We start from the raw sequence: 115,343 nt of genomic DNA, 5'->3' as shown, positions 1-115,343 counted from the left end.
GGACGTCTGCGCGACCCGGCGGCTCGTCGTCACTACCCAGACCCACCAGACCGGCATCCAAAGGATTTGGGCCCGCTACGGCTTCGAACCCGTGCATAACCTTCTGACGGTGCATCTCGTTGCCGCTTAGTAGGAGTGCGCTGGGGGCCCACTGTCTGCCGACCTCGAGAAAGGACACACCGTAGTGACGCCGCGGTTGAGCGTGGTGGTGCCCTTCTACGGCGTCGGCGAGTATCTCGAGGACTGCCTGGAATCGATCGCCCGGCAGGCCTGGACCGACTTCGAGGCGATCCTGGTCGACGACGGTTCCCCGGACGACAGTGCCGTGGTGGCCAAGGACTTCTGCGCCAAGGACCCCCGGTTCCGCTTGATCCAGCAGCAGAACGCCGGGCCCGGACCGGCCCGCGACCGCGGGATCCGCGAGGCGACCGGTGAGTACCTGGCCTTCGTCGACGGCGACGACCTGGTCTCCCGGTACGGATTCGCCGCCCTGGTCCGAACCCTGGACCGGACCGGCTCGGACATCGCCGGCGGTAACGCGCGCCGGTTCAACAACAGCTTCGGAGTGCGGCCGTCGTGGCTGCACAGGCAGCCGTTCGCGCGGGTCCGGCATGCCACCCACGTCACCGAGTTCCCCGACCTGGTCCTGGACCGGATGCTCTGGAACAAGGTCTACCGCCGCTCGTTCTGGACCGAGAACGGCTACACGTTCCCGCCGATCCGCTACGAGGACTATCCGGTCGCGCTCAAGGCGCACCTGGATGCGGTCACCGTGGACACGATCACCCAGGCCGTCTACTACTGGCGCGAGCGCGAGTCCGGCGAGTCGATCACCCAGCAGAAGTTCCAGCTCGGCAACATCCGGGACCGGGTGACGTCGGCCGGGATGGTGATCGACCTGGTCGAGGACGCGGTCCCGGCGGTACGGCGGCGCACGCACGCGCACCTGGCGCAGATCGACGTACTGACGCTGATGTCCGCGTTCGGCAGCGTGCCGGCGGAGGACGAGCAGGCGTTGGTCGACCTGTCCCGCGAGCTGCTCTACCGGCTCGACGACGGGGTGCTGGCGGTCACCCACCGGTACGACCGGATCCAGCACGCCGCGCTGCGGGCCGGTGATGTCGACCTGCTCCGCCGGCTCGCGGTGTTCCGGAATTCCGGTGGGCTGCGTGGCGGCGCCCGCGCCGTACCGAGGTCGCGGCGGTCGAAGCAGCTCGACTACAACTACCCGGGCCTGGGCGAATCCGTCGTACCGCGGGCGCTGTACAAGCTCCGCGAGCAGGACCTGACGCTCGCGACGAGTGTGCGCGAGGTGGTGTGGGTCGACGGCAAGCTGTCGGTCAAGGGCACCGCCGAGATCCGGCACCTGGCGACCGACCGGACGTCGACGCTGCAGGTCGCGCTGGCCGTCGGCGACACGTCGTACCCGCTGCAGGTACGCCGGTACGACGCGCTCGGGTTGCACGGGGAGCAGGCGCTCGTCGGGTTCGAGGTACTGCTGGACCAGGAACTGCTGGCGAAATGCACCGGGAACCCGGCGCATTTCGAGGTGAAGATGCAGTCCGGGCGGCGGGACCGGAAGGGCATGCTCGGCAGTCAGGGCCCGGGAAGTCCCGGCTGGCCCCCCGGTGCCTGGATCGACGAGACGAGCTGGATCCAGCCGGGGCCTGGCAAGTACGGCTGGTTCTCGTTGCGGCGGTTGACGGACCCGTGCCGGTTGACCGCGGTCGAGCGGACCGCCGACGAGCTGGTGCTTCATGGCCACGCGTCGTTCGACGAGCCGGCGCTGTTCCTCAGCCGGCCGGTCGTCGGTGGCGAGGAGGAGATCCCGCTCGAGCTCGACGGCCGCGACTTCACGGCCCGGTTGCCGATCCGCGATCTGCGGGCGGCGGCGAACCACGACGACCCGTTCGGTCAGCGGACGACGCGCTCGTTCAAGGTGCGCGGTCCGGAGGAGCAGCAGCGCGTGCTGCTCTGGACGGCCGGTGACGATGCCGTCTCGATGGTCGAGGAGGGGCGCGTGGTGACGCTGACCCGGTCGACCGGTGGGTACGTGAACCTGCACGAGTCGCCGATCCGGACCACCGCGACCCACGCGGTTGCTGACGGCAACGAATTGGTCGTGCGTGGCGCGTCCGGCGGCGACGTCAGATTCAGCTGGCGGCGGTACCTGGCCGATTCCGACGACCACCTGGACGTCGAATGCCGTCGTACCGTCACCGCCGATGGCTGGGCGGCGGCGGTCGACGTGGACGGGCTGATCCCGGCGACCGCGGTGCAGGTCTCGGTCGACCCGCTCGCCGCGCTGGCCGACTGGATCCTGTTCGCGACCTCCGAAGACGACGGTACGGCGCACGCCGTGCAGTGCGAGCCCTTCCTGTGCAGCCGATTGCCACTCGCGATCGCCCACGGGGAACACGCGCTCGCCGTTCGACCACACGCCGGCACTCTGCACGTGGAGGTGCGCTGATGCATCATCACAACCACTACTACGGCCAGACGCACATCCTGTCGCGGTACGCCGGGTTCGACTTCGACCACCCGCCGCGGCTGCGGGGGTACCTGCAGCACGGCTGGAACATCGGCTGCGGCTGGAACCCGGTGCACGAGTTCTACGACGGCGCCTGGCGGTTCACCTGGAGCGACGCCCCGAAGCGACGCGGGCATTCGCTGGGCCGGCGGAACTACCACAGCATCGGTGCGCCGTTCCTGTACCTGCTCGAGCTCGAGCAGGAGCCCGAGGAACCGGTCGAGCGCGAGGGCACGCTGTGGTTCCTCTTCCACGGGTGGGAGGGCGGCAAGATCCACGGCGACCACCAGCGGCTGATCGACGAGATCCGCGAGACCGAGCCCGGTCCGGTGACTTTCAGCCTGTACTACACGGAGTTCGACCGGCCCGAGGTACGCGGCTTCTACGAGGACGCGGGCTTCCGGGTGGTGTCGTTCGGGCGCCGCGGCTTCTCCTACGAGGGGACCGACCGGCGTTTCCTGTTCAAGCAGCTCGCCGAGCTGCGCAAGCACAAGCGGGTCGCGGCCAACCGGCTGTCGACCGCGATCTTCTACGGCATCGCGGCGGGCTGTGAGCCGGCCGTGTACGGCGACCCGATGGAGATGGAAGGCGAGAACCCGCTGTTCGGCGGCCAGAGCCGGATCGAGCGCCTGTGGCCGGAAATGCTCGGCACCTCGATCGACCTCGAAGCCGCCCGGGCGACCACCGACCTCGAGCTCGGCAAACCCTGGATGATGCCGCCCGCGGAACTGCGAAGCCTGTTCGATTGGAGAGAGCGTGTCTGAACTGCAGGTCGTTCGCGGGGAGATGCAGCCGTGGACCGATCAGACGACGGCGCGGCCCGCGCTCGCGGCGCTGCTGACCGACGTCGTCCCCGCCAACCGGCGGACGCTGATCCTCGGGCCGCATGCCCCGCACCTGATCGAGTCGGTGCTGGCGCACTCCGCGGACGTGACGATCCTGGTGCGCTCGGTCGCCGACGCGCAGCAGCTCGGTGAGGACTTCGGTCCGAACCTGCAGGTGATCGCCGGTGCGCTGGACGGCCTGCAGACCGACCCGTACGACGTGATCATCGCGAGCGACGGTCTCGACCGCCTGCTCGGGTACGACAGCGACGACCTGTCCTGGAGCGCGCGGCTGGCCGCGTTGTCCGCACTGACCACGCCGGACGCGGTCGTTGTACTCGGGGTGGAGAACGAGTTCTCGCTGCTGAACCTGCTGGACAGCCGGCCCGCCGACGAACGCCACGGCGACGACGAGTGGCGGCCGCTGCACGACGACCCCACCCGTCCGGTGTCGGTCGACCAGTTGCAGACCGCGCTGCCGTGGAAGACCGAGGTGTACGCCGACTTCGGGTCCCGCACGTTCGTCCGCAGCGACGTGGCCGCCGGGGCCCGTCCGGGTGAGCTCCCGACGCGACTGGCGATCGGCGCGCTCGAGTCGGTCGACGTACCGCTGTTGTCCCCGGCCCACGAGGGCATCGACACGGCCGCCCGAGCCGGCCTGCTGGCCGCGGTCCCCACGGGCTGGGTCGCCATCGCAGGCGCGCACGGCGCCCACGACCTCTACTCCCAGACGGCCGAAGCAGTCCTCACCGCAGACCAGACCCTCACGGGCTGGGACACCTCGGTCACCAACACACCTTCTGGTTCTGAAGGTCTGTCCTTCGACCCCACAGTCGTCCCCGCCACCATCTCCTCGGGTGTGTCGGTGGAGACCGTGTTGTTCCGCCTCGCGGCGGCTGAGGACGTGCCCGCTTTCCGCAAGCTGGCCGCGGATCTCGGCGAGTGGGTGACCACCTCGCGGGTGATCGTCCGTTGGGACGACGTGATCTACGACGGCGAGTCCTTCGCGTACGGCGTCTCGGCGTGGGTGACCGACGAGCCCGTCGAGAAGGAAGACCTGCTCGCGGCCGCCTGGTCGCGGTTCCAGGACCGGTTGATCGGCCAGCACCGGCGGCACCCGTGGCCGCCGTGGATGCTGGGTGACGACCTGGTCTCCGCCTGGCTCGGCATGTCCGGCGTCGAGGCGCCGGAACAACTTCAGGCGACCTCTCCCGACACCCTCCCGGCCGCCACCGAGCAGGTTGCCCGAGGCAAAGAGTTGGCCGCGGCCCTGACCGCCGTACTCGGCACCAGCACGCACGCGATCGACGTCCGCAGCGCCCTGACCGAGGCCGAAGAGGCCAAGCACGAGCTGTTCGAGCTCAAGGGGCACGTCTACGGTCTGGAGCGCACGCTCGGGTTCCGCAACAAGGCGATGAAGACCCGCGAGAACCGGATCCGCGAGCTGCGCCTGCAACTCCAACGCCTGCAGGCGGCCCACGAGCGGATCCGCGGATCCCGCACCTATGCGATGTCGCGGGTGTTCTTCCACGCCGCGCAGGTCCGCAAGCCGAAGGTCGTGGCCCGGAAGCTCGCGCGCCGGATCCGGAAGCGGTGAAGGGGCCGCGCCTGAGCGTGGTAGTGCCGTTCTACAACGTGGGGGCGTACATCGGGGACTGTCTGGACTCGATCGCACGGCAGACGTTCGCCGACTTCGAGGCGATCCTGGTCGACGACGGGTCACCGGACGAGAGCGCGGTGATCGCGAAGGAATTCTGTGGGCGTGACCCACGGTTCCGCGTGGTGCAGCAGGAGAACGCCGGGCTCGGTCCGGCCCGCAACACCGGGATCGAGCACGCGATGGGGGAGTACGTCACCTTCGTCGACAGCGACGACCTGGTCACCCGGCACGGGTTCGGGCTGCTGATCCGGTCGCTCGACCGGACCGGTTCGGACTTCGCGGGTGGCAACGCGCGGCGGTTCAACAACAGCTACGGCGTACGGCCGTCGTGGTTGCACGGGCAGGCGTTCACGGCCGACCGGCAGGCCACGCACGTCTCCGAGACGCCGCAGCTGGTGCTGGACCGGATGGTGTGGAACAAGATCTACCGCCGGTCGTTCTGGGACGAGAACAGCTACCAATTCCCGGCGATCCGGTACGAGGACTACCCGATCACACTCAAGGCGCACCTGGACGCGGTCACCGTCGACACCATCGCGGCGCCCGTGTACTTCTGGCGCGAGCGGGAGTCCGGTGACTCGATCACCCAGCAGAAGTTCCAGTTCGCGAACATGCGCGACCGGGTCTTCTCGGCCGGCATCGTGCTGGACGAGGTCGAGAACGCGCTGCCGATCATCCGGCACCGGGTGCACGCGCACTTCCGGCAGATCGACCTGCACGCGATCCTGTCCGCGTTCGGCACGGTTCCGGCCGAGGAAGAGCAGCACCTCATCGAGCTGAGCACCGAGCTGCTCGACCGACTGGACGATGCGGTGCTGACGAACTCGCCGCGGCTGGCCCAGCTGCAGTTCGCGGCCCTCCGCGCGGGCGACATCGAGTTGCTCCGGATGGTCGCGCTCGACCCTGCGACGGCTCAGGAACACCTGCAGATCGACAAGACCGATCTGACCCTGGCGACGAGCGTGCGGGAGGTGACCTGGATCGACGGTGAGCTGGTGGTGAAGGGCACCGCCGAGATTCGCCACCTGCAGTCCAAGCCGTCGACACTCCGCATCGGCCTGGTCGTCGGCGGCCGGCACCACCGCCTTCCGGTACGGCGGTACGCGGCGACCGATCTTCGCGGCGAGCAGAGCCTGGTCGGTTTCGAGGTTCGGGTGAGCCGCGAACTGCTCGCGAAATGCCCAGCTGGACCGTCGCAGTTCGACGTCCGGATGCGGGTCGGTGGGGTTCGGCGCCGAGACCTGTTGCGTGGCCAGAGAGCCGGGAGCCCGGGCTGGCCGCCGGGCTCGTGGATCGACGGGACGAGCTGGATCCAGCCCGGTCCGGGCAAGGACGGCGCGCTCGCCGTACGGCGGTTGTCGGATCCGTGCCGGTTGACGTCGGTGGAGCAGACGCCGGATGCGTTGGTGCTGCACGGGCGGTCGGCGTTCGACGAGCCGTCGCTGTTCGTCAGCCGGCCGTTGTCGGGTGGCGAGGAGGAACTGCCGCTCGAGGTCAACGGCCGCGATTTCACCGCGCGGCTGCCGATCCGGCCGATTCTCGAGGAGACCAACCCGGACGATCCGTTCAGTCAGCGGACGACGCGGGCGTTCCGGATGCGAGGGCCCGAGGGGCGCGAGCAGGTGCTGCTGTGGACGGCCGGGGACCGGTTGGTCTCACACGCCGAGGGTGGGCGCGCGGTGATGCTGACCCGCTCGACCGGCGGGTACGTGAACCTGCACGAATCGCCGATCCGGATGACCGCCACCGCGGCCGTCGCGGCCGGTGACATGTTGGTGGTGCGCGGGCCGGACTGGGGTGACGTCGACTTCAGCTGGCGGCGGTACCTGCCCGATTCCGACGACCACGTGGACGTCGCGTGCCGGCGTACCGTGTCGGACGACGGCTGGGCAGCGGTCGTGGAGATGGCCGACCTGGACCCGGCCGACTGGATCCTGTTCGCCACCTGGCCGGACGGTACGGCGCACGCGGTGCAATGTGAACCGTTCCTCTCCAGCCACCTGCCCTTGCTGATCAGCCAAGGCGAACGCACCCTCACCGTCCGCCCGCTCGCCGGAACGCTGCACCTCGAGGTCGCGTAGAAGTCCGGCAGCTCGACAGGAGGTGTCCGCGAAATCAGCGCGGGCGCACGCTGCGCTGAGCGTGACGGGCGGCGATCCGACGCGACACCTCCTGTCGAGCTGCCGATTCTCAGCGGCGCGCGACCATCAGTTGGTGGGTGACAGGCCAGTCGAGTGGGTCGCCGTCGGGGGTGGTGATGGTCGCGACCGGGGCGATGCGGTTGTCGATCACCCAGTCGTTCCGCCAGGCCCGCGAGGCCGGGTCGATGGTGAAACCGGCGCATTCAGCGACCGCGGTCCAGCCGGCGAAGCTCAGGCCGCAGAACTGTTCGTGGGTCTCGCTCAGCCAGTTGTCGACGTAGTCCTTCCGGGTGAGGAAGTCCATCGCGTCGGCCAGCCGGAGCGTGAGCTTGTCACCGCTGACGTCGTACCCGAACGGGACCCGCGCGTTCCGCCGGAAGTCGTGGGCGAACTGGAAGAACCGTGCCCGGGTGGACAGTTTCCCGACGTACGCGGCCGGTTCGTCGAGCGCCTCGAGGTCGGTGACGTCGTCCGGGTTCTCGCCGTCACTGTCGTCGAGCCGCAGTACGACGGGGCGGTCGGGCTCGTCGGGTCCGCAGACGTCGGAGTTGATCCAGACACCGTGCGGTGCCGTGTGCGCGAACAGTGCGTCGGCGAACCGCTGGATCGTGGCGGCGCGAGAGCCGTCGGCGTACGACCAGATCTCGTGCGTCAGCGCGAGCGTCAGCGTGGTGTCGATGGAGCGCGCCGGGAAGACGGCCGAGCCGAGCATGTTGCGCTGGTAGAAGTAGACGTTCGGGTTGCTGAAGAGTCCCTGTTCCTTCTTGTGCACGCACTCGGCGTACAGGTGCCGGGCGACCTCGACGCCGATCAGGTCCGACTCGTGGAACCGTGGATCGCGATCGACGAGCTGCAGCGTCGCGCCGGTCGCGCAGCCGATGTCGAGGATCCGGCCGGGGCGCACGAAGTCCTTGATCTGCAGCCATTTCCGGTCCGCGGCGGTCTCGAACGCGTCGGCGTACGTCTTGTAGTCGCGGGTGGTGGTGAGCCCGCCGTCATCGCCGACCACCGGGTCGTTCACGCAGCGCGCGACGTGCGCGTCGAGCGCGTACCGCTCGAACACGTCGACGGTTGCCGGATGCGCGAGCTCCTTCCACTGCTCGTTGCCTGCGGCAATCATCAGCAGGACGTCCCACGGCCGCGCCGTCCCCTCGGGCTCGACGCCGATCACCTGGTACCCGAGCTGCTCGTACAACTTGCTCACCTCGGGCGTCGAGCAGGCGACGACGGTGTTCTCCACCGTCAACCGCACCAGGTCGTCGGTCCCGGCCTCGATCGCCTTCACCGTCACCTCGGCGAACTCGTCCGTCGGCGCCGTGTCCACGACCCCCACCACCAACGACCGGATCCCCTCCACCGCACTGAACCGCTCGATCGCCGCCTCCCGCCGATCGAACCCCACCGGATTCCGCTTGGTGGTCGAGTGATTGGCCGAAGTCACCGCCCACACCACGGTCCTGGCCGCGAACCTCCGCAGGAACTCCCCCTGAAACCGCGTCAACACATGATGCCGCCCAGGGAACAACAAATACTCAGTCACGCCGGACCCTTCCGTGCGTAGCATGCGTCGGACACGACGACATGATCGCAAGGAAAGGGGCTTCGGTGCTCCGCTGGGTGGCTGTGGCAGGGTGTCTGGCGCTGGTGCTCGCCGGGTGCGGAGGCGCCGAACCGCCGGCGTCCGGGGTGCGTCCGCCCGGAGACTCGGCATCCGTGCCTTCGGCAACGCCCTCGATCACGCCCTCGACGACTCCGGTGCCGTCGCCGAACTGGACCGAGCTCCCACGGACCTCGGTCACGCCGGCACCCGCGGCCAAGTTCCGGTACCGGACTGCTCAGCTGGAGGCGGCGCTTCCGTCCGTCTACGGGAAGGCAAGGCTGGCGAAGCTCGGCCCGATCTACCCGCCGCTCGCGACGGCAAGGTCCGCGGTCGACCCACTGCCGCCCGGGCAGGTTTCGCCGGAGCTGTGCCGGAAGTTCATCCAGTTCGACGGGACGCCGGGGATCAAGGGTGACTTCGTCGCACCTGGTACGCCATCGGCACTGACGGACGGCGGCGCGCCCATGGGGCCGCTTCTGACCGGCCCGCAGGTGTTCGCAAGCGTCGTTGAGCTTCCAGGCGCGCTCGGTGACCGGCTGCTCGACCAGCGCCTGCCCACCCCGGCCGAGTGCGCGCACATTCAGCTCGACGGCCGTGACCGTGCCTCGATGGTCGAGCGCCCGGCGCCGGGGTTCGGCGTTCGCGCGCGGTACGTCGTGACCAGTTATCCGGTCGCCGACGTCCGCTACGTCGAGCGCAGCCTGTACTACCGGACACCGACATACGTCGTGGAGGTCCGGATGACGGGAACCGCTGCGAGCGATGCCACGTTCCTGGCGTTCGCTCGGGTCACTCGTGATCGGCTGGCGGCCGCGTTGAGAGGCTAGAGCAAGTCCCAGGTGAGGGGAGTGCCGGCTTTGGCGGCGATGCGGAACGGGCGGCCCTCGACTTGGGAGTAGGCGTCGGGGGCGAGGCCGCCCGCGGGGCGGACCGAGCGGACGTTCTCGAAGGTGACCACGTCGCCGGGCCGGACGTCCTGGGTGACGTAGAGGGAGCGGCGGAAGCGGAGGACGTTCTGTTCCGCCTGCTTCGGGCCGATGACCGGTTCGCCCAGGGACAGCTGCGCCACGCGGGTGCTTTCGACGAGCATCTCGAGCTCCCACGGCTCCAGCGAGAACGCCGAGTCGACGCCGCCGTCGACGCGCTTCAGCGTCACGTGCTTCTCGATCACCGTCGCGCCGAGGGCGACCGCGGCGACCGCGGCGCCGATGCCCATCGTGTGGTCCGACAGCCCGATCTGTACGCCGAGTGCGTCGCGAAGGACCGGGATGCCGCGCAGGTTCGACTGCTCCGGCGGCGCGGGGTAGCTCGCCGTACAGGAGAGCACGATGATCTGCTCGTTCCCGGTCGAGCGGGCGGCGCGGACGGCGGCGTCGATGTCCATCAGCGTCGCGGAGCCGGTGGAGATGATGATCGGCTTGCCGGTCTCGGCCATCCCGCGGACCAGCGGCAGGTCACCGATCTCGTTCGACGCGACCTTGTACGCCGGGACGTTCAGCTTCTCCAGGAAGTCGATCGCGGTCTGGTCGAACGCGGACGAGAACGCGACCATCCCGAGCGACGTCGCCAACTCGAAGATCGGCTCGTGCCAGGCCCACGGCGTGTGCGCCTCCTCGTACAGGTCGTAGAGCCGTGCGTCGCTCCACAACTCGTGCTCGGCCGGCAGCCGGAACGCGGGCAGGTCGAGGTCGAGCGTCATCGTGTCCGCGGTGTAGGTCTGCAGCTTCAGCGCCTGCGCGCCGGTCTCCGCGACGGCCCGGACGATGTCCAGCGCCCGCTCCAGGTCACCGTTGTGGTTCCCCGACATCTCCGCGATGACGAACGGCTGATGATCCGGCCCGACCGGCACCCCGCCGATCTCGATGGTGCTGGTCATTGTTTCCCCTGGTGTCTACGGTCCTGCTTGCGCAGGCTGATCGGAATCACGGTGATCTCGCGACCGTCGGCGTACCGCGTCTGCGGCGTACCCTCGGCGAACCGGAAGCGCCGGTTCATCTGCCGGACCACGGCATTGTGTTCGAGCACCTCGCCGCTGAGCACCTCGAGACCGAGCTCGTCGAATGCGTACGCCGTCGCCTCGCGCATGATCTCGATCCACGCGGGCAGCGTCTCGCCCCGCTCGGCAAGCCCGTCGGCGTCCAGGAAGAACCCCCAGGATCCGGTGGTTCCTTCGAGGTCGAAGAAGTTCACCACGCCCGCGGTCGCGTCGTCGCGCAGGTAGATCAGCACCTGGCGGCTCGGGTCCACGGACGTCTTCGCCCACCAGGCCGCGTGCTCGTCGGCGGTGATCTCGTGCGCGGTGATGCTCACGTCCCGGTTGGCCTGCTGGTTCCGCAGTCTCCGGATCGTGCCGACATCGTCATCGGTTGCGGGGCGCAGCATGCATCTAACTTAGCGCCAATCAATCGAGCGCTGTTCTTGAGGCACTTGGATGTGTAAACATCTTTCCACTTCACCGGAACTGTAGTCGGAGAGTGACATGAGAGTCTGGCGATCGATGGGTGTTCTCGGCGTGACGGCGGGCCTGGTGCTCGGCGGCCTGACAGGTACGGCGTCCGCGGCGCCGACGACAGCGGCGGATCAGCAGCAGTGCACGGCGAACGCGAGCACACCGCTGCGGCAGTTCCGGGCGAGCTGGGTCTCGTCGGTGGTGAACATCGACTGGCCGTCGAAGACCGGTCTGAGTGCCGCGCAGCAGCAGAGCGAGCTGATCGGCTGGCTCGACGATGCGGTCCGGCAGCACCACAACGCGGTCGTTCTGCAGGTCCGCCCGACGGCCGACGCGTTCTGGCCGTCGAAGGTGGAGCCCTGGTCGCAGTACCTGACCGGCAAACAGGGCGGCGACCCCGGGTACGACCCGCTGGCGTTCGCGGTCGCCGAGGCGCACAAGCGGAACCTCGAGCTGCACGCGTGGTTCAACCCGTACCGGCTCTCGATGGGCACGGACATCAACGCGCTGGTCCCGACCCACCCGGCGCGGCTGCACCCCGACTGGGTGGTCACGTACGGCGGGAAGCTCTACTACAACCCGGGCATCCCGGCCGCCCGCAAGCTCGTCGAGGACGCGATCATGGACGCGGTCTCGCGGTACGACATCGACGGCGTGCACTTCGACGACTACTTCTACCCCTACCCGGTGGCCGGCCAGACGTTCGACGACGCCGCCACGTTCGCGCAGTACGCCGACGGCTACACCAACCTGCAGGACTGGCGGCGGCACAACATCGACCTGCTGATCAGCGAGCTGAGCCAGAAGATGCACGCGATCAAGCCGTGGATCAAGTTCGGCATCTCGCCGTTCGCCGTCTGGCGGAACAAGGCGACCGACCCGGAGGGCACCGACACCACGGCCGGCGTGCAGACGTACGACGACCTCGCGGCGGACACCCGCAAGTGGGTGCGCGAGGAGTGGATCGACTACATCGTGCCGCAGGTCTACTGGGCCGGTGGGTTCGCGCCGGCGGACTACAACAAGATCGTCCCGTGGTGGGCCGACCAGGTCCGCGGTACGCACGTGCACCTCTACATCGGCGAGGCGACGTACAAGGTCGGTACGTCGACGCAGTCGCCGGACTGGTCGGACCCGAAGGAACTGAGCGACCACCTCGCGTTCGACAGCACGATTCCCGAGGTGAAGGGGAACATCTTCTTCTCCGCGAAGGACGTGCGGGCGGACCGGCTCGGTGCGACCACGCTGCTGAACACCACCTGGTACTCGAAGCCGGCACTGATCCCCGCGATGCCGGCGCTCGACTCGCGGCCGCCGCTCCCGGCACACGCCGTGCACGCGACGCGGACCGCGGACGGTGTGCAGGTCAAGTGGTCGCGGACGTCGCAGGACACCACGTCGTACGCGATCTACCGGCGTGAGCTCAAGGGCGGCGACCACTGCCCGGACAACGACGCCCGCAACCTGATCGCGACGGTGCGATCGACCGGCGCCGCGCAGTCGTACGTCGACACGACCGCGACACCGGGGACGGCGTACATGTATTCGGTGACCGCGCTGGACCGTCTCGCCAACCAGAGCGTCGCTATCCCAGCTGTGTCGATCCGCTGACGCTGGGAGTCGAGCCGGAGAAGCTCGACGACGGGCTCGGGATGCTCGTCGGGGAGCCGGGGACAGGACGTGTCGTAAAGCTTCCCGACGGGCTGGGTGGGCCGGTCGGGAAGCTCGGCACGCTGCTTGTCGGCCCAGTCGTCGGCACAGTCGTCGGCAGGCTCGACGACGGGTCCGACGACGTTCCCGATGACGGCTCCGACGACGGGCCTGTTGTGGTTGTCGGGAAGCTTGGTGACGAAGTCGGCGTACCTGTGGGTGACGGTGACTTCGACGGGTACGGGTTCACCGGCGGCGGCGGATAGATCTGGTACACGCGGACGCTGCCCAGCTGGAACCGCAGTTCGGTCAGCTTGTCCAGGTTCTTCGGCGCCGCGCCGACCCGCTCGTCGAGCAGCAACCACTGGACGTCGTACTTCGTCCGCAGCGTCTCGATCGTCTGTCGCGTGGGGTTGCTGAAGACCTCGTCGTTCAGCTTCAGCAGGTCCTGGTTCCAGTACGGTCCCTGGACGCCGGCCGGATAGCTGTCGTCCACGCGTGCTTGGTACGCCCATCCCTCGACCAGCACCCGCCGCTCGGCGTACCCCGCGATCCAGTACGACCCGGTCCCGCAGTGTGACGCGCGCGCCTGGTGACAGTGCACGTTGGTGGCGATCCGGTCGTCCGACCCCGAGTTGCGGCGGATGAACCGGGCCGCCTCGATCCCGCCCGGTGCGATCGACTCGTACTCCGTCAGTGGTGGATCGGCGAACGTCCGGATCGCGGCGACCGTCGGCGACACCGTCGTACCGATCAGCACCGCCACCGCGATCACGGCCCAGGTACGCCGGGATCCGCGCAGCACCAGCCCGAACACACCGATCCCGAGCGCCGCGATCACCAGCGCGACCACGAGTCCCTGCCCGAAACAGTTCGCCGACGTACACGTGTCGGGGGACCGGTAGCGGCCCCAGTAGATCGCCGCGGCCCCGATCGCGAGCGCGACGCCGGCGACCCAGAACAGCCGCCGCTCGAGTGACGCGAGACCCCAGGTCGCGAGCAGTACGCCGTACACGAACCCGGTCCGCACGAAGAACAGTTGCGTGTCCCCGTGATCCGCGAGCAGCGACGCACCGAGCACCGCCGCCACGAACCCGGCGACCAGGAAGACCACCGTCGGATCGCGCGCCACACGCCGCTTGATCAGCAATGCGCCGACCAGCGGCATCACCCAGCCGACCACGACCACCGCAGCGATCACCGGAACAGCGGAACCACCGCCCATCCGATCCGCCAGGCTCGTGAACGTCGCCCCCGGATCGAACCGCACGCTCGACGCCGCGCCCCGCAGTACGAAGAAGAACGTCAGCGCATAGGCCGCCGCGACCCCGATCCCCAGAACCAGGGCTCGTAGATTGAGCCGCCCCGCGCGGACCGTGAGGTAAATCCAGGCCACCGCGAGCCCGGTGGCGTAGACGGGCAAGGTGGTGGCCTTCGTCATCGCCAGCACGGCGATCAGCACACCGGCAGCGACGAAGAGCCGAAACAACTGACCTCGGGTCGTGCCGGGGCGACGCCGCAGGAGCAACGTCGTCACCGCGATCAACGGCAGCAACAGCACGGTCGAGAAGGCCTGCGGCGGATTGGTCAGCTCACCCAGCGAGAACGGCCCGTCGGCGAACACCCGATCCGACACCGCCCACGGCCAAGCCACCAGATCGCCACCGGCCACCACAAGCCCAGCAGCGATCGGCGCGGCCACCGCACGCCCGGTCAGCAGCATCCCGACCGCGGCAGCGCCCAGCACGGTCAGCAGGATCCACGCGAACGGCACCATCCGATGCGTCAGTACGTCGAGCGGCACCGTCGTGATCCAGTGCGCGGACGCGATGTGGTCGTACGCCGCCCAGTGGCTCGTCAGCCACCGACCATCGGCGTACGGAACGCGCGCCGGGAAGTGGTGCGCCACCTCGCCGGCGATCGCGAGATTGTGCGGTGCGTCCGAGCTCGGTCGCAGGGCCTCGGGCCCGTTCAGCGGGATGAGGTGCGCGCCGGCCCGGACGAACCAGGCGGCCGCGACCCCGACGGCGACCATCGCGCCGGCCATCGACCACCACGGCGTCGGCCGCTCCGGGAGCTTGCGCCGCGGCAACGCCCGCCACATCCCGAACGCCAGCGCAGGCATCAGCAACGCCGCGAACGGCATCTGGAACAGCATGCCGATCGGATAGAGCAACGCCTCGACCGCGAGCCCGAACGCGGTCCCCAGCACCACGTCCGCCGCGCGCCACCCGACCCCGCCGGTCAGCCGGCGCCAGAACATCGTGCCCGGTACGACGATGACGACCAGGAGGTAAGCGAGGTACACGGCCGGCATCCACGGCGGGTGCTCCTGCAATGCCACGAACCAGGCCAGCGGCAGCACCGGAAGACTGACCAGTGCCGCGGACCGCTTGCCCCGCCCTGCAATACGCCGCCGGCCCGCTCTGATCATCGGGAAAGTGTATGAGCCCTACTTGACCGGCTGACGGCCGGTGAGCCGTTTACCACCACGGGCTTCGCGTTTACACTGGGTAATCTCCCAAGCCCTTGCTGTGTGCGGGAGGTTCGATGGTTGTCGAGCACATCGCCGGCCTGCCGGTGGAGGAAGTCCTGCTGGCGGCACTGGCCGCCGCGGCCCCGGTGATCGCACTGGTCGGATGGGAGATCAGCGCTCGTTTCAAACGCCTGAAGGCCTGGCTCTTGCGGCGTGACAAATCTCCGGGGACCGAGGGCTCGCCGGACGGAGACGCTAGGCTTCGGGACTATGAGTTCGGTGGATCGGAGTCGGGTCAGGGCGTTGATGGGTGAGGTGATGACGGCCCAGGGCCGGGCATTGCCGGCCGACGACACAGCGGATCTCCGCGCGATCGGGTTCCGGTCGCTGGACTTCTCCGAGCTGGCCCTCCGGGTGGAGGACGAGCTCGGTGACGAGCTGAACTTCGATGCCCCCGGGCTGCGCCGGATCGCGACGGTCGGCGACGTACTCGACTTCATCGAGCACCTCCAGTCCGCGTGACGGCGCCGTGACGAGCCGCCGCCGTAGCACCGCCCTGATCGGTGACGACAACACCGTGGTCGTCGCCGGGAAGCGCCTGACCTGGCGGACGCTGCACAAGCTGCCGCAACTGCCATCACCCGCCGCCGTCCTGGTCGACAACGGCGCCGACGCGCTCGCTGCCCTGCGCCACCACGCGGTGCACGGCACTGAGCTGTTGGTCGCCACCGAGTCCCGTGTCGACGAGCGGATGCGGGAAGAACTGGGCGAGTCCGGTTTCGCGATCGTGCTGCCCGATGGGGCAGTCACGCCGGCCAAACTGAAGCGCGTCGAGGAGTCCGGCCGCGCCTGGCTGCTCACCTCCGGCTCCACCGGCCGCCCGAAGCGGATCGGCCACACACTGGAGACGCTGACCACCGTGACCGGCGACCAGCCGCCGCGCACCTGGCTGCTGCCGTACTCACCCGGGACCTACGCCTGGTGGCAGGTCGTCACGCTCTCGCTGACCCAGGCCGACCAGGGCCTGGTCGTGATCGAGCCCGGCGAGCTGGAGAACTGGCCGGCGATCGCCACCGAGCACGGAGTCACCGCGGCCTCGGGTACGCCGACCTTCTGGCGGCAGGCGATCTATCGGGACGCCGACGCGCTGAGCGCCGTACCGCTGGAGCAGATCACGCTCGGCGGCGAGCCCGTCGACCAGGCGATCCTCGACCAGCTCCGGGAGCTGTTCCCGAAGACCCGGATCTCCTGGATCTACGCGTCCTCCGAAGTTGGCGCCTCGATCGTGGTGCACGACGGCAAGGCCGGATTCCCGAAGACCTGGCTGGATCGTGAACCCACTCCGGACCGGCCGACCCTGAGCGTCGAGGGCGACGAGCTCGTCATCCGCTCGCCGCACCACGGCGCCGGCCTGGTCGGCGCGGTGCACACCGGCGACCGGGTCGAGTACGACGCCGACCGCGTGCTGATCACCGGGCGCCTGGACACCGACGAGATCAACGTCGGCGGATCCAAGGTCTCGGCGGGTGTGGTCCGCAACGTGCTGATGGGCCACCCCGGCGTCGCGTGGGCGCGGGTGTTCGCGCGCAAGGCGCCGCTGGTCGGCCGGATGGTCGCGGCCGAAGTCGTCCCGAACCTGGCGCTCGGTCCGATCACGGACGCCGACCTGGTGCAGTGGTGTTCGACCCGGTTGCCGGACTACGGCGTACCGCGGCGGATCCGATTCCTCGACGAGATCCCGCAGAAGGAAACCCTGAAGAGCGATGTCTGAGATCAGTGTTGTCCCACCGGCCTCGGTCGTGCTGGTGTCCGGCGGTTCCCGCGGCCTCGGCCTGGCCGTCGTCACCGACCTGCTGGCCGCCGGGGTCAAGGTTGCCGCGTTCGCCCGGACCGTCACGCCCGAGCTGAGCGCGCTCGGCGAGAAGTACCCGGACCACCTGCACTTCGGCTCCGTCGACGTCAACGACGCCGCGGCCGCGCAGGCGTTCGTGAAGGAGGTCGAGAGCACGCTCGGCCCGATCGACGGCCTGGTGAACAACGCAGCGATCGGTCAGGACTCGTTGCACGTCCACACCTCGGCCGAGCGGCTCGCCGAGATCATCCAAACCAATCTGACCTCGCCGCTGGTGCTCACCCGTTTCGTCCTGCGCCGGATGCTCGCCAAGGGCCTCAAGGGCCGGATCGTCAACATCACCTCGATCTGCGCGCAACGCGGGTACCCGGGGCTGGTCGCGTACTCCGCCACCAAGGGCGGCATGGACGCGGCCACCCGCTCACTCGCTCGTGAACTCGGTGGCCGCGTCCTCGCCAATGCCGTCGCTCCGGGCTTCTTCGCCTCGGAGATGTCCGCGGTGCTCGGGCAGACCCAGCTCGACCAGATCGTCCGCCGCACCCCGACCGGTCACCTGACCGAGCCCGACGACGTCCTCCCGCTCGTCCGGATGCTGCTGCTCGAGAACACCAACATCAACGGTCAGGTCCTCGTGGTGGACGGCGCAGCCTCGATCTAAGGCTTGATGTTCTGGTTCCGGTGGAAGACGTTGTCGGGGTCGTACTTGCGTTTGATCTCGACGAGCCGGTCGTACTTCGGGCCGTACGACGCCCGCAGCCGCGCCTCGTCGGTCTCGGCGATGCCGTTGATGTAGCTGCCGATGCTGATCGCGTACGGCTGCAACGCGTCCCAGAACCCGCGGGTCCAGGCCCGTTCCGCGTCAAGCCCCTCCGGTCCCGGCGTGGTCGCGATCGTGAACATCGCGTAGCGCGGCGTCCGCTGCCCGCCGAACGCGGTGGCGTCGTCCGGGGTCTCGAGGTACCCGTGGTCGAGCCGGTACATCATCGCCACCGACATCGGTGACGTCTTCTGCGGCATTTGCGTCGTGATCACGTCGATCACCGGATCGGACAGCGTCTCGAGGTACGTGCCCTTCTCGTAGTGGTACATCCCGTGCGCGTTCGCCTCGTCGAGCAGTTGCTGTACGGCGACGTACGGCATCGGGCTGGTGAACTCGAACACCGGCGGCCGCTTCCCGCGCAACCGGTCCATCGCCATCGCGTGCTGTTCGGCCGGGCCGAAACCGATCGCCACCAGCGCGTACCCGGGCTTGAAGTGCTGCTCCGCCGGGACGAACGGTGCCGGCGGCGCGTTCAGGCAGGCGATCACCACGTTGACCTCACGCGGCAGCGCCGGGATCACCTCGCGAGCTGTCCGCAGTACCTCGGCGCCCTCGTCCTGACTCCAGAACGCGATCCCGAAGTTCACGACCGGCCCGGCCTGGTGCAGCCGGAACTCGAACTCGGTGACCACGCCGAAGTTCCCGCCACCGCCGCGGACGGCCCAGAACAGGTCCGCGTTCTCGTCCGTGCTCGCGCGCACGATGCTGCCGTCCGCGGTGACGATCTGCACGGACTCCAGGTTGTCGATGCTGAGCCCGTACAACCGGGACAGCCACCCCATCCCGCCGCCGAGCGTGAGCCCGCCGACTCCGGTGTGACCGACCAGCCCCGCGGGTACGGCGAGACCGTGCTGCTGGGTCGCGGCGTCGAGATCCCGCAGCAGCGCTCCGCCGCCGACCCGCGCGCGGCGAGCCTTCGGGTCGACCGTGACCTGGTTCATCCGGCTCAGGTCGATCATCAGACCACCGTCCACCGACGCCAGTCCGGCCATGTTGTGCCCGCCGCCGCGGACGGCGATCTCCAGTCCCTCGGCCACCGCGTACCGAACGGCGGCCTGGACGTCCGCCGCCGACCGGACCTGGGCGATCAGGGCCGGCTCCCGGACGTGTTCGGCGTTCCACAGTCGCCGCGCCGCGTCGTACCCCTCGTCCTGTGGTGCGTACACGGCCCCGCTCAGCACCGTGCGCAGTTCCCCCACGCTCTGCGTCATTCCGATTCCTCCCCCATCTGAATCCACTAGCTGAATCTGCCAGCCTCCAGAGTCGCGGGCTTGTCCACAAGGGGAAGAATTCCCGTTTGAGTGGGAACTTCGGTGAGTGTCAGACTCGATGACGTGAGTGACGAGGAAATCCTGCGACTGTTACCGATTGCCGCCGCCGGTGTTGCCGAGCGCGACGATCGCGCCGACACGCACCTGGCCCGGCTGGGTGCGTACGACGAGATCGACCAGGCGCAGGTGGACCGATGCGTGCAGGCGTTCCTCACTGGCCTGTTGCGGACCGCGTGGGAGCGCGGCTGGGCGCCCGCGGACGTCGTACAGCACGGCCGTCGCACCCTCGACCCCGGCGCCGAACCGCTGCTGCTCGCCGCGATCTCGGCGGAGCACCTGGGCTACTCAGGCGGCGCCATCGACTCACGCTGGCTCGGCCAACTGACCGACGTCGGCGTCCCACAGCCCTTCACCACGCTGAGCCTGACCGCGTGGGCCGCCGGCGCGCGCGTCGGCCGCTACCTCACGCTGCACCACGCCCTCGCCCTGGCCGGCTTCCTCCAGACGTTGCCGGTCCTGGCCCGCCTCTACCCCCTGCCCGGTACGACGGTCCGCCGCGAGCAACCCCTCGTACCGGCGAACGGGAAGATGCTGGCCCGGATTCGCGGGCTGCTGGCGAAGGCGGAAGCGACCGAGTTCCCGGAGGAGGCGGAGGCGTTGTCGGGCAAGGCGCAGGAGCTGATGGCCAAGTTCTCGCTGGACAGTGCGCTGCTGGAGGCGGAGGTGGAGATCCCGGACGACTCCGCGGGGCGCCGGGTGTGGGTCGAGACGCCGTACGTCTCGGCCAAGGCGCAGCTGGTCGGTGCGGTCGCCGCTGCGAACCGGTGCCGCACGGTCGTGATCGAGGACCTGGCGGTCGTCACCATCGTCGGCGCCGAGCTGGACCTGCAGCACACCGAGATCCTCAGCACCTCCCTGCTGGTGCAGGCCAATCGGGCGATGCTTGCCGCTGGCAAACACTTCGGTCACCGGGGTGAGTCCCGGACCCGCTCGTTCCGGCAGTCGTTCCTGATGGCCTACGCGCAGCGGATCGGCGAGCGGTTGGAGCAGACCGCGGCCGCGGCCGAGGCCGCCGTACAGGCAGCTGACGCGGGCCGCCTGCTGCCGGTGCTGGCCCGGCGAGAGGAGCAAGTGGACGCGTTGTTCACCCAGCTGTTCCCGAACACCACGACCCGGCGGACGCGGATCACCAACGGCGCCGGGTGGCACGCCGGCCTCACCGCCGCCGACCAGGCCCAGCTCGAGGCCCGGCGGCAGGTGCGCCGATGAGGACCGCGGAGACCACGATTCCCGGCGTACTGCGGATCGAGCTGGAGGTCCAGCCGAACCACGACGGCTGGTTCAAGGAGAACTTCCACCGCGCGAAACTGGCCGAGATCGGGCTCGACGTCGTCCAGCACAACGTCGCGTACTTCGAGTTCGCGGGCGTCGTCCGGGGGATCCACGCGGAGCCGTGGGACAAGTACCTGTCACCGTCGTCCGGCCGGGTGTTCGCCGCGATCGTCGACCTCCGCGACACCGCCACCTTCGGCACCGTGGAGACCTTCGAGCTCGGTACGTCGGACGCGCTCTACGTGCCCCGTGGCGTCGGGAACTCGTTCTGCACGCTGACGCCGCACACGACGTACAACTTCCTGGTGAACGAGTACTGGTCGCCGGAGCGGGTGAGTGTGGACCTGTTCGACCCGGAGCTGGCGATCGACTGGCCGGTCCAGCCGCTCTGGTACACCAAGAAGGACGCCGCTAACCCTTCGCTGGAGCAGCTGCGGCAGCAGCGGGCCTGAGCCCGCAGAGCACGATGTCGAGCAGGCGTTGGGCCTGCTCGGGCGGGGTGTCGGGCGAGTGGGTGATGCCGCCGACCAGCCGCAGCAGATCCATCAGATCCACCTCGGGCCGCACGTCGCCGGTTGCCTTCGCCTTGTCCAGCAGCAGGCTCCCGGCTGCCTGCACGTTCGTCTTGCAGGCCTGGAAGAACGGGGACTCCTGGCCGATGGCCAGCGTCAGCTCGTGGGACAGGCTCTTCTTGGACAGCCCGTACCCGACGAAGCTGCGCAGCCAGGCGGAGAGCGCGTCGAACGGCTCCAGCTCCCGGTCGAAGTCGTAGGCGCGGTCGACGACGGACTGGATCTCGTCGACGTAGACGGCCTCGAGCAGGGCGGTCCGGTTCGGGAAGCGGCGGTAGAGCGTGCCGATGCCGACGCCGGCCCGGCGGGCGATCTCCTCGAGCGAGGTGTCGGTGCCGTGCTCGGCGAACGTCTCCCGGGCCGCGGTCACCAGGCGGTCGTAGTTCCGCGCCGCGTCCGCGCGGGTCGGCCGTGAACACGGCAGTGGTTGCGGCGCCATCCAGCCTCCTCCCGAGGGTCCGACCACGATATCGCTTGCAAAGCGGAGGATGCCTCCGTATCGTATCCGGAGGAGCGCTCCGCTTTCACTCTCAACTGTAGCCCCCTTGGGGTAAGGAGCAATATGTCGGCAACATCCGCAGCGCCGGCCAGCGCCGGATCCGGCACGCCCGCGCGGCGGCCGGGGGTAGTCCTCGCGGTCATCCTGGTCACCCAGTTGATGGTCATCCTCGACGGCACCGTGGTGAACATCGCGATGCCGCACATCCAGCAGGCCCTGCACTTCAGCCCGTCCAGCCTGTCGTGGGTGCAGAACGCCTACGCGCTCGCGTTCGGTGGTCTGCTCCTGCTCGGCGCCCGTGCCGGTGACCTGCTCGGCCGTCGCCGGGTCTTCGTCACCGGGATCAGCGTCTTCACGCTCGCCTCCCTGCTCGGCGGTCTCGCGCCGAACGCGGAGCTCCTGCTCGCCGCCCGCGTCCTGCAAGGCATCGGTGGTGCCATCGCGGCTCCGGCGGCGCTGACTCTGCTGATGCTCACGTACCGCGAAGGCCCCGAGCGGATGAAGGCGCTCGGCTACTACAGCTTGGTGTCCTCCGGTGGCGGCAGCGTCGGCCTGGTCCTCGGCGGCATGCTCACCGACTGGGTGTCCTGGCGCTGGGGTCTGTTCATCAACGTGCCGATCGGTATCGCGCTGGTCTTCGCGGCCCGTCGCGTGCTGACCGAGACCGAGAGGGAGACCGGCCGGTTCGACGTGGCCGGCGCGCTCACCTCGACCCTTGGCATCACGTCACTGGTCTTCGGGTTCATTCGGGTCGCCGAGAAGGGCTGGTCGTCGCCCGAGGTGCTGACCGCGTTCGCGGTGGGCGTCGTACTGCTGGTGTCGTTCGTCCTGGTCGAGCGCCGGGTCAGCCACCCGATCGTTCCGCTGCGGCTGTTCCGGTCGCCGGTGCGCTCGGCGTCGTACCTGACGATGCTGCTGGTGGTCGGGACGATGTTCGGGATGTTCTTCTTCCTGACGCAGTACCTGCAGGGTGTGCTCGCGCTGAGCCCGCTCGCCGCCGGGCTGGCCTTCCTGCCGCTGACCGGTCTGCTGTTCACCGCGTCCCGCGTCGTACCGAAGCTGGTGGCGCGGATCGACGGCGCGAAGCTGATGCTGCTCGGCTCGACGCTGGTGACGCTCGGCACGGTCTGGTTGACCCGGCTCGGGGCGCACAGCACCTACCTGCACGACGTGGTCGGTCCGCTGCTGCTGTTCGGCGCGGGCGCCGGGATGATCTTCATCCCGCTCGTCGGCCGGGCGATCGCAGGCGTCGCGCCGGAGGACTCGGGTGCCGCGTCCGGCATGCTGAACGTGGTCCAGCAGGTCGGCGGCGCGCTCGGCCTCGGCATCCTGGTCACGATCTTCGGTACGGCGAGCCGCAACTCCACGTCGACGATCCCGCGCGAGGTGCTCGTCGACGGCGTGCACGCGGCGTTCATCGGGTCCCTGGTCTACGCAGGCCTGAGCCTGGCGATGATCATCCTCACCGTCCGCCCGTGGAACTGGTTCCGGACCGAACCGGAGCCTGAGCAGGTCGAGGCTCCGGTCGTCGTGGACTCACACGTCTGACGGGATCGCCAGCTGGTAGCTGATGAACTTGTTGTGAGTGGTGAAGCCGAGGTGCTCGTACAGGCCGAGTGCTCCGGTCGGGTTGTCGGCGTCGACGCCGAGCGAAGCCCGCTGGTAGCCGGCCTGTGCGGCCTCGGCCAGCACCTTGGCGATGGTCGCCCGGGCCAGACCACGCCCGCGGTACGCGCGCCGGGTGCCGACCTGACCGATGTACAGCTCGCGGACACCGGTGACCTCGGTGTCGGCCTCCCACTCGTAGCCGTTCACGTATGCCGCGACGGTGTCACCGTCCAAGGCGACGTACGACTGGGCGCCGCGGAAGGCCCGTGATCCGACGTTCCGGGACCGCCAGGCCTCCGGGGTCGGCGGTGACCAGCCCCAGTGGTCGGAGAAGGACTCGAAGTGTGCTTCCCGCAAGGCCTCTTCGTACGCCGGGTCGTACGAGCGGAGCTCGAATCCGTCAGCCACGGGCGCGGCCGGGACCGGCTCGTCGAGCGGCCGGCGCATGTCGAAGAAGTACCGCTCGTCCTCGAAGCCCAGACTCCGGAACAGGCTGTCCGCGCTGACGTTGTGGGTGCTCGCGCCGACGCCGACCTGGCCGGGCGTGTCCGGATGCTTCTCGGCGTGCAGCTCACCGGCGCGACGGATCAGCCAGTGCATCAGCGTGGTACCGAGGCCCTGCCGGCGCCACTCCGGGTCGATCGTGCCCTCGACGCGGACGCGGTCCACGTCCGCCACGGAGGTCGAGGCGTGCGCGATGCCGTAGCCGATCAACCGGCCGCCGGACCACAGGCCGATGCTGTTCCGGGCCAGATCGAGGTTCGGCCGCTCGAGCTGCTCGGCGAGGTCTTCGACCCCGAAGTTCTCGCCTTCGTTGTCGACCTTCTCCTTGGCGGCCAGCAGCGCCGCCCAGGCCTTCACGTCGCCCTTGTCGATCGGGCGCGCCTCGATTCCCTCCGGCCAGTTCATGGCTCGAAGGTACGGCGTCCACGGGGACGACGGCACACCAATTACGCGCTGAGTTGCTCCGCCAGCCAGCGCACCGCCATCGGGTACCGGTATTCGATCCCGCCGTGCGTTCCCTCGAACAACTCGAAATGGATCCGCCCGTCCGGCAGACCGGCCTCCCGCGCGGCCCGGTGGAACGCGGTCGCCCCGAGATCGAGGTAGTACTCGTCCTGCCGGCCCGCGTCGATCCACACCGCGCGCAGCGATCGCAACGCCTCGGCGTACTGCGGTTCCTTCGCCATCTCGACCGGGTCGCGGGACATCCAGCGGGCCCAGACCTCCGGGACGATCGCCCCGAGGTCGTCGAACGGCAGCAGGACGGTCCCGTCGGGTTCGGCGGAGTACGCCGACGCGTAGCCGTACATCTCCAGCAGGTGCAGGTCCTCGTTGGTGGTCCGGCCGGTGCGGGTCGCGAGCACCTCGAAGTACTTCTCGTAGCTCCCGTCGTACTTGTCGCGCAGCGTCCGGGCGCGCTCGGGGAACTCCGGGCGGTAGCAGACGTCGAAGAGCGCGTCACCGGCGTGCGTCGCGAGTGCGCCGAACACGTCCGGCCGCAGCAACGGCGTGACCATCGCCGTGTACCCACCACTCGATTTGCCGGTGACGGCGCGGTGGTCACGGTCCGGGATGGTCCGGTACGTCGCGTCCACCCACGGCACGATCTCGTCGCACAGGTACGACTGGTACTGCCCGGTCCCGGGGGAGTCCAGACACTGGCTCCCGCCGTACCTGGTCCAGGAGTCGACGAACACCACAATCGCCCGCGGCACGCCCTCGTCGGCGAACATCGCGTCCAGGAGCTCCGGGTACGGCTGCCGGAACGGTGTCCGGTTGAACCACATCCCGACGTGCCCGGTGTAGCCCATCGTCACGTAGATCGACGGGTAGCGGTCGTCCGAGTCGTCGTACCCGGGCGGCAGGTACACCAGCACCGGGCGCTCGTGCGGATCGCCGAGCGGGTTCCCCCACAACAACTCACTGGTGTACGTCGTCTGGTCCAGTCGTCCCGCGAGCTCGGCAGACCACGGCAGCATCCGTACCTCCAGAGAGTCACATTGCGTCGGGGGCCTCGATCCCCAACAGGCCGAGTCCATCCTGCAACACCTTGCGGGTTGCCGTGCAGAGGGCGACCCGGCTTGCTCTGGTCGCGCCTTCACTGCTCAGCACCGGGCACTGCTCGTAGAAGACGCTCAGGGCTGACGCGACGTCGTACAGGTAGGTGCACAGTTTGTGCGGCTGGAGCGTGTCTGCGACCTGCTGCACGGTGGCGGCGAAACCAGTGAGGAGGAGGGCCAGCCGCTGCTCGGCCGGCTCCTCGAGGACGGTCACCTGACCGCCTGTACTGCCGGCCTTGGACAGCAGCCTGGTGAGCCGGGCGTGTGCGTACTGCAGATACGGGCCGGTGTTGCCGGTCATCGCGACCATCCGGTCCAGGTCGAAGACGTAGTCGTTGCCCCGGTCGCTCGACAGGTCGGCGTACTTGACCGCGCCGATGCCGACCGCCTTCGCGGTCGCGTTCCGGTCCACACCCTCCCGGCCGTCCAGCAACGCATCGGCCCGCGCAACCGCGCTGTTCAGCAGGTCGACCAGCTTGACGGTGCCGCCTTCTCTTGTTTTGAAGGGCTTTCCGTTCGGACCGAGGACGGTGCCGAACGAAACGTGCTCAGCCGGAGTAGTGGCCGGTAGCCAGCCGGCGGTCCGCGCCAGCGTGAAGATCATGTCGAAGTGCAACGCCTGCCGATGGTCGACGACGTACACGATCCGGTCGGCGTGCAGCGTGCTCACCCGGTGCCGGACGGCGGCCAGATCCGTTGCGCTGTAGCCGAATCCGCCGTCGGACTTCCGCACGATCACCGGCAGTGGATCGCCGTCCCGGCCGAGGTAGCCGGGGAGGAACGCACACATCGCCCCGTCGGACTCGGTCAGCAGACCCTGCGTCTCCAGCTCGGCCACGACCCGCGGCAGGTCGTCGTTGTACGCGCTCTCGCCGACCACGTCCTGCCGGGTGAGTTTCGACCCGAGCAAGGCGTACACCTTCTCGAAGTCGTCCATCGACACGTCGACCATGTGCCGCCAGATCGTCCGCGTCTCCGGGTCACCCGACTGCAGCGCGACGACCCGCAGCCGGGCCTGGTCCGCAAAGGTGCCGTCGGCATCGAAATGCTTCCGGCTCCGCTCGTAGAGCTTCTGCAATCCCTCCAGATCAAGGGATTCCGCCGCGATACCCTCCGCGAGCAGCTGCTCGATCATCATGCCGTACTGCGTGCCCCAGTCGCCGACGTGGTTCTGCCGGATCACGTCGTACCCGACGTGGCTGAGGACGTTGCAGAGCGCGTCGCCGATCACGGTCGACCGGAGGTGGCCGACGTGCATCTGCTTCGCGACGTTCGGCTGCGAGTAGTCGACGACGACCCGCAGGCCGTTGCTGCCGAACGTCTCCGGCTCGTTCACCGCCGCGGCCAGCGTCGAGGGCAACAGCGTCAGATTGATGAACCCGGGCCCGGCGATCTCCGGTCTCTCGCACAGGTCGTCGATCTCCAGTGCCTCGACGAGACGGGCCGCGACCTCCCGCGGCGGCAGACCCACCGCGTTGCCGATCCGCAACGCGAGATTGCTCTGGAAGTGGCCGAACTCGGGTTTGGTCGCCGACCGCAGCTCAGGGTCGTACGGCGTACCGAAGGCGGCCTCGGCGGCAACGGAGAGCCGGGTGGACAGGACAGGCAGAACTGCGGACATGGCAGGGTCCTTCAGGAAGACGCGACTGGAACAGGTTGAGGTGTTCAGACAGTGCGTCGTCGTCGCAGGCTGAAGCGCACGCGAAGGGCGTGAGAAGGCTTCAGGCTGATCGACATGTCAGCCATTATGCACGAAGTACGCCGACGGTGCCGGTGACCGGTTCGCGAGCGGCACGATCGCCGGTACGTCGGTCTCGCCCAGGAGCACCCGTCGTACGACGCGCTCGGCCGCCTGCCCGTCGTCGAACTCGCAGAACTTCTCGCGGTACAGCTGCCGGTGCTTGGCCGCTTCCGGTGAGGCGAACGTGCCGGTCCGCAACGCGGCGAACAGCTCCTCGGCGGAGCGCGCCAGCACGCCGGGCGGGAACTCGGCGACGTCGAAGTACGTGTCGACCGCGGTGTCCTCGACGTGCAGGATGATCGGCCGGTCCAGGTTCGCGTAGTCGAACGTGAGGGACGAGTGGTCCGAGACCAGTACGTCGGCCGCCAGCATCAGGTCCTCGATCCGCGGTTGCCGGGCATCCGTGGCCTTGGAGAACACGCCGTCCGAGCGCACCAGGACGCGAGCGTGTTCGCAGGCCGCCTGCGCCAGCTGGTCGCGGTCGAGCCGTGCCGCATCCTTCGGCGCGTAGAGGATCACCAGGTGCGAGTCGTCGTACCCGAGTTCGGCCCGGATCGCGCGGACGTCGTCGAGGGTCGCGGTGAGCAGGCGGTCGTTGCGCGGGTACCCGTACTCGAGCTCCTCGAAGTACGCCGGGTAGGTGCGCTCCCAGATCTCCGAGGAGTACCGGTTCGAGGACAGGTTGAAGTCCCAGCGGTCGACCTCGCGCATCAGCTCGTCGAGGTCCGCGTCCTGCCCTGCCCGCAGATCGGTGCCCGTCCGCTTCAGCGGCGTCCCGTGCTGGGTCTGCAGGTGGATCTGGCCCGCCCGCTTCTCCAGGTCCTTCGGCCAGTTCATGTTGCTGACGAAGTACGTCGCCCGGCTGACCAGCTTCTCGTACGCCGGGGAGTCCGCGACGACGTACTCGACGCCCTCCGGGATCGCGTCCACGTGCTCGTTGTCGACCACCCAGACGCCGCGGAGGTGCGGCGCCAGCTCGGCCGCCTTCTCGAAGATCGCCCGCGGGTTGCAGGCGTACTGCTGGAACCGGTAGGCCGCGTAAGCGACCAAGTTCGGGTCCAGCTTGGTACGGCGCAACAGCTTGCCGACGGTCTTGCGCGGGCTCGAGGCCTGCAGCATCCGCGCGCTCAGCTTGAGCGTCGAGTAGGTCGCGTAGTCGTCGTGGATCAGCAGCCACCGCTTGAAACCGCGGGCGGTCCGGTCGCTGGTGTAGCCGTCGGGCTTCCAGCGTTTCGCGAACGCATGCGCGGCGTGGAAGAAGTCGGCCCGGTCGTCGGTGTCGATCCGCTCCGGCTTCGCCAGTACGGCGATGATGTGGTCCAGCGACCGGTCGAAAGCGAACCGCCGCCAGCCGGTCAGCTCCGGGTCGGACTGGATGAACGCGTGCACCCGGTCGTACTGGTCGAAGATGTCCCACTGCGAGCGTCCGCTGGTGGCGTGGATGTTGCCGCCGGCCCGGTGCTGCCGGTAGTGCACGACGACCCGGTCAAGGGTGGCGATCCGCTCGGCGGTCAGCATCGTCGAGTAGGTCCACGGCGCGTCCTCGTAGAAGCCGGACGTGAACGCGAACCCGTGCCGGGTGAGGAACGCCCGCCGGTACGCCTTGTTCCACACCACCTCGAGGAAGGTCAGGAAGATCGGCCGCTCGGCCGCGCTGAACACGCCGGCGCCCTCGCGCGCGAACGCGTCGTGCCGCTGGCTGCCGACCACGCGGCCGTCCCAGAAGATCCGCTCGTAGTCGAACATCACGATGTCGGGCTGGCGCGCGTTGTCGATCCTGGTCGCGATGGCCTCCAGCGAGCCGGGCAGCCAGACGTCGTCCGCGTCCAGGAACAGCACGTACTCACCACGGCATTCCTTCAGCCCGGCGTTCCGGGTCGGCCCGAGCCCGATGTTCTCGTCCAGGTGCAGCGGCCGCACCCGCGGGTCGGCGGCGGCGTACTCGTCAAGGATCCGGCCGGAGCCGTCGTGGTCCGCGTCGTCCACCCCGATCACCTCGAAGTCGGTGAACGACTGGCCGAGCACCGAGTCCAGGCAGGGACGCAACCAGGCCCGCGAGCCATGGCAGGGGACCACGATGCTGAACCTGGGGACGGTGCCGAGCGCCATGCCACGTCATCCTAGGCTGCGGGCATGAGTGTTGACGTGTTCGAGCCGTTGGCCGGGCTGGAAGGGGTTGGGTCCGCGGCGCGGGCGGCCCGCGATGCGGTCGACGTACTGCTCCGGGATCGTGGGCTGCGACGGGTCGGGTCGGACATGACCGCCGAGGCGCTGCTGCGCGGTGCGCATGCCTCCGCCGCGCTGGCCGGCAGCACGGCGACCCCCGACGAGGTACGCCGTGGTGTCGCCGACGGACTCGCCTCCGGCGCGGTGCGACTGACCGGTGAGCTGATGACGCTCGCACCGCAGGTGGACAAGGCACCCGTCCAGGTCTGGACCAGACTGCACCAGCTCGCCGGTCTGGACCTGGGACCGGCGGCCGAACTCGGTCACCTGCGGACTGCCGCCGAGCCGATCCCCGACGACATCCCCGGCCTGCCGCCGGCGCCGCCCGCGGACGAGATGTGGGAGCGGTTGAGTGCGCTAGCCCAGAACCTCACGCGCCCGACCAAGGCACCCGGTCTGGTGGTCGCGGCGATCGTGCACGCCGAGCTGGCCGTACTGCGTCCGTTCCCGACCGCCAACGGTCTCGTCGCCCGGGCCGCCGAGCGCTGCCTCTTGGTTGCCCGGGGCATCGACCCGGTCGCGGTCACGGTCCCCGAGGCCGGTCACTATGTGTTGCAGGCGACCTATGCGTCCGGCCTGCGCGACTACGCAGCGCGAGGTTTGACGGGGGTCCGTGATTGGTTGCTGCGGTCCTGCGAGGTCGTGACAAAAGGTGCCGAGCTGTCGCCGCTGGTTTCGACCGACTGAAGGCCTCCGCCGCACCTGTCGCCACACATGCGAACGGCGCTCTCTGATGAGAACGCCGTCGCTGGCACGCCATCCTGGTTACCATGCGTGCACCGGTCTGCCGCCTCAGGTCGAACCTGGGTCGCGCTGCCCCTTTGGGATGGGCTGGTCGCCGCGTGGGTGCCTGGCTGCCGTGCGATCTCTACCGGATCCGAAGATCCTTTGTTGCCTTCCTTTGTACTCCTGAAACCCCTTTCTGGGAAGGGGATGCGGCGTCTTCATGGAGTTGAGAACAATGAAGCTATCTTCAGCCTTCAGCCCTCCAGGACCGGTGGTGGGAGGTCGGTTTCAGCTCCCTGGGACCGCTGGATTCAGCTTGCCCGGGAGCGTCGGCGGGAGGCCACGAGGACGACGCCGGCGAGCACTGCCGCGGCCACCCCGGCGGCCACCGCGGGCCGTCGTACGGCAGGGAAGACGGGCCGCTCGGCCGGCTCGGTGAACTCCAGTACCGGCCAGCCGCGCTCGACCGCGATCTTGCGCAAGGCCTTGTCCGGGTTGACCGCGAACGGGTGCCCGACCGCGGCCAGCAAGGGCTCGTCGGTGATCGAGTCCGAGTAACCGTACGAACTCGCCAGGTCGTAGCCCTCGGTCGCCGCCAGCGCTTTCATCGCGGTGACCTTGTGTGGACCGTAGGCGTAGTCCGCGATCTCGCCGGTGTACTTGCCGTCAGCAACGACCATCCGGGTGGCGATCACCTTGTCGGCGCCGAGCATCGCACCGATCGGCTCCACCACCTCGGCGCCGGACGACGACACGATCACCACGTCCCGGCCGGCCGCGTGGTGCTGCGCGATCAGCTCGACGGCCTCGGTGTGGATCATCGGCCGGACGATGTGGTCCAGCGTGTCCGCGACGATCGTCTTCACGGTCGCGACGTCCCAGCCGGTGCACATCGCCGAGATGTACTCACGCATCCGCTCCATCTGGTCGTGGTCGGCGCCGCCGAGCAGATAGACGAACTGCGCGTACGCGCTGCGCAGGACGGTCCGGCGGTTGATCAGCCCGCCGGTGTAGAACGGCCGCGAGAACGCGAGGGTGCTGGAGCGCGCCAGAATGGTCTTGTCCAGATCGAAGAATGCCGCCGGTCGGGCCGTTCCGGGGTGCGCCATGGGACCGAGCATAGGCAGCGGTGAGAAACGCCGGGGGACCCGGGCTTTTGCATGGGCCGGTATCCCGTTAGACTGGTGATCAGTGTGACAGTGACACTGGCTGGAAGCGCCCGATCGGGTGGGACCAGCGTTTGGGTGAAACGCTCGCAGTCGAAATCGAACTGAGATGTGTAGAGCCCGGTCTTGGGGGTATATAACCCCCGACAGTGGCAGACTGTCGCCTCCTGAACGGCCCCCGGCTCCTCCCCCCGAGCCCGTGGCCGAAGACGGCCCCCGGTCACCCCCCCGCCGGGGGCCGTCGCCTTTCCTCCTGCGGTTCGCGAAGGACCCGTAAAGATTCTCGCTTTTGTGTGCGTGGGAGCGTTCCCACTTTATGCAGGGTCTTGACAATGTAATCGCGCAGTCACAGGTTGTAAGGCATGAAACCGCCTGCATACCGCCCCCAGGCAGCGGTCGTCATCAGCCTGCTCGCCGTACTCATGGGCCTCCTGGCCCCCGGCGCCGCCTCCGCGGCGACCAATCTCGTCACGAATTCCGGCTTCGAGTCCGGCGCGCTCTCCGGCTGGTCGTGTCCGGCCGGCGGCGTCACGACCTCCACGCCACACTCCGGTTCGTACGCCCTCGAGGCGACACCGAGCGGGAGTGACATCGCCCGGTGCTCCCAATCGATTGCGGTCCAGCCCAATACGGCGTACACGCTGTCGGCCTGGGTGAAGGGATCGAACGTCTACCTCGGTGTGGACGGTGGCCCGAGTACGTGGACCACCAGTTCCAGCTGGAGTCAGTTGACCGTCCCGTTCATCACGGGCAGTTCAGCGACGTCGGTGACGATCTACGTCAACAGTTGGTACGCGCTCCCGGCGTACCAGGTCGATGACGTCGTGCTGGACGGTCCCGGTGGAACACAGGACACCACGCCGCCGTCGACACCCGCCGGTCTGGCGGTGAGCAGCCCGACTTCAAGTTCACTGAAGCTCAGTTGGTCGGCCGCGTCCGACGCCAGCGGTATCGACCACTACGACGTCGTCCGCGGTACCAGCGCCGCGCAGAGCGTCGGCAACGTGACCAGCTGGACCGCGACCGGTCTGAGCCCGCAAACCACGTATTCGTTCAAGGTCCGGGCCTGTGACCCGAGCGGCAACTGCTCGCCGTACGGCGCTGCGGTGTCGGGCACCACGTCGGACGGCGGGACCAACCCGCCGGTCAGCAACCTGCCGTCGCATGTGCTCACCGGGTACTGGCAGAACTTCAACAATGGCGCGACTGTGCAGAAGATTGCGGACGTACCGGCGGCGTACGACCTGATCGCGGTCGCCTTCGCGGACGCCGACGCGTCGAAGCCCGGCGCCATCACGTTCAATCTGGACAGCGCCGGTCTGGGTGGCTACACGGTCGCCCAGTTCAAGGCCGACATCGCGGCGAAGCACGCGGCCGGTAAGAAGGTCATCCTGTCCGTCGGCGGCCAGAACGGCACCATCTCGGTCGCGGACCCGACGGCCGCGTCGAACTTCGCCGGCAGCGCCCTGTCCGTACTGCGCGAGTACGGGTTCGACGGGATCGACATCGACCTCGAGAACGGCGTCAACGCGCAGTACATGGGTCAGGCGCTGAACAGCCTGCAGAGTCAGTTCGGCAACGGGCTGGTCATCACCATGGCGCCGCAGACGATCGACATGCAGAGCACGTCGACGGAGTACTTCAAGCTGGCGCTGGCGATCAAGGACATCCTGACGATCGTCAACGTGCAGTACTACAACTCCGGCTCGATGAACGGCTGCAACGGTCAGGTCTACTCGCAGGGTTCGGTCGACTTCATCACCTCGCAGGCCTGCATCATGCTGCAGGGCGGTCTCCGTCCCGACCAGGTCGGCCTCGGCCTGCCGGCGTCCTCCCAGGCCGCCGGGAGCGGGTACGTCGCCCCGTCGGTGGTGAACAACGCACTGGACTGCCTGACCAAGGGCACCGGCTGCGGTAACTACAAGCCGAGCTCCCCGTGGCCGTCGCTGCGTGGGGCGATGACCTGGTCGACGAACTGGGACGCGACGAACGGCAACCAGTTCGCTTCCCAGGTCGGCGGCCACGTCCACGCGTTGCCCTGATCATGCACAACTATCGACCGGCTCCGGTGCTGGAGGCGCTCGGTGTCTGCTCGGAGGACGAGCAGCTCTACCGGGCGCTTCTGGCCCGCCCGGAATCCACTGCGACCGACCTGGCCTCCTTCGTGGCCTGGCCGGCGAACCGGGTCGGCCGGCACCTCAGGTCTCTACTGTCTCTCGGCCTGGCGTCCCGGACGCCAGGCCGACCGGCTCGCTACCTGCCGGCAGTGCCAGAGGCTGCGGTCGAGCTGCTCGCGCTGCGGAAGCAGAAGGCGATCGTGGAGGCACGGTTGGGTGCTGCCGTGTTGGCTGCGGAGTTCCGGCAGCCGGATGCCTTCACTGTCATCCGTGGCGCCGAGGCGATTGCGCAGCGGTTCTATCAGGCCCAGCAGTGCGCGCAGGACGAAGTACTCGTGCTGGACCGGATGTTGGTGGAGCCACGTCGGGCCCAGGGACTGCGGTACCGACGGATCTATGACATGGCGTCTCTGTCCGAGCCCGGCGACCTGGCTGCTGCTCGGTCGACCGGGTGCTGCCGGATGCTGCGCGACGTACCGCTCAAGCTGGTTCTGGTCGATCGCCGGATCGCTCTGCTGCCAACAGCTCCTGATGTCGTCGTCGAGCTCGGCCCTTCCGGTCTTCTGGACGCCTTGGTGCGCCTCTTCGACCTGCTGTGGCAACAGGCCAGCCCGTTGACTCCGGCCGTGTCCGAGGGACCACTCACGTCCGACGACCAGCAACTGCTCTCACTGGCCGCAGCCGGTCTGACAGACCAAGCCATAGCGCGGCGCCTGGGCGTCGCTCAACGCACCGTAGAACGCCGCATGCAACGCATCCTGAAGGCGCTGGACGCCACTACCCGCTTCCAAGCCGGCCTGCGCGCCGGCCAGCAAGGTCTTCTGGTCTAGTCGGTCACATCCGCCACGGTGGCGCCGAGTGCCTTGGTGAGGGCCTCGGCGTCCACGGTGATCCCGACGCCGTGTTCCCCGCCGCCGATCGAGATCGTGCCGGTGATCCGCTCGTCGGCGATCACCGGCCAGTCGCGCGTGCTGCCGAGCGGCGTGATCGTCCCGCGGACGTACCCGGTGACGTCGAACGCCGTGTCCTTGTCGGGCATCGAGATCCGGTTCACCCCGAGCAGCGCCCGCAGCTTCGGCCACGCGATCTCCCGGTCACCCGGCACCAGCACGAAGCGGTAGTCGTCGTCGGACAGCCGTACGACGATCGTCTTGATCAACCGCGCCGGCTCGATACCCCGCGCCGCTGCGGCTTCCTCCAGCGAGTTCACCCGGCCGTGCCTGGTCACCTCGTAGCTGAGACCCAGCTGATCGGCCGCATCGGTAGCTTTCGTCACCCGGCTAGTTTTGCACCTTGCTGGGAACGTTCTTGAGCAGTACGGCGAGGACGAGCGTCACGACGAACAACACCCCGGCCTCTCCCGCGACCCCGGTCCACGCCGCGCGGCTCCACGCCGTACCCGCTAGGCCTCCGAAGACCGAGGAGCCCAGGTAGAACGCGAACAGGTACATGCTCGATGCCTGTCCGGTCCCGACTCCACTCGCGTGCGCCCGAGCCGGCACCCAGCCACTGGCCACTCCGTGGACCGCGAAGAACCCCGCCGTCATCACAGCCAGCCCCAGCACGATGAACGGCAGCGGGGCGGCCAGTGTGATCGCGACACCAGCCAGCGTGATCAGACAGCCAACCGGAACCACAGCGCGCCGCCCGTACCGATCCGCCAGCGTCCCCGCGGTCGCGGACCCCACCGACCCCAGCAGATAGACGCAGAACACCAGTCCGGCCGCCCCAGCACTCAGCTCGTACGGCGAACCCGACAGTCGGAAGACCGCCCCGTTGTAGACCGCCACGAACGCGCCTACGGCCGTCGCAGCGATCCCGTAGAGCGCGAGCAGTGCGGGATCCCGTAGTACCTGGAAGAGGTCCTGGGGCCGCGCGGCCTTCGGATGGAAGTTCCGCGACGCCGGGAGCAGCAGCCAGACGACAGCCGCGCACAGTACGCCGACCACTGCGATCCCGCCGGTCGCGAAGCGCCATCCGCCGACGTCCGACAGTCCTCCTGCGATCAGACGGCCCGCCATGCCGCCAACCGCCGTACCCGCGATGTAGAGCCCGCTGGCGCGTGCGTGGCTGTCCTGATGCACCTCTTCCCGCAGGTACGCCATAGCGACCGCTGGCAGCCCAGCCATGGCGATGCCCTGCAGTCCGCGCAGCGCGAGCAATAGGTGCCAGGTCGGCGCGAAGGCACTGAGCAGTGCGAACAGAGAGGTCGCCGCGACCGACCAGCGCATCAGATTGGTCCGCCCGAGCACCTCGGACGCCGGGCCGGCGACCAGCAGCGCCAGACCGAGGCCGAACGTCGCGAAGGACACGCTGAACGCACTCTGGCTGGGGGAGACGTGGAAGGCGTCGACGAGCTGGGGCAGCAGCGGCTGCGTGCTGTAGAGAAGCGCGAACGTCGCCAGCCCGGCCGCGAACAGCGCGACAGACAGCTTGCGGTACTCCGGATCCCCGGGAAGGTACCCGGTGTGGCGAGCGACGGACTGATGCATGTCTTCGACGGTCGCACGCCTGGAGCGATACGTAAAATGTCGATCTCAGCAGAAATCGATACGATTTCAGTATGCATGTCGAGGATCTGCGGTGGTTCGCCGTACTGGCGGAGACCGAGCACCTGACCGAGGCCGCCGCGACGCTGGGGACCAGTCAGCCCAACCTGACCCGTTCGCTGCAGCGCGTCGAGCGGGCGTTCGGGGTGCCGCTGTTCGAGCGGGAGCGTCGCGGCGTACGGCTGAATCCCTACGGCCGCCTGGTGCTGGAGGCGGCCCGTGCGGCGACGACGGCAGTGGATACTGCGCAGCGCCGGATCGACGCGCTGCTCGACCCGGAGTCCGGCACGGTGCGGCTGGCGTTCCTGCACTCGGTCGCGACCAGCCTGATGCCCGACCTCCTGAAGGCGTTCCGGGCGGTGGCGCCGCACGTCGAGTTCGCGCTGCGGCAGGAGCCCGCGCACGACATCGTCCAGGATCTCGAGACCGGCGAAGCGGAGATCGCGATCATCGCGCCGCGGCCGGACCCCTCGCGCTTCGGTTGGCACCTGCTCGAGCGTCAGCGGCTGTGCCTGCACGTGCCGCCTGGCCACCCGCTGGCGACCCGGCACCGGGTGGAGCTGGAGGCGGCGCGGGACGAGGCCTTTGTCGGCCTGCAGCCCGGCTTCGGCTTCCGACGGGTGACGGACCAGCTGTGCGCGGCGGCCGGGTTCAGTCCACAGCTCGCTTTCGAGGCGACCGACCTCGCGACGATCGACAGCATGGTCGGCGCGGGCCTCGGCGTGGCGATCCTGCCGGCCGGCGCGGTGCGGGGGAACGACAGCGGGGCGGTTTCCGTGCCGCTGGCCGGCGTACAGGCTCGTCGGGAGATCGGGATGGCCTGGCGATTGGGTACGCCGCTGACTCCGGCGGCGGAGCGGTTCCGGACATTTGTCCGATCTCGGCCGGTGACGTCCAGCTGACTGCTGAGACAGTGACTTCCGCAGCGTTCGTCCAATTTTCCCGGTGTCGACTTGCAGTGAGAGGGCTTTCCACCGCACTCTTTCCTGCGTGAGGAAGCGTCTGGGTTCGTTCCGGCCGAGTCGCCGGCTGCTGTTCGCAGCCGGGACGGCGGCGGCTGCGTCGACGGTTGCGGCCACGGCCGCCGAGGCGGCCCCGGGCTCCCCGCAGGCCGCCCTCGACGCCGCGGGCGCCCTGGGCAACTACGGGTCCGGTGTGCTCGGCGCCTGGGAGCGCCAGGCACGGGCGATCTCGAACGAGGCGCAGATCCGCCGCGCCCGGGAGAACGACGGCGTCTTCATGTTCGGCGACAGCATCGGCGTCCAGGACGGACCGGCGCTGGCCAGGCAGCTGACGAAGCTCGGGATCAGCATTGCCGTGCACAACTGGGCCGGTCGCCCGGTGACCCCCGCGGTCGACGCACTGGACACCTGGGCGCAGGACTACGGCCTGCCGCACCGGATCCTGATGTCGGTCGGCTCGAACGACATCTTCACGCCGCCGGCGGTCGCCGCCCAGGTCGACCGCACGATGCAGATCGTCGGCGACGAGCGGACGGTCTACTGGGTCAACGTGCAGGCGGCGCGGACGGCGCACGGTGTGGACGTCAAGGTCTCCGACCAGCGCAACAGCGCCTGGATCAACCTGCAGCTCTCCGATGCGCAGCGTCGCTACGACAACCTGCGGATCGTGCACTGGGCCGAGCACCTGGCCTCCAGCCCGAACCGGCTGGCCCGCTACCTCCGCGACGGCCTGCACCCGTCGGTCCCGCTCGGGCAGAACGCCCGCAACGGCCTGATCATCGACGCGATCAAGGCCGGCTGAGCGCAGCACCCGCCACACCCAGCCGACCTCGTCCCCTCAGAAGCCCGCGGTGATCCGCGTGAAGTCCCAGTCGCCCTGAGCGATACCGCTGCAGTTGGACACCACGCCGCCGCCGGCGCAGCCGCGGTCGCGGTTCACCGACCAGAACGCCAGCCGGGCGAGCCCGTTGGTCTTCGCCCAGTTGGTGATGTTCTGCCAGGTCGCAGTGGTGGTCATCTCCTGCTGGTCGGACAGACCGTTCATGCCGGAGACACCCTGGTGCGCGTACGCCTCCGCGGTGGTCCACCCGAAGGTGCTCTTCAGCTTGTTGTTCAGACCCGTCGACGCACCGACCGTGTCGTTGTAGATGTTCGAGCTGCCGAAGTCGAACGGCATCAACGTGAAGACGTCGATGTTCGCGCCGAGCTCCTTCGACCGGTCGATCAGCCGGTTGCCGTAGTAGGTCGGCCCGGTGGTCGACGTACCGAAGGTGACGATCGTCTGGATGCCGGGGTTGTTCTGCTTGACGATCTTCAGCGCGTTCAGGATGCGGTCCTGCACGGCCTCGTTCTCGAACTCGTCGGAGTTCTCGATGTCGATGTCGATCGCCTTCAGGCTGTAGGCGTCGATCACCTTCTGGTACGCGCCGGCGAGAGCTTCCGGCGTACCGCAGTTCGGGCCGAGCTTGTTACCGCTCCAGCCGCCGAACGACGGGACGATGTCGCCACCGGCCGCGCGGATCGCGGCGATTGCCGTGGCGTCGGCACCACCCTGCAGCGGTCGGCTGCCGTCCCAGGCCGGGTTGCAGCCACCGGACGCCAGGACGAACGCCATCGTGAACCACTTGATCCCGGTCGCGTTCATCACGGTCGCGGGGTTCGGCGGGTCACCCCAGCCCATGTACAGGTACGGCGCGGCCTGCTTGCTGCCGGTGTTTCCACCACCGATACCGGTCTTGACGGAGACGCTGCTGCTCTTCGCGCCCTCACCGGCACTGTTGGAGGCGCTGACCTGATAGCTGTACGACGTGTTCGCGGTGAGCCCCGAGTCGGTGTACGACGTACCGGTCGGGCTGCCCACCTTCGCTCCGTTGCGGTAGACGTTGTAGCTGGCTGCACCGGACGTGGCCGACCAGGTGAGGCTCACTGACGACGCGGACGCCGTACCGGAGAGACCTGTTGGTGCACCAGGGACGGTGCCGCCACCGCCGCCGGAGCAGTCGGCGCCGTTCAAACGGCAGGAGGCGATTCCGGCGAAGTTGCCGGGGCTGCCGTTGAAGCCGAACGAGACGGACGCTCCTGGCGCCAGCGGGCCGGCCCAGCTCGGCGGAGTGAACGTATGCGTCTGTCCGCTGCTGGTGTGGTTGGCGTCCCAGGTGCTCGTGACGTTGTAGCCGGACGGGAAGTCCAGGGAGACCGACCAGGTGCTGAGAGAGCTGGTGGTGCCGTTGGTGACCGTCACCTTGCCCTCGAAGCCGCTGCCCCAGTCGGACACTTTGGTGAAGGTGGCAGAGACTCCTGCCGCGCTGGCTGTCTGTGCAGTGAGGAGGGCGACGACCACCGCGGTGATGGCTGCTATCGCCAGGGAGATGCGTTTCATGATGCTCCGATCAGTGGGCGGTACTTGATCAGACCCGGCCCCAGAGTGCGGGGACGTTCGGCGGTTCCCAGCCGGTCAGGGACGTGTGGCCCTGGATGCACTTGTAGGTGACGCCGTTGTAGGTCACGAGCGCACCGGTCGCGTACGCCGTGTTCGGGGCCCACGGAGCCGCCGTACCCGGTGGAGTGGTCGGGGGAGTCGTGGGCGGTGTGGTGGGCGGTGTGGTCGGGGGCGTGGTGGGCGGAGTGGTCGGCGGCGTCGTGGGAGGCGTCGTCGGCGGAGTGGTAGTAGGTGGTCCGCTGCAGCCCGCGGTGTCTGCGTTGACCGCGTCGACCACGTTGTTGAACAGGGTGACGTTCGGGTCGAGCGCCTCGAGCGAATACATCATCGCGCCGGCCAGTCCGTTGCAGTGCTGGTAGTCGGCCTTGGCCTTGATCGACTGCGCGTTGTCACCGGACCAGAAGGTGCCGTTGCTGTAGAACCACGACGACTTCGTGACATCGTCGAAGTGCGTCGCCGCCGGGCTGTCCACGAAACCGGTCAGCTCCTTGTAGAACGACACTCCGGGCACGTTGCCGCTCATCGCGTGACCGTCGGCCGGTCCGGTCGCAGTCTGGTACTTGCCGTTGTCCGTGGCCGCAACGCCCTTCCATCCCCTGTAGTAGAAGGGATATCCGATGCTCAGCTTGTTCGCCGGGAACCCACCGGGGATGCCGTACGCCGAGTCGCCCTTCGTCCACGCCTTCACCGCGGAGTCGATCGAGTACTTCCCCTGACCCGGTGGGATCGGGTTGCTCGGGTCGTTGGGCGCCGTGTACAGCGGGTCCTGGAAGTTCGTCGGCCCGGTGGCCTCCCAACCGCCGTGCATGTCGTACGACATCACGTTGTTGTAGTCGAGGTACTGCCCGACCTTGTCGGTCTCGATCGTCGCGATCTTGTCCTGACCGGCGGGGGTCGCGGCGGTCAGGTAGTACTTCTTGCCGCTCTGTTTGCCATAGGCATCGAGTTGCGCGCGGAACTCGGCCAGTAGCAGCGTGAAGTTCTGCTTGTCGGCGGCGCTGTAGTGGTTGCCGACGTGGCCGTTCGGCGACCCGGGGTACTCCCAGTCGATGTCGACACCGTCGAAGATGCCGGCCGCCGAGCCGGGACCACCGAACCCGTCGATCACCGGGAGGTCGCCCTTCACGAACATGTTCACGCAAGAGCTCACGAAGGCCTTGCGCTTCGCGTCGGTGGAAGCGGCGTCGGAGAAGTACTTCGAGTAGGTCCAGCCGCCGATCGAGATCAGGATCTTCAGGTTCGGGGCCTTCGCCTTGAGCTTCTTCAGCTGGTTGAAGTTCCCCTGGATCGGCTGGTTCCAGACGTCACCCACCCCGTCGACGCTGATGTCGGCGCCGTACGACTTGCCGTAGTCGGCGAACGCGTCCCCTGCGCCGTCTCCGGCGCTCGGGTTGTTCTCGTCCTGCGACGCGGCCTTGTTCGCCATGAAGCAGGTGTGGTTGGTGGGGTCGATGTTCGCGAAGGCGTAGTTCAGGAAATCCAGCTTGCCGGCGACGCCGGTGGTGACCATGTTCTTCGGGTAGAAGGCGTTGGCGTAGATCCCCCATTGGGTGAAGTACGCCGTCTTGACGCCACCGCTGGTCGCCTGCGGCGCCGTGGTGGCTGCGTTGGCCGCGGTGGCGTCCGGACTCGCGAGCGAGACGCCGGCGGCGGTGATCAGGGCTGTGGCGGCGACCGTGGCCGCGGCGGCGAGCGTGCGCAATCGACTCATCAGAGTTCCTCCGGAGCGATGGGGCGAAGCGGTCCGGTGAAATTTAGTTAAAGACGCTTCGAAAGGAACCGTAACCGTTCCCGGCGGGTTGGTCGCGGGCTCGTCGTGGCGGGTTCCCGCTGCTGACGGAAACCCGACAGCCCTTTGTCCACAGGTGATCCGGTCGCGTGCTCAGAACGGGCCGAACAACGGCATGTTCTAGGCATGGACACGAACTCACCAACCCCATCGGTGCTCATGGCAACTACTAACGAGGCGCTTCTCGACGACCTGCTCAGACTGGCCGCGGCTGCGTCGATCACACCGCTGGTCGAGCCCGACCTGCTCGGCCTCCGGCGCAGTTGGCACACCTGTTCCCTGGTCGTCGTCGGTCGCGACCTCGCCGAGCCGCTGGCTCGTCTCCAGCCCGCCCAACGACCTGGCGTCGTCGTGGTCGGCTCGGCGCTGGACGGGGACGATCTCTATCGCTGCGCGTTCGACGTCGGAGCGGATGTGGTCTGCCGACTGCCCGACGACGAGACCACGCTCGCCGGCAAGCTGGCCGACGCCTTGGACGGTTCGACGCGCACCGCCGTCACGCTGGCGTTTGTTGGCGGCTGCGGGGGAGCGGGGTCCACCACGCTCGCGGCTGCGGTGGCTGTCTTCGGCAACCGCCGTGGATTCCGCACGATGCTGATCGACGGCGACCCGCTCGGCGGCGGCATCGAGCTCGCTCTCGGCATCGAGCGCGACGCCGGCGACCGCTGGCCCAAACTCCTGAACGCCTCCGGCCGGATCGGCGCGTCGGCCTTGCGCTCGGCGCTCCCTTCGATCGACGGCCTGGCCGTCCTGTCCTGGGACCAGTCCGATGTCACCGTGCTGCCGCCAGACACCATGAGTTCGGTCATCGGCGCCGCCCAACGCAGCAACGATCTCGTCGTCCTCGACCTGCCCCGGCACGCCGATCCCACCGTCGAGGAAGGCTTCATCCGCTCCACCGCCACCATCCTCGTCATCCCGTGCGACGTCCGCTCGGTCGCCGCCGCGAAACGCCTCTCCGGCCCACTCCGTTCCGTTGCCGGTGACCTGCGCGTCGTCCTCCGCGAATCCCGCCCCGGCCTCTCGGCCGCCGACGTCTCAACCCACCTCTCATTGCCCGTAGCAACCAAAATCGGCACCGACCGTACGCTTCCTCGCGCGATGGACCAGGGCCACTTCGTCCCGCATCCCAGAAGCCCGTTGACCCGCGCGGCCACCACCCTCCTGGACCTCTTCGATCTCACCGACTCGGCCGCCCCATCCGCTCTCGCAAGCTCGGTGTTCGCATGACCAGCACGGTCGTTCCCGCCGACCTGCTCGATCGCGTCCGCGGCGCCTTGGCCCTCACAGGCGCGGCACCGACCCCGGTCCACGTGGCAGCAGCCCTCCGCGCCGACGGCACTATCTGCGGCGACGCCATGGTCCTGGCCGTCGTTACTGCCCTCCGCCGCGAAGCCCTCGGCGCCGGCCCTCTCGACAGCCTGCTCGCCGAGCCCGGCGTGACCGACATCCTGGTCAACGGCCCCGACGAGGTCTACATCGACCGCGGCCGCGGCCTCGAGTTCGTCGCCATCCGCACCGGCGACGAACCCGCCATCCGCCGCCTGGCCACCCGCCTCGCCGCCGCAGCCGGCCGCCGCCTCGACGACTCCACCCCGTACGTCGACGTACGCCTGGCCGACGGCACACGCTTCCACGCCGTGTTGGCCCCGATCGCCGCGCCAGGCACCTGCCTGTCGCTCCGCGTACCGTCACGCAAGGTCTTCACCCTCGACGACCTCGTCGCCGCCGGCGCCCTCCCGCAACCCGGCGCCGCAATCCTCCAAGACCTGCTCGACTCACGCGTAGCGTTCCTCATCAGCGGAGGCACGGGGACCGGCAAGACCACCCTGCTGAACTCCCTACTGTCCCTGGCGAACCCGTCCGAACGCCTGGTCCTGGTCGAAGACGCCAACGAACTCCGCCCCGACCATCCGCACGTGGTCCGCCTCGAGGCCCGCCCGCCGAACGTCGAAGGCACCGGCGAGATCTCCCTCCGAGACCTGGTCCGTCAAGCCCTCCGCATGCGCCCCGACCGCCTGGTCGTCGGCGAGGTCCGCGGCGCCGAGGTGGTCGACCTCCTCACCGCCTTGAACACCGGCCACGAGGGCGGCTGCGGCACCATCCACGCCAACTCAGCCGCCGACGTCCCAGCCCGCCTCGAAGCCCTGGGCGCCCTGGCCGGCCAATCCCCCCAAGCCATCCACAGCCAGGCAGCCTCCGCCCTCCACGCCGTGATCCACCTGACCCGAACCCCCACCGGCCACCGCCGAATAGCCGAAATCCACACCTTCACCAGATCCCCCACCGGCCCCCTCACCACCCACCCCGCCGTCACCTTCCACCCCAACAACACCCTCACCCTCCACCCACCCGCCCACCTCTTCACCCAACTACCGCCACCCGCCCCACCCTCCCCAGCCACCCGCACTGCGCTCACGCCGCAGACATCGGCGTCTGCCACCGATACACAGCCCGCTCCCGCACCGCTCACACCCGCGACCGGTGGCACATGAGCCCAGCCTTGCTCGCGGCTGTCCTCGCCCTCCTCACCTGCGCCCTCGCCCTCCCGCCGCCATCCCCAGGCCTCCACCGCCTGCAACCAACTGCCGCCCGCCGCCAGCTCACCCGCAACCAACGCACCAGCCCAGACCCAACCCACCCCGAACCGCCCCGCCGACGCCGGCGCACCCCACGAACCCGCATCTGGCTCCTGGCCGCACCAACTGCCATAGCCACCGCCGCACTGGGCCCCCAAGCCCTCGTCGCAACCCTCGCAACAGCCACCGTCCTAGCCCTAATCGCAACCCAACGAGCCCACCACCGGCGCCAGAAATCCACCTCCGCCCGCCGAGCCCAAATCATCGAAGCCCTCGACGTCCTAGCCGCAGACCTCTCCGCCGGCCGCCCACCCATAGCGGCACTGGAAGGCGCCGCCTCAATCAGCCCAGACCTCCAAGTAGCCCACGCAGCAGCCAACCTCGGCGCCGACGTCCCCGCCGCCCTGACCCGAGCATCAACCGCACCCGGAGCGTCCAGCCTCCGCGCACTGGCCGCCGCCTGGCGAGTCACCGAACAATCCGGCGCCGCCTTCGCCACCCTCACCGAACGCCTCGCCGACTCCCTCCGAGCCGACGAAGCCATCCACCGCCAAACCGAATCCAGCCTCGCAGGCGCGCACTCCACCGCACGTCTCCTGGCAACCCTCCCCACCTTCGGCATAGCCCTCGGCTACTCCCTAGGCGCCGACCCACTCACCTTCCTCACCGCGACCCCACCCGGCTGGCTCTGCCTAACAGCCGGCCTGGCCCTGACCGCCGCAGGCCTCCACTGGACCACTCACCTCTCCAAGCCCTCAACCTGACCAGGCCTCCCGCATGCCCCAAGCCACAGCCGCCGCCATATCTGTTGCCCTAAGCACCTACCTGCTGATCCCGCCCCGCCCCAACCTCCGCCGCCTGACCCCACCCAAGCCCCGCAACCGTCCCAAAACCCCACGCCCAGCCCGCCTAGCCACCACCGTCGCCGCCCTAGCCACCCTCCTCATCATCGGCCTCCCCTGGGGCGTCATCCCGGCCGCGATCGCGTACTACGCCATCCCCAAAGCCCTCGCCCGCCTAGAACCAGCCGCCACCAAACAACGCAACGCCCAACTAGCCCGCGACCTCCCCCTGGCCATCGACCTCCTCGCCGCATGCCTCCGAGCCGGCCGCCCACCCCAACACGCCCTAGCCCTGGTGGCCGAAGCCCTCCCCGGCCCACTCGCCGACGTCTTCACCAAGATCGCCCACCACCTCGCACTAGGCGCCGACCCCACCACCGCCTGGTCCCACCTCCGCGCCGAACCCGCCTGCGCCCCCATGGCCCGAGCAATCACCCGTTCCCTCCGCTCCGGCGCGCCCCTCTCCAAAACCCTCGAACACCTCTCCGACGAGACCCGCCGCACCCGTCACCACACCGCCGACCAACAAGCCCGATCCGCAGAATCCCGCGCCGCCCTCCCACTCGGCCTCTGCTTCCTCCCAGCCTTCGTCCTCCTCTCCATAGTCCCCACCGTCGCCGACGCCCTCATCCCCAACCTCCTCCACCCCTAGCCCTCATCCACAGCCCAAAACTCCTTATAAAAAAGGCCTCCCAACAACGGCATCCTCCATTCAAGCCCCCCAACAAGCGCCGCCCCAAACCCGCCGAGGAGCCCCCAATGCCCAACCCAACAACCTTCCCCCACACCCCGCCCAACCCCACCCAACACCCGCTCCCCACCACCACCGAACGCCCCAACACCAACTCCGCCAACCCACCCACCACCCACCCGACCAAGCCATCCACCACCCACCCCGCCGATCTGGTACGCACCCCTCCCGCCAAACCCATCAACAGCCACACCGCCGACCCCGTCAACAGCCGCACTCCGGAGCCGATCGACAGCTGCATCGCGAAGCCCATCGACACCCGCACCACCCAACCGGCCGACAACTACACCGCGGAGCCGGCCGACGGCTGTGCCGTCGAGCCCGACGACACCCGCCGAGCCTCGTCGGATGACATCCGCCCCGCCGGCTCCAACAGCATCCGTCCTGACACGCTGTCCGGCAGGGACTCTGCCGAGCTGGCAACCATCCGCACTGCCGAGCCATTCAACATCCGTCTCGCCGAAGCGCTCAGCATGCCGCTCCCCAAACCCGGCAACCTCACCCTGGCTAGTTGCCGCAGCCCTCACTCGGTCCGACGACTCCGCGCCAGCGCCTTCAACCACCTTCGTGCACGAACAGAGCGAGGCGCCGCAACCGCGGAGTACGCCATCACCATCGTCGCCGCCTGCGGCCTCGGAGGTGTCCTCGTCGCACTCCTCAAATCCCCCGTGATGATGAACGCCCTCAAAGCCCTCATCAACTACGCCCTGAAGCTAGCCGGCGTAGAAGGCGTCCACCTCTAACCCCCAATCCGGCGACCGGTCGGCCACCCCTCCCCGGCCGGTCGCCACCCCAAGGAGCCCCGGATGCCTTCCCACCGCAACACCAACGCACGACGACTTCACGCGCACATACGCACCTATGCCAATCCGCGAACCCCGGCCGGAGCCGGACGCCAGACCAATAGGTGGACCCGCGCCAAACAGGTCAGTCGTCCCGCCGGCTCGATCAACTCCACCCGGCCGAGTACGCCGGTCGGGCCGAGCGCGTCGATCGGATCGGGCGTTCCGGTCGGCACGAAGACGTCCGGTCGCCGCCCGGACAGGCTCGGATGGCTGGGGCAGGCCCGTGAGGTGGATGAGCGTGAGCGTGGTGCTGTTGTGGCGGAGTTGGCGATTGCTCTGCCGGTACTGGTTGCCCTTCTGATGCTTGGTATCTGGGCGATCGGCCTGGTCGTCCTCAACATCCAGTGCATCGACGCAGCCCGAGACGTCGCACGCGCAGTCGCGCGGGGTGAGCCACCCGATCAGGCCGAAGCTATCGGCCGCCGAGCCATCCCTACAGGCTCGGTCACCATCACCCGCGAGGCCTCAGACATCCAGGTGACCGTCACAGCCACCCCCGCCAACAAGCCGCCGCTCCTCACCTTCATCACCCCCACCCGCATCACGGCAACCGCAACCCTCCAGGCCGAACCGGAGACCTCATGACCCGATCCGAACGAGGCAGCGCCACGCTCCACACCCTCATCGCCGCCACACTCCTGCTCACCGCCTTCGCAGCCGCAACCCTCTGGTCCGCCATCTCCACAGCCCGCCACAAACTCGCCGCCGCAGCAGACCTAACCGCCCTCAGCGCCGCCCAGTCCCTAGCCACCCCGTCCACGACCACCACGCCGTCCCTGACCGCCGACCCGTCCGCAACCACCGCGCCGTCCGCAACCACTGCCCCGTCGGCGACCACCGACCCGTCGCTGACAGCCGCGAGTTCACAAGCCGCAACCCCCGCGCTGGCTGCCGTTCCGCCACCAGCGTGGATCGCCGCGCCGACTCTCGCTCCTTCCGCAGCCGGGACTCCCGCGCTAGCCGTCGCCCTGACCTCAACCACCGCTCGGTCCGCAGCCACAGCCCAGCCACTAGCCACTACCTGGTCGTCAGGTGCCACTGCTTCCCCGAGAGCCCAGCCACCTCCTGCGACTCCCGCGCCGACTACGACGCCTTCTCCGGCTGCGCCCCGATCAGCTGGTGAGGCTGCTCCAGCGGTCGGTGAGGCGGGCAGTGTGTTCGTCGTACGTGCGCCGCTAGCCCCCAGCAATCGGCAACTATTGCCTGCTGTGTCAGTGGATGGGCCTTGCGTGACGGCGGCTCGTACAGCGGCGCTCAACGGGGTGCGGTTGAGTGCTTGCAGCCTCACTTCGGCGGCGGTGACGGTCGAGGTTTCGCTCGAACTCGATCTGCGGGTTGCCCACCCAGTGCTCACCGCGACCGCTCGGGCGGGACCTGCCTGATGGGGCAGCAAATCGGGGTGGGTGCGGGCGTGATCGCGATCTGGTCGCAATCTGGTAGAGATGACGCGTTGATGTGGACGATGTCCTCGCGGGCCCTTCAAAATCGGGACCCGAGTACTGCTCATTTTCCCGGACGTACTTCCCCGGCGCCCGGACGGTTACCTCGGAGGCTCGCTTGCCCGACCCGATTCGGCTGTTGCTGGTCGACGACCAGATCCTCAGCCGAGGTTTGCTCCGGAGCGGTCTGGAACGCGAGCGCGATCTGGAGATCGTTGCCGAGCTCAACCGAACCGACGACGTCGTGGGCGCGGCGAAGCGACACCGGGCGAACGTCGCGCTGCTCGACGCGGCGGGGCCGGCGCAGAACAGCATCACCGTCACGACCAAGCTGCGTACGTCGATGCCCGAGTGCCGCGTCGTGATGCTCACGACGTACGGGCGGCCGGTGCATCTTCGTCGTGGGCTCGATGCCGGGGCGAAGGGGTTTGCGTTGAAGGGCAGTCCGGCGCCGCAGTTGGCGGATGCGGTACGGCGAGTGCACCTCGGACTCCGGGTCGTCGATGCGAACCTCGAGGCGGAGACTCTCAGGTACTCCGAGACTCCGCTGAACGAAGACGAGACCGACACCCTCCGTGCGGCGCGCGACGGCGGTTCTGTCGCATTGATGGCGCGGAAGCTTCAGGTATCCGAGCGAGTCGTCCGCACTCGACTGTGGTCCGCCATCGGCAAGACGGGCGCCCGCACCCGCTCCGACGCGGTCCAGGTAGCCGAACAAAACGGCTGGCTCCTCGACTGATCCGTCGCTCGCGGCGCCCGACTGTGTGTACGACGTTTCGCTCTAGTTGATTGCTAGGCCCGTGCCGGACGCCGCTCGGCGAAAGGTGACAGGTCCGCAGTCGCGAGACGAGTCGCGCGAGGCCAGGCACACCCAGAGGCTCGACAGGCGGCGCCTATGCGGTAAGGCAGTCGGGCGGACGTCGGAGGTTTCCTAGGCGATCCGGCGCGACGAAGACGGTCGGGCGGATGTCGGCGGTTCGCTAGGCGGTCGGGGCGCGACGACCGCGGACGCGAGTATGTCGGAGGCTCGCTGGGCGGTCCGGATCGTGACGAAGGCAGTCGGGGTGTGTCTGAGGTCGACAGGGGCCCGGTCGGGGCGAAGGACGCGACGCGGGTGTCGGAGGTTTGTGCGGCGAGCTTGATGGGTTGGAAGGAGACTGGGGTTGTGGATGGTGGGCGGAAGGTTGTTGTTGATGCTGCGAACGTGGTGGGGTCGCGGCCGGACGGGTGGTGGCGGGACCGGGTTGGGGCTGCTCGGCGGCTGCTTGGGCGGCTAGCGGTTTTGCAGGAGCAGTTGGTGGAGACGGACCTGATCGTGGTGTTGGAGGGGGCTGCTTGTCGGGCGGTGTCTGGGGTGGATGCGCCGGATACCGGTCGGGTTCGTGTGGTGCTCGCGCCGGGGGCTGGTGATGACACCATCGTTCGCGTCACGGCGGAAGTTGCGCAAGATTCCGCGGTCACGGTTGTCACCGCGGATCGGGGGCTTCGGCAACGGATAGAAGCAACCGGTGCTGTCGCCACGGGGCCTCGGTGGCTTCTGGATCAGCTGGACGAGCTACCTCAACAACCGCACAGCTGACCGGCCGCAACGACCTCGTCCCGAACGGCCCACGCCCGGCCACTCAGCCTGCGTCGACTCCGTTAGGCGCAGGTGGAGAGGAAGTTGCCGGTGTGGGTTACGAGGAGGTGGGGGCCCGGGGCGGCGGGGATGTGGGCTTCTGAGGTGTTGATGGCGTGGCGGGTGCCGTCGGGGGAGATGACAAGGGTGTTGGGCGCGTCCAGTGCGATCAGTTCGTCGTCGACGCGCAGGAGGACGGGGGCGGTGTAGGACCAGGAGAGGGCGGTTCGGCCGGCGGCGAGGCCTTCGAGGGTGGCTGCAGGGAGTTCGTCGGGGCCTTCGGCGGAGGCGTCGACGGCGATCCAGGTGGTGGGCGCGCCCGGCGTGCCGACGGATGTCGGGTTGTGCCAGTCGCTGCCGCCGATCGGGGTGGTGCCTTCGAGGCCCCAGGCCTGCCACCAGGCGACAGGTCCGCCCCACGTGTGATCGAGCCAGGAGGAATGCCAGATCTCCGCGAGCGGTGGGTGCTCGGGGAGCGGGTGACGCCAGGAGCAGTCGCCGCCGAGCGGGTGGTTGATGGACAGCAGACCGCCGCGCTGAGCGACCTCCGAGACCCAGGTCGCGGCGGGTCGGCGGAAGTCGATGAAGCCGATGTCACCGAACGCGTTGGCGTGGCCGGTGTCCGTGGTGACTTCCTGGCCGGGGATGAGGCCGATGCCGAAGCGACGACCGACGGAAGGGAGTTCCGCGTGGTGGGCGACCGTGTTGTGGTCGGTCACGGCCAGTACGTCGAGGCCGGATGACACACCGAGGGCCGCGAGGTTGGCGACCGGCGTGGACCCGTCGGAGTGCAACGAGTGAGCGTGGAAGTCGCCCGCGATCCACTTGAGTCCGGACGACGCCGGCAGGGTACGGCGAGGAGGTCGCGAGGGTACGGCGATGGCCGCGGAAGCGTCGGCGTACTCGGTCAGGCCGGGGATGGTGTCGACGGGACCGGTGACTGCTTCGACGAGGAGTTCGACGCCTTCGACGGGTACTCGGTGGAGACCGAGGACGACCCACCACGTGCCCGGCTCGAGGTCGCCGGCGAGGTAACCGGGCGTCGCCGCGTCGGGGGTGATGGCGAAGGTCCGGCGCGCACCTCCTGACCAGCCGCGCCAGCCGGCCGCGCCCGCGCAGCCGATGTCGATGACCGCGCCCTCGACCGGCGGGACAGTCAGTGTGACCAGGAGGCCCGGGCAGTCGGCGGGGATGTCCACCGGAAGCGAGTGCCAGACCGTTTCGGCGCGGTCATCGAGTGTCCAGCGTCGTCGGTAGGAGGTGACAGCCATCAGATGAGATCCCAGTTCGCAAGGCTTCGGGCAACGGTCATGAGGCGACGGTGGCCGGTTGGCGGGCGAGGAGCTCGCCGGAGTCCCGGTCGTACAGCAGGACTCGGGACGCGGGGGCGGTGAGGACGACCGTGGTGCCTGGAGACGGTTCGGTTTCCTCGGGGACGGTCACGCCGACCAGGGTGTCGTCGCACTCGACGGTGACGAGCGACTGGGTTCCGAGGTTCTCGGCGACCACGACCGTGCCGCGGAGGGCGGGGCCGGTGACGTCGCCGGCGGCCAGGGTGAGGTACTCCGGCCGGATGCCGACCGTGACCTCGGCGTCGACCGGCACCGAGAAGGTTGTCGCAGGCAATGAACCGCCGGCGACCGCGACTGCTCCCTGCGCAGCGTCGGAATGGTCCGAGGCGGAGGACAGGACCTTTCCGGGCAGCAGGTTCATCGGGGTGGAGCCGATGAAGTTGGCCACGAAGGTGTTCGCCGGGCGGGCGAAGACCTCACGCGGCGAGCCGAGCTGGCGGAGTTTGCCGGACTCCATGACGGCGATCCGGTCGGCGAGAGCCAGGGCTTCCGCCTGGTCGTGGGTGACGAAGACCGTGGTGATGCCGAGGTCGCGCTGGAGCTTCTTCAGAAAGGTCCGCGCCTCGAGGCGGAGTCGGGCGTCAAGGTTCGACAGCGGCTCGTCGAGGAGCAGCACCTTGCCCTCGGAGGCGATCGCACGGGCCAGGGCGACACGCTGCTGCTGACCCCCGGACAGCTGACCGGGCTTCCGCTCGAGGAGACCCTGCAGCGACAGTTCGCCGGCGGTGCGCTCGGCTGTCGCGGTACGGGTGGCCGCGGCAACTCGGCGTACCTTCAAGGGGTAGGTGATGTTTTCGGAGACGTTCATGTGGGGGAAGAGCGCGTAGTCCTGGAAGACCATCGCGACGCCGCGCTTGCCCGGCTCGGTGCGGGTGACGTCGGCGCTGTCGATGCGGACGGTGCCCTCGGTCGCGGACTCCAGGCCGGCGATCGTCCGCAGCAGTGTGGTCTTGCCGCAGCCCGACGGGCCGAGCAGGGCGAAGAACTCGCCGTCGGCCACGTGCAGGTCCAGCCCGTCGACGGCGCGGACGCCGTTCGGGTAGACGGTCGCGAGGCCCTCGATGTCGATGCCCGCCATCAGACCGTGATCCCTTCGTGCGAGATGCCCGCCATCAGCAACCAATCCTTGTGGACAGACATCAGCTCTTGATCCCTCCGTGGAAGCGGAACCCGTACCGCGAGTTCACCAACAGGTACAACACGACGACCGGGATCGAGAACAGCAGCGAGAACACCGGCAGCACCTGCAGGTTCACGCTGCCGCCCTCGTCGGTGAGGGTCTGCATCAGCACCGCACCGGGTTGCTTGTCGATCGACCGGATGAGCAGAAAGGGCACCAGGAAGTTGCCCCAGGAGTTCACGAACGCCCAGACCATGATGGTCGCCAGTCCGGGCCGCGCGACCGGGAGCACGACGTCCCGCAGGATCTGGCCCGTGGACGCGCCGAAGACCCGCGCCGACTCCTCGTACGACTTCGGCACCGCGTCGACGAAGTCCTTCAGGATGAAGATCGCCGCCGGCAACAGACCGCCGGTCATCACCAGCGCGACGCCGAACCGCGAGTCGATCAGCCCGAGCTGGAACATCATCACGAAGATCGGCACCATCGCCGCGGTCCCCGTCACCACCGACGACAACAACAGCAACCCGTACAGCAGCGCGTCCCGTCCCGGGATACGCACCCGCGACAACGCGTACGACGCCAGCGCGGCGAACGCGGTCACAGCCACCGCGGTCGTTACGCAGATGAGCAGCGAGTTGACCATTGAATGCATCGCATACGGGTGGTCCAAGGTCTTCCGGACGTTCTCCAAAGTCCAGTCCGGCCAGCGCACCCCGAGGCCGGGATTGCTGTCGAAGGGCGCCGACGCGATCCACAACATCGGTACGGCGAAGAACAGCGTGATCGCACAGATCAGCACGTAGAACCCGATGCGGCGCAACACAAAGGACGTCATGACCGCCTCCGAAGCAACCGCAGATAGACCAAGGAGACCAGCAGGTTCGCGATCAGCAGCAGGAACGAGATCGCCGACGAGTACCCGAGCTCACCGCCTTGCAGCGCCACGTTGTAGATGTAGACCGGCACGGTCTCGGACTCGTGGTTCGGCCCGCCCTTGGTGAGCAGGAACGGCGAGAAGTCGTTCGCCGTCCACAGCGAGATCAGCAGCGTGTTCGTCAGCACGTGGCCGCGGATGTGCGGGAACACCACGTCCCGCAGCGTCTGCCAGCCCGACGCGCCGACCATTCGCGCCGACTCGAGTTGCGACGGTGGCACGGCCTGCAGCGCCGACGAGTAGAGCATCATCGAGAACGCCGTACCGCGCCACGTGTTGAACACCACGAGACAGGCCATCGGGTAGTCGATCAGCCACGCGGTCCCGGGAGTCCCGAGCAAGCTGTTCAGCGTGCCGCCGTCCCGGTCGAAGAACGCGACCCACAAGTACGCGACCACGGTCGACGGCAGGATCCACGCGAGCAGCACGAACGCCTCGACGGTACGCCGGACCGCGGGACGGGCGCGCCGCATGATCCAGGCGAGCGTGAAGCCGAGGACGTTCTGGCCGATGATCGCCGAGCCGAGGACGAACAGCATCGTCAGCCACAACGCGTTGTGGAAGAGCGCGTCGTTGATCGCCTTGGTGTAGTTCGACAGTCCCACGATCGACGGCGACACGGCCTCGACGCCGGTCAGCCGGTAGTTGGTGACGCCGATGTAGATGGTCCAGAGCGCGGGGAAGATCAGGAACGCGCCGATCAGCAGCAGCGCGGGCGCGAGGAATCCGAGCGCCCGGCGGACCCCGAGTCCCGCGACGTCGCGCGCGGGTCCCCGGGGTTGCGCCGATCCACGTCCCGGCGCCGGTTCGGCGGGCACCGGAGGTGCGGAAGCGGAAGTCATCAGTTGCCGGCGACCTTGTCCTTGCCGCCGGCCGCGGTCTCGACGGCCTTCTGGTAGGCCCGGGCGGCCGCGTCCGTCGACTTGCCGCCGACGACGTCGGCCGTGGCCTGCTGCAGTGCGGCCGAGATCTTCGGGTACTCCGCCAGGCCGGGACGGAACTGCGTGATCGGGAGGACCTTCTGGGCGACGAAGCTCAGCATCGGGTCACTCGCGAGGACCTCGCTGTTGACGTCGTTCCGCTGGGTGATCTTGGCCGCGCCGTCGAGGGACGCCTTGACCATCTCCGCCGAGTTCATGAACTGCATGAGCTCCCAGGCCTGCTGCGGGAACTTCGTGTTCGGGTTGATCACGGTCGCGCCGCCGCCGGACATCGAGACGAAGTCCTGACCCTTCACGCCGGCACCCGGCAGGGCGGCCGGGATCAGTGCATAGCCGACGGCGGTGTCCCGGTCGGCCATCTTCGCGACGCCCGCCTTCGGCTCGACGACGCTGCGCCAGAAGTAGTCGCCCTCCAGCAGGATGCCGATCTTGTTCGCGGCGAATTCGGCGAACGACTTGTCGCGGCCCTTGGCCTCGCGCTGCAGCACCGGGTCACCGAGACCGGCGCCGTAGATCTTGTGGTAGAAGTCCAGCACCTGGCGCAGCTTCGGGGTGTCGCCCAGCCACTTGCCGTCGGCGTTCACGGTGGCGCCGGTGCCGACCAGCAACGGCAGCACGCCCTGCATGCTGGTTGCCTCGCCCATCGCGGTGCCGGCGTTGATCTGGATCGGGGTGACCCCGGAGATCTTCTTCAGCGCCTGGCCCGCAGAGATGATGTCGTCCCAGGATTTCGGCTGCCAGTCGGCGGGCAGACCGGCCTGCTGGAACAGCTTCTTGTTGAAGTAGAGCACGCGGCCGTCGGTCCCGCCGGGAACGCCGTACCGCTGGCCGTTGTAGCTGCCCAGCGCCTGGACCGACTCCGGGATCTGCTTCCAGCCGTCCCAGTCGTTGACCTTGCCGGCGTCGCCGACGGTGTCGGTGAGCGGCTTGATGTAGCCGGCCTGGGCGAACTCGCCGACCCAGATGCCGTCGATCTGGAACAGGTCCGGTCCGGACTTGTTCGACAGGTCGAGGGACAGCTTCTGCTTGTAGACCTCGTCGTCGGAGCCGTCGCCCTGGAACTTGACGGTGACGTCGACGCCCTTGCCCTTCTGCTCGGCGACGAACTTCGGGATCAGTACGTCGGAGATGAAGGTCGCGCCGGCGCTGCTCTTGCCGCCCTTGACCGAGTTCGAGCCGATGGTCAGCTCGACCTTCTTGGCGTCGGCGTTCCGGTTCGCATCCTGGTCGCCGCTGCTGCCGGACCCGGACGACCCGAGGCATCCGGTGAGCAGGGCGAGGGCTGCGGCGCCGAGCACGCCGGCGGTGGTCAACCGCGAGAGAGATCGCATCAGGGCTCCTAGCAAAAGTGGTCCAGCGACAGTGCCGGTCAAACATTGGCATCCTCGGGCGACTATGTGAAGACTTTTTCCCAACCCTGAGTGAACGTTGTCAGGTGCTGTAGGCAACCAACAGCGGACTGTCAAGCCGGGATTCCACGGGATGCGTTGCGAAAGAGTTAAAGGATGCTCAAGGTTCTGTGGCAACAGGTAATTGAGTAGATACAGAGGGTGATCACGGGAGTTACTGTCTTGCCGTTCGGTTCAGTGGATCGGAGGTGACAGACATGAGACTGCTCCACGGAGTTGCTTGCCTTCTCGACGACCTGCTCGACTGCTGGTGTTGGTGGTGACCGCGGCCGCCTGGTGACGGCTGCGGACCTGACGGTCGCGAGGTGACGACACAGCCCGGCTCCCGCTGACGCGCAAGCAGCGGGGCATCCCGGGACTCATCCCCCGAGCACTGCAACGACCGTCGTTCGATTCACCAGAAGACAACCGAATCAGAACGTGTCGATCCGAAGGAGAGAAAACGGCCGGCCCCGACGATGTCGGGGCCGGCCGTCCTCTTCTCGGTAGTGTCCGGCAGGGATCCTTCCCGGCTAGCTCTGGGCCAGCTGCATCATCTGCTTCGGTAGCACCGACATCTGGGCCGGGACCGGTAGCTGCGGCCTGAGCAGCGACAGCAGGCTGGCGGCCGCGCCCGCGATCGGCAGCGGCAGGGCGAGGCCCAGCGATGCCAGCAGTGCGTTCACGAGAGCCAGTACGGCGCCCAGGATGTCCAGGCTCGGCACCGGCAGCCCGGCCCACGCCTGGATCGGCGTGCCGGCAGCGCTCATCGTGCTGCTGCCGGTCGGTTGCGCTTGCTTGGCCTTCCCCTTGCCAAGCAGCGATGTCAGGGCAAGGCCACTGGCCGCGTTCACGAACGTGCCGCTGCCCTCGTCGTAGTTCCACTTCTGCCCGTCGCCGCTACGGCAGGGCAGTACCAGCAGTGGTGCGGAGGACGGCACCTTGGCCAGGTCCGCTCCGCTGTCCAGGCAGGCTCCGGTCGTCGCAAGGGCGCCACCGACGCTCTTGCTCATCGCGACCTGCAGCTGGCCGGACTCGGTGTAGATCCACTCCTGGGTCTTGCCCTCCTTGCCCGGGGCACACGCCATCATGACCGCCATCGGGACCTTGTCGGCCGCCACGAAGGTCAGGCAGTAGCGAGTGTCGGAGCGAGTGGCGATCTGCTGAGCCACTCCCACCGTGACGCCCTGGGCCTTCGTCTCACCGGAGCCGGGGTTCGCGGCCTGGGCCGGTACGGCGGTGGCGAGTGCGACGCTGACCGCGAGCACCACCACGCCGGTGCGGCTGAACAGTTTTCGGATGATCAAGACAACCTCCAGAGGTCGTGCCATCGCAGTAGGCGTCAGGTCGTCGGGACCCCGTGGCGCGAGCCGGCGAACCGGCAGTGACGCAGCGCGACGTTGACGCCACAACCAGTAAGGCACAGGAGTGACCGGTGAGGTTATGCCGATTTCGGGAAACTTGATGCCAATGGCAACTAACTGCCAACCTGAAGTCGTTGCGCGAGGCATCGACATCAGGCTGCGAGGTTGCTGCTCGATCGCTGTGAGCTGTTCGAGATCCTACCGTGATCCGATCGGATTTCGGGAGTTCTCCGCGGTGGTCGGTGCTGTGGGCAACGGAGTTGTCAGTGCGGCTGACGGTGGTCCGTGGGGTCGACGGAGGACTCCCGTACGACGTGCTCCTCGGTGGCCGGTAGCTCGTCGGCGAGGGTCTCGTCGCGCTCCGTGGACAGCTCCGGAGTGCTGTCACCGTGCGTGACCTGGGTGCTGTCGTCGTGCGTGACCTGAGCGCTGTCGCCGTTCGTGACCTGAGCGCGGAGATCGCGCATCTCCTTGCGGCGGCGCCACCCCCGGCCGAGCCCTTTCTTCAGCAGCCACAGGCCGGCGACCAGACCGGCGCCGGTGACGGCGCCGAGGAAGTACACAGTCGGCACCGAGACGCCGAAGTCGACGCCGAACACCTCCAGCTTGGTGGACGCGGTCGAGGACACCGAGACGCCCAGTCCGAACAGCACGGCGAGGGCGATCAGGACGATTCCAAGGACGGCCATGGCGAGCTGCCTCTCTGCCGGCCGAGTGCCGGCCGTTCAGGCCTCACTGCTCAGGAGTGCGGAGAGCAGCGTCACCGCGCCGCTCTTGTCGAGTGGGTTGTTCTGGTTCCCACACTTGGGCGACTGTACGCACGACGGGCATCCATCCGTGCATTCACAGTGTGCAATCGCCTCGCGTGTCGCCGTCAACCATTCGCGCGCCGCGGCGTACCCGTGTTCGGCGAAGCCCGCGCCGCCCGGGTGGCCGTCGTACACGAAGACGGTGAGGCGGCCGGTGTCGGCGTGCCGGGCGGTCGAGACGCCGCCGATGTCCCAGCGGTCGCAGGTGGCGAACAGCGGGAGCAGTCCGATCGAGGCGTGCTCGGCCGCGTGCGCCGCTCCCGGGACGTCCTCGAGGCCGAGCGCGGCGACGACGGTGTCGGGCATCGTCCACCACACGGCCTTGGTGCGCAAGGTGCGCTCCGGCAGGTCCAGCGGCTGTTCGTCGAGTACGTCGCCGGTCGCGATCAGCTTGCGCTGGTACGAGATGACTTGGCTGGTCACCTGGACCCAGCCGCGCGCGAGCTCCGCCGTACCCCAGGTGCAGGTCTCCTCGGTCGCCAGGATGCTGATCTCGGTCACGTCCCGCGCGAACGTCGTGTAGTCCGGCGAGGCCGGCTCGACGACCGCGGCGTGCTCCTCGAGGTCCAGCGACCGGACCAGGTAGGACTCGCCCGCGTGCACGTAGACGGCACCCTCGTGGACCGAGGCGTGGGCCGAGCCGCCGTCGACCGTGCCGAGCAGCCGACCGGTCCGGTCCTCGACGATCTGCACGGTCTTCCCACCGGCCGACCGGATGTCGATGGCGTCGACAGCCCGCTCTCGCCGAGTCCAGAACCAGCCGTGCGGTCGCTCGCGCAGCAGCCCCTGCCGGACGAGCTGGGCGATCACCGTCTCAGTACTACTACCGAAGATCTCGTAGTCGTCCGTTGTCAACGGCACCTCCTGCGCGGCCGCGCAGAGCTGTGGTCCGAGGACGTAGGGGTTCTCCGGGTTGAACACCGTCGCCTCGACCGGCCGGCCGAAGATTGCCCTGGGGTGCCGAACCAAGTAGGTGTCCAGCGGGTCGTCTCGTGCGATCAGCAGCGCCAGCGCGTCCCCACCCGCCCGACCGGCCCGTCCGGCCTGCTGCCAGAGCGATGCGCGCGTGCCAGGCCAGCCAGAGAGCAGTACGGCGTCCAGTCCCGCGATGTCGATGCCCAACTCGAGCGCATTGGTCGCCGCGACGCCGGTGAGCTCGCCGCTCTGCAGCATCCCCTCGAGCCGTCGACGCTCCTCGGGTAGATAGCCGGCCCGGTACGCCGACACCTGGTCCATCAGTGCCGGGTCGACCTCGGCCAGGTTCTCCCGGGCTGTCATGGCGACCGACTCGGCGCCGCGCCGCGATCGGACGAACGCGACGGTCCGGACGCCCGTGACCACGAGATCGGTCAATAGGTCCGCGACCTCGGCTGTGGCGGAGCGGCGTACCGGGGCGCCGTTCTCACCGTGCAGGGAGGTCAATGGTGGCTCCCAGAGCCCGAAAGAGACACCACCGCGCGGAGAGCCGTCCTCGACGACCTCCACCATCGGCAGACCGGTCAGGCGTTCCCCGGACGTCGCCGGCTCGGCCACGGTGGCTGAGGCGCAGATGAAGATGGGACGGGCGCCGTACTGCGCACAGACGCGACGGAGCCGCCGCAGTACGCCGGCCACGTGGGCACCGAAGACGCCGCGATAGTGGTGACACTCGTCGACCACGACGTACTGCAGGCTGCCCAGGAAGCGCGCCCAGCGCTGGTGGTTGGGCAGAACCGACCGGTGCAGCATGTCGGGATTGCTCAGCACGTACGTCGCGTGGTCGCGGGCCCAGTCGCGCTCGGTGCGCTCCGAGTCGCCGTCCAGGGTCGTCGCGCGCAGTCCAGGCACCGTGTACGACGACACGGCGCGCAGCTGGTCGTGCGCCAGCGCCTTGGTCGGCGACAGGTACAGCACCGAGGCCGTCCGGCGGTGTGGCGAGGCGGCCTGCGCGATGCTCAACGTGGCGAAGGCGGGCAGCAGGTACCCGAGCGATTTGCCGGAGGCCGTCCCGGTCGCGACCACGACGTGCTTCCCGGCGTACGCCGCTTCGGCGGTCGCGACCTGATGGGTCCAGGGGGCGGTGATGCCGCTGTTGCTCAGCTGGCCGAGCACGTCGGCGGGGACCCACCGCGGCCAGTCGCACGTCTGTCCCGGCCGGGGTGGCACCGACTCGACATGCGTCAGCCGGTCGTCACGGCCCGCGGCCAGCCGTTTCAGCACTGCCGCCGCCTCACCACCCGCACGCATACCGCGAGCCTAGTCTTCGCCACGGACAGCTTCCGGCTGAGGATGAACTGAGAATGCACGCGCGGATGCACGCGGCTTTTTCCGGAGGGGAATCGACTTCGGTCTGACGAGATGAAAGAGTTTTCGGTAGCGGGTCTTCTCACGGTCCGTACATGGTTGAATGCAGCAGTTCACGGGATCGGAGGCCGAAGTGGATCTGTCGCTGACCGCGCGCGCCGAGGGCGGGCGCACCGTCATCGAGGTGGCGGGGGAGATCGACGTCTACACCGCACCGAAGCTCCGCGAGAAGATCGCCACGCTCGTCGACGAAGGGCAGTACGACCTCGTCATCGACCTGGAACGCGTGGAGTTCCTGGACTCCACCGGTCTCGGCGTCCTCGTCGGCGGGCTCAAACGGGTGCGCACCCACGACGGGTCCCTGTCCCTGGTCTGTACCCAGGAACGGCTGCTGAAGATCTTCCGGATCACCGGCCTGACCAAGGTCTTCGACATCCATCCGGACGTCGCGTCGGCGATCTGACAGAAGCGAAATGGTGTCCGCACCACTACGAAGGGTGATCATCCCGCTCAGGTTCCGGCACAGGTCTTGCCCTGCCGACCCGGTATGGCGTAGACCACCCTGTCGTCAGGTCTGGTCGCGAACCCGTTAAAGTAGCCCACCGCGCCAGACCGCTGGCGCTGTGTCGTATTTCCCCAACCCTTCGGTTGCGGCAGACGGGGGCCGTCAAGCCTGGATGGGTTGCCTACAAGGAGGACGGATGTCCGCACGGCTTGTGCCACAAGCGGTGGATCTTTCGTCGAGCAACACCACACTGGTGATCGTCGTCGGGGTGATCGCGATCCTCGCGGTCGCCATTGCGATGGTCTTCCGGGGCCAGGTGCTTGCCGCGAACGATGGCACCGAGAACATGAAGACGATCGCCGCCGCGGTCCAGGAAGGCGCTTCGGCGTACCTGAACCGGCAGTTCCGGACGCTGTCGATCTTCGCCGTGGTCGCGTTTCTGCTGTTGTTCCTGCTGCCAGCACACACCGACGGCGGTAACGAGACCACGCTGAAGATCTTCCGGTCGATCTTCTTCCTGGTCGGAGCGGGCTTCTCGGCCGCGATCGGCTACCTGGGCATGTGGCTCGCGACGCGCGCCAACGTCCGGGTCGCCGCGGCCGCCCGGGACGAGGGCCGCAACCCGGCGATGCGGGTCGCGTTCCGCACCGGTGGCACCGTCGGCATGGCGACCGTGGGCTTCGGTCTGTTCGGTGCCGCGCTGGTCGTGCTGCTGTTCAAGGGTGACGCCCCGACGGTGCTCGAGGGCTTCGGTTTCGGCGCCGCGATGCTGGCCATGTTCATGCGGGTCGGCGGCGGCATCTTCACCAAGGCCGCCGACGTCGGTGCGGACCTGGTCGGCAAGGTCGAGCAGAACATTCCCGAGGACGACCCGCGGAACGCCGCGACGATCGCCGACAACGTCGGTGACAACGTCGGCGACTGCGCCGGTATGGCCGCCGACCTGTTCGAGTCGTACGCCGTGATGCTGGTGGCCTCGCTGATCCTGGGCAAGGCCGCGTTCGGCGAGCAGGGCCTGATCTTCCCGCTGATCGTGCCGGCCCTCGGCGCGCTCACCGCGGTCGTCGGTGTCTTCCTGACCCGCCCGCGGACCGGCGAGAACGGTCTGCGCACGATCAACCGCGCGTTCTACATCTCGGCGATCATCTCCGGCGTGCTCTGTGCGGTGGCGGCGTTCGTCTACCTCCCGAGCAGCTTCAAGGAGCTCACCGGCGCGACCGAGGCGATCGCCGCGCACGACGGTGACCCGCGGCTGATCGCGACCGTCTCGGTGATCATCGGCATCGTGCTGGCCGCGGTCATCCTGGCCCTCACCGGCTACTTCACCGGTACCGAGGACAAGCCGGTCAAGGACGTCGGCAAGTCGTCGCTGACCGGTGCCGCGACCGTCATCCTGTCCGGTATCTCGGTCGGCTTCGAGTCCGCCGTCTACACCGCCGTGGTGATCGCGGCGGCCGTGTACGGCGCCTTCCTGGTCGGTGGCTCCGGCGTCGTCGCGCTGTTCGCGATCGCGCTGGCCGGTTGTGGTCTGCTGACCACCGTCGGCGTCATCGTCGCGATGGACACCTTCGGCCCGGTCTCCGACAACGCGCAGGGCATCGCCGAGATGTCCGGTGACGTGGACGGCGAGGCGGCCCAGATCCTCACCGAGCTGGACGCCGTCGGCAACACCACCAAGGCGATCACCAAGGGCATCGCGATCGCGACCGCCGTACTGGCCGCGACCGCGCTGTTCGGTTCGTACACCGACGCGATCCGGTCCGCGCTGGGCGACAGCTACTCGAAGTTCGAGGCCGAAGCCCTGGTGTTCAACCCGGGCACGCTGGTCGGCCTGATCCTCGGTGCCGCGGTCGTGTTCATGTTCTCGGGTCTGGCCATCAACGCCGTCGGCCGCGCCGCCGGTGCGGTCGTCTACGAGGTACGTCGCCAGTTCCGCGACATCCCCGGGATCATGGAGGGCACGGGCAAGCCGGAGTACGGCAAGGTGGTGGACATCTGCACCCGCGACTCGCTGCGGGAGCTGGCCACCCCGGGTCTGCTCGCGCTCACCGCGCCGATCGCCGTCGGCTTCGGTCTGGGCGCCTCGGCGCTGGCCGGCTACCTGGCCGGTGCGATCGGTTCCGGCACGCTGATGGCGGTCTTCCTGGCCAACTCCGGTGGTGCCTGGGACAACGCCAAGAAGCTGGTCGAGGACGGCAACCACGGTGGCAAGGGTTCGCCCGCGCACGAGGCCACCGTCATCGGTGACACCGTCGGTGACCCGTTCAAGGACACCGCGGGTCCGGCCATCAACCCGCTGATCAAGGTGATGAACCTGGTCTCGGTGCTGATCGCGCCGGCCGTCGTCGGCATGTCGGCGATCGGCAACGACACCAACACCGCGCTGCGGATCATCATCGCGGTCGTCGCGGTGCTCATCCTGGCCGCCGCGGTGGTCGTCTCCAAGCGCCGGGAGTCGGTCATCGCCGACACCCCGGCGGAGGCGAAGGCAGCCGCCTGACGCAGTGTCAGCAACGCAACAACGCAACGGCCCGCCGGTCTTCCGGCGGGCCGTTCCGCGTCCTGGGGGCGCCCAACGGCTGGACCGGGGCCAGGACGCCCACTTACTGTCGATACACGGACTGGCGCTCCGCGTGGGGAGGTGGCGCGTGCTTCGACGGCATGACACGGGCTCGACGCTCTCCCGTACGGCGGCTCTGTTGCTGGTCGCCGTCCTGGCGCTCCTGGGTACGGCGCAGCAGGCGAACGCGCAGACGCCGCAACCGGACGTCGCGTACCTCACCGCCGCGCACCAGCTCGACCTGACGATCATCCAGGCTGCCCACGCGGCGACGACCGCGGCCAAGAGTTCGTGTGTACGACGGACCGCCGCCCAGCTCGAACGTGAACACCGCACGCTCGCCGCACAGGAGATCGACGTTGCCACCAGGTTCGGCATCGGGCTGGTGTCGATCCCGTCGCAGGCGCAGCGTGCGCAACTTGAGGCCCTCGCCGCCAAAGCCGGCACCGCCGGGTACGACGCGGCCTGGGTTGCCCTGCAGAAGAAGGCGCACCAGCAGTACCTGGCTTTGGTGAACGGTGAATTGCCGAAATCCGCCTCGCCCGCCGTCGAGTCGTTGGCGAACGGCGCCAAGCCGGTGCTCGAGATGCACCAGCGCATGCTGGCAACGCCGTGTCGCCCGGCCACGACCACTCCCGTAGTACCCACGGGTGATGGCGGTCAGGTGGCCGCGGCCGAGCAGGTCCGCTCGCGAGCGGCGTTGGTGCTGCTCGGTATCGGCGTACTGCTTCTCCTCGTCGGCAAGAAGGCTCCGGCACGGCGGCGTCTGCTCGGGGCCGGGGCGGTCGGGCTCGCGCTGATCCTGACGTTCAGCGGGCAGCACGGTGATTCCGGGAAGGTGCCGGAAGCGGGTGGGTCGGCCGCCGATCGGGAGGCCGCCGTTCCGCCGGTCAAGCTGGCGTTGCCGGGCTACCTCGACGCACAGGTGACGCCGGTTGCGACGGCGTCCGACGGCCAGCTGCAGGTACCGAAGACGAAGGCAGACGTCGGCTGGTGGGCGGCGGGTGCGGCGCCGGGCTCGGCCGGTGGCACAGTGCTGCTCGCCGGGCATGTGGACACCACTAGGGGACGTGGGGTGTTCGCGGCGCTGTCCGAGGTACCAGTAGGTGCCAAGGTGGCGGTGACGGCCGGGGACGGCGACGTGCACTGGTACCGGATCGTGGCTCGCCGGACGTACCGACAGGAAGCGTTGCCCTCCGACCTGTTCCACGGCGCGGCGAAGCCCCGGCTGGCGCTGGTGACCTGCACCGGCACGTACGACCGCGTGGCGCACCGCTACAGCCAGAACCTGGTGCTGTACGGCGTCCCGCTGGACTGACGTTGCTGCTTTCGCGTTAAACCTGGTAGTCACTTCCATCGATACGACCGAAGTTCAGCATGCTGTCGACTTTCGGCGGATGTACTCACCCGCGAGATGGGGGATCGTCGGGGTTGTGGTCAGGGCTTTAACCGATAGCAGCCAACACCGGGTGGCGGCAGAATCAACCCACGGGTGGACACACCGGATCCGCCCGGGGTCCGATGATCTGCACCGCCTAGACCTCGATACTTGATGTCATCACGACACAGCCCGCCCGACTGGGGAACGACTTCACGCCACCGAACGAGGAGTACGGCGATGATCGAGGCAAAAGGCCTCACCAAGCGATACGGCGCGACAGTTGCCGTTGACAACCTGTCTTTCGAGGTGAAACCCGGCAAGGTGACCGGCTTCCTCGGCCCGAACGGGGCCGGCAAGTCGACCACCATGCGGATGATCCTCGGGCTCGACACCCCGACGTCCGGCGAAGTGACGATCGACGGCCAGCGGTACCGTGACCTGAAGCGGCCGCTGACCAAGGTCGGCGCGCTGCTGGACGCCAAGTGGGTGCACCCGAACCGTTCGGCGCGTGCCCACCTCACCTGGATGGCCGCGTCCAACAAGTTGCCGAAGTCATCGGTCGACAAGGCCCTGGACATGGTCGGCCTGACGTCCGTCGCCGGCAAGCGTGCCGGCGCCTTCTCGCTGGGTATGTCGCAGCGGCTCGGGATCGCCGGTGCCCTGCTGGGCGACCCGGAGGTGCTGCTGTTCGACGAGCCGGTGAACGGTCTCGACCCGGAGGGCATCGTCTGGATCCGGACCTTCATGCACAAGCTGGCCGACGAGGGCCGGACGGTGCTGGTCTCCAGCCACCTGCTGTCCGAGATGGCGCTCACCGCCGAGGAACTGGTCGTCATCGGCCGCGGCAAGCTGATCGCCCAGAGCACCACCCAGGAGTTCGTCGACCGCGCCAGCGGGACGACCGTGAAGGTGCGGACCCCGCAGCTGGACCAGTTCGCGAGTGTCCTGCACCAGCAGCAGCTCGTCACCCGGATCGAGGACGTCGAGAACCAGGGCAAGGTGCTGTTCGTCGAGGGCGACCTGAGCACCGACCAGATCGGCGAGGCGGCGGCCGCACACGGCATCGTCCTGCACGAGCTGACCCTGCAGCGCGGCTCGCTGGAGCAGGCGTTCATGCAGATGACCGGTGACTCGGTCCAGTACCACGCGCACGACGAGGCGGCCGCGATGGCCGCCGAGCTCGCCGCCCCTTCCGGCACCGAGGTGGCCGCGGGTCCGAAGGAGGACAACTGACATGTCGGTAATCACTGTCGAGCGGATCAAGCTCTTCTCCACCCGCTCGCCGTGGTGGTGCATGGTGGTCGCCGCGGTCCTGACCCTCGGCCTGGCGGCGCTGGCCTCGGCCTTCACACAGGGCACGGTGACGATCGGTCTGACCCAGGGCGGGGCGCAGCTCAGCCAGATGGTGATGATGGTGATGGCGGCCCTCGCGGTCACCACGGAGTACCGTTTCGGCACCATCCGGACCAGCTTCCAGGCCGTCCCGCAGCGCGCCGCGCTGCTGCTCGGCAAGACCGCGGTCGTCGCCGGGCTGTCCGCGCTGGTCGGCCTGGTCGCGTCGTTCGGTGCCTGGGGCATCGGCAACATCTTCGCGAACGGTTCGGACCTGTCGATCAACACCGGGGCGGAGTGGCGGCTGCTGGCCGGCCAGGGCCTGGTGTTCGCGCTGTCCGCGGTGATCGCGGTGGCGATCGGCATCCTGATCCGGCAGAGCGCCGGTGCGATCGCGATCCTGATCCTCTGGCCGCTGCTGGTGGAGAACCTGTTCAACCTGATCCCCAAGGTCGGCGACGACATGTCCCGCTGGTCGCCGTTCCAGAACGCGGCGTCCTTCCTGAACCAGGGTCAGGACTTCGGCGTCAACGGTCCGCAGGGCGACTCGCAGTACGCGATGGGGCCGTGGTGGGCGCTGCTGTACTTCGCCGGCTGGGCGGCCGTGCTGATGGCGATCGCCCTGTTCTCGGCGAGCAAGCGCGACGCCTGACGATGATGATTGGACCACCCCGGTCGGAGGTTGAGGGGCCCTGACCGGGGCGCGAGCCCGGCCGGGCTGAGGGGTCCTGGTCGCGACGACCCGTGGTTCATCTGGGAGACCGGATGAACCACGGGCCGTGCTCTTTGCTGGACCGGGGGTGGCGGGTGGCGTGGCCCGGGGTCTACGGTGCCGCGCATGACCGACTGGGCGCAGGTGCGGGACACGGGGTACGCGGTTCCTGAGGGCCGTTCACCGGCGGAACTGGTGGCCGAGCTGGTCGGGATGCTGCGATCGCCGGATCCCGTCGTCCGGGACCGCCAGGCGTACTCGATCCTCGCGACCTGGATCGGGCGCGGCGTGCTGTCCGCGGCCGAACTGCGGGCGCTCGGCGACGAGATGGTCCCGCGGTTCGGCGACCCGGAGATCCAGGCCCGGACGTTCGCCCCGCTGATCCTGGACGCGATCGTCACCGCCGGCGTCGTCGAACCCAGTTGGGTGCCCCCGTTCGAGCGCTGGTACGTCGCCGAGGAAGACCTCCGCGGGTACGACGAGAAGCTCGGCTGGCTGCACGCGGTGGCGCACGGGGCGGACCTGCTCGGCACCCTCGGACTGCACTCCGCGGTCGAGCCGGTGCAGATGCTGCGGCTCGGGATCGGACGGTTGCTGACGCCCACGTCGTACGTGCTGCGGGACATGGAGGACGACCGGCTCGGCTACGCGCTGGCGGTGACGCTCACCCGCGGCGACCTGTCCGACTCCGACGCGGTCGACTGGCTGGACCCGGCGTTGCGGGCGTTGTCGCCGCCGGTCGAAGGGATCTCGCCGGTGGTCACCAACACGATCCGTACGCTGCGGGTGCTGTACGTGCTGGCCGATCACGGTCTGCGGGTCGGCGATGCGAAGAAACTCACACCGATTCCGCACCGCGAGCAGGTCAAGACAAAACTGGCTGACGTTTTCCGGATCGTCACGCCGTACTACCTCTGACACACTCGAAACGTAGGGACCTGTGCGGCGCCCGGGGCAACGACCCGGTGGGGGACGGCGCATCCGACTTTCGTCTCGAATTTCCCTGAATCGTCCCCCAGAAACGGCATGTTGCCTTCCAGGGCGGAGTACAGGTGGTTTCAGGTGGCAGTAGAGGCGTGGTCCGTGACAAGGTTCTCTGCTGGTACGCCATGGCCCCCTCCCATGGTGGTGCCAACGCCACTACCGAAGTAGTGCAAACACCATCAGATCTGGTCCTCGGCGAGGTTAGCTTTGAGCTACACAGCCGTTGGGGGCAGCGGGTTCTAGAGAGGGCGCGTGGAAGTCATGGTTGCGACATACCTGAAGAGATGGGTCGGCAACCGCATTCTCAGTAGAACCACCCGCAGGGGTGGTCTCGACCTGTCGAAGATGCGGATGTTTCCCAGCTCGGTTTCGATGCCGCTGCGCCGGCAGGGACTCGACCCGGTGCCGGAGTTGGCCCAGGTGCGGGAGACCGAACCGGTCCACAAGCTGGCGCACCTGTTCGGGCTGAACGTCTGGATGGTCAGCGGGCACGCCGAGGCCAAGGTCGTACTCAGCGACACCACGAACTTCAGCAACGACATCCGCCCGCTGGTCGGCTCGGACCCGAACAAGCCGTCCGAAGGCATCGGTGGCCTCGGGTTCACCGACCCGCCGGACCACACCCGGCTGCGGAAGCTGCTCACGCCCGAGTTCACCAAGCGCAAGCTGGCGCGGCTCGAGCCGGCCATCGAGAAGATCGTCAACGATCAGCTGGACCTGATGGAGGCGAAGGGTTCGGTCGTCGACATCGTCTCCGACTTCGCCTTCAACGTGCCGTTCCTGCTGATCGCCGACCTGCTCGGTGTCGAGGAGCAGGACCGCGACCGCTTCCGCGCGCTCGGGCCGGCGCGGTTCGACCTCTCCGGTGGCGGGATCGGCGTCTTCGGGTCGGCCTCGGAGTCGCGCGAGTTCCTCTTCGAGATCGTCCGGAAGCAGCGCGCGAACCCGGGTGACGGGCTGATCGGGTCGATCATCCGCGACCAGGGTGACGCGATCGACGACATCGAGCTCGGTGGGCTCGCCGACGGAGTGTTCCTGGGCGGATACGAGACGTCGGCGAGCATGCTCGCGCTGGGCACGCTGGTGCTGCTGCGCGACCCGGAGAACTTCGAGCGGATCCGCAACGAGCCGGGCGCCGTCGACGTGATCGTCGAGGAACTCCTGCGGTACCTGACCGTCGTGCAGGTCGCGTTCCCGCGGTTCGCCCGGCACGACCAGGAGCTGTTCGGTCATCAGGTGAAGAAGGGCGACCTGGTCGCGGTCTCGCTGTCCGGTGCGGATCGGGACAAGGCGGTCTTCGGCGATGACGCCGAGGACTTCTACCCACGCCGTACCGTGTCGGCCGCGCACCTGGCGTTCGGTCACGGCATGCACCGGTGCGTGGGCGCCGAGCTGGCGCGGATGGAGCTGCGGGCGGCGTTCACCGCGCTGGCCAACCGATTCCCGGGCCTCGCGCTCGCGGTTCCCGAGTCCCAGCTCCGCTTCCGGGACTTCTCACTCGTGTACGGCGTCGAAGCACTCCCCGTCCGCCTGAACGCCACCACCCCCGAACAAGCCGCCGGCTGAACTCTGCCGGCCGCCCTGGCGTCTACTGCTTCGGTGCATGGACGAGGTGGAGGGTGTGTGGCGCGCGTGGTGGATGCGGAGTACGTCGCTCGGTTGCCGCGGAAGCGGGTAGCCGCCGGGGTGCTGTTCCGGTCGGCGGACGAGCGAGTCGTGCTGGTCGAGCCGTCGTACAAGCCGAACTGGGAGATCCCGGGCGGTGTGGTCGAGGCTGACGAGTCGCCGTGGGGTGCGGCGGCTCGGGAGCTGTTGGAGGAGCTCGGCGTCGAGCGGCCGGTGGGGCGGCTGCTGGTCGTCGATCACGTCCACGGGTACGACGGTCGCCCGGACGCGATGGTGTTCGTCTTCGACGGTGGTCTGGTGACCGAGGCGGACGTCGCGGCCTTCACGTTCCCCGACGGCGAGATCCTGTCGACCGGCCTGTACACCGTCGACCAGGCCCGCACCCTCGGCAAACCCCTCCTCGCGAACCGCCTCACCGCCGCCGTCGAGGCCGTCCGAGAAGGCGCTGTAGCGCTCTGCGAGCACGGCAAACGTGTCGCCTGACGTCAGATCAGGTGGAAGCGTTTGGCGAAGCGGGTCAGCTCGTCGAGGTCCGGCGTGGTGACAACCAGGCGGGTGACACCTTGCGCCTCGTACGCCGCGACGGCTTCCGGTGTCACTTCGATGGAGGCCCAGCGGGTGTACTCGAGGTCGTCGCGGCCCGACGTCGTACGCACCAGCTCCCACTGGGTGGCTCGCTCGTCCGGTGTCAGCGCACCGCCGGGGAAGTAGCCGTCGCCTCTCGCGCCAGCACGGCGCGCGGCGGCCCGGCTCGAGCCGCCGACGTGGATCGGCAGGGGCGCCAACGGATGCGGGAAGCTGCTCAAGCCCTCGAACTCGAAGAACTCGCCCGAGTAGCTGACGTCCTCGCCTGACCACAGCAACCGCAGTACGTCGATCGCCTCGTTCGCGCGCCGCCCACGCGAGGCGTAGTCCACCCCCACGGCCCGAGCCTCACCGGGCAGGCTGCCGAGCCCGACGGTCAGCAGCCGCAGACGGCCCTTCGACAACACGTCCAGGGTCGCCAGCCGTTTCGCCAGCACCACCGGGTGGTGATACGGCAACAACAGCACGGCCGTCCCGAGCAGCAGCCGCTCCGTGGCACCCGCGACGAACGTCAGCAGCTCCAGCGGGTCGCCGTACGCGAGATCCGTCGGCATCTTCACGCCACCGAACGTCGCGTCCCTATAGAGCACCACGTGCTCCGGAACGTACAAACCCTCGAACCCGCACTCCTCAGCCCGACGCGCAAACCCCACCAACCGCTCCGGGTCCACCCCGTACGCCGGCGTGCTGTAACTGACCGCAAATCTCATCCCCGAACCGTAAAACCCTGCCCCTGAGGTCAACGCAAACCCCACCAGCCGCCCTTCTCTCAGTAGTCTCGGTGTGGCACTAGGTGGTCGTTGGCCGGATCGGGTCGTGACAGGATGCGGGGTGGGTGGTCACAATGGGCGGTCCGGCCCGACATGCGGGTGACGGAGCAGAGAAGGGCCGTCGGCGGTGATGCGGAGTGGCGAGATGGCGGCGGGTGATGCGCTGACCGACCGGATCGCTGCCGCGATGACCGCCGCGCAGTCGGGTGGCCATGCGACCGCGGCGGCGGAGATCGAGGCGGTACGGGCGGAGCTCGGGGGCGTCCCGAGTTACACGCTGGCAGCCGCCGAGTACGTGCGAGGTGTGACCGCACATCACGCCAGCGATGCCGACGAGGCGCTGCGGGCCGTGGATGCCTGTATCGAGGTCAGCCGCGCGATCGGCGAGCCGGGCTGGGAAGCGAACGCGCTGCCGATCCGGATCATCAACCTCGCCCGCAGCGGCCGCGGCGGCGACACGGTCAACGACCTGGTCGCGGCCGAAGCGGCGCTGAACCGCACCAAGGACCCTGGCCTGACCGCCTGGGCGCACACCGGCCTCGGCTACGCGTACGACGTCCTGCGGCTTTTCGAACTGTGCATTCCGCATTACGAGCGCGCCACCCAACTCGACGACGACGTGTTCGAGCTGGCCGAGGCGGAGGCGATCGACCGGCTGAACCTCGCCGAGACGTACCTGCGCTGGGCGCACGAACTCGAGCGACTCGGCGATCCTTTGTATACAAGGGAGATCGAGGACCGGCTCGCGTCCGCGGCGTACTGGGCCCGCGAGGCCGAGCGTGTAGTGGTCGACGACGAGAGCCAGGAGTTCTGGAAACTCAGCGCCCGGCTGTGGCTCGCCGCCGCCGTGACGGCCGCGGATCCGGCACGCGCGGTCGCGGACCTGACCGTGATCCGCGACGAGATCAGCAAGTTGGGTGAGACCGAGCGGCTCGCGATCGCGGGCGCGTATTTGGCCCGGGCGCTGCAGGCGGACGGCAAGTCCGAGGAGGCGAAAGCCGCCGCGGACCGGGCCGCGGCCGACCTGATTCCGTTGGCCGACCCAGCGACCCACGTCCTGGTGCTGCAGACCCGGTCCGAGATCGAGGCGGTCTCTGGTACGCCGGGAGCGCTGGCCGGGCTGGAATACGCGCGGTCGGTGTCGCGGGGCTGGTGGAAGGAGCGGCAGCGCGCGCTGAACGCCGTACGGCATGCGCTTGCCGTCCATGATCTGCCGGCCCGGCACGACGCCGAGTGGCATGCGGCGCGGCAGGATCCGCTGACCGGCGTGGGAAACCGGCGGGCCCTCGACGAGCGGCTGACCGCGGCCCGTGACTCGGCGCGCGCGGTCACCTTGCTGGCGATCGACGTGGACGACCTGAAGGTCGTGAACGACACGTTCGGGCACGCCTGTGGGGACGAATTGCTGCAGGTAGTGGCAAATCTGCTGGTAGAACAGGCGCGAGCGACCGATGCCGTGATTCGATCGGGTGGCGACGAGTTCTTCGTGGTCCTCGACCAGCCCGACGCCAAGGGCGGTGCCGCGCTGGCCGAGCGGATCCGGGTCGCCGTGGCGGCGATCGCGGCGACGACGGAGAAACCGTGGCTGCGCCGGCTCGGACTGAGCCTCGGGTACGCCGCGACCGCGGAAGGGCTCGCAGTGGAGCAGTTGGTGTCCCGTGCGGACCTGCGCCTCTACGAGGACAAGCGCCGCAGGCGGGACAGGTAGCTCGGGGTCATGATCCGGGGAGGGGAGGCGCGGTGCGCGAGACGTCGGGGGTGACCGAGCGGATCGCTACGGCGATGACGCGGGCCCAGTCCGGCAATCCGGCCGCGGCGGGCCTGGAGATCACCGCGCTGCTCGCCGAGCTGGACCCGGAGCCCAGTCACGAGCGGGCCGCCGCGGAGTACGTGCGCGCTGTCGCCGCCCACCACGCGACCGATGCGGTCGAGGCGCTGGACGCCGTCGACAGCTGCATCCGGGTCGCCCGGGCGATCGACGAGCCGGGCTGGGAGGCGAACGCGATCGCGCTCCGGATCGTTACCCTGATCCGCACTGGCGAGGGCGGTGACTCGGTCGCCGACCTGGTCGCGGCCGAGAACGCGTTGTCGCGCACGCGGGACCTGGGCCTGGCCGGGTGGGCGCACACCGGGCTGGGCTACGCCTACGACCTGCTCCGGCTGTACGAGCTGTGCATCCCGCACTTCGAGCTCGCGGCGGACGGTGATTACGACCCGCTCGGCCTGCCCGAGGCGCCGGCGATCAATCGGTTGAACCTGGCCGAGTCGAACCTGCGGTGGGCGCACGAACTCGAGCGGCTCGGCGACACGTCGTACGACGAGGAGATCCAACGACTGCGGCGCTCGGCGCACCGGTGGGCGGGTGCAGCGGTCGAGGTGATCCTGACGGCCGACCTGCTCGGGTACTGGCCGATGGCCGGGCGGATGTGGCTCGCGGCGAGCAACGACGAGGCGGACGCCGACGAGGCGGCGGTGATCCTGAAGGACTGCCGCGATCAGCTGGCGAAGCTCGGCGATCACGAGCTGGCCGCGATCGCCGGCGCGTACCTGGCCAGGGCGTACCTGGCGCTCGGGCGCGGCGACGACGCGATCGCGGCGGCGGACCGGGCGGCGAGCGACCTGCCGCCGACGTCGGATCCGCCGGTGGAGGCGCTGATCCGGCACACCGCGGTACAGATCGTGGCGGCGACCGGTGACGCCGGCGCGACGACCGGGCTGCAGTACGCGCGGGCGATCAGCCGTGGCTGGTGGGCGGAGCGGTTACGCGGGTTGTACGCCGTACGCAGCGCCCTGGCGAATCATGAGCTGTCGATCCGGCACGACGCCGAGTGGCGGGCGGCTCGCGAGGACCCGCTGACCGGTGTGGGGAACCGCCGGGCGCTGGACGAGCGGATGTCGGTGGCGCACGACTCGGGGCGGTCGATCGCGGTCATTGCGATCGATGTGGACAACCTGAAGGTCATCAACGACAGCTACGGGCATGCCTGCGGCGACGAGGTACTGCGCAGAGTCGGGACGCTGCTGTCCGAGCAAAGCCGCGCGGAGGACGTCGTGGCGCGTGCGGGTGGGGACGAGTTCGTCGTCGTACTGGCCAACCCGGACGAGCGAGGGGCGCCCGAGCTGGTGGAGCGGATCAGGACGGCGGCGGAGCGGGAGGCTGCGCGGGCCGAGGCGCCGTGGTTCGCGATGCTGCGGCTCAGCGTCGGTCAGGCGAGCAGCACGGACGGTACGCCGGTCGGTGATCTGCTGACCGTGGCGGATCGACGCATGTACTCCGAGAAGCGCCGGCGCCGAGGAATGACTCAGTAGTCCAGTCAGTAGTCCAGGAAGCCTTCTACGACGAGGCTTCGGACCTGCGGGAGGTAGTCGGACAGTACATCGACGACCGGGCGGTCCATCAGGTCCGCCAGCGCGGCGAGGATCTGGCCGGCACTCAGCTCGCCGTCGCAAGCGCCGACGAAACCGGCCAGGACGGTGTCGACCTGTTCGGCGCGGCGCATCCCACGCTGCCGGCGGAGCACGATGGTGGCCGGGTCCTCGGCACCTGGCTGGCCGGTGGTCTCTTGAATGACGTCGTCGGCGACGCGCAGGTGCAGACCGGTCAGGTCGGCCGGGAGGCCTTCCCGCCGTTCGAAGCGGTGCAGGACGTGCGGTCCGATCGGACGCTCGATCTCGTACGGCCACGGCTCGGCGTCGAGGGTGCCTGCGACGTTGTGCAGGGTGATCCAGCCCATGCCGATCGCTTCGACGTCCTGCACGTCCAGGTAGCGCATCCACGCGTCGTACCTGGTGGTGTACTGCGGTGTGCCGTGCAGGCCGGCGTCGCGGAGCCAGAGTTCGACGTACTCCGACGGGTCGAGCTGCTCGCGCTGGACGGCCCAGGCGGACCGGTCCGCTGTCCAGGCGGCGATGCGGTCCTGCCAGTTCTCACCGCGGACACAGGTCCAGTTGGCGAGCAGTTGGCACCAGCCACCATCGGTCAGGTGCTCCGGTGCCTGACGGACGAGCTGCTCCACCACAGCGTCGCCGGTGAACTCGGTCTCGCGATAGGTGAGGTCGCCGCCGGGTGGCGAGATCACGTACGGCGGGTTGCTGACGATCAGGTCGAAACGCTCGCCCCGCACCGGCTCGTACAGGCTGCCGTCGCGAAGATCGAGCTCGAGGTGATTGAGCGCCGCCGTCGCCCGGGCCAGCTGGAGCGCGCGCGGGTTGACGTCGGTCGCCGTCAGCCGGTCGACCCGATCCGCGAGATGCAGCGACTGGATGCCGCACCCGGTCCCGATGTCGAGCGCCCGCTCGGCCTTGATCGGCACGGTGAGCTGAATCAGGCTCAGACTGGCCGGCGCGATCCCGAGCACATAGTCCGACCGCATCGCCTCCCGCCGCCCGTCAAGCCCTGGCGTGAGGTCGGCCACCACCCACCACTCCCGCCCGTCCTCCGCGAACGGCCGAACATCAACCGCGGCCCGTACTTCACCCCCACTCCGCTCAACGATGCCCAAAGCAACTAGATCAGCCCCCGGAAACGCCTTATCTACAGCATTTTCCGGGACAGCCCGCTGCAGCAGGAACAACCGGATCATCGTGTCGAGCGGGTCCCCCGAGGAAGTACGCCGGTACGCGGGCGCCGTCTCGTTCCGCGCCAGCGCCCCGTTGGCCTGGTCACCCAGACGCTCGGCGACTCCGTCCACGGTGTACCCGGCGGAGGCGAACGCCGTACGCAACCCCTCGACCACATTCCCCGTCAGCTCCTGCATGCCGACATCCTCCCACCCCACTCCCCGCCCCACCCGACTCCCCGCCCCCGCCCCGCCCACGCAGCGTTTGAGGGGCCGGCCCCTCAAACGGTGGGTCAGCACCTGATATTTCGGGGTGCTAACCCACCGCTTCAGGGGCCGGCCCCTCAAACGCTGCGTGGGGCGGGCGGGCTGGGGTGGGCGGGTGGTGGGCGGGGAACCGAGGGCGGGGTGGGGCCCGCCCTCGGCGGGTTCTACGGGTTGCAGGTGATCTTTGCGTTGGCCCAGTCGGCGTGGTCGCTGGTGTTGCCGTCGCCGCCGTCGGTGACCTGGAGGGTCAACGTTTGAGCACCGGTGATGTCGACCGTCGTGCTGGCTGTGGGCGAGGTGCCCGTCAGCTGGTCCGACGTGTACTTGGCGACTCCGTCGGTGAGGACCTTGAAGGTGACCTTGCCGCGGTCCTCCATCTCGTCGTCGATGCCCAGTTGGCTGGTGAACGTGGTGCAGTTGCCGCCCAGGCGGACGGAGACCGAGGAGGCGGCGTGGGTGCCGAGTCCCTTGGCGTACTGGACGCCGTCGAGGGTGATCGGGCCGCCGTCGCCGGCCGCGTCCTCGCCGTTGCTGTGGTCGCGTTCCACCGGACCCCAGCCGTTGGTGGAGTCCAGGAACTCCAGGTCACTGACCCAGTTCTCCCCGGTGGGTGCCGGAGGCAACGGCTTGTTCGCGATCGTCGCGGCGAAGAACCCGAGCCCGCCGCCGGGCAATTGGATCGCCTTCACCGTCTTCCCCGGATCCAGCGGTACGGCGGTGTAGAACACCCGATAGTCCGTCGTCGTGTTCCCGAGACCCGACGGTGTGTACCGGCCCTTCACCGAGACCGCCAGCTTCGCACCACCGGTCGTCGGGTCCTGACAACACCAGTTCGGCAACTGGAACGTGCCGTCCGACGTGGATCCGTCCGTGTAGATGATCTTGACGGTTCCACGCGCATTGAGACTCGCGCCAGCACCCAGCAGGGCGAGATGCGATCCGGTCCCCGACACGAGGATCGGTGCGGACTGGTTCTTCACGAGGTTCGGCGTACCGGGAGCTCCGGTCGGCCAGGTGAAGTCGGCGCCCTGCACGGTCACCTTCGCGCCCGGTGTGTACCCGGCGGCCGCCAGCGCCTCGCCGTTGTAGCTGTCGCCGGATCCGTCGAAGTTGCCCTGCTTGTACGTCGCCGAATCGCTGACCCCGACGACGTTCGCAGCCTGCGACAGTGAGGCGTACGGCAACTGCGCCGTCGCCGAGGCCGTGTTCGCATAACTCTTGCCCTGAGCAACGTACGACGCCTTGAGCTGCAACGTGAAGCTCGCCGGCTTCACGTCCGCGCCGGGTGTCACCTGGAGCTTGGTCGTGACGGTCTGGCCCGGCGCCACGGTCGCGAACGTGTTGGCACCAAAAGCGGTCCACCCGGTCGGAAGCTGCATGTCGAGCTTCACGTCGCGCACGGTCGTCGGGGTGCCGTTGCGGAACGTCGCGGTCACCTCGGTCGCCTGGCCCGGAGCGTTCCACAGCGACGGTGTGCTGAGCTCGGGAGTCCCCAAGGTGTTGGTGACCTCCGGACCGCCGACCGCGGACGTGCCGGTGAGCAGAACCGTTGCAGACTTTGACATCGACACCGAAGGCGTCTGCACCGTGACCACGCCGTCGGCGTACTTCCACGCGACCTTCTTGCCGTCGACGAAGACGTTCGTCGGAGCCGCGCCGGTGTGCAGCGTCAGGGTGTACGGGCGAGCCGTCGGCTTGCCGTCGTACGTGCCGACACTCGCACCGATGTTCACCGTCACGTCGCCGCGCCCGCTGGTCGGAGCGTCGACGGCGAAGGTCTGCGTCGCGGACTTCGACGACCGCGTCACCCGGTCGTCCTCGTACAGCGAGAACGACGACTTTCCCGACGGGTAGATGTCGACCGTCACCGGGTCGCCCGGCTCCTGCTCGACCGCGTTGTTGATCCCGGACTTCCACATCGGCACCACGGCGCCGGCCTTGACGAACAGCGGCAGGGTGTCGAGCGGAGCGGAGTACCCGTTGATCGTCGTCGGACCCTGGTAGACCCGTCCGGTCCAGTAGTCGACCCAGCGTCCGGCGGGCAGGTAGATACCGTTCTTGACCGCGTCCGCGCCGTACATCGGTGCGACCAGGAACTCCTTGCCGGCCAGGAACTCGTACTTCGTGGTGTCGTCCCACGTCTTGGGGTCGTTCGGGTACTCGAGCACCAGCGACCGGTTCAGCGGTGCGCCGGTGCGGTGCGCCTCGGCGGCGTACGTGTAGAAGTACGGCAGCAGCCGCTCGCGCAGCTTCAGGTACTTCCGGTTGATCGAGGTGTACGGATCGCCGTACGCCCACGGCTGCTTGTACGCCGGCGTGGACCAGCCCGACATGCTCATGAAGGCCGGGTTGAACACCTTCCACTGCAGGTCCCGCACGTACGACGTGGCGCTGCCGCCGAAGATGCCGTCGATGTCACCCGCGCTGTACGCGATGCCCGAGTTGCCGGAACCGGTGATCGCCGGGATCTGCCACTTGATCGCGTCCAGCGAGCCACTGTGGTCACCCGTCCACTGCACCGCGCACCGCTGCGCGCCGGCCCAGCCCTCCACCATCCACGCGAAGCCCCGAGCGTTGCTGTACTGCTCGATCCCGTTGTGGGCGGTGTCGCAGGCACTCAGCGCGTACCGGTACCCCGGACCGACCCACGCCACGTCCAGCTTCCGCACGCGCACACCGGCGTCGCCGACCTCGGCCGGCTGCCGGTCCAGGTTCGACTGCGTCCACAGACCCATCTGGATGTTCCGCGCCCGCAGTTCGTCACCGGTCTGCTTCAGCGCCGGGATGTCCCGCTTGCCCCACCAGGTGCCGTCAACCTGCTCGGAGTCGGTGTTGGCGGAGTAGCCGCAGCCGTAGTCGTCATTGACGAGCATCCAGCCGCCTGGCATGTCCTCGTCGTGGAACTTCTGCGCGATCTTCACCGCGTCCAGCGTGGTCACCTTGTCCGGGTTGACCTTCCAGTCGTTGCTGGGGTCCGGGTCCGTCCCGTAGTGACCGCGGTTGTAGCAGTCCGAGTCGCCGTACTCGAGCCCGTAGATCGGCGGCATGAACGGCCGGCCGGTGAGCTCGGTGTAGCGGTCGAGCGAGGTCTTCAGGTCGCCGACGAAGTAGTACGCGTCGAAGCGCTTCTCGTCGTGAGTAGTGACAACGGGACTAGTGAAGTTGTAACTACCCGGGCTGAACGTGTTCCGCAGTACGCCGTATCCCGCGGTGCTCATGTAGTACGGCGACGCGTTCGGGTTGCCGCCGTCCTCCCAGTTGAAGTCCTTGGAGATCTTGATCGTCTGATCGCGGTGCGAGAAGCGGCCGTTCTGCATGCCGCCGCCGAAGAACTGCTCGTTCGCGCCGCGGCCGAGTGTCTGGGTGGTCGACGTGTCGGTCCACGACAGCGGTGCGGCCTCGGACCACACCAGCTGGCCGTTCGACCGGTACAGCGAGAACTTCAGCGGCTTCTTCTGCGCCCGCACCTCGATCTTCCCGGTGCTCAGCGAGTAGTAGGTGCCGCGGTCCGTCCAGGTCGTCCGAGGCGTCCCGTAGTCGGTCTTGGTGACGATGTTCGACGCCGGGGCGTTCGGGTCGGTCGGCGGTGTGTTCGCCGGGTCGGTGAAGTTCCCGTCCGGCGCCATCCACAGCCGGAACACGTCGTCCTTCAGGAACACCACCCGGACCTTCGCGGTCCCCGCGCTGAGCGTGTACGTCGCCTGCTCGCCGGAGAAGGCGGTGACGTCACCCAGCGTGTTGCCGGCGGCCCGGGCGGGACCGGCGGTAGCCACGAGTGCACCGGCGAGTAACGCCAGCGCGACTACTGAACGTTTCATGCGGACAAAGATGCTCACGAGTGCCTCACTTCACGCATCAATGAACAAGATGGCGACATTGAAGCTCACCGGCCCCGGATTGTCATCAGGTCAGCTTCATGAAGTTGAGACAGTGTCGCCATCACGGAGTGAAACGCCGCCATGACGATGAGCGCATGACCATCTGGCGTCCCAGCAGCCCCAGCAGTCCCGTCTTCACCAGGCGGCACGTCCTGACGGCCGGTCTGGCAGCGGGCGTCACGCTGGCCGCGCCGAGCCTGGCGCAGGCTTCGCCGCTCGACCCGGGCGGCCGGCTCACCACGCAGGGTGACCCGAACTTCCATCCGGTGAGGTTCCGGCTCCCGGCCCCGACCGGGCGGAAAGCCCTCGGCACGACCGCATTGCACCTGATCGACCGGTCCCGTGAGGACCCGAGCATGCCGAGCGAACAGCGCGAGCTGATGATCAGCATCTGGTACCCGGCGTCGGCGTTCGAGTCGGCGCCGCTCGCGAAGTACATGCCGGAGCGCACCGCGGTCGCGGTGGACGACTCCTGGACGGGCGACTACGGGCTGGCCCTGCCGACCGGGTCGTTCGACTTCGCGAACACCGAGACGCACGCGCGGGTCGACGTACCGGTGCAGCGGCTGCGGCATCCCGTCGTCCTGTTCTCGCCCGGGTATCAGTACTCCCGGTTCGTGAACACGGCGCAGGTGGAGGACCTGGCCAGTCGTGGGTACGTCGTGGTGACGATGGACCACTCGCACGAGACGCCGGTGGAGTTCCCGGGCGGACGGTTCCTGCCAGGTGCCCAGCAGTCCGAACCGACCGGTCCGGACGACATCCGGAAGGCGCTCGCGACCCGCACCGCGGACGCGCGGTTCGTGCTGAACCAGCTCGAGCGGATCGCCGACGGCCAGCAGGTCGATGCCAACGGCAAACAACTGCCGGACGGGCTGGCCGGCACCCTGGACCTGCGCGCGATCGGCATGTTCGGCTTCGCGCTCGGCGGCTACACGACCGCGAACACGATGCTCGAGGACCGGCGGATCACGGCCGGTCTCGACCTGGACGGCACGCTCCAGGACGACCGGGCCAAGGGTCCGCTCGGTGAGGTCGCGGAGAAAGGTCTGGACCGGCCGTTCCTGCTGTTCGGGTCGGCCGAGACGCAGCGAACCGATCCGGCCAAGGACGGCTACGACAAGTCGTGGGCCCGTTTCTGGGCCGCGCAACGCGGCGGCAAGCTCGACCTCGCGCTGGCCCGCACCAAGCAGAAGGCGTTCACCGACTACCAGTTCGTCTTCTCCCAGTTGTTCCACGACATCTATGGCAACGACCCGATCATCACGTCGGTGATGACGGCGCTGGTGGGCAGCGCCAAACCGGCCCGCAGCGTGCTCGCGCAGCGGGAGTACGTCGCCGCGTTCTTCGACCTGACACTGCGCGGGAGGCCGTCGGTGCTGCTCCGCGGCGACTCCCCGAAATTCCCCGAGGTCCGTTTCCGGCGCTGAGACGGCGTACTCTCGTAAGCGTGCCTGGGGGCTCGGTGTGGCGCTACCGCCACGCGCGGTGACGATGGGTTGTTCGACACTATCTGAAACCCTGGGGAGCGCGACCGGGCCCGGAGCGGTTACGGTGCGTGGAGAAATGCGTTGCCGTCGGCCGTACCCTGTCCTCGGGCGGGGTCGGTCTGTGTTCGGGGGAACAGGCGTCGGGGCAGAGGCGTTGTCGCAGGACGAGAGTAGGGAGCACAGTGGCAGGGGCAGCAGGGACGAAGACAGCGGCAGGTACCCGCCTGGTGATCGTCGAGTCGCCGAAGAAGGCGCGGATGATCGCCGGCTTCCTCGGGTCCGGGTACGTGGTGGAGTCCAGCTTCGGCCACATCCGCGACCTGCCGAGCGGGGCGGACGAGATCCCCGCCAAGTACAAAGGCCTCCCGTGGGCCCGGCTCGGCGTCAACGTCGAGGACCACTTCGACCCGCTGTACGTCGTGCCCGCCGACAAGAAGGCGCAGATCCGCAAGCTCAAGGACCTGCTCAAGGGTGCCGACGAACTCTTCCTCGCCACCGATGAGGACCGCGAGGGCGAGGCGATCGCCTGGCACCTGCTCGAGGAGCTGAAGCCGAAGGTCCCGGTCCGCCGGATGGTCTTCCACGAGATCACCCCGAAGGCGATCCAGGACGCGGTCGGCAACGCCCGGGACATCGACGAGGCGCTCGTCGACGCCCAGGAGGCGCGCCGGATCCTCGACCGGCTGTACGGGTACGAGGTCTCCCCGGTGCTCTGGAAGAAGGTCATGCCGAAGCTCTCGGCGGGCCGGGTCCAGTCGGTCGCGATCCGGATGGTGGTCGACCGCGAGCGCGAGCGGATCGCGTTCCGCAGCGCGTCGTACTGGGATCTCGACGCCACCCTGGACGCCGGTGAGAGCCGGACGCCGCGGCAGTTCCCTTCCCGCCTGGTCTCGGTGGACAGCAAGCGGGTGGCCCAGGGCCGCGACTTCAGCTCGACCGGTGAGCTCAAGGGCGCCAACACGGTGCACCTGAACGAGGCCACCGCGACCGCCCTGGCCGGCGCGCTGCACGAGTCGCAGTTCACCGTCCGCTCGATCGAGTCCAAGCCGTACACCCGCAAGCCGTACGCGCCGTTCCGGACCACCACGCTGCAGCAGGAGGCCGGCCGCAAGCTCGGCATGTCCGCCTCGCAGACGATGCAGGTCGCCCAGCGGCTCTACGAGAACGGCAACATCACCTATATGCGTACCGACAGCGTCACGCTGTCGGACACCGCGATCACCGCCGCCCGGGCCCAGGTCCGGGAGTTGTACGGCGCGTCGTACCTGCCGGACAAGCCGCGGGTCTACACCTCCAAGGTGAAGAACGCGCAGGAGGCGCACGAGGCGATCCGGCCGGCAGGTGAGACCTTCCAGACTCCGGCGCAGACCGGTCTGAGCGGCGCCGAGTTCCGGCTGTACGAGCTGATCTGGATGCGCACCATCGCGTCCCAGATGAGGGACGCCGTCGGGAACAGCGTGTCGATCAAGATCGACGCGACCGCCTCGACCGGCGAGCAGTGCGAGTTCACCTCGTCCGGCCGGGTGATCACCTTCCACGGCTTCCTCAAGGCGTACGTCGAGGGCGCGGACGACCCGTCCGCGGGAACGGACGACCAGGAGACCCGCCTGCCGGACGTGGCCGAGGGCGACGTCCTGCCCGCGATCGAGGTGCTGGCCTCGGGGCACGAGACCAAACCGCCGGCGCGCTACACCGAAGCGACGCTGATCCGGGAGCTGGAAGAGCGGGAGATCGGGCGGCCGTCGACGTACGCGTCGATCATCGGCACGATCCAGGCCCGCAAGTACATCTACAAGAAGGGCCAGGCGCTGGTTCCGGCCTGGCTGGCGTTCGCGGTGGTCCGGCTGCTCGAGGAGCACTTCACCCGGCTGGTGGACTACACCTTCACCGCGTCGATGGAGGACATCCTCGACGAGGTCGCGGCCGGTGACCTGCAGCGCGAGGGCGTGCTGGACCGCTTCTACTTCGGTGACTCCGACCTCGAGGGTCTGAAGTCGATGGTGACCGACCTCGGCGACATCGACGCCCGCGAGATGTCCACCTTCCCGGTGGGCGGGGACGACAGCGGGATCGTCGTCCGCGTCGGACGCTACGGGCCGTACGTCGAGGACAAGGACGAGCGCCGCGCGAACGTCCCGGAGGACCTGCCGCCGGACGAGCTGACCGTCGACAAGGCGCAGGAGCTGCTCGAGCAGCCGTCGGGCGTCGAGCACGAGCTGGGCAACGCGCCGGACACCGGCCTCAAGGTGGTCGCGAAGGCTGGTCGCTTCGGTCCGTACGTGACCGAGGTGCTGCCGGAGGACGCGCCGAAGGGCGCGAAGCCGCGGACCGGGTCGCTGCTGAAGTCGATGGCGCTGGACAGCATCGGGCTCGACGACGCGATGAAGCTGCTGTCGCTGCCGCGGGTGGTCGGTAAGGATCCGGAGTCCGGTGACGAGATCACCGCGCAGAACGGGCGCTACGGGCCGTACCTGAAGAAGGGCACCGACTCGCGGTCGCTGGCGACCGAGGAGCAGATGTTCGACATCACGCTCGACGAGGCGCTGAAGATCTACTCCGAGCCGAAACAGCGGGGCCGGCGAGCTGCCGCGCCGCCGCTGAAGGAGCTGGGCGAGGACCCGGAGTCCAAGAAGCCGGTGGTGGTGAAGGAGGGCCGCTTCGGTCCGTACGTCACCGACGGGGAGACCAACGCGACGCTCCGCAAGGACGACTCGGTGGAGACGATCTCGCTGCTGCGGGCGGCCGAGCTGCTCGCGGAGAAGCGGGCCCGCGGTCCGGTGAAGCGGCCGGCGAAGAAGACCGCCGCCAAGAAGACGGCCGCGAAGAAGACGACGGCCAAGAAGACGACGGCCACCAAGAAGACTGCCGCGAAGAAGACGACGGCCAAGAAGACGGCGGCGAAGAAGACGGCGGCGAAGAAGTCCTGAGGGAGCGGCGCAGATGACGAGTGCGGTCGAGGTCAGCGCGCAGCGGTTGCGGGACCGGGGTGAGCGGGTGACCCCGGCTCGGCTCGCGGTGGTCGAGGTGCTGGCCGGAACCGAGGAGCACCTGAGTGCGGAGCAGATCGGTGAACGGGCCGAGCAGCTGCGCCCGGGCATCCATCGCGCGACGGTGTACCGCGCCCTCGACGCGCTCGGTGAGTTCGGGCTCGTGACCCACGTGCATCTCGGTCGCGCCGGGACGACGTACCACCTGGCGGGCGATCTGGCGCCGCGGCACCTGCACCTGCGCTGCTCCGAGTGCGGCACGGTGTACGACGCCCCGGGCGACATCCTCGAGTCCGCGCGCAAGAAGGTCGCCCGCGAGCTCGGCTTCCACCTCGCCCCCGAGCAGGTCGCGCTGGTCGGGATCTGTAAGGACTGCCAGCAGTAATCGGCTGGCCCGTGACGGCCATAACTGTCCATATCTGTTCATCGGTGTGGATTCGTGAACAGGTTGGCCGTAGGCTCGACTTCCGTGACTGACTACGTCGAGGACTTTGCCTCCGGGCTGAACGTGCTGCCGCCGCGCGCGTGGATGGATGACGACTCGGGCCGCGTGCCGCTGACCGGCGACTGGAGCTTCCGGCTGTCGCCGACCGTCGCGGACGCGCCCGACGACCTCAAGGACCCGGATACGTCCGGCTGGGACACGATCGTGGTCCCGGGCCACTGGCAGCTGAGCGGGTACGGCGCCCCGGCGTACACGAACGTGGTCTACCCGTTCCCGCTCGAGCCGCCGTTCGTGCCGACCGACAACCCGACCGGTGACTACGTCCGGACCGTGACGGTGCCGGCGGACTTCGCGGGCGCCCGGATCGTGCTCCGGTTCGAGGGCGTGGACTCGCGGTTCGCGGTGTACGTGAACGGCGAGCAGGTCGGCTGGTCGTCCGGTTCCCGGCTGGTCAGCGAGTTCGAAGTCACCGACCTGGTTGCCCCGGGCAAGGACGCGCGGATCGCAGTCCGCGTCCACCAGTGGTCGACCGGCAGCTATGTCGAGGACCAGGACATGTGGTGGCTGTCCGGGATCTTCCGCGAGGTGAACCTCCTCGCGCTCCGCCCGGACGCGCCGACCGACGTGTTCGTGAAGGCCGCGTGGGACCACGTCGACGGCGCCGGCACGCTGCTCGTCGAGTCCGACGTACCGGGCACCGTCAGCATCGCCGAGCTCGGGCTGGAGCAGCCGACCGGCGAGCACACTCGGGTCGAGGGCGTGCAGCCCTGGAGCGCCGAGGTGCCGCGGCTGTACGACGCCGTACTGCGGACCGCGGGTGGCGAGGTGCGGCTGCGGATCGGGTTCCGGACGGTCGCGATCGTCGACGGCATCTTCACCGTCAACGGCAACCGGGTGCTGTTCAACGGCGTGAACCGGCACGAGTTCAACCCGGACCGCGGGCGTGCGGTGACCGAGCAGGACATGCTGGACGACGTCCTGATCATGAAGCGGGCCGGGATGAACGCGGTCCGCACCAGCCACTACCCGCCGCACCCGCACTTCCTCTCGCTGTGCGACGAGTACGGCCTGTACGTGATCGACGAGTGCGACCTGGAGTCGCACGGGTTCGGGTACGAGCCGCAGCCGCCGAAGCTGCCGAACCCGGTGATGGACGAGCGCTTCCGCGACGACCTGGTCGACCGGATGCGCCGTACCGTGCACCGCGACAAGAACCACCCGTCGATCGTGATCTGGTCGCTCGGCAACGAGTGCGGCATGGGCGACAACCTGAAGGCGATGTACGACCTGGTCAAGGAGCTCGACCCGTCGCGGCCGGTGCACTACGAGCGCGACACCGAGGCCGAGTTCGTCGACATCTACTCGCGGATGTACACCTCGCCCGAGGGCTGCGCGGAGATCGGCGCCGACCCCGAGCTGTACCGGAACCTGCCGTTCATCCTCTGCGAGTACGGGCACGCGATGGGCAACGGGCCGGGCGGGCTGCTCGACTACCGCGAGGTCTTCGACAAGTACCCGCGCTGCCAGGGCGGCTTCATCTGGGAGTTCATCGACCACGGCCTGCGGACCACGATCGACGGCAAGGAGGTCTACGCGTACGGCGGCGACTTCGGTGAGTCGATCCACGACGGGAACTTCGTCTGCGACGGTCTGCTGTTCCCGGACCGGACGCCGTCGCCCGGTATGCACGAGTACACCAAGGTGATCGAGCCGCTCCGCATCGTTGCTGACGGCAACGGCGGGGTCACGGTCACGAACCGCTACGAGGTGCTGGACACCAGCCACCTGACGTTCCTGGCTCGGGTCGAGGCGGCGGGAGAGCTCGTCGCCGACGGAAACCTTCCGGCACCGGTGATCGCGCCCGGCGAGACGGCCACGCTCGAGCTGCCGCCCGGGATCCTCAAGCAGAGCGAGCGTGCAGAGGCGTGGTTGACGATCACGGCAGAGCTCACCGAGGCGACGTCGTGGGCGGAGGCCGGTCACCGGATCGCCTGGGGTCAGATCCGGCTGGACGAGCCGGTCGACGCCACGCCCGCGATCAGCGGTTCGCCGGCCGGAGGTACGGCGGGCGTCGCGGGCATCACCGTCGCGGGACTGCAGAATGCGCGGCTCGACGTCTGGCGCGCGCCGATCGACAACGACGCGATTCCCGGCGTCGCGGCGGCCTGGCGCGAGGAGGGCCTGCACCGCGTGCAGCACCGGATCGTGTCGCAGGGCGAGCAGGACGGTGCCTGGGAGGTCGTCACCCGGACCGCACCGCCGCAGCTGCAGTGGGGCCTGCGCAGCACGTGGCGCTGGACCGCTGTGGACAACGGTGTGGTGCTGGAGCTGAGTGTCGTACCGGAGGGGCTGTTCCCGGAGGTGCTGCCGCGGTTGGGCATCACGTTCGAGCTGCCGAAGGTGCAGCAGGTCGAGTGGTTCGGCACCGGCCCGAACGAGGCGTACGTCGACACTCGCGAGGCGGCCGCGGTCGGGAAGTACTCCGGAACGGTTGCCGAGCTGCAGACGCCGTACGTGCGCCCGCAGGAGAACGGTCACCGCATCGACACCCGCTGGGCCACGCTGGACGGCCTGCGGATCGAGGCGCTCGACCAGCTCTTCGGCTTCACCGTCCGCGACTGGACCTCGCAGGACCTGGAGACTGCTTCGCACACGGCCGATCTGGTGGCGGGTGACACCACGTACGTCACCCTCGACCTCGGCCAGACCGGTGTGGGTACCGCGGCCTGCGGCCCGGCCCTCCCCGACCGCGACAAGTTGAAGACCGCTCCCGCCACCATCACCCTCCGCTTCACCACCGCTTAGGTGGACGTGAGCCACTCACCAAGCCGACGGCTGGTGAGTGGCTCACGCTCAGGGCAGCCGGCCGAACACCTCGCCCAGGAGGTTGGTGAGTGGTGGCGGTCCGCCCTCAGATCGCAATGCTCGGTCGGGGATGCACGCGCTCGGCGGGTGGGTGGTAGGCGTCCCATGCCTTGGTCAGGCGGCGGACGGCTTCGGTGAGGTCGTCCGGTCGCGCACGGAAGTGCAGGCGGACGTAGGAGTCGCTCAAGCCAGTGACGTCCAGGCCGGCGCCCGGGAGGATCGCCAGACCATGGCGGAGGGCGGTCTGGGCGAATGAGGTGCCGTCGCCGTATGGGAGGCGGGCCCAGAGGCACTGGCCGCCTCTGACGGTCGGGATCTCCCATGTGGGGAGTGCGCGGGTCAGCTGCGTGTGCAGGTGGTCGTGACGGGCTTTGAGGGTCTCGTGCAGATCTGGAGAGTCCAGGAGCGGTAGTAGGTGCACCGCGGCCAGCTGAGTGGGGACGTTGCCGCCCAGATCGTGTACTGCGCGCAGCCTGGCCAGCCGATTGACCAGTGGTGGCGTCGCGCGGATCCAGCCGATCCGGAGACCGCCCCAGATGCTCTTGCTGAGTGAACCGATCGAGATCACCGACTCGCCGTACGCCGCCATCGGCGTGGGAACTGCCTCACCCGGGAACGACAGGTCACCCGGTACTTCGTCCTCGATCACCGGCACACCCGCGCTCGCGAACCGCTGCCGAGCCAGTCCGGACAGCACCGAGCCGGTCGGGTTCTGGTACGTCGGGACCACGTACGCGACCGCAGGACGCCGCTCCTGGACCGCTGCCTCGAACCCCTCCAGCCCCACGGGCAGCCCGCGCAGCACAGCACCCTCCTCCCGGAACACCTCCAGCGCACCCGGGTACGTCGGCGCCTCGACCAGCACCTGGTCTCCTGGCGACACCAACGCATGCGCCAGCAACGACAGGGCCTGCTGGCCGCCGTTCGTGACGAGAACCTGCTCCATGCGCGTCGGCACACCACGTGCGGTGTACCGGTCCGCCAGCGCCTGCCGCAGCGACGGATGACCGTACGGGTAGTACCCGATGTCGTCGGTGACGCGACTCAGCTCCGGCGCGATCCGTACGAAGGCCTCCGCCAACTGCGGCGGCGGATCACCGGGCGCCGCGCAGATCGCCAGCAGTACGTCGTCGTCGCGGGCCTCCAGCGAGTCCAGGAAGATCGGGTCGACCGGGGCCGGGTCCTCGACGTTCCGGGGTACGCCGGCCACGCGCGTCCCACTGCCCTGGCGCCGGGTGATCCGTCCCTCGGCCCGGAGCAGGTCGTACGCCGCGACCACCGTCGTCCGCCCGACCGCCAGGGCGCCGGCGAGCGCGCGGTCCGGTGGCAGGAGGACGCCGGGTGGGAGTTCGCCGTCGTCGATGAGCTGCCGGAGCCGGGACGCGAGCAGCAGGTAGAGCGGGCCGCGGCCGGACGACCAGCGGCCCAACCGGTCAACCACCTCGATTGGTCTCATCTGCGAACCAATTCTGCCGGATTGGCTCTGCAGCGACCAGCGCTGCCGCAGAACGATGGTGGTATGCCGACCTTCCCGCGGAACCCGATCATGTCCTTGACCGCCGAGCAGCCCCAGCACGAGCTGGGTGAGAGCTACGGGCCGGACCTCCGGCTCGCGGACCTGCTGACCCCGGAGCTGGCCGATCTCGAGCTCGGTTACGGCACCGCAGCCGGTACTCCACCGTTGCGTAGCGCGATTGCCGCGCGGCACGGCGTACGGCCGGAGCAGGTCGTCGTCACGATCGGCGGGATGCACGGGATCTTCCTGCTCGCCTATCTGCTCACTGAGCGCGGCGGTCAGGTCGTCACCACTGCTCCGCTGTTCCCAATGACGCGGTCGGCGTACGAGTCGCTTGGTGCGGATGTCCGCGTCGTCCCGGTGAGCTTCGACGAGGGGTACCGGCTGACCGCTGACTCTGTGCGCGCGCAGCTGACGCCGGACACGAAGCTGGTCAGCCTGACGACGCCGCAGAACCCGTCCGGGGTCGCCGTACCCAGGTCTGTCCTTCGGGAGATCGTCGACGCGATGGCTGCGGTGTGTCCGGATGCCTACTTGATGATCGACGAGACCTACCGCGTCGCGGCGTACGGTGACGATCCGGTCGCGGAGACGGCGGTCGACCTCGGCCCGCGAGTGGTGTCCGTGGCATCACTGTCGAAGTGTCACGGCGCGGCCGGGCTGCGGATCGGGTGGGTGATCAGCACCGACGCCGAGCTGATCGACCAGCTCGTCACCGCGAAGTTCAACACGGTCGTCTCCGCGTCTCCGGTCACCGAGGCGCTCGCGGTCCGGGTGTTCGAGCGGGAGGACGAGATCCTCGCCGTACGCCGGTCCTGGCTCGCGGAGAACCTCGCGATCACCGCGGACTGGGTGCGTGCGAACAGTGACGTCGTGGAGTGGGTCAAGCCCGATGCCGGTGCGCTGTGCGTGATCCGGCTGAAGCCGTCGGTGGACCTGGAGCGGTTCCGCGCGGAGGCCGCGGCGGTGGGCGTCCGGCTGGCGGACGGCGACTGGTTCGGGGACGAGCCGCGGGTGTTCCGCCTGGGCTTCGGCTTCCTCCCGGCCCCGGACCTGAAGGCCGCACTGGATGCACTGCGTCAGGCTGTCCATGCGGCCCACTAGTCTTGCGGTGTGCCGGAGGCTTATGACCCGCTGACTGATCCCGCACCGGCGCACGACGTGCGCGCGGTGTTGCGGATCCGGGCGTTCCGGCGGCTGTGGATCGGCTTCGGGCTGTCCAGCCTGGGTGACTGGATCGGGCTGCTCGCGCTGACCGCGATGGCGAAGTCGTTCGCCGGTGACGACTACCAGGCGGCGAACTTCGCGATCGGTGGCGTGCTGTTCCTGCGGGTGCTGCCCGCGCTGGTGATGGGTCCGGTGGCCGGCTGGGTCGCGGACCGGCTCAACCGGCGCTCGACGATGATCGTCGGCGACCTGATCCGGGCCGCGTTCTTCGTCACGATCCCGATCGTCGGCACCCTCACCTGGCTGTTGGTCGCGACCGTGCTGATCGAGATCGTCAGCCTGATCTGGGGCCCGGCCAAGGACGCCAGCGTGCCGAACCTGATTCCCCGGCACCGGCTCGAGGCCGCCAACCAGATCAGCCTGATCACGACGTACGGCACCGCGCTGCCGGCCGCGGTGATCTTCACCGCGATCACCCTGGTCACCCGCTGGGCCGGCAACTTCTCCATCGACCTGGCCGTCTACGTGAACGCCGCGACGTTCGTGGTCTCCGCGTTCGCGATCATGTCGGTCCGCGAGATCGGCCGCGCGGTGCACGACCACGAGGAACACCCGACGCTCTGGCGGACGATGGTCGAGGGCTGGTCCTACGTCACCGGTACTCCCGTCGTGCGCGGTCTCGTGGTCGGCATCTCCGGCGCGTTCGCGGCCGGCGCCGTCGTGATCGGCCTGGGCCGCACGTACGTCGACCAGCTCGGCGCCGGCGATCCCGGGTACGGCGTGTTGTTCGGTGCCGTGTTCGGCGGGCTCGCGCTCGGGATGGGGTTCGCGCCGCGGATCTTCTCCGGGTTGTCCCGGCGCCGGCTGTTCGCGGCCGGGCTGGTCGGCTCGGGGATCTGCCTGGCCGGGCTGGCGCTGATCCAGCAGATCGAGATCGCCACGATGATCGCGATCCTGCTCGGGTTCTGCGCCGGCGGTTCCTGGGTCTCCGGGTACACGCTGCTCGGCCTCGAGGTGCCGGACGCGGTGCGCGGCCGGACGTTCGCGTTCGTGCAGTCAGCGGTCCGCACGGTGCTCGCGGTCACGCTGGCGATCGCGCCGTTCGCCGCGGGCGCGATCGGGCGGCACACGTGGACGATCGCCGGCCACTCGGCGACGTACAACGGCGCTTCGATGACGATGCTCGCCGCCGCGATCCTGGCCGGTGTGATCGGGCTGCTCGCGTGGCGGCAGATGGACGACCGGCCGGGCGTTCCGTTCTGGCGTGACGTCCGGCGGAGCTTCGGCAAGACCCGCGGTGACTACCCGACGACCGGCCTGTTCATCGCGCTGGAAGGCGGCGACGGGGCCGGGAAGTCGACGCAGTCCGCGCTGCTGGTGAAGTGGCTCGAGGAGCAGGGCCAGCAGGTGCTGTTGACCCGCGAGCCCGGAGCGACCGACCTCGGCAAGACGCTGCGCGAGATCGTCCTCGACCCGGCGACCGGCGACATCTCGCACCGCACCGAGGCCTTGCTGTACGCCGCCGACAAGGCCGAGCACGTCGACTCGGTGATCAAACCCGCGCTGAAGGCCGGTGCGGTCGTGATCACCGACCGGTACGTCGACTCCGCGCTGGCGTACCAGGGCTCGGGCAGGGACCTGGACCTGACCGACGTCGAGCGGGTGAACCGCTGGGCCACCGACGACCTCCGGCCGAACCTGACCATCCTGCTCGACCTGGCGCCGAAGAGCGGCCTCGGCCGGTTCGCCGAGCGGGACCGGATCGAGGCCCAGTCGGCCGAGTTCCACGAGCGGGTCCGGAACGCGTTCCTCGAGCTCGCGGCCGCCGAGCCGCAGCACTACCTGGTACTCGACGCCACCCTGGATCGCGAAGAGATCGCCCAGCAGATCCGCGCCCGCCTCCAGCCGCTGCTCCCGAAGGTGGGTCTATGAGTGTTTGGGACGACCTCGTCGGCCAGGAGCCCGCGGTCGCCGTACTGCGGAAGGCTGTGTCCGGCGCGGCGGGTGTGTTGCGCGGGGAGACCGGCGCCGCGGTCGCAGGCATGACGCATGCCTGGCTGATCACCGGCCCGCCCGGGTCCGGCCGGTCGAACGCGGGGCGTGCGTTCGCGGCCGCGCTGCAATGCTCGAACGAGGGCTGTGGCGAGTGCAACGCCTGCCGTACGGCGCTCAGCGGCGCGCACCCCGACGTGTCCCTGATCCGCACCGAGCTGCTCTCGATCCGGGTCAGCGAGGTTCGTGAACTGGTGCGCCGGGCCGCGATGAGTCCGACCCAGGGCCGCTGGCAGGTGATGGTCGTCGAGGACGCGGACCGGCTGACCGAGCAGGCCGCCGACGCGTTGCTGAAGAGCATCGAGGAGCCGGCGCCGCGGACCGTGTGGGTGCTGTGCGCGCCGACGGTCGAGGACGTCGTACCGACGATCCGGTCGCGCTGCCGCCTGCTGGTGCTGCGGACGCCGCCGGTCGCCGCGGTCGCGGAGATGCTGGCCACGAAGCTCGAGATCGATCAGGACCTGGCCTGGTTCGCGGCGCGGGCCGCGCAGGGGCACATCGGCCGGGCGCGGGCGCTCGCGCGAGACGATGCGGTCCGGGCGCGGCGTACCAAGGTGCTCGAGGTCCCGTTCGCGTTGCGCGACCTCGGCGCCTGTCTGAAGGCGGCGCAGCAGTTGGTCGACGCGGCCAAGGAAGAGGCCAAGGCCAGCGCCGAGAAGGTCGACGAGAAGGAGCGGGCCGCGCTCGAGCAGGCCCTCGGTGTCGGCACGAAGGGCGCCAAGCCGCGCGAGGCGAATGCCGCGCTGAAGGAGCTCGAGGACCAGCAGAAGGCCCGCGCGAAGCGGTGGGAGCGGGACGTCCTGGACCGCTCGCTGGTCGACCTGATGGCGCTGTACCGCGACGTCCTGGTGCTGCAGACCCGGTCCGGCAGCGAGCTGGTGAACGCCGAGCTGGGCCGGAACATCGAACAGCTCGCCGCCCGGACGACGCCCGAGCAGACGGTCCGCCGGATCGACGCGATCGCGATGTGCCGGGAGGCGATCGAGGCGAACGTCGCACCGCTGGTCGCACTGGAGGCGATGACCGTCTCGTTGTTCGAGGGCCGCAGCGAGGGGTTCACCATTCCCCGCCGCGTACTGCGCTGAACGCGGTGCGTGGTGAGGGCTGTGTCACGCACGTCCGATAACTGGGCGGGTGGTGTAACACGAAGACCGGCAGGTCCGATGGATGGGTGTCGAGGCGAAGTGGACCGCTCGGCGTCACAGTGCCGAACGGACCCCGATGAACCAGCCGCCTTCCCCGATCCAGCCGGCACGGCGGCCACTGCCGTCGGCTGAGTCGTGGTTGGAAGGGGTTCCGACCCCCGCGCAGCAGCGGCAGGACGGGTACGCCGTCGCGGCGCTCGCGACCAGCCTGCCCGGTCTGGTACCGATCGCGGTGCTGCTCGCCGTGGTTGCGCTGCGCCGGATCAAGCGCACCGGCGGGCGCGGGCGACGGCTCGCTCACGCTGCGTTGGCGATCTCGCTGGGCTGGGTGATCGCCATCGGTGTCGCGGTCACGCTCAACCTGGTCGGGGAGCACCGGAGCGGGATCGGGCGGACCGTCGGGATCTCGCAGGTGGACGTCGGCCGCTGCTTCGATGCGGACCTGGACGCCGAGGCACTGCGCCTGGTGCGGATCGCGGACTGCGCGGCACCGCACACCGGAGAGGCCTACGCACAGGTGCAGGCGAGTCTGGTCGGACTGGGCGCCGCGCAGACCGGGACGGTGGCCACGCAGCAGTGCGCCGGGGCGTTCCGTGAGTTCGTGGGGGCGCCGTACGAACAGTCCGAGCTGGACATGTACTACGTCGTACTGGAGGATCGTGCTGTTGCTGACGGCAACGTCCTGTGTCTGGTCGGAATGCCGGGGACCCGGCTGACCGGTACGATGCGCGGATCGCAGCGATAGGGTCCCCGGGGGAGTAGTGGGGGTAGCGTGAGTCAACCACCGTACGGATCGGATCCGGAGCGGCCGCAGGACGACCGTCCACAGGACCGGCCGCACGATCCGACACGGCCGTTCCCGACGTACAGGCGACCGGAGCAGCCGCACGCCCAGCAGGCGGGATCGCAGGGCACGTCATGGGCAGCCCCGGGCCAGCAGGCGCCGGCGCAGGCGCCGTACGGGGCTGGGCAGCCGGGTGGTTATGGGCAGCAGGCGCCGTACGGGCAGCAGGCTGGTTACGGGCAGCCGGGGCAGGCGCAGTACGGGGCCGGCTATGGGTCCGGGTACGCGCCGGGGCAGTATCCGCCGGCCTACGGGCAGGCGCCGGCGCCGTACGGCTACGGGTACGGCTACCAGGCCTCCGGTGGGACGAACGGGCTGGCGACCGCGGCGCTCGTGACCGGGCTCGGCGGGATCTTCGTCGGTCTGTCGGCGCCGGTGGCGATCGGCCTCGGGATCGCGGCGCTGGTGCAGATCAAGCGCCGCGGGCAGGCCGGCAAGGGGATGGCGATCGCCGGTCTGGTGATCGGTTCACTGGTGACGCTCGGGTACGCGCTGCTGTTCGGGCTGGTGATCGCCTACGGCTCCAGCAGCGACGACGACTACGGTTCGCCGGAACCGGTCTCGTCGTACTCGACCGGTCCGACCACCGAGGTCGACAGCCTGGCGGTCGGCGAGTGTTTCGACGACACCGGCCAGGACTCCGAAGTGATTCGGCAACCCTGCACCGAGCCGCACGACGGCGAGATCATCTCCGACGTCACGCTCGCCGTCGGCGCCTGGCCCGGTGACAACGCCGTCGACAAGGCCGCCGAGCAGGCCTGCAGTCCCACGTTCACCAGCTACGTCGGCAAGTCCACGGCCGACTCCGAGCTGGAGCTCATGTACTGGACTCCGACGAAGCGCCTCTGGAACCAGGGCGACCGCCTGACGGTCTGCGCCGCCTACGGGCCCGACGGCGATCAACTCACCAGCTCAGTGAAGAACAGCCACCGCTAGTCAGGCGGGGATGCGGCCTGGTGCCCAGAGTGCCGTCACGTCCTCTCCGGCTGTTTCGCGGCGCTGGAGGTCGGCGAGGAACTCGACGAAGTCGTGCTGCGGACGCCAGCCGAGCAGGTCCGCCGCCTCGCTGAGGTCGTGCTGCTCGACGCTCTCCGGCAGCGTGAGCCCGTGCCGCTGGATCAGCTCCGCCGCGCCCGGCAGCCGCGACTCGGCCCACTCCGTACCGCGGGTGGCGAAGTCGGCCCGGACCTCCTCGGGCATCCCGTGGTTGCTGTGCACGATCGTCCGGAACAGATCGAAACGCTTCGCGAGCGCGGCCTCGGTCGCGGCAGCCGTCGCGGTCGCGATATCGCGTACGTCGACCCCGTTCCGCAGCAGCCGCTCGCCCCAGCGCAGGTACGGCTCAGGCACGAAACCGTGGTACCGCAGGAGGGCCACCGAGGCGCCGCTGACCTCCTGGTACATCCGCCACAGGTCCTCGCCGAGCACCTTGGTGACGCTGTAGACGCTGCCCCAGCCGTACGCCATCGAGGAGGCGAAGACGACGCTCTGGATGCCGGCCGCGCGACAGGCCTGTACGACGTTGAAAGTGCCGTCGACGTTGACCGCGAAGATCGTCTCGTCGCTGACACCCGGCCGGTGCGCGTTGTGCCAGGCCGCGAGGTGCACCACCGCGTCACAGCCCTGCACCGCCTCGAGTACGTCGGTCGGCGTCCGCGTGTCGCAGCGCACGAACTCCCCGATCGCGGCGTCGGCAGGATCCGGCGACGGCGCGACATCCGCCCGCCGTACCTGATGCCCCGCCTTGGCGAGCACCCGAGAAACCTCCCGCCCGGCAACCCCCGACGCACCGGTCACCAGCACTGTGCTCATCCAAAACCTCCACGCCAAGACCCCAGCCACCCCGGGATCGCCTGCTGACGCGTACCCAGGTCTCGCCCGACCTATACCTGGCAACCCACCGCAGATCCGCGAGCCCGCGACGCAGCGCGCCGCGGTACCGGACACCGCTGCGACAACCCACGTCTCGAAACAAGCGGAGCCCCCCGAGCAAGCTCGAGGGGCTCCGAAATACCGGAACCTTGGCGGTTTAGCCTGCCCGCGGATGCTGAGCTACTAGGGACCGTTCCAAGGTCTTCGCCGAGAAGTGTACACACCCATAGTGCGTTTAAACACCTTTGGATCCTGGATACACACCATCATGGCTGAGGCATGTTGATCGGGCATCTTGCCAGCAGCGCGGGCACCCGGCTGCGATCTGAGACCCACTCGGCCAGGGAGGGGTCGATGTATCCGAGGACCAAGAGCGCATCGTCGTGACGTTGCCTGATCGGCTCGGTCCAGATGCGCTCGTTGTGAGCGATGCGGTTGCGGATCTCCCAGAGTCTGAGTACCGGCGCCTCGAGCGTCACCAGTTGGCGATCTGGTGCGTAGGGAAAGGCGTAGCTGAGGTCTGGCCAAATCGTCGTCATGTATCGGTGAGCGAGCAGAAACCGCCAGAAGCCAAAGCTGAGCTCGGCGATGATTTGCCCGTCGGTCAGTTGCTTGTTCTTCCGCCGCACCTGGAGGCGAGCCTTAGCGATGTCCTCGTGCGCTTTCGCGGTGAGGTCGTTTCCTGGATCGTCGAGCCAGGATCCTCGTAGCCGACGACGCTGGTGTCGTTCCGAGAGCTTGGCCACCATGGCGTTCCTCAGCGTCACCTCGACGTGTCCGAGGACCTCCCACAGGGCCGCAGAGATGGTCGCGTTCCAGTCGTAGAGGTCGAGCGCGGTCGAGGTCTTATTGGCTGCTGCTCGCAGGTAGCCGACAAACCGGGGTTGGCCGAACAGTTTGCGCGCTCGGCGTGCGACGGCTGCCTTGGCTGGATCCGGCATTGGATCCAGCGCCATGGACTGAGCGATCATCCGAGCGGTCAACTCGGGTGGCAGCGTTGCGGTGTTGACAGTCATGTCGAACGTGTCTGCACCAGCCGTCAGGAGCTCAGCCGCTGCCTCATCCCAGGCCTGCAAACGGGTCATCGGATCCGGATCCGCACGATTGCACAGGCGCAGCGCTGCCTCGGCCCTGGAGCACCAGAGACAGACGGATGTCCAGGACACGTTGGGCGTTGCCGCACGGATTGCGTCGAGCGCGTCCAGTTGGCCAACGTGCACGATCGGCACGGCGGTATCCGTGCAAACATCAACGAGGCTTGCGCGATCGATGCCGTACAGCGCGCCGTACCGTGAGTAGGTGTGAATGAACTCGTCGGCTTCTTCCGCCCTGACGAATTCGTCAAGATCAACGATCCGGTAGCCGTCGGATTGCCCGTTTCCTACCTTCACCCGTTGGTGTAAGACGAACCGAGAATCCAGTGCCGGGAGAATGGCCGTGATCGTGTCCAGCCCTCCCGTCGGCGGGCCGAACAGCAGGAGACCGCGACCAGACGACACCTCTGGCGCCCCCACGAATACTTCCCTTCTCCGCCAGTCGATGCACTGGACTCACCCCAATCGCTCAGCGTAGTCGAGCATGTGCCATCCAGCAGAATCAGCCGACCGATCTTCGTTACCGGGTGCCGCTGCAGAGGGGCATGATCAGCATGAGCTGACGGCGATCTCGAGCGGTGCCTGGTTGTCTTCCGCTCCGGGCTGTCGAGGGTGCGTGCAGGCCGGAGCGACGCTGCTGGGCTTTCGGTCGCGCGGTAGCGCGCCAGCCGGCGGCAGCCGGGAGCTGATGTGCCGGCGCTGAGCCGGAGGGTGGGTGGGAGCGCGCGGAGCGGGCGCCGTGAGGAGCGGAGCGACGAAGGGAGCGGCTGCGTAGCACGCGGGGGAGGTCTGCTGCCAGTACTCTGGCGCCGTGGGTATGGTGATGGCGGTGTCGTTCGAGCGGTACGGGCGGCTTTACTACCTCGACCCGGGTGAGTTTCGGCCCCGGGTGGGGGACAAGGTGCTGGTGCCCACCGATGACGGGCCCGAGGTGGCGGAGTGTGTGTGGGCGCCGCAGTACGTCACCGAGGAGATCGGCGGGCTGCCGCTGTGCGCGGGGATCGCGACGGACGCGGATCTGGACCGGGACGAGCAGAACCGGCAGCGGCGGGCCGATGCGCGGGTGATCGCCAAGCGCACGATTCGCCAGCACGACCTGCCGATGAAGGTGGTCGGGATCGACTTCGTCGACCGGCGCGCGGACGTGGATCAGCTGGTGATCGTGTACTTCTCCGCCCCGCACCGGGTGGACTTCCGCGAGCTGGTACGGGATCTCGCCCGGGCGCTGCGGGCCCGGATCGAGCTGCGCCAGGTGGGCGCGCGGGACGAGGCGCGGCTGCAGGGCGGGATCGGGCCCTGCGGACGGGACCTGTGCTGCGCGACGTTCCTGAAGGACTTCGAGCCGGTCAGCGTGCGGATGGCGAAGGACCAGGACCTGCCGCTGAACCCGCTGAAGATCTCCGGCGCGTGCGGCCGGCTGATGTGCTGCCTGAAGTACGAGCACCCGCTGTACCAGGAGTTCACCGCGAAGGCTCCGGCGACCGGGACCGCGGTGGAGACCCCCGCGGGTGATGGAGTGGTGGTCGGGCACAACGTTCCGAGCGACACCGTGGTCGTTCGGTTGGCGGCCTCCGGGCGCCGGTGTGCGTGCAGCCGGGCGGACGTGTGCTCGCCGCGGCAGCAGTACGAGGCGTCCAGTACGACGACCCCGGACGCGGTACCGGTCGAGGGACCAGCACCGGTCGAGGACGCCGTACCGGACCAGCCGGCCGAGCAGCCTGCAGAGCCAGCCACCGAGCCGTCCACCGAGCCGGCCACCGAGCCGGTCGCGGAGCCGGTCGCGGAGACTCGCGAGGAGCGGCGGGCCCGGAAACCACGCCGGCGCCGCCGCCTGCACCACGACGACGAGGGAGAAACCCCGCAGTGAGATTCCGCAGGTCGACCGTACTGGTGGCAACCCTTGCGGTCCTGGCGAGCGGCTGTGGGGTGGCCGGTCGCGCCCAGGACGCGGGGGACGGTACGGCGGCCGGCGTCGGGAGCAACCCGCCCAGCGGGCCGGTGGGGCCGATCCCGGCGGGGCTGGAGAAGTTCTACCAGCAGCAGCCGGACTGGGAGCGCTGCGGCTCGAACCAGCAGTGCGCGACCATCGAGGTCCCGCTGGACTACACCAAGCCCACCGGGCAAACGATTGAGCTGCGGGCCCGGAAGGTGCTCGCGCGGGACCGCGGCGGCCGGATCGGCACGCTGTTCATCAACCCGGGTGGGCCCGGCGCCTCGGGGCAGGAATTCGCGCAGCAGGCGCCGATGCTGTTCGGGTCGTCGCTGCTGCGGAAGTTCGACATCATCGGCTGGGACCCGCGCGGCGTCGGCGAGTCCACCCCGGTGAAGTGTCTGGACACCGCCCAGCTCGACGCGATGATCGCCGCGGACGGCAGCCCGGACAACGCCGCCGAGATCAACGACCTGGACAAGCAGTCGAAGACGCTGGCCGCCGGCTGCGAGCAGCGCTCCGGAGAGCTGCTCCCGCACGTGTCCACCAAGGACGCGGCCCGCGACATCGACGTACTGCGCGGTGTCGTCGGCGACCCGCAGCTGTACTACATGGGGATGTCGTACGGCACGTTCCTCGGCGCGACGTATGCCGAGCTGTTCCCGAAGAACGTCGGCCGGATGGTCCTGGACGGTGCCGTCGATCCGTCGATCACGTCCGAGCAGATGGCGATCGCGCAGGCGAAGGGGTTCGACAAGGCGCTGGACGCGTTCGCGGAGGACTGCGCGCAGCGGTCCTGCAAGCTCGGCAGCAGCAAGAACGAGGTGCTGGGCAAGATCGACCAGCTGATCAAGGACAGCGACGCGAACCCGCTGCCGGGGGCCGGGAACCGCAAGGTCACGCAGGCGCTGGTGATCCTCGGGATGATCTACCCGCTGTACCTGAAGGACTTCTGGCCGCGGCTCGAGGACGCCGTCGCCGACGGGCTGGCCGGTAACGGTGCCCGCCTGCTCGCGCTGGCCGACGAGTACACCGATCGCCAGCAGACCGGGTACGCCGACAACTCCAACGAGGTCCAGATCGCGATCAACTGTCTCGACCACCCGGACTTCACGTCGATCGCCCAGATCGAGGCGAAGGCCCCGGAGTACAAGGCGGCGTCACCGCGGTTCGGTGAGTTCCTGGCCTGGTCGTCGGTGTCGTGCGTGAACTGGCCGGTGAAGCCGGTCGACAAGCCGCACAAGATCAAGGCGGCCGGTGCGAAGCCGATCATGGTCGTCGGTACGACGCGCGACCCGGCGACCCCGTACGAGTGGGCGGTCGGCTTGGCGCACCAGTTGGAAAGCGGTGTCCTGGTCAGCCGCGACGGCGACGGGCACACGGCGTACCTGTCGGGCAACGCCTGCGTGAAGAACGTCGTCGAGAGCTATCTGGTGCAGGGCAACACGCCGGCTGCCGACATCAAGTGTTAGCGCCCGGCCCGCGCTAGTTGGGCCGGTTGTCGCCCGGTTCGACCGGCAGCTTGATGGTGTCGGTGGCGTGTTGCAGGATCGCGCGCAGGCCGGCTTCGTCCTGCGGACGGCCGCCGACGGTGATCTCGGCGGCTGAGGACTTGCCGCCGTCGAGCGAGATCCAGCGCGACAGGCCCATCCGAGGACCGCGGCTCTGGTCGGTGTAGGTGTAGACCAGCGTGCCGCCATCCCGGCTGAGCACCTTGAGGTCGTGCTCGTCGATGCTGCGCACGCGGTTCGCGACCAGTTCGTCCGGGGCCTGCTTGCTGCCGCGGGTGTCGAACCGGATCTGCCAGACGCCGGTCGGGTCCAGGAACTTCGGTCGAGTGCCCGCCTGGGCGCTCTTCCAGCCGGTCGGCACCTCGGCGGAGACCGGGTCGCCGCTGGAGCCGAAGTTCTGCACGACGTACTGCACCGAGTCGGCCTGGAGCCCGTCGGTCCGGGTCGGGGAACTGCTCGGGGGAGGACTGTTCACGATCCCGGCCGGCGTTTCGTGCGCCGCGAACGGGTTTCCGCCGTTGATGACGAGCACCGTGCCGAACACGGCCACACCGACGGTCATTCCCGCCAGCGTCATCAGCAGCGCCTGGTGCCTGGGCGTGAGCATCCCGACCTCGCTTCCCTCTCTCCCGCCCGATTATCGCCGACGAGAGGGGCGTCTCCGCAAACCGCCGCGTACGCTGACACGTCGTGAAGATGTCCGACCCCGCGCTCCAGCAGGCTTTACAGCGTTATGACGACGGTACGGCGGAACGCGCGGATCTGAAGCTGCTCACCAAGGAGTTGCTGAAGCTCCTGGTCGCGAAAGCACCTGGTCACGCGGTCGAGGTCCGAGTCCCGCCGTACGGCGCCGTGCAGTGCATCGAGGGGCCGCGACACACCCGGGGGACGCCCGGCGCGGTGATCGAGATGCCCCCGGAACTGTGGATCGACGTCGCCCTCGGACGCGTCACCTGGGCCGACGCCCGCGTCAGCGGAAAACTCCGGGCGAGCGGCGAGCGCACCGACCTGACCGGCCTGCTCCCGCTCGCCTGAGTCCCGGCATCCGCCTGGCCGACCTCGCGCATCGGTCAGCCAGGCGGATGGATCAGTGGGCCGGTCCGGGCCGGTGGGATTGACGCCCACGGCAACCAATCGGCCTCACGCTAGGCGCGTCCGAGGTCCCCGCCGGAGCCTTTCGACGGTGGTGGAAACGAGGTCCGGAAATCAGGCTCGTCCCGGCCGGTCGGACCTGTCACCATGGTCCGGTGGCAACCCCTTTCCGCGCCCGCCTGGCCCGCTTGCGCGTCGATCTGACCCCGTGGCGTGGTTCCCGTGACTTCCGCATCCTGCTGGTCGCCGGATCGGTCTTCTTCCTCGGCGGCATGGTCGGGTACGTCGCCCTGCCGTACCAGCTGTACCAACTGACCGGATCGAACTTCGCGGTCGGCGCGATGGGCCTGGTGACGATCGTCCCGCTGGTCGTCTTCGGCCTGTACGGCGGCGCGCTGGCCGACCACGTGGAGCGCCGGAAACTGCTCGTCGGCACCGGCCTGGCCCAGGTCGTGATCTCCGCGCTGATGGTCGTCAACACCCTGCTCCCGAACCCGCAGGTCTGGCTGATCTACGTCTGCGGCGCGCTGAACGCGATCGCGTCCTCGCTGCAGCGGCCGAGCCGCGAGGCGCTGCTGCCCCGTGTGGTCAAGCACGCGGAGATCCCCGCCGCGGTCGCGTTGAGCTCACTGACCTCGCAGATCGGTCAGCTCGCCGGCCCGGCGGTGGGCGGCGTCCTCGTCGGCTCGGTCGGCGTGACCTGGGCGTTCTCGGTCGAGCTGGTCGGGATCGTGTTCGCGACGCTGATGTACACCCGCCTCGGTGCCTACCGCGCGGGTGATGGCGCGAGCGCGCCGAGTCTGCGGGCGATCGGTGGCGGGATCGTCTACGCGTTCCGGCGCAAGGACCTGCTGGCGACGTACCTCGTCGACATGGTCGGGATGTTCCTGGCGATGCCGATCGTGCTGTTCCCGGCGTTCGCGACCGACATCCTGAAGGAGCCGAGGTTGCTCGGTCTGCTGTACAGCGCCGAGGCGATCGGGGCGATGTGCGCAAGCCTGACCAGCGGCTGGGCCAAACACGTGCACCACCAGGGCCGGGCGGTGGTGCTGGCCACGATCGGCTGGGGTGCCGCGGTCGGGCTCGCCGGGCTGGCGCCGAACATCTGGATCGCGATCGCCTTCTTCGCGCTGGCGGGCGCGGCCGACATGGTCTCGGTGCTGTTCCGCTCGGTGATCTGGAACCAGACGATCCCGGACGAGATGCGCGGTCGGCTGGCCGGGATCGAGATGCTCGGGTACTCGCTCGGCCCGCTCGGTGGACAGGCCCGGTCCGGTCTCGTTGCCGACCTGACCGGCGTCCGGACCGCGATCGTCAGCGGCGGTGTCATGTGCGTCGCCGGCGTGATCGGGACCGCTGTCTGGCTGCGTGAGTTCTGGCGGTACGACGCCCGTACCGACGAACACGCCGTCCGCGAAAGGGAGCTCCGGACCGCCGGTTAGAGTTCCAGGCATCATGCGTATCCGCCGTGGAATGACCGCTGGCCTGGCCGTCGTACTGCTCGCGGGCTGTAGCGGTCCCGGGCAGGAGACCGCCCCGAGTGCACCCCCGCTGGTGTCGACGACCTCTGCGGACAGCCCGTCGGCAACGCCCTCCGATACGCCGAGCCCGAGCGTGCCGGCCTCGGCGGCACCCGCGCAGTCCGTATGCCTGCGGATGAACCAGGAATTGGTCCGGACGACGCTTGCGGTGCCTGCTGTGGATATCCAGACCAAGACGGTGCCGACCGACTTCGGCCTTCCGACGTACGACGTCTGCCAGTTGACCCTCAGCAACTTTCCGAACGGTCCGGTGCTGAGCATCGAGACATCGGTGCTCCCGGCGACCGCGGCGACGTTGGCCGCGAGCCAGAAGGCGTCCAAGGGTGAGCCGGTGAAGCCTGCGGTGGTGGGCCAAGGCGGCTACGGGGCGAGCACGTTCGTGGTGTTCCTGCTGGGCGGCAAGCTCTACAAGGTCGCCGGTCCGAAGGCGACGCTCGCGAAGTACGTCGTCCTCGCGCAGGAGGTCGCCCGGCAGGCGGCAGGCGTTCCGACGGCGGACCCGGTGATCACACGCCCGGAGTGCGACCGCGGGTCGTCCGGGGCCGAGAAGGTGCTGGGCGCGCGGCCGACGGCCCGCCGCGACAGCGAGACGACGCCCGGCGACCCGGTCTGCGGCTGGGTGACCGCGACGAGCGTGCTGACCACCTCGGTACGGCGTACTCCGCAGGCGAAGGCGTTGATCGCTCCGCTCGCCAAGGCCGCGACCTCGCAGTCGATCCCGCTCGGCGACGAGGGGTACGTCGACACCGCGACCGGCCGGACCACGATCCGCGTCGGCGACGACAAGCTGGTGGACTTCGTCCCGCTGCCGGCCCGGGCGATCAACCCGGACCTGATGACGCAGTTCGCGCTGGCGATGGCGCCTATCTATACGCGCTGATCTACACGCGCTGACGATCTGCGACACAGTCGCGGGTGTTAGGGTGGCGGAGCCGTGGTGTTCGGGAAGCCGGTGGAGTACCGGCGCGGCCCTCGCCACTGTGATCGGGATGTTCGCCGGACGTTCCCCTCGGGGAGACCACTGGCCGCTTGCGGCTGGGAAGGTTCGACCGGCGATCGCGGTACCCGTCAGCCAGGAGACCGGCCACGGCGCTCGACCCGTCCACGAGGTGCTGGAGGAGCGGTCCGCCCATGGCCGTCGTACGCGTGCTTGCTGTTGTCCTGTCTGTTTCCCTGCTGGCCGGGTGTGGCCCAGCTGCTGAAGCCGGTTCGAGTGCCGGTGCGATCACCGTCAAGAACTGCGGGATCGACGTCTCCGTCGACGGTCCGCCGCAGCGGGTGTTCGCGGCGTACCAACCCGCCATCGAGATGGCCCACGCGTTGGGGATCTCGGATCGGCTCGTCGGTACGGCGTACCTGGATGCCGAGGTGCTCCCGGAGTACGCCGCCGCGCAGGCGAAGGCGACGTACTACAAGAACCTGCCGAGTCGTGAGCAGCTGCTCAGCCTGAACCCGGACTTCGTGCTGTCCGGGTTCAACGACGTGTTCAGCGCGGCCGGCAGCGACTCGAGCTTCGGCAGCCGCAAGAGCCTGTCCGACCTCGGCGTCCGGACCTGGATCTTCAGCCCGCTCTGCCCGACCGCGGACGGCAAGGGCGACGAGGCGATCGACCCGTCGACGGTCTCGATGGACAACGTGTACGCCGATCTGCGCGACCTCGGCAAGCTGTTCAAGGTCGAGGACCGTGCCGAGCAGGTGATCGCCGACCAGCAGCGGCGGATCGCGGCGGTCGAGACGGCCGTGAAGGACGCGCCGCGGCCGACGGTGGCGATCATCCGGCCCGCGCTGGAGGGCGGCGGCCTGACGGTTTCGGGTGGACCGGACTTCGGGACGGTGCTGATCAAGCAAGCGGGAGGCGTGAACGCGTTCGCGGACCTGACGTCGAAGCGGAACGTGAAGATCAGCGTCGAGGAGTTCATCAAGCGCGACCCGGACTACGTGCTGATCAGCGGCTGCTGTGACGCATCGCTGACGGCCGCCTCGTCGCAGCCCGATGTCGCCAAGCTGTTGGCGAATCCTGCATTGAGCAATCTGAAGGCTGTGCGCAATCGTCATGTGGTGCCGTGGTTGTTCGCGAATCACTCGGCGGGTGTCCGGGGCGCGTACACGACGGAGAACCTGGCGCGCATCATTCACCCCGACCTCTTCAAGTGAGGAAGGCTGCCGGGCTCACGGTCTGCGTCGGGGTGCTGGCCGTGGCCGTCGTGCTGTCGTTGTGCGTCGGGAACCAGTGGGTCGGGACCGGTGACGTCTATCGGGCGCTGGCGAACTTCAGCGGCAGCGATACCGATCGTGTCGTGACGTACTTGCGCGTGCCGCGAACCGTCGCGGGTCTCTTGGTCGGGGTCGCGCTCGGGTTGTCCGGTGGGTTGATGCAGGGCGTGACGCGGAACCCGCTGGCCGACCCGGGGATTCTCGGCGTGAACGCGGGCGCGGCCGTGGCCGTAGTGGCGGCGATCGGGGTGTTCGGCGTGCACAGCCTGACCGGGTACGTGTGGTTCGCGATGGGCGGCGCGCTCGTCGCGACAGTCGTCGTGTACGTCGTGGGCGCGATCGGCGGAGCGACGCCGGTGAAGCTCGCGCTGGCGGGAGCGGCGATCTCCGCGCTGTTCGGCTCGGTCACGTCGGCCGCGACCCTGCTGGATCTCTCGACGTTGAACGAGTATCGGTTCTGGGTAGTCGGGTCGTTGTCCTTGGCGAACGGGGCGATCGTCGCGCAGGCGGTGCCGTTCCTTGCCGTAGGCACCGTTCTGGCGCTGGTTCTGGCGCGGTCGCTCAACCAGCTCGCGCTCGGCGCTGAACTTGCGCAGACACTAGGCACCAGGGTCGCACTCGTGCGTGTCCTGGCCGGCGTCGCCGTCGTGATCCTGGCCGGTACGGCGACCGCGATCGCCGGCCCGATCGGCTTCATTGGTCTCGCCGTACCGCATGTCGCACGGACGATCGTCGGCGCGGACTACCGGTGGCTGTTGCCGTGGTCGATGGTGCTCGCGCCCGCGGTCCTGTTGCTCGCGGACGTCGCCGGGCGGATCGTCGTACGGCCGGCGGAGTTGCAGGTCGGGATCATCACGGCGCTGATCGGGGCACCGCTGTTCATCGCACTGGTGCGCCGTCGACGGACGGCTGCGTTGTGAAGACTTTGCGAATCGGGCGGGTGTCCACTCGGGTGGATGTCGCGAGCGTCGTGGTCTCGACGGTCGCGTGGGTGCTGACGGTGGTCGTCGGTGCGTTCGCCTTGACTCGTGGCGATTACGCGCTTCCGCTCTCTGATGTCCTGCGGGCGTTGTCGGGGCACGGGACGCTCATCACGTACGACGTCGTCGTGAACAATCGTTTGCCTCGCGTCCTCGTCGGCATCGGTGTCGGTACGGCGTTCGCGGTGTCCGGCGCGATCTTCCAGCGGCTCGCGCGCAACCCGTTGGTGAGTCCGGACCTGATCGGCATCAACGCCGGTGCCGCGTTGGCCGCCGTACTGATCATCACCGTGATCGGGAGTGGGTGGATCCCGCTGGGTGCGTTGATCGGGTCGTTGCTCGCCGCGCTCAGCGTGTATCTGCTGGCCTATCGCAACGGGGTCTCCGGGTATCGGCTGGTGCTCGTGGGGGTTGGCGTGACGGCGATCATCGGGTCGCTGACGGCGTACCTGCTGACGTTGGCGGACATCTACACGGCGAAGAGCGCATCGATGTGGCTCGCCGGAAGTCTTGCCGGGCGGTCGTGGTCGGACGTGGCGTTGATCGGCGCCGCGGTGGTCGTGGGGTTGCCGGCCGCGGTGGGCTCGTCGCGGCAGCTGCGGTTGCTGGAGTTGGGCGACGACTTGGCGCGGACCTTGGGTGGGCGGGTCGAGTTGTCGCGTGGGGTGTTGATCGCGGTCGGCGTTGGGCTTGCGGCGTTGGCGACGGCGGCTGCTGGACCGATCGGGTTCGTGGCGTTAGTGGCGCCGCAGTTGGCGCGTCGGCTGGTTGCGGAGCGCGTCGCCGGGTTGCTCGCGGCTGGCGCGATCGGGGCGTTGCTGGTGGTGTCCGCGGACCTGATCGCGCGGACGGTGGTGGCTCCGACGGCGTTGCCGGTCGGCGTGGTGACCGCGTTCCTCGGGGCGCCGTACCTGCTGTTCTTGATGGCCCGCGCGAACCGGGTCGGCCGAGGAGGATGACGATGCTGCGAGCAGAAGAGCTGACCTTGGGGTACGGCGGGAGTCCCGTCGTACACCGGTTGTCGGCGGCGATCCCGGAGCGGAAGATCACGGTGATCGTCGGCGCCAACGCCTGCGGGAAGTCGACGTTCCTACGTGGACTGGCGCGGCTGCTCGCGCCTCAAGGCGGAGCCGTCTACCTGGACGACCAGGATTTGGCGAAGCTCAGCGCCGGGCGCCTGGCGACGCGGTTGGGGATGCTGCCGCAGCAGCCGGTCGCGCCGGACGGGATCACGGTGTCCGACCTGGTCGGGCGCGGGCGGCATCCGCACCAACGGTGGTTCCGGCAGTGGTCGGCAGAGGACGAGCGGGTGGTGACGGCCGCGCTCGCGGCGACGGGTGTCGCCGAGTTGGCCGATCGGCCGCTGGAGGAGCTGTCCGGCGGTCAGCGGCAGCGGGTGTGGATCGCGCTCGCGCTGGCGCAGGACGCCGAGACGATGTTGCTCGACGAGCCGACCACGTTCCTGGACCTCGCGCACCAGTTGGAGATCCTCGACCTCGTGCAGGACCTGAACCGCGAGCACGGCAAGACGATCGTGCTGGTGCTGCACGACCTCAACCTCGCGGCGCGGTACGCGGACCACCTGATCGCGCTCAAACACGGCGAGGTGGTCGCGGTCGGAGCGCCCGCGGACGTGATCACGCCCGAGGTGGTCGCGGAGGTTTTCGGGCTCGAGTGCTCGGTGATCCCGGACCCGTTGACCGGTACGCCGTTGGTGCTGCCGCGGCCTCGCCGATCGTCCTGATCGCCTCCGTGATCTCGGTGGGCGTGCGGGCGGCGTACCCGAGGACCAGGCCGGGCGCGTGCGGCAGTTGGCAATGCCAGGACAGCGGATGCGTCTTGACGCCGTGTTCCAGCGCGGCCGCGGCCAGGGCGACGTCGTCGAGCGGTTCAGCGAAGGTGATGGTCAGGTGCAGGCCGGCCGCGACGCCGTGGATGGTTGCGGTGGGCAAATGGTTGTGGATCGCGGTGACCATCGCGTCGCGGCGTACCCGGTGCCGACGGCGGAGGAACCGCAGGTGGCGTTCGAGTTCGCCCGACTCCATCAGATGCGCGAGCGTGAGCTGCGGGAGCGAGGGGTTCCCGAGGTCGGCCATCCGCTTCCGGCCGATCAGTTCCTCCTTGTACTGCGGCGGCGCGAGCATCCAGCCGATCCGCAGCGCGGGAGCGAGGAGCTTCGAGATGCTGCCGGCGTAGATCACCTGATCGGGGAGCATCGCGCGCAACGCCGGCACCGGCGGGCGGTCGTAGCGGTGCTCGGCGTCGTAGTCGTCCTCGAGGATCAGCCCGCCGTCGGCCGCCCACTGGATGAGTTCACGCCGCCGCTCCCCGTCGAGGACGACGCCGGTCGGGAAGTGGTGCGCCGGAGTCACCATCACCACCCGCGCCCCGGACTTCCGGAGTGCCTCGACGTCGAGGCCGCGGTCGTCCACCGGGACGGGCGGGGTCTGCATGCCCCAGTTCTGCAGGTGCTGGCGGGAGCCGAGGGAGCCGGGATCCTCGACCGCCATCACGTGGATGCCACGCTCGTCGAGCAATTGCGCCACCAGACCGATCGCCTGCGCGACGCCCGCCACGATGATCAGATCGTCCGGGTCCGTGGCGATCCCGCGGTACTGGGCGAGCCAGGCGGCGACTGCCCGGCGGAGCGCCGGCGTCCCGGCGGGGTCGCCGTACCCGAAGTCGGGCGCGGCCAGATCGCTGAGCACGGCGCGCTCGGCCCGCATCCATCCACTGCGCGGGAAGGCCGCCAGATCAGGGACGCCAGGGGTCAGGTCGATCCTCGCCGTCACCTCGCGGAGGCGGTCGAAGGCATCCAGACCGGGCTGGTTCAGGACGTTCGGTGGCGGCGGATTTGCGGTCGTCGACGCAGGCGTCGTACCGATGGGGGCCGCGACGACGATCGTGCCGCGGCGGCCGTGGCTGGAGACGTGGCCGTCCTCGGTGAGGCGTTGGTAGGACTCGGTGACGACGCCGCGGGAGATGCCGAGGTCGGTGGCCAGGATGCGGGTCGCGGGGAGGCGGGCGCCGACCGGGAGATGGCCGGTCGAGATGGCCGTGCGGAGGCGGTCGGTGAGCCAGTCGGCGAGGCCGCCGGCGGGCGCTTCGGCCGGGTTCAGTTGCAGGAAGTCCGCACCTTTGGACCGGCCACTTCCCGTCGGATTGGACCTGTTCACTGGACCATTGTGGCGCGACCGTGGAGTCATGGGAACTGACTACGTCCACGGCTACACCCCGGCGGAGACTCGCCGGCTCACTGACCAGGCCGGCACGCTGGCCGACCTGCTGCACGGCGGCACCGCCTACGCGCCCGGCAGCCGCGTATTGGAGGCGGGCTGCGGCGTGGGCGGGCAGACCGTCCAACTTGTCACCCGCAGCCCCGGCATCGAACTGGTCTCGGTCGACATCTCCGAGGACTCGCTCACCCAGGCGAAGGCCCGCGTCGCCGCCCACGCACCACAAGCGACCGTCGACTTCCGGCACGCGGACCTGCACGACCTGTCCGGCGAGAAGTTCGACCACGTCTTCGTCTGCTTCGTCCTCGAGCACCTCCCGGACCCGAACGACGCGCTCATCCGGCTCCGCGGCCTGCTCAATCCCGGCGGCACGATCACCGTCGTGGAGGGCGATCACGGGTCTGCGATCTACCACCCGCGCAGTGCTCAGGCCCAGGCCGTCATCGACTGTCTCATCGACCTCCAGGCCGAACCTGGCGGCGACGCGCTCATCGGCCGTCGGCTCCAACCCCTCCTCGAGCAGGCCGGCTACGACGACGTACGGGTGGACCCTCGCACCGTGTACGCGGACCAGACGGTTCCACATCTGGTCGACGGCTTCACCCGGAGGACCTTCATCGCGATGGTCGAGTCGGTTCGCGAGCGCGCGATCGCGGCCGGGATGCGGACCGAGGCCGAGTGGGACGCGGGCATCCGGGATCTCGAGCAGACCGCGTTGCCCGGCGGCACCTTCCACTACGCGTTCTTCAAAGGAGTGGGCCGGACATGATCGGGTTCATCGTCCTGATCGCCTCTGTTTGCTGGGCTTTGAGCCGCAACCGCCGTCGGCAGATCCGGTGTGTCATGTACGGCATCCCGGATCGCGATCTCGAGCGACTGGTGGCCGATCTGCGTTCGCGCGGCTGACCAGTTCATGAACGCCTGGTAAACAAGAGGTATGGCCCGCACCGAGCAGCTCGAGATCGAGACGAAGTACGACGTCGACGAGACCACGGTCGTGCCGGCGCTGCACGAGTTGCCCGGGGTTGCGAGTGTCGCGCAACCGGTCGAGCTGCACCTTGACGCCGTGTACTTCGACACTCCCGACTACGACCTGGCCGCGAACAAGGTGACGTTGCGCCGCCGCACCGGTGGCGAGGACGACGGCTGGCACGTGAAGCTCCCGGTGTCGTCCGGCCAACGGCTCGAGGTCAGGCACCCGCTCGGTCGCTCGGTGCGGACTGTGCCGACGGCGGTCGTGCGGACGGTCCGGGTCCATGTGCGTGACCGGAAGCTCGCGCCGGTCGTGACGCTGGCGACGCGCCGCATCGTGCATCGGCTGCTCGACGCGGAAGGCGGCGTACTCGCGGAGTTCGCCGACGACCACGTGACGGCGACCGTCACGGGTGCCGAGCCGGAGAGCTGGCGCGAGTGGGAGGTCGAGCTCGTCGAGGGGGACGCCGGCCTGCTGGAAGCCGCCGGCGAGCTGGTGCGAGAGGCGGGCGCCCGGCCCGCGAGCGGCCCGAGCAAGCTGGCTCGCGCGCTCGGCGATCGCGTGCCGACGTACGACGAATGGACGCTGCCGAAGAAGCCGCGGACCTCGGATCTGTTCCGGGCATACGCCGCCGCCCAGGTAGCGGCGATCCGGGAACGGGACCCCGAGGTCCGCCGCGACGTGCCGGACTCGATCCACAAGTTCCGGGTCGCGACGCGGCGGCTGCGGTCGGCGCTGGCGACGTACCGGCCGGTGATCGATCGCACGGTGGGGGACGAGTTGCGGGCCGAGTTGAAATGGCTGGCCGGTGAGTTCGGCGCCGCCCGGGACTCCGAGGTGCAGCGGGAGCACTTCGCGGCGGAGATCGCGGAGCAGCCCGTCGAGCTCGTCATCGGGCGGGTCGCGGGGCGGATCGACGATCACCTACGGCGGGTCTACAAGGACGGTCGCGCCGGGGCGCTCGCGGCGTTGGAGAGCGAGCGGTACTTCCACCTGCTCGATGCGCTCGACAGGCTGCTGGCCGAGCCGCCGATCACCGGCGACGACCGGAAGGCGAGCAAGCAGGTCGGCGACATCCTCAAGCACGACCTGAAGCGGATGCGGCAGGGCGTTCACCGGGCCCAGGCCGCGGAGACCGACGCCGAACAGGACCACGAGCTGCACGACGTCCGCAAGGCAGCCAAGCGTTTGCGGTACGCCGCGGAGTCCGCCGTATCCGTGCTCGGTGACGAAGCGGCGAAGCTCGCCACGCAGGCCGAAGAGGTCCAGGGGATCCTCGGCGAACACCAGGACTCGGTCGTCTCCCGCGAACTCCTCCACCACCTCGCCCTCGAGGTCTACGCCGAAGGCGGCAACACCTTCACCTACGGCCGCCTGCACGCCGCCGAAGAACACCGCGGCAACGCCTCCCGCAAGTCCTTCTACAAACTCTGGCCAACCCTCACCTTCCGGTGAAACGGAGACGGACCCGGCGGGAGGGTGCCGGGTCCGTCTGAGGGGGCGGGGGTGGGGCTGTCAGGCAGGTTCGCGTCGGGTCAGCAGGGCCTGCCTGACAGGTCTTTCAGTGGTCGACCGCCTTCTCGGCGCCGGCGCCGGTGAGCGAGCGGACCTCCATCTCGGCGAAGCGGTCGACGTCGACGGCTTCCTTGCTGGTGATCGTGCCGATCCAGCCGAGCAGGAACGCCAGCGGGATCGTGACGATGCCGGGGTTGTCGAGCGGGAACCAGTGGAAGTCGATGCCGGTGTCGGTGATCATCGACAGGCTCTTGCCGGTCTTGGCGTCGACCTTGCCGGAGACGACCGGGCTGAACGCGATCAGGGTGATCGTCGAGGCCAGACCGCCGTAGATGCTCCACAGCGCGCCGCGGGTGTTGAACCGGCGCCAGAACAGCGAGTACAGGATCGTCGGCAGGTTCGCGCTGGCCGCGACCGCGAACGCGAGCGCCACCAGGAAGGCCACGTTCTGGCCGTTCGCGAAGATCCCGCCGAGAATCGCCACGATGCCGATCACGACCGCGGTGTACCGCGCGACCCGTACCTCGCCGACGCCGCTGATCTGGCCCTTCTTGATGATCTGGCCGTAGATGTCGTGCGCGAACGACGTACTCGCGGTGATCGTCAGACCGGCGACCACGGCGAGGATCGTCGCGAACGCGACCGCCGAGATGACACCGAGCAGCACTTCACCACCGAGTTCGAAGGCCAGCAGCGGTGCGGCCGAGTTGGCCTTGCCGGGCGCGGCCTTGATCCGGTCCGGTCCGACGATCGCGGCGGCGCCGTACCCGAGGACCAGGGTGAACAGGTAGAAGATGCCGATGATCCAGATCGCCCAGGTGACGCTGCGCCTGGCCTCCTTGGAGTCCGGCACGGTGTAGAAGCGCATCAGCACGTGCGGCAGGCCCGCCGTACCGAGCACCAGGGCCAGCGCGAGCGAGATGAAGTCCAGCTTGGTCATGCCGGTGACGCCGTACTGCAGGCCGGGGCCGAGCAGTTTCTCGCCGGCGGCCGGGCTCTTGTCGACCGCCGCGCCGAGCAGACCGGACAGGTTGAAGCTGTACTTCGCCAGCACCCACAGCGTCATCAGACCGGCGCCGACCACCAGCAGGGCAGCCTTGACGATCTGGACCCAGGTGGTGCCCTTCATGCCACCGACCAGCACGTACGTGATCATCAGGATGCCGACCACTGCGATGACGATCGCCTGACCGGTGCGCCCGTTGACACCGAGCAGCAGCGCGACGAGGCCACCGGCGCCGGCCATCTGCGCCAGCAGGTAGAAGAAGCAGACGATCAGCGTCGAGATCGCGGCGGCCATCCGCACCGGCCGCTGCTTGAGCCGGAACGAGAGTACGTCGGCCATCGTGAACCGGCCGGTGTTCCGGAGCAGTTCGGCGACCAGCAGCAGTGCGACCAGCCAGGCCACCAGGAAGCCGATGGAGTACAGGAAGCCGTCGTACCCGTTCAGCGCGATCGCGCCGGCGATGCCGAGGAACGACGCGGCGGACAGGTAGTCGCCGGAGATCGCGATGCCGTTCTGCGGGCCGGTGAACGAGCGGCCGCCGGCGTAGAAGTCGGCCGCGGTCCGGTTGTTCCGCGACGCCCGGAACACGATCGCCAGGGTGGCGACCACGAACAGCCCGAAGATCACGATGTTGACGGTCGGGTTACCGATGTCGGTTGCCAGCGGCAACATCAGCGGGGCGGTCACTGCGGTGCTCCCTCGATCTGGTGACGCAGCTTCTCGGCGTCCGGGTCGATCCGGCGGTCGGCCCACCGGACGTAGAACATCGTGATGGCGAACGTCGTCACGAACTGGCCGAGGCCGAACAGCAGAGCGACGGTGATGTTGCCGGCGACCTTGTGCGACATGAAGCCGTGCGCGTAGTCGGCGAGCAGGACGTAGACGAAGTACCAGACCAGGAACAGTGCGGTCATCGGGAACACGAAGTTCCGGAACCGGCGGCGCAGCTCGGAGAAGTCCGGTGACAGCTGGACGTCTCGGTACGTCGTCAGTTCCGGTTCGCGTGTCGTATCGCTCATCGCGAGACCTCCAGACGGGGATCAGGCCGGGCGGAATGAGGCCAGGCAGGGGTGCTGCGTCGTACTGTGTCCTGCGTCACGACGGACCGACAGCACCGGCACGCGTCGAGCGCTCAGCGGAGCACACCAGTCGTTCGGTGGATCACTCAGCTGCGACGAGCGGTAGGAACGGAACGACGAGCGGTCGTCATCGGGGCGGTAGGCCGCGGTCGACGTCGACTGCTTCGGGGGTGTGCAGGCGGACCATGCTGCGGGCAGCGCCGGCCGGGATACGGTCGGGGGTGAGTTTCGAGACCACGATGACGGTCAGGAACGCGAGCGGCATCGTCCACGCGGCGGGCTGCCCGACGAGCGCGCGGGTCCAGCCGGCCTGCGGTACGCCGGCGACGTTGACCAGCGCGGCGGTACTGGCCGCGATCCCGCCGACGACCAGCCCGGCCGCGGCGCCGGTGGTCGACATCCGGCGCCACCAGATCCCGAGCACCAGCAACGGGCAGAACGTCGACGAGGCCAGTGCGAACGCGAGCCCAACCGTGTCGGCGAGACTCAACGCGCCGGTCATGCTGAAGGCGAGGTACGGCACGACCATCGCGATCAGCGCCGCGATCCGGAAGCTGCGTACGGCGACGTAGTCCCCGCCGGTCCATCGGTGCAGCCGGCTCCGCAGCAGGTCCTGGTCGATCACGCCGGCGATCGCGACCGTCAGTCCCGAGGACGTCGACAGGAACGCCGCGAACGCTCCCGCGGCGACCAGTGCACCGAGCAGATCCCCAACGGTGCCAGGGAAAACTCGTCCCGGCAGCTCGAGCACGACGGTGTCCCCGCCAGTCCCGACCAGATCCGGTGCGAACGTCCGCCCGAGCACGGCGTACATCGGTGGGAACAAATAGAAGAAGCCGAGCAGTGCCAACACGACGACAGTGGTACGGCGGGCCGCCCGCCCGTCCGGGTTGGTGTAGAACCGGACCAGCACGTGCGGCAGCCCCATCGTCCCGAAACAAAGGGCCAGGAGCAACGAATAGGTCGCGTACAACGGGTGGTCCCGGCCGCCGGCGCGCGACAGCGGCTCGGCCCACTCACCGGCGGCACCGTGCAGTGAGTCGAGGACGCCGACCGGTTGGCGCCACACGAGCAGGATGACGAAGATCGGCGCGGCCAGTGCGGTGAGCTTGAGCCAGTACTGGAAGGCCTGGACGAAGGTGATGGACCGCATGCCACCTGCGGCGACGTTGATCACCACGATCACCGCGACGATCGCCGCTCCGACCTGCGGTGGTGCGCCGGTGACGGTCTGGACGGCCAGACCGGCACCGTGCAACTGCGGGAGGAGGTAGAGCGTTCCGATACCGACGACGAGGCCGGCGCAGATCCGGCGTACCGCTGGGGATTCGAAACGGGTCTCGGCGAAGTCCGGCAGCGTGTACGCACCGGACCGGCGTAGCGGGGCGGCGACCAGGACCAGGAGCATCAGATAGCCGACCGTGTAGCCGACGGAGAACCACAGCATGTCCGCGCCGTTGACCAGCACCAGTCCGGCGACGCCGAGGAACGACGCGGCCGACAGGTACTCTCCGCTGATCGCGGAGGCGTTCCAGCGTGGGGTGATGGCGCGGCTGGCGACGTAGAAGTCGCTGGTGGTCCGGGAGATGCGCAGACCGAACAGTCCGATCCCGATCGTTGCCACGACCACCAATCCGATCGCGGTCAGGCTGATCGCCGGCGACATCGCTACTGCCGCCCTACGAACTCGGTGAACTCGGCCTCGATCCGTTCGGCGTGCCGGACGTAGATGCGCGCGGCGACGTACACCACGGGATACACCAGGATGCCGAGGATCACCCAGGGCAGCGGCAGCCCGAAGACGGACAGTGTGCGCGCCGGCGGGACCAGCCAGAACAGCAGTGGGATGCTCCCGAGCACCAGCAGTACGCCGCCGATGACAGCCAGCGTCAGTCGGAGCTGGGACTGGATCAGCGACTGCATGTAGACCTCACCGAGCCGCGTCTGCTCGTCGATCTCGCGGGTGCCGGTGGGAGTGAGCGGACGCCGGGCCGCGCTGGCTCGGGGACTGGTGACGCGGACCCTGCGCGGTCCGTCAGCCGTACTCATCTAAGAGATGTCGAGCGGACCAGGAGGTCGCGGAGCTCGCGGGTGTGCCGTCGACTCACCGGGAGCCAGTCGTCGCCCACTCGGACGGCGCACCGTCCACCGTCGACCCGCATCTCGTCCACGTGCTGCAATGCGACCAGCGTGCTCCGGTGGATCCGGGTGAACCCCGCGTCCCGCCAGCGGTCCTCGAGCGTGCTGAGTGGGACGCGCACCAGATGTGAGTTCTGGCCGGTGTGTAGTCGTGCGTAGT

Annotated in this window: 93 protein-coding genes and 1 riboswitch (2 of these 94 running past the window's edge); of the genes, 57 read left to right on the top strand and 36 right to left on the bottom strand. The window is 68.8% G+C overall.

Features of this window, described 5'->3' with window-relative positions; translation table 11 throughout:
• The 5 genes in view from AC0662_RS19640 to AC0662_RS19620 are tightly spaced (at most 54 nt apart) and all read left to right on the top strand, a layout consistent with a single transcriptional unit that may run on beyond the window.
• Positions 1–130 carry the final stretch of an N-acetyltransferase gene (locus AC0662_RS19640; protein ID WP_478302252.1) on the top strand. The gene continues 620 nt to the left of window position 1, outside the view, so the window shows 130 of its 750 coding nt (coding positions 621–750); its start codon lies off the left edge, out of view; the stop codon is at positions 128–130.
• Between the two features lie 54 nt (positions 131–184).
• Positions 185–2,470 carry a glycosyltransferase family 2 protein gene (locus AC0662_RS19635; RefSeq protein ID WP_478302250.1) on the top strand — a complete coding sequence of 762 codons (2,286 nt, stop codon included), beginning with the start codon at positions 185–187 and terminating at the stop codon, positions 2,468–2,470.
• Positions 2,470–3,294, top strand: coding sequence for a DNA replication complex GINS family protein (locus AC0662_RS19630; protein WP_452204755.1), 825 nt, complete (start codon positions 2,470–2,472; stop codon positions 3,292–3,294). Before AC0662_RS19635 ends, AC0662_RS19630 begins: the two co-directional genes overlap by 1 nt.
• Positions 3,287–4,951 carry a hypothetical protein gene (locus AC0662_RS19625; protein ID WP_478302248.1) on the top strand — a complete coding sequence of 555 codons (1,665 nt, stop codon included), beginning with the start codon at positions 3,287–3,289 and terminating at the stop codon, positions 4,949–4,951. Before AC0662_RS19630 ends, AC0662_RS19625 begins: the two co-directional genes overlap by 8 nt.
• Positions 4,948–7,095 (top strand): glycosyltransferase family 2 protein, encoded by a 2,148-nt coding sequence (locus AC0662_RS19620; protein ID WP_452204320.1) that lies wholly within the window; start codon positions 4,948–4,950, stop codon positions 7,093–7,095. The genes AC0662_RS19625 and AC0662_RS19620 overlap by 4 nt, the downstream gene beginning before the upstream one ends.
• 109 nt (positions 7,096–7,204) lie before the next feature.
• On the opposite strand, the gene AC0662_RS19615 is transcribed toward AC0662_RS19620, so the two are convergent.
• Positions 7,205–8,596, bottom strand: coding sequence for a class I SAM-dependent methyltransferase (locus AC0662_RS19615; protein ID WP_478302246.1), 1,392 nt, complete (start codon positions 8,594–8,596; stop codon positions 7,205–7,207).
• A gap of 272 nt (positions 8,597–8,868) precedes the next feature.
• On the opposite strand from AC0662_RS19615, the gene AC0662_RS19610 reads away from it, so the two are divergent.
• Positions 8,869–9,582, top strand: coding sequence for a hypothetical protein (locus AC0662_RS19610; protein ID WP_478302244.1), 714 nt, complete (start codon positions 8,869–8,871; stop codon positions 9,580–9,582).
• On the opposite strand, the gene pseI is transcribed toward AC0662_RS19610, so the two are convergent.
• Complete coding sequence (gene pseI, locus AC0662_RS19605) at positions 9,579–10,631, bottom strand: pseudaminic acid synthase (protein ID WP_452204323.1); 1,053 nt, start codon at positions 10,629–10,631, stop codon at positions 9,579–9,581. The two genes, AC0662_RS19610 and pseI, sit on opposite strands and share 4 nt — an antisense overlap.
• Entirely contained in the window at positions 10,628–11,137 is a 510-nt protein-coding gene (locus tag AC0662_RS19600; RefSeq protein ID WP_452204324.1) for a GNAT family N-acetyltransferase, read from the bottom strand. Before AC0662_RS19600 ends, pseI begins: the two co-directional genes overlap by 4 nt.
• 97 nt (positions 11,138–11,234) lie before the next feature.
• Here AC0662_RS19600 and AC0662_RS19595 point away from each other — a divergent pair, with 97 nt between their 5' ends.
• Positions 11,235–12,815, top strand: coding sequence for a glycoside hydrolase family 10-like protein (locus tag AC0662_RS19595; protein WP_478302241.1), 1,581 nt, complete (start codon positions 11,235–11,237; stop codon positions 12,813–12,815).
• Here the strand turns inward: AC0662_RS19595 and AC0662_RS19590 are convergent.
• The gene (locus tag AC0662_RS19590) at positions 12,790–15,288 is read right to left on the bottom strand and encodes a hypothetical protein (protein WP_478302239.1); all 2,499 of its coding nucleotides are present in this window, start codon (positions 15,286–15,288) and stop codon (positions 12,790–12,792) included. The two genes, AC0662_RS19595 and AC0662_RS19590, sit on opposite strands and share 26 nt — an antisense overlap.
• 116 nt (positions 15,289–15,404) lie before the next feature.
• Here AC0662_RS19590 and AC0662_RS19585 point away from each other — a divergent pair, with 116 nt between their 5' ends.
• The 4 genes from AC0662_RS19585 to AC0662_RS19570 are packed head-to-tail and all read left to right on the top strand — an operon-like array spanning position 15,405 to position 17,840.
• Entirely contained in the window at positions 15,405–15,644 is a 240-nt protein-coding gene (locus AC0662_RS19585; RefSeq protein WP_452204327.1) for a hypothetical protein, read from the top strand.
• A gap of 4 nt (positions 15,645–15,648) precedes the next feature.
• Positions 15,649–15,852 carry an acyl carrier protein gene (locus tag AC0662_RS19580; RefSeq protein WP_478302237.1) on the top strand — a complete coding sequence of 68 codons (204 nt, stop codon included), beginning with the start codon at positions 15,649–15,651 and terminating at the stop codon, positions 15,850–15,852.
• A 7-nt stretch (positions 15,853–15,859) separates the two neighbouring features.
• Positions 15,860–17,101 carry an AMP-binding protein gene (locus AC0662_RS19575; protein ID WP_478302235.1) on the top strand — a complete coding sequence of 414 codons (1,242 nt, stop codon included), beginning with the start codon at positions 15,860–15,862 and terminating at the stop codon, positions 17,099–17,101.
• Positions 17,094–17,840 (top strand): SDR family NAD(P)-dependent oxidoreductase, encoded by a 747-nt coding sequence (locus AC0662_RS19570; RefSeq protein ID WP_452204330.1) that lies wholly within the window; start codon positions 17,094–17,096, stop codon positions 17,838–17,840. Before AC0662_RS19575 ends, AC0662_RS19570 begins: the two co-directional genes overlap by 8 nt.
• Here AC0662_RS19570 and AC0662_RS19565 read toward each other — a convergent pair.
• Positions 17,837–19,213: an FAD-binding oxidoreductase gene (locus AC0662_RS19565; RefSeq protein ID WP_452204331.1), complete on the bottom strand. Its 1,377-nt coding sequence runs from the start codon at positions 19,211–19,213 to the stop codon at positions 17,837–17,839. The genes AC0662_RS19570 and AC0662_RS19565 overlap by 4 nt on opposite strands.
• A 123-nt stretch (positions 19,214–19,336) precedes the next feature.
• On the opposite strand from AC0662_RS19565, the gene AC0662_RS19560 reads away from it, so the two are divergent.
• Both AC0662_RS19560 and AC0662_RS19555 read left to right on the top strand, forming a co-directional pair.
• Positions 19,337–20,542: a DUF2786 domain-containing protein gene (locus tag AC0662_RS19560; protein WP_478302232.1), complete on the top strand. Its 1,206-nt coding sequence runs from the start codon at positions 19,337–19,339 to the stop codon at positions 20,540–20,542.
• On the top strand, positions 20,539–21,057 hold the full coding sequence (locus AC0662_RS19555; protein WP_452204333.1) for a dTDP-4-dehydrorhamnose 3,5-epimerase family protein: 519 nt from the start codon (positions 20,539–20,541) through the stop codon (positions 21,055–21,057). The genes AC0662_RS19560 and AC0662_RS19555 overlap by 4 nt, the downstream gene beginning before the upstream one ends.
• Here the strand turns inward: AC0662_RS19555 and AC0662_RS19550 are convergent.
• Entirely contained in the window at positions 21,017–21,616 is a 600-nt protein-coding gene (locus AC0662_RS19550; RefSeq protein ID WP_452204334.1) for a TetR/AcrR family transcriptional regulator, read from the bottom strand. The genes AC0662_RS19555 and AC0662_RS19550 overlap by 41 nt on opposite strands.
• 123 nt (positions 21,617–21,739) lie before the next feature.
• On the opposite strand from AC0662_RS19550, the gene AC0662_RS19545 reads away from it, so the two are divergent.
• Positions 21,740–23,224 (top strand): MFS transporter, encoded by a 1,485-nt coding sequence (locus AC0662_RS19545; protein WP_452204335.1) that lies wholly within the window; start codon positions 21,740–21,742, stop codon positions 23,222–23,224.
• Here AC0662_RS19545 and AC0662_RS19540 read toward each other — a convergent pair.
• The 4 genes from AC0662_RS19540 to AC0662_RS19525 all read right to left on the bottom strand — a co-directional run bounded on the left by AC0662_RS19540 (position 23,213) and on the right by AC0662_RS19525 (position 29,197).
• Positions 23,213–24,193: a GNAT family N-acetyltransferase gene (locus AC0662_RS19540; protein ID WP_452204336.1), complete on the bottom strand. Its 981-nt coding sequence runs from the start codon at positions 24,191–24,193 to the stop codon at positions 23,213–23,215. The genes AC0662_RS19545 and AC0662_RS19540 overlap by 12 nt on opposite strands.
• Positions 24,194–24,234: 41 nt before the next feature.
• Positions 24,235–25,266 (bottom strand): alpha/beta hydrolase, encoded by a 1,032-nt coding sequence (locus AC0662_RS19535; RefSeq protein WP_452204337.1) that lies wholly within the window; start codon positions 25,264–25,266, stop codon positions 24,235–24,237.
• Positions 25,267–25,282: 16 nt separating this feature from the next.
• The gene (gene argS, locus AC0662_RS19530; protein WP_478303414.1) at positions 25,283–26,956 is read right to left on the bottom strand and encodes an arginine--tRNA ligase; all 1,674 of its coding nucleotides are present in this window, start codon (positions 26,954–26,956) and stop codon (positions 25,283–25,285) included.
• A gap of 129 nt (positions 26,957–27,085) precedes the next feature.
• A complete protein-coding gene (locus tag AC0662_RS19525) occupies positions 27,086–29,197 on the bottom strand; it encodes a bifunctional glycosyltransferase/CDP-glycerol:glycerophosphate glycerophosphotransferase (RefSeq protein WP_478302229.1) in 2,112 nt (703 codons plus the stop codon).
• Between the two features lie 24 nt (positions 29,198–29,221).
• Here AC0662_RS19525 and AC0662_RS19520 point away from each other — a divergent pair, with 24 nt between their 5' ends.
• Positions 29,222–30,001 (top strand): Fic family protein, encoded by a 780-nt coding sequence (locus tag AC0662_RS19520; RefSeq protein WP_452204339.1) that lies wholly within the window; start codon positions 29,222–29,224, stop codon positions 29,999–30,001.
• Positions 30,002–30,351: 350 nt separating this feature from the next.
• On the opposite strand, the gene AC0662_RS19515 is transcribed toward AC0662_RS19520, so the two are convergent.
• The gene (locus AC0662_RS19515; protein ID WP_452204340.1) at positions 30,352–31,161 is read right to left on the bottom strand and encodes an HAD family hydrolase; all 810 of its coding nucleotides are present in this window, start codon (positions 31,159–31,161) and stop codon (positions 30,352–30,354) included.
• 407 nt (positions 31,162–31,568) lie between these two features.
• Here AC0662_RS19515 and AC0662_RS19510 point away from each other — a divergent pair, with 407 nt between their 5' ends.
• Together AC0662_RS19510 and AC0662_RS19505 are read left to right on the top strand one after the other, a co-directional pair.
• On the top strand, positions 31,569–33,248 hold the full coding sequence (locus AC0662_RS19510; protein WP_478302227.1) for a chitinase: 1,680 nt from the start codon (positions 31,569–31,571) through the stop codon (positions 33,246–33,248).
• A 2-nt stretch (positions 33,249–33,250) separates the two neighbouring features.
• Positions 33,251–34,153 carry a helix-turn-helix domain-containing protein gene (locus AC0662_RS19505; RefSeq protein WP_478302225.1) on the top strand — a complete coding sequence of 301 codons (903 nt, stop codon included), beginning with the start codon at positions 33,251–33,253 and terminating at the stop codon, positions 34,151–34,153.
• On the opposite strand, the gene AC0662_RS19500 is transcribed toward AC0662_RS19505, so the two are convergent.
• On the bottom strand, positions 34,150–34,599 hold the full coding sequence (locus tag AC0662_RS19500) for an aminoacyl-tRNA deacylase (RefSeq protein ID WP_478302223.1): 450 nt from the start codon (positions 34,597–34,599) through the stop codon (positions 34,150–34,152). The genes AC0662_RS19505 and AC0662_RS19500 overlap by 4 nt on opposite strands.
• Positions 34,600–34,603: 4 nt before the next feature.
• Positions 34,604–35,815, bottom strand: a complete 1,212-nt coding sequence (locus AC0662_RS19495; RefSeq protein WP_478302221.1) for an MFS transporter — start codon at positions 35,813–35,815, stop codon at positions 34,604–34,606.
• Between the two features lie 71 nt (positions 35,816–35,886).
• Between AC0662_RS19495 and AC0662_RS19490 the strand changes: the two genes are divergently transcribed.
• Both AC0662_RS19490 and AC0662_RS19485 read left to right on the top strand, forming a co-directional pair.
• Positions 35,887–36,774, top strand: a complete 888-nt coding sequence (locus AC0662_RS19490) for a LysR family transcriptional regulator (RefSeq protein WP_478302219.1) — start codon at positions 35,887–35,889, stop codon at positions 36,772–36,774.
• A gap of 88 nt (positions 36,775–36,862) precedes the next feature.
• Positions 36,863–37,636, top strand: a complete 774-nt coding sequence (locus AC0662_RS19485; RefSeq protein ID WP_452204346.1) for an SGNH/GDSL hydrolase family protein — start codon at positions 36,863–36,865, stop codon at positions 37,634–37,636.
• A 36-nt stretch (positions 37,637–37,672) separates the two neighbouring features.
• Here AC0662_RS19485 and AC0662_RS19480 read toward each other — a convergent pair whose 3' ends face one another.
• The gene (locus tag AC0662_RS19480; RefSeq protein WP_478302217.1) at positions 37,673–39,214 is read right to left on the bottom strand and encodes a cellulose binding domain-containing protein; all 1,542 of its coding nucleotides are present in this window, start codon (positions 39,212–39,214) and stop codon (positions 37,673–37,675) included.
• A gap of 28 nt (positions 39,215–39,242) precedes the next feature.
• A complete protein-coding gene (locus AC0662_RS19475) occupies positions 39,243–40,985 on the bottom strand; it encodes a glycosyl hydrolase family 18 protein (RefSeq protein ID WP_478302215.1) in 1,743 nt (580 codons plus the stop codon).
• A gap of 237 nt (positions 40,986–41,222) precedes the next feature.
• Between AC0662_RS19475 and ssd the strand changes: the two genes are divergently transcribed.
• The 7 genes from ssd (at position 41,223) to AC0662_RS19440 (ending at position 49,098) form a co-directional block, all read left to right on the top strand.
• Positions 41,223–42,293 carry a septum site-determining protein Ssd gene (gene ssd / locus AC0662_RS19470; RefSeq protein ID WP_478302213.1) on the top strand — a complete coding sequence of 357 codons (1,071 nt, stop codon included), beginning with the start codon at positions 41,223–41,225 and terminating at the stop codon, positions 42,291–42,293.
• The gene (locus tag AC0662_RS19465; RefSeq protein WP_478302211.1) at positions 42,290–43,558 is read left to right on the top strand and encodes a TadA family conjugal transfer-associated ATPase; all 1,269 of its coding nucleotides are present in this window, start codon (positions 42,290–42,292) and stop codon (positions 43,556–43,558) included. Before ssd ends, AC0662_RS19465 begins: the two co-directional genes overlap by 4 nt.
• A gap of 861 nt (positions 43,559–44,419) precedes the next feature.
• Complete coding sequence (locus AC0662_RS19460) at positions 44,420–45,136, top strand: type II secretion system F family protein (RefSeq protein WP_478302209.1); 717 nt, start codon at positions 44,420–44,422, stop codon at positions 45,134–45,136.
• A 107-nt stretch (positions 45,137–45,243) separates the two neighbouring features.
• Entirely contained in the window at positions 45,244–45,978 is a 735-nt protein-coding gene (locus AC0662_RS19455) for a DUF4244 domain-containing protein (protein WP_478302207.1), read from the top strand.
• 63 nt (positions 45,979–46,041) lie between these two features.
• Positions 46,042–46,665 (top strand): TadE family type IV pilus minor pilin, encoded by a 624-nt coding sequence (locus tag AC0662_RS19450; RefSeq protein ID WP_478302205.1) that lies wholly within the window; start codon positions 46,042–46,044, stop codon positions 46,663–46,665.
• Positions 46,666–47,637: 972 nt separating this feature from the next.
• A complete protein-coding gene (locus tag AC0662_RS19445; RefSeq protein WP_452204355.1) occupies positions 47,638–48,258 on the top strand; it encodes a response regulator in 621 nt (206 codons plus the stop codon).
• Positions 48,259–48,660: 402 nt separating this feature from the next.
• Positions 48,661–49,098: an NYN domain-containing protein gene (locus AC0662_RS19440; protein WP_478303412.1), complete on the top strand. Its 438-nt coding sequence runs from the start codon at positions 48,661–48,663 to the stop codon at positions 49,096–49,098.
• A 62-nt stretch (positions 49,099–49,160) separates the two neighbouring features.
• On the opposite strand, the gene AC0662_RS19435 is transcribed toward AC0662_RS19440, so the two are convergent.
• The 8 genes from AC0662_RS19435 to AC0662_RS19400 all read right to left on the bottom strand — a co-directional run bounded on the left by AC0662_RS19435 (position 49,161) and on the right by AC0662_RS19400 (position 59,274).
• A complete protein-coding gene (locus AC0662_RS19435; protein WP_452204356.1) occupies positions 49,161–50,408 on the bottom strand; it encodes a CehA/McbA family metallohydrolase in 1,248 nt (415 codons plus the stop codon).
• 37 nt (positions 50,409–50,445) lie between these two features.
• On the bottom strand, positions 50,446–51,567 hold the full coding sequence (locus tag AC0662_RS19430; protein WP_452204357.1) for an ABC transporter ATP-binding protein: 1,122 nt from the start codon (positions 51,565–51,567) through the stop codon (positions 50,446–50,448).
• Between the two features lie 61 nt (positions 51,568–51,628).
• Complete coding sequence (locus AC0662_RS19425; RefSeq protein WP_452204358.1) at positions 51,629–52,447, bottom strand: carbohydrate ABC transporter permease; 819 nt, start codon at positions 52,445–52,447, stop codon at positions 51,629–51,631.
• Complete coding sequence (locus AC0662_RS19420) at positions 52,444–53,388, bottom strand: carbohydrate ABC transporter permease (RefSeq protein ID WP_452204359.1); 945 nt, start codon at positions 53,386–53,388, stop codon at positions 52,444–52,446. The genes AC0662_RS19425 and AC0662_RS19420 overlap by 4 nt, the downstream gene beginning before the upstream one ends.
• Positions 53,388–54,818 carry an extracellular solute-binding protein gene (locus AC0662_RS19415; RefSeq protein ID WP_478302203.1) on the bottom strand — a complete coding sequence of 477 codons (1,431 nt, stop codon included), beginning with the start codon at positions 54,816–54,818 and terminating at the stop codon, positions 53,388–53,390. Before AC0662_RS19415 ends, AC0662_RS19420 begins: the two co-directional genes overlap by 1 nt.
• 590 nt (positions 54,819–55,408) lie before the next feature.
• Positions 55,409–56,182, bottom strand: coding sequence for a hypothetical protein (locus AC0662_RS19410; RefSeq protein ID WP_452204757.1), 774 nt, complete (start codon positions 56,180–56,182; stop codon positions 55,409–55,411).
• Between the two features lie 320 nt (positions 56,183–56,502).
• A complete protein-coding gene (locus AC0662_RS19405; RefSeq protein ID WP_452204758.1) occupies positions 56,503–56,928 on the bottom strand; it encodes a hypothetical protein in 426 nt (141 codons plus the stop codon).
• Between the two features lie 36 nt (positions 56,929–56,964).
• Positions 56,965–59,274: a DEAD/DEAH box helicase gene (locus tag AC0662_RS19400; RefSeq protein WP_452204759.1), complete on the bottom strand. Its 2,310-nt coding sequence runs from the start codon at positions 59,272–59,274 to the stop codon at positions 56,965–56,967.
• Between the two features lie 160 nt (positions 59,275–59,434).
• On the opposite strand from AC0662_RS19400, the gene AC0662_RS19395 reads away from it, so the two are divergent.
• The 8 genes from AC0662_RS19395 to AC0662_RS19360 all read left to right on the top strand — a co-directional run bounded on the left by AC0662_RS19395 (position 59,435) and on the right by AC0662_RS19360 (position 68,914).
• On the top strand, positions 59,435–59,794 hold the full coding sequence (locus tag AC0662_RS19395) for an STAS domain-containing protein (protein WP_452204760.1): 360 nt from the start codon (positions 59,435–59,437) through the stop codon (positions 59,792–59,794).
• 238 nt (positions 59,795–60,032) lie between these two features.
• Positions 60,033–62,336 carry a sodium-translocating pyrophosphatase gene (locus AC0662_RS19390; protein WP_452204761.1) on the top strand — a complete coding sequence of 768 codons (2,304 nt, stop codon included), beginning with the start codon at positions 60,033–60,035 and terminating at the stop codon, positions 62,334–62,336.
• A 148-nt stretch (positions 62,337–62,484) separates the two neighbouring features.
• The gene (locus AC0662_RS19385; RefSeq protein ID WP_478302200.1) at positions 62,485–63,714 is read left to right on the top strand and encodes a DUF4142 domain-containing protein; all 1,230 of its coding nucleotides are present in this window, start codon (positions 62,485–62,487) and stop codon (positions 63,712–63,714) included.
• A gap of 300 nt (positions 63,715–64,014) precedes the next feature.
• Positions 64,015–65,010: an ABC transporter ATP-binding protein gene (locus AC0662_RS19380; RefSeq protein WP_452204763.1), complete on the top strand. Its 996-nt coding sequence runs from the start codon at positions 64,015–64,017 to the stop codon at positions 65,008–65,010.
• Between the two features lies 1 nt (position 65,011).
• Complete coding sequence (locus tag AC0662_RS19375; RefSeq protein WP_452204764.1) at positions 65,012–65,761, top strand: hypothetical protein; 750 nt, start codon at positions 65,012–65,014, stop codon at positions 65,759–65,761.
• A 186-nt stretch (positions 65,762–65,947) separates the two neighbouring features.
• The gene (locus AC0662_RS19370) at positions 65,948–66,739 is read left to right on the top strand and encodes a DUF2785 domain-containing protein (protein ID WP_452204765.1); all 792 of its coding nucleotides are present in this window, start codon (positions 65,948–65,950) and stop codon (positions 66,737–66,739) included.
• Between the two features lie 327 nt (positions 66,740–67,066).
• Complete coding sequence (locus tag AC0662_RS19365) at positions 67,067–68,371, top strand: cytochrome P450 (protein ID WP_452204771.1); 1,305 nt, start codon at positions 67,067–67,069, stop codon at positions 68,369–68,371.
• A 57-nt stretch (positions 68,372–68,428) separates the two neighbouring features.
• A complete protein-coding gene (locus AC0662_RS19360) occupies positions 68,429–68,914 on the top strand; it encodes an NUDIX domain-containing protein (protein WP_478302197.1) in 486 nt (161 codons plus the stop codon).
• Between the two features lie 2 nt (positions 68,915–68,916).
• On the opposite strand, the gene AC0662_RS19355 is transcribed toward AC0662_RS19360, so the two are convergent.
• Complete coding sequence (locus AC0662_RS19355; RefSeq protein WP_478302196.1) at positions 68,917–69,726, bottom strand: TIGR03619 family F420-dependent LLM class oxidoreductase; 810 nt, start codon at positions 69,724–69,726, stop codon at positions 68,917–68,919.
• 205 nt (positions 69,727–69,931) lie between these two features.
• Between AC0662_RS19355 and AC0662_RS19350 the strand changes: the two genes are divergently transcribed.
• Positions 69,932–71,494 carry a GGDEF domain-containing protein gene (locus AC0662_RS19350; RefSeq protein WP_478302194.1) on the top strand — a complete coding sequence of 521 codons (1,563 nt, stop codon included), beginning with the start codon at positions 69,932–69,934 and terminating at the stop codon, positions 71,492–71,494.
• A 32-nt stretch (positions 71,495–71,526) separates the two neighbouring features.
• Positions 71,527–73,095, top strand: a complete 1,569-nt coding sequence (locus AC0662_RS19345) for a GGDEF domain-containing protein (RefSeq protein ID WP_478302192.1) — start codon at positions 71,527–71,529, stop codon at positions 73,093–73,095.
• 5 nt (positions 73,096–73,100) lie between these two features.
• Here the strand turns inward: AC0662_RS19345 and AC0662_RS19340 are convergent, their stop codons facing one another.
• Together AC0662_RS19340 and AC0662_RS19335 are read right to left on the bottom strand one after the other, a co-directional pair.
• On the bottom strand, positions 73,101–74,543 hold the full coding sequence (locus tag AC0662_RS19340) for a DUF7059 domain-containing protein (protein WP_478302190.1): 1,443 nt from the start codon (positions 74,541–74,543) through the stop codon (positions 73,101–73,103).
• A gap of 233 nt (positions 74,544–74,776) precedes the next feature.
• Positions 74,777–78,430 (bottom strand): NPCBM/NEW2 domain-containing protein, encoded by a 3,654-nt coding sequence (locus AC0662_RS19335; protein ID WP_478302188.1) that lies wholly within the window; start codon positions 78,428–78,430, stop codon positions 74,777–74,779.
• Positions 78,431–78,585: 155 nt separating this feature from the next.
• Here AC0662_RS19335 and AC0662_RS19330 point away from each other — a divergent pair, with 155 nt between their 5' ends.
• The 4 genes from AC0662_RS19330 (at position 78,586) to AC0662_RS19315 (ending at position 86,217) form a co-directional block, all read left to right on the top strand.
• Positions 78,586–79,920, top strand: a complete 1,335-nt coding sequence (locus tag AC0662_RS19330; protein ID WP_478302186.1) for an alpha/beta hydrolase — start codon at positions 78,586–78,588, stop codon at positions 79,918–79,920.
• 242 nt (positions 79,921–80,162) lie between these two features.
• Entirely contained in the window at positions 80,163–82,907 is a 2,745-nt protein-coding gene (gene topA, locus AC0662_RS19325; RefSeq protein WP_478302184.1) for a type I DNA topoisomerase, read from the top strand.
• A gap of 13 nt (positions 82,908–82,920) precedes the next feature.
• The gene (locus AC0662_RS19320; protein ID WP_452204643.1) at positions 82,921–83,352 is read left to right on the top strand and encodes a Fur family transcriptional regulator; all 432 of its coding nucleotides are present in this window, start codon (positions 82,921–82,923) and stop codon (positions 83,350–83,352) included.
• An 84-nt stretch (positions 83,353–83,436) separates the two neighbouring features.
• Complete coding sequence (locus tag AC0662_RS19315; protein ID WP_478302181.1) at positions 83,437–86,217, top strand: glycoside hydrolase family 2 TIM barrel-domain containing protein; 2,781 nt, start codon at positions 83,437–83,439, stop codon at positions 86,215–86,217.
• Positions 86,218–86,323: 106 nt separating this feature from the next.
• Here the strand turns inward: AC0662_RS19315 and AC0662_RS19310 are convergent, their stop codons facing one another.
• Positions 86,324–87,733: an aminotransferase-like domain-containing protein gene (locus AC0662_RS19310; protein WP_478302179.1), complete on the bottom strand. Its 1,410-nt coding sequence runs from the start codon at positions 87,731–87,733 to the stop codon at positions 86,324–86,326.
• Positions 87,734–87,796: 63 nt separating this feature from the next.
• Here AC0662_RS19310 and AC0662_RS19305 point away from each other — a divergent pair, with 63 nt between their 5' ends.
• From AC0662_RS19305 to AC0662_RS19285, 5 genes are all read left to right on the top strand, one after another.
• Complete coding sequence (locus AC0662_RS19305) at positions 87,797–88,897, top strand: pyridoxal phosphate-dependent aminotransferase (protein WP_478302177.1); 1,101 nt, start codon at positions 87,797–87,799, stop codon at positions 88,895–88,897.
• Between the two features lie 9 nt (positions 88,898–88,906).
• A complete protein-coding gene (tmk, locus tag AC0662_RS19300) occupies positions 88,907–90,892 on the top strand; it encodes a dTMP kinase (protein ID WP_452204639.1) in 1,986 nt (661 codons plus the stop codon).
• Positions 90,889–92,097 (top strand): DNA polymerase III subunit delta', encoded by a 1,209-nt coding sequence (locus AC0662_RS19295; RefSeq protein WP_478302175.1) that lies wholly within the window; start codon positions 90,889–90,891, stop codon positions 92,095–92,097. Before tmk ends, AC0662_RS19295 begins: the two co-directional genes overlap by 4 nt.
• Before the next feature lie 136 nt (positions 92,098–92,233).
• Positions 92,234–92,902, top strand: a complete 669-nt coding sequence (locus tag AC0662_RS19290; RefSeq protein WP_478302173.1) for a DUF4190 domain-containing protein — start codon at positions 92,234–92,236, stop codon at positions 92,900–92,902.
• 27 nt (positions 92,903–92,929) lie between these two features.
• Positions 92,930–93,937, top strand: coding sequence for a DUF4190 domain-containing protein (locus tag AC0662_RS19285; protein ID WP_478302171.1), 1,008 nt, complete (start codon positions 92,930–92,932; stop codon positions 93,935–93,937).
• Here AC0662_RS19285 and AC0662_RS19280 read toward each other — a convergent pair whose 3' ends face one another.
• Complete coding sequence (locus AC0662_RS19280) at positions 93,938–94,813, bottom strand: NAD-dependent epimerase/dehydratase family protein (RefSeq protein WP_452204635.1); 876 nt, start codon at positions 94,811–94,813, stop codon at positions 93,938–93,940.
• 326 nt (positions 94,814–95,139) lie between these two features.
• Positions 95,140–96,387, bottom strand: a complete 1,248-nt coding sequence (locus AC0662_RS19275) for a hypothetical protein (protein WP_452204634.1) — start codon at positions 96,385–96,387, stop codon at positions 95,140–95,142.
• 397 nt (positions 96,388–96,784) lie between these two features.
• Between AC0662_RS19275 and ricT the strand changes: the two genes are divergently transcribed.
• Together ricT and AC0662_RS19265 are read left to right on the top strand one after the other, a co-directional pair.
• On the top strand, positions 96,785–97,834 hold the full coding sequence (ricT, locus tag AC0662_RS19270) for a regulatory iron-sulfur-containing complex subunit RicT (protein ID WP_478303410.1): 1,050 nt from the start codon (positions 96,785–96,787) through the stop codon (positions 97,832–97,834).
• Positions 97,831–99,369 carry an alpha/beta hydrolase gene (locus AC0662_RS19265; RefSeq protein WP_478302168.1) on the top strand — a complete coding sequence of 513 codons (1,539 nt, stop codon included), beginning with the start codon at positions 97,831–97,833 and terminating at the stop codon, positions 99,367–99,369. The genes ricT and AC0662_RS19265 overlap by 4 nt, the downstream gene beginning before the upstream one ends.
• Before the next feature lie 13 nt (positions 99,370–99,382).
• Here the strand turns inward: AC0662_RS19265 and AC0662_RS19260 are convergent, their stop codons facing one another.
• Positions 99,383–100,015 (bottom strand): hypothetical protein, encoded by a 633-nt coding sequence (locus AC0662_RS19260; RefSeq protein ID WP_478302166.1) that lies wholly within the window; start codon positions 100,013–100,015, stop codon positions 99,383–99,385.
• 89 nt (positions 100,016–100,104) lie between these two features.
• Here AC0662_RS19260 and AC0662_RS19255 point away from each other — a divergent pair, with 89 nt between their 5' ends.
• From AC0662_RS19255 to AC0662_RS19225, 7 genes are all read left to right on the top strand, one after another.
• Positions 100,105–100,443, top strand: a complete 339-nt coding sequence (locus AC0662_RS19255; protein WP_478303408.1) for a sterol carrier family protein — start codon at positions 100,105–100,107, stop codon at positions 100,441–100,443.
• Positions 100,444–100,655: 212 nt separating this feature from the next.
• The gene (locus AC0662_RS19250) at positions 100,656–101,942 is read left to right on the top strand and encodes an MFS transporter (protein ID WP_478302164.1); all 1,287 of its coding nucleotides are present in this window, start codon (positions 100,656–100,658) and stop codon (positions 101,940–101,942) included.
• Positions 101,943–101,973: 31 nt separating this feature from the next.
• On the top strand, positions 101,974–102,921 hold the full coding sequence (locus tag AC0662_RS19245) for a hypothetical protein (protein ID WP_478302162.1): 948 nt from the start codon (positions 101,974–101,976) through the stop codon (positions 102,919–102,921).
• A 38-nt stretch (positions 102,922–102,959) separates the two neighbouring features.
• Positions 102,960–103,144, top strand: a riboswitch (cobalamin riboswitch).
• Between the two features lie 28 nt (positions 103,145–103,172).
• Positions 103,173–104,195 (top strand): ABC transporter substrate-binding protein, encoded by a 1,023-nt coding sequence (locus AC0662_RS19240; protein ID WP_478302160.1) that lies wholly within the window; start codon positions 103,173–103,175, stop codon positions 104,193–104,195.
• On the top strand, positions 104,192–105,175 hold the full coding sequence (locus AC0662_RS19235; protein WP_478302158.1) for a FecCD family ABC transporter permease: 984 nt from the start codon (positions 104,192–104,194) through the stop codon (positions 105,173–105,175). The genes AC0662_RS19240 and AC0662_RS19235 overlap by 4 nt, the downstream gene beginning before the upstream one ends.
• A complete protein-coding gene (locus tag AC0662_RS19230) occupies positions 105,172–106,194 on the top strand; it encodes a FecCD family ABC transporter permease (RefSeq protein WP_452204627.1) in 1,023 nt (340 codons plus the stop codon). Before AC0662_RS19235 ends, AC0662_RS19230 begins: the two co-directional genes overlap by 4 nt.
• A gap of 2 nt (positions 106,195–106,196) precedes the next feature.
• Positions 106,197–106,979: an ABC transporter ATP-binding protein gene (locus tag AC0662_RS19225; protein ID WP_478302156.1), complete on the top strand. Its 783-nt coding sequence runs from the start codon at positions 106,197–106,199 to the stop codon at positions 106,977–106,979.
• On the opposite strand, the gene pdxR is transcribed toward AC0662_RS19225, so the two are convergent.
• Positions 106,873–108,411 (bottom strand): MocR-like pyridoxine biosynthesis transcription factor PdxR, encoded by a 1,539-nt coding sequence (gene pdxR, locus AC0662_RS19220; protein ID WP_478302154.1) that lies wholly within the window; start codon positions 108,409–108,411, stop codon positions 106,873–106,875. The genes AC0662_RS19225 and pdxR overlap by 107 nt on opposite strands.
• 28 nt (positions 108,412–108,439) lie before the next feature.
• Here pdxR and AC0662_RS19215 point away from each other — a divergent pair, with 28 nt between their 5' ends.
• From AC0662_RS19215 to AC0662_RS19205, 3 genes are read left to right on the top strand one after another with little or no spacing between them, the layout of a single operon-like run.
• On the top strand, positions 108,440–109,240 hold the full coding sequence (locus AC0662_RS19215; protein WP_478302152.1) for a methyltransferase: 801 nt from the start codon (positions 108,440–108,442) through the stop codon (positions 109,238–109,240).
• Positions 109,237–109,377 carry a hypothetical protein gene (locus AC0662_RS19210; RefSeq protein ID WP_478302150.1) on the top strand — a complete coding sequence of 47 codons (141 nt, stop codon included), beginning with the start codon at positions 109,237–109,239 and terminating at the stop codon, positions 109,375–109,377. Before AC0662_RS19215 ends, AC0662_RS19210 begins: the two co-directional genes overlap by 4 nt.
• Positions 109,378–109,408: 31 nt before the next feature.
• Positions 109,409–110,899, top strand: coding sequence for a CYTH and CHAD domain-containing protein (locus tag AC0662_RS19205; protein ID WP_478302148.1), 1,491 nt, complete (start codon positions 109,409–109,411; stop codon positions 110,897–110,899).
• Positions 110,900–111,005: 106 nt separating this feature from the next.
• Here the strand turns inward: AC0662_RS19205 and AC0662_RS19200 are convergent, their stop codons facing one another.
• The 5 genes from AC0662_RS19200 to AC0662_RS19180 all read right to left on the bottom strand — a co-directional run.
• Positions 111,006–112,637 carry a solute symporter family protein gene (locus tag AC0662_RS19200; protein WP_478303406.1) on the bottom strand — a complete coding sequence of 544 codons (1,632 nt, stop codon included), beginning with the start codon at positions 112,635–112,637 and terminating at the stop codon, positions 111,006–111,008.
• A gap of 11 nt (positions 112,638–112,648) precedes the next feature.
• Positions 112,649–112,984 (bottom strand): DUF485 domain-containing protein, encoded by a 336-nt coding sequence (locus AC0662_RS19195; RefSeq protein ID WP_452197092.1) that lies wholly within the window; start codon positions 112,982–112,984, stop codon positions 112,649–112,651.
• A gap of 187 nt (positions 112,985–113,171) precedes the next feature.
• On the bottom strand, positions 113,172–114,710 hold the full coding sequence (locus AC0662_RS19190) for a sodium/solute symporter (RefSeq protein WP_478302145.1): 1,539 nt from the start codon (positions 114,708–114,710) through the stop codon (positions 113,172–113,174).
• Positions 114,711–114,712: 2 nt separating this feature from the next.
• Positions 114,713–115,093: a hypothetical protein gene (locus tag AC0662_RS19185; protein WP_452197094.1), complete on the bottom strand. Its 381-nt coding sequence runs from the start codon at positions 115,091–115,093 to the stop codon at positions 114,713–114,715.
• A protein-coding gene (locus AC0662_RS19180) for a LytR/AlgR family response regulator transcription factor (RefSeq protein WP_452197095.1) crosses the window boundary here: on the bottom strand, positions 115,090–115,343 show its 3' portion. Its footprint extends 490 nt past the window's final position; only the last 254 of its 744 coding nucleotides appear in the window; its start codon lies beyond the right edge, outside the window; its stop codon occupies positions 115,090–115,092. Before AC0662_RS19180 ends, AC0662_RS19185 begins: the two co-directional genes overlap by 4 nt.

It is taken from the genome of Kribbella sp. NPDC043289 (assembly GCF_056436705.1).
This window is presented reverse-complemented; position numbering and strand designations above follow the sequence as displayed.

What these genes read in the sequence shown, in the direction of transcription:
- AC0662_RS19595 (WP_478302241.1), top strand. Translation starts at nt 11,235, where the DNA reads ATGAGAGTCTGGCGATCGATGGGTGTTCTCGGCGTGACGGCGGGCCTG.
- AC0662_RS19520 (WP_452204339.1), top strand. Translation starts at nt 29,222, where the DNA reads ATGAGTGTTGACGTGTTCGAGCCGTTGGCCGGGCTGGAAGGGGTTGGG.
- AC0662_RS19205 (WP_478302148.1), top strand. Translation starts at nt 109,409, where the DNA reads ATGGCCCGCACCGAGCAGCTCGAGATCGAGACGAAGTACGACGTCGAC.
- AC0662_RS19580 (WP_478302237.1), top strand. Translation starts at nt 15,649, where the DNA reads ATGACGGCCCAGGGCCGGGCATTGCCGGCCGACGACACAGCGGATCTC.
- AC0662_RS19405 (WP_452204758.1), bottom strand. Translation starts at nt 56,928, where the DNA reads ATGGCCGTCCTTGGAATCGTCCTGATCGCCCTCGCCGTGCTGTTCGGA.
- AC0662_RS19570 (WP_452204330.1), top strand. Translation starts at nt 17,094, where the DNA reads ATGTCTGAGATCAGTGTTGTCCCACCGGCCTCGGTCGTGCTGGTGTCC.
- AC0662_RS19280 (WP_452204635.1), bottom strand. Translation starts at nt 94,813, where the DNA reads ATGAGCACAGTGCTGGTGACCGGTGCGTCGGGGGTTGCCGGGCGGGAG.
- AC0662_RS19545 (WP_452204335.1), top strand. Translation starts at nt 21,740, where the DNA reads ATGTCGGCAACATCCGCAGCGCCGGCCAGCGCCGGATCCGGCACGCCC.
- AC0662_RS19330 (WP_478302186.1), top strand. Translation starts at nt 78,586, where the DNA reads ATGACCATCTGGCGTCCCAGCAGCCCCAGCAGTCCCGTCTTCACCAGG.
- AC0662_RS19305 (WP_478302177.1), top strand. Translation starts at nt 87,797, where the DNA reads ATGCCGACCTTCCCGCGGAACCCGATCATGTCCTTGACCGCCGAGCAG.
- AC0662_RS19390 (WP_452204761.1), top strand. Translation starts at nt 60,033, where the DNA reads ATGTCCGCACGGCTTGTGCCACAAGCGGTGGATCTTTCGTCGAGCAAC.
- AC0662_RS19320 (WP_452204643.1), top strand. Translation starts at nt 82,921, where the DNA reads ATGACGAGTGCGGTCGAGGTCAGCGCGCAGCGGTTGCGGGACCGGGGT.
- AC0662_RS19505 (WP_478302225.1), top strand. Translation starts at nt 33,251, where the DNA reads ATGCACAACTATCGACCGGCTCCGGTGCTGGAGGCGCTCGGTGTCTGC.
- AC0662_RS19430 (WP_452204357.1), bottom strand. Translation starts at nt 51,567, where the DNA reads ATGGCGGGCATCGACATCGAGGGCCTCGCGACCGTCTACCCGAACGGC.
- AC0662_RS19450 (WP_478302205.1), top strand. Translation starts at nt 46,042, where the DNA reads ATGCCTTCCCACCGCAACACCAACGCACGACGACTTCACGCGCACATA.
- AC0662_RS19225 (WP_478302156.1), top strand. Translation starts at nt 106,197, where the DNA reads ATGCTGCGAGCAGAAGAGCTGACCTTGGGGTACGGCGGGAGTCCCGTC.
- AC0662_RS19425 (WP_452204358.1), bottom strand. Translation starts at nt 52,447, where the DNA reads ATGACGTCCTTTGTGTTGCGCCGCATCGGGTTCTACGTGCTGATCTGT.
- AC0662_RS19630 (WP_452204755.1), top strand. Translation starts at nt 2,470, where the DNA reads ATGCATCATCACAACCACTACTACGGCCAGACGCACATCCTGTCGCGG.
- AC0662_RS19460 (WP_478302209.1), top strand. Translation starts at nt 44,420, where the DNA reads ATGCCCCAAGCCACAGCCGCCGCCATATCTGTTGCCCTAAGCACCTAC.
- AC0662_RS19195 (WP_452197092.1), bottom strand. Translation starts at nt 112,984, where the DNA reads ATGAGCGATACGACACGCGAACCGGAACTGACGACGTACCGAGACGTC.
- AC0662_RS19375 (WP_452204764.1), top strand. Translation starts at nt 65,012, where the DNA reads ATGTCGGTAATCACTGTCGAGCGGATCAAGCTCTTCTCCACCCGCTCG.
- AC0662_RS19240 (WP_478302160.1), top strand. Translation starts at nt 103,173, where the DNA reads ATGGCCGTCGTACGCGTGCTTGCTGTTGTCCTGTCTGTTTCCCTGCTG.
- AC0662_RS19200 (WP_478303406.1), bottom strand. Translation starts at nt 112,637, where the DNA reads ATGTTGCCGCTGGCAACCGACATCGGTAACCCGACCGTCAACATCGTG.
- AC0662_RS19215 (WP_478302152.1), top strand. Translation starts at nt 108,440, where the DNA reads ATGGGAACTGACTACGTCCACGGCTACACCCCGGCGGAGACTCGCCGG.
- AC0662_RS19340 (WP_478302190.1), bottom strand. Translation starts at nt 74,543, where the DNA reads ATGCAGGAGCTGACGGGGAATGTGGTCGAGGGGTTGCGTACGGCGTTC.
- AC0662_RS19350 (WP_478302194.1), top strand. Translation starts at nt 69,932, where the DNA reads ATGGCGGCGGGTGATGCGCTGACCGACCGGATCGCTGCCGCGATGACC.
- AC0662_RS19370 (WP_452204765.1), top strand. Translation starts at nt 65,948, where the DNA reads ATGACCGACTGGGCGCAGGTGCGGGACACGGGGTACGCGGTTCCTGAG.
- AC0662_RS19540 (WP_452204336.1), bottom strand. Translation starts at nt 24,193, where the DNA reads ATGAACTGGCCGGAGGGAATCGAGGCGCGCCCGATCGACAAGGGCGAC.
- AC0662_RS19590 (WP_478302239.1), bottom strand. Translation starts at nt 15,288, where the DNA reads ATGATCAGAGCGGGCCGGCGGCGTATTGCAGGGCGGGGCAAGCGGTCC.
- AC0662_RS19495 (WP_478302221.1), bottom strand. Translation starts at nt 35,815, where the DNA reads ATGCATCAGTCCGTCGCTCGCCACACCGGGTACCTTCCCGGGGATCCG.
- AC0662_RS19380 (WP_452204763.1), top strand. Translation starts at nt 64,015, where the DNA reads ATGATCGAGGCAAAAGGCCTCACCAAGCGATACGGCGCGACAGTTGCC.
- AC0662_RS19435 (WP_452204356.1), bottom strand. Translation starts at nt 50,408, where the DNA reads ATGGCTGTCACCTCCTACCGACGACGCTGGACACTCGATGACCGCGCC.
- AC0662_RS19185 (WP_452197094.1), bottom strand. Translation starts at nt 115,093, where the DNA reads ATGAGTACGGCTGACGGACCGCGCAGGGTCCGCGTCACCAGTCCCCGA.
- AC0662_RS19515 (WP_452204340.1), bottom strand. Translation starts at nt 31,161, where the DNA reads ATGCTCGGTCCCATGGCGCACCCCGGAACGGCCCGACCGGCGGCATTC.
- AC0662_RS19260 (WP_478302166.1), bottom strand. Translation starts at nt 100,015, where the DNA reads ATGCTCACGCCCAGGCACCAGGCGCTGCTGATGACGCTGGCGGGAATG.
- AC0662_RS19310 (WP_478302179.1), bottom strand. Translation starts at nt 87,733, where the DNA reads ATGAGACCAATCGAGGTGGTTGACCGGTTGGGCCGCTGGTCGTCCGGC.
- ssd (WP_478302213.1), top strand. Translation starts at nt 41,223, where the DNA reads ATGGCAACTACTAACGAGGCGCTTCTCGACGACCTGCTCAGACTGGCC.
- AC0662_RS19525 (WP_478302229.1), bottom strand. Translation starts at nt 29,197, where the DNA reads ATGGCGCTCGGCACCGTCCCCAGGTTCAGCATCGTGGTCCCCTGCCAT.
- AC0662_RS19395 (WP_452204760.1), top strand. Translation starts at nt 59,435, where the DNA reads ATGCAGCAGTTCACGGGATCGGAGGCCGAAGTGGATCTGTCGCTGACC.
- AC0662_RS19475 (WP_478302215.1), bottom strand. Translation starts at nt 40,985, where the DNA reads ATGAGTCGATTGCGCACGCTCGCCGCCGCGGCCACGGTCGCCGCCACA.
- AC0662_RS19400 (WP_452204759.1), bottom strand. Translation starts at nt 59,274, where the DNA reads ATGCGTGCGGGTGGTGAGGCGGCGGCAGTGCTGAAACGGCTGGCCGCG.
- AC0662_RS19585 (WP_452204327.1), top strand. Translation starts at nt 15,405, where the DNA reads ATGGTTGTCGAGCACATCGCCGGCCTGCCGGTGGAGGAAGTCCTGCTG.
- AC0662_RS19335 (WP_478302188.1), bottom strand. Translation starts at nt 78,430, where the DNA reads ATGAAACGTTCAGTAGTCGCGCTGGCGTTACTCGCCGGTGCACTCGTG.
- AC0662_RS19420 (WP_452204359.1), bottom strand. Translation starts at nt 53,388, where the DNA reads ATGACTTCCGCTTCCGCACCTCCGGTGCCCGCCGAACCGGCGCCGGGA.
- pseI (WP_452204323.1), bottom strand. Translation starts at nt 10,631, where the DNA reads ATGACCAGCACCATCGAGATCGGCGGGGTGCCGGTCGGGCCGGATCAT.
- AC0662_RS19480 (WP_478302217.1), bottom strand. Translation starts at nt 39,214, where the DNA reads ATGAAACGCATCTCCCTGGCGATAGCAGCCATCACCGCGGTGGTCGTC.
- AC0662_RS19550 (WP_452204334.1), bottom strand. Translation starts at nt 21,616, where the DNA reads ATGGCGCCGCAACCACTGCCGTGTTCACGGCCGACCCGCGCGGACGCG.
- AC0662_RS19465 (WP_478302211.1), top strand. Translation starts at nt 42,290, where the DNA reads ATGACCAGCACGGTCGTTCCCGCCGACCTGCTCGATCGCGTCCGCGGC.
- AC0662_RS19245 (WP_478302162.1), top strand. Translation starts at nt 101,974, where the DNA reads ATGACCGCTGGCCTGGCCGTCGTACTGCTCGCGGGCTGTAGCGGTCCC.
- AC0662_RS19535 (WP_452204337.1), bottom strand. Translation starts at nt 25,266, where the DNA reads ATGCTGCCGTGGTCTGCCGAGCTCGCGGGACGACTGGACCAGACGACG.
- ricT (WP_478303410.1), top strand. Translation starts at nt 96,785, where the DNA reads ATGGTGATGGCGGTGTCGTTCGAGCGGTACGGGCGGCTTTACTACCTC.
- AC0662_RS19600 (WP_452204324.1), bottom strand. Translation starts at nt 11,137, where the DNA reads ATGCTGCGCCCCGCAACCGATGACGATGTCGGCACGATCCGGAGACTG.
- AC0662_RS19365 (WP_452204771.1), top strand. Translation starts at nt 67,067, where the DNA reads ATGGTTGCGACATACCTGAAGAGATGGGTCGGCAACCGCATTCTCAGT.
- AC0662_RS19255 (WP_478303408.1), top strand. Translation starts at nt 100,105, where the DNA reads ATGTCCGACCCCGCGCTCCAGCAGGCTTTACAGCGTTATGACGACGGT.
- AC0662_RS19415 (WP_478302203.1), bottom strand. Translation starts at nt 54,818, where the DNA reads ATGCGATCTCTCTCGCGGTTGACCACCGCCGGCGTGCTCGGCGCCGCA.
- AC0662_RS19190 (WP_478302145.1), bottom strand. Translation starts at nt 114,710, where the DNA reads ATGTCGCCGGCGATCAGCCTGACCGCGATCGGATTGGTGGTCGTGGCA.
- AC0662_RS19355 (WP_478302196.1), bottom strand. Translation starts at nt 69,726, where the DNA reads ATGAGATTTGCGGTCAGTTACAGCACGCCGGCGTACGGGGTGGACCCG.
- AC0662_RS19555 (WP_452204333.1), top strand. Translation starts at nt 20,539, where the DNA reads ATGAGGACCGCGGAGACCACGATTCCCGGCGTACTGCGGATCGAGCTG.
- AC0662_RS19490 (WP_478302219.1), top strand. Translation starts at nt 35,887, where the DNA reads ATGCATGTCGAGGATCTGCGGTGGTTCGCCGTACTGGCGGAGACCGAG.
- AC0662_RS19510 (WP_478302227.1), top strand. Translation starts at nt 31,569, where the DNA reads ATGAAACCGCCTGCATACCGCCCCCAGGCAGCGGTCGTCATCAGCCTG.
- AC0662_RS19455 (WP_478302207.1), top strand. Translation starts at nt 45,244, where the DNA reads ATGCCCAACCCAACAACCTTCCCCCACACCCCGCCCAACCCCACCCAA.
- AC0662_RS19440 (WP_478303412.1), top strand. Translation starts at nt 48,661, where the DNA reads ATGGGTTGGAAGGAGACTGGGGTTGTGGATGGTGGGCGGAAGGTTGTT.
- AC0662_RS19295 (WP_478302175.1), top strand. Translation starts at nt 90,889, where the DNA reads ATGAGTGTTTGGGACGACCTCGTCGGCCAGGAGCCCGCGGTCGCCGTA.
- AC0662_RS19210 (WP_478302150.1), top strand. Translation starts at nt 109,237, where the DNA reads ATGATCGGGTTCATCGTCCTGATCGCCTCTGTTTGCTGGGCTTTGAGC.
- AC0662_RS19290 (WP_478302173.1), top strand. Translation starts at nt 92,234, where the DNA reads ATGAACCAGCCGCCTTCCCCGATCCAGCCGGCACGGCGGCCACTGCCG.
- AC0662_RS19565 (WP_452204331.1), bottom strand. Translation starts at nt 19,213, where the DNA reads ATGACGCAGAGCGTGGGGGAACTGCGCACGGTGCTGAGCGGGGCCGTG.